Raw genomic sequence first — 115,343 nt, forward strand, 5'->3', positions numbered from 1 at the left:
CAACAGCGTTATGAACTGAGTCATCTTGCTAAGTTTTCATCTTCAAATTCGATTCACCTTACAGAACTTGCTCGTCAACATGTTGTAACCTTAGATCCTCGCTATGAAGCTGAATACCATCAACTTGTTGATCAAATTCAAGGCAAAGCAGCTTGGCTAAATGGCGAAAAGAAAAGCTATGAACAACGTTTAAGAGCGTTTAATGTAGCCGCTGATGATTTAGCCCTCTTGCAAAAATCTAACGACTTATCACTTAAATTAGTTGAAACAGAAGAAAAAGCATTTAGCTTGGTCAGTGATTTGCTTGGCCGAGATACCAATAACTTAACCCCTAGCGAGCATAAAAGGTGGGTGCAAGCTATCGAGCTTTTAACCAACGATGCTTACATGGCAGAAGTTGAGAAAATTCAGCAACCTGTGCAAGCGTTTTTAAGCTCTATTGAGAAAAAAAGTGCGGCTGAAGTCAAAGGAAATCACGACCGTGTGGTTACCTTGAGTTTAATTAGCACAGTTTTAGTCCTGACTATTATTGCTACCTTAATAGTGTGTTACTGGCAATTAGAGAAAAAGGTAATTAAAGCAACCCATGCCTTGATTGCTGAAGCTAAGCGTATCTCTGAAGGGGATCTATCTCGCTATATTGACCACAAAGCCGATGACGAAATAGGCCAGCTTGCGAGCAGCTTTAATATTATGGTTGATAAGCTATCTCAGCTTCTTAAAGAGATACATGATCAATCAGAGCAAGCGCAAGTGGCAGCAAAAAGCCTAGATGAAATTTCACAGCAAGCTAAAACGCTCAATGATATTCAAAGCCAAGCGATTGAGGTGATCTCAAGCTCAGTCTATGAAAACTCAACGGCCGTTAAAGAAGTCTCTCAAAACTGTGCAGAAGCGGCAAGCAGTGCTACCGCAGCTAATCAGAAAACCCAAGAAGGTCTGCAGGTTGTACAACAAGGAGTTAGCTCTGTTGAATCAGTGGCCGATACACTCACCAAATCACTAACAGACCTTAACCAACTCGAGTCCTCTGTGAATGAAGTCACGGTTATTTTAAGTGTTATCAGTAATATAGCCGAACAAACTAATTTATTGGCACTCAATGCCGCAATCGAAGCTGCGAGAGCAGGTGAACAAGGCCGAGGTTTTGCCGTTGTTGCTGATGAGGTAAGAACTTTGGCTAGTCGCACACAAAGCTCTACTCTTGAGATCCAAGATAAAATTGACTCATTACAATCTGCAACCAATGCTGTGACGCAGAGGATACGCTCTAGCGATAATCAAATTAAAGAAGCGGTGATAAACTCAGAAAAAGTGGGCCATATGCTCGATGAAATTAGCGTACAAGCAAAAGCCATTTCTGATGCCAATATGACCATAGCTTCTGCATCTGAGCAGCAATCTCAAGTAACAGAAGAAATCGCCCAGCGTTTAAACGAAGTACAAGACACCAGTCGAAAGTCGCAGCAACAAACGCAAAGCATTTCGGACTCATCGAGTAAGCTGGCTAACTTGGCGAATAACTTAAACGGGCAAATTAATCGCTTTAAATTAAGCTAGTCGCTGATCAAGCTCAGCGACTAGCGATTAGTTTAAAATCGGTAAGTAACAGATGCACCGATAGTTTGCGGGTTAACCACTGCCACATAGCCTTGTGGGTAACGACCACTGACAGGTTCTTGTGAGGTATATGCTTCTTCATCTAAGGCGTTGTTGATGAAGGCACTTATCAACCATTGTTCAGTATCATAAGTCATCGATAAACGCGTAATGGTGTAATCACCCGCAACACGCTCTTCTGTGTTTGTTAAGTCGCCATAAAACTCATCAACATAATTGGCACTTAAATTCACTTTTAGACTATCGGTAAACCAATGCGACAGACCTAAACTCGCCGTTAACTCCGGTGCAGAGTTTAAATCATTGCCAACGGCATCAGGAAAGGCTGATGATTCATCAATTTTAGTTTTCAATAAACCGAAACCGCCATGTAACTGCCACTGATCGCCCAACATGCTGTAAGCTTCAACTTCTAAACCATAGCTATGAGCATCTTCAATATTAGTGATTTTACGTGCTGAGCTAAGCGCTTGATAACCGTTGAAGTTATTGTAAAACACATTAGCACTGATATTCATGTCACCATTATTTAAAACGCTGCGCGAACCAATTTCATAGGTATTAACGGTTTCTTCGTCGTAGTAGTAGTAATCTTCAGCAGTAAAATCGAGTGCGCCACCACCCGCGTTGTAGCCACGACGTGCACTAGCAAATAATGTCGTTTCGTCACTAATATCATATTGAATCGCGAGCTTTGGTAAACGAAGTGTGTGTGAATTATCAAGTTGCTCAACGAGCATATCACCACGAAATGCCATATTGAAATTACGTAATTGTTCTTCACGCTCAATACGCAGACCCGCTGTTAATGTTAATTCGCGGCTTAGGTTAAAGCTTGTTTCACCATAGACTGCGGTCGATTTACTGCTATCGTCGCCGTAATAGTTTGTTGCTCCCACACTTTCAAAGTCTTGGTCACGATCAAAGTAAGCAAGACCAATGAAGCCTGAGTAAAAATCATTGCTTAAACCAAAGTTAAGTTTAGAATCTACAGTGATATTACTCTCATCCATTGATACGTCAGATTCTGCGCTTTCAAGTGGCTCGTATGCTTCAAAGCCCCATTTGTAATCCATGTAAGCAACTAAAACATCTAACGATAAATCATCGTTAATCTTGTAATCAACATTTACTTGCGTGGTTTCAGATTCAGTATCCATAATACGTTGATATAGCGGCTCATAATCAAATGGCTCATCCGCTAAAAAGTATTTACGACCCGAATTACCTTCTTCACTGTAAGTTGAATAAGTTAGCTGTACAGCAAGATCTTCATTTGGTGTGTAAAGTAATTTAGCGCGTGTGCTGCTGGTATTTAGCTTGTTTAATTCACGATCAGTTGGATTTGTTTCGTATACCGGTGGATTCGAAAACGTTTCGCCATCAACATACTGAGTTGATAAACGAAATGCTAATACATCTTCAACTAACGCCCCTGATACCACTGCGGCAGTATCTAGGTAGCTATCTTGGTTACGATAACCGACACGTACTGCTCCTTCAAATTCTTGAGTAGGTGCTTTTGTTGTCATGTAGACAGCCCCCGCAATACTGTTACGACCATTACTGGTTGATTGCGGCCCTCGGTAAACTTCAATTTGTTCTACATCCCACAGACCCGTATCACCGGTTAAATCGGCTACAAACGGTTGGCTAACACCATCAATCAAGGTTGAAACACGAGCCTTTGAGCCACCACTAAATGAGTTAAAACCTGTTGCACCACCATTACCAGATACGCCTCGCATATCTGGCACCGAGCCTGTTAAAACTACAACGTTCGCCATTTCTGATAGTGCTTCAGATATCGACGCAAGTTGGCCGTTTTCTAAAAGCGACTTATCAACAACCGCCACTGACGACATGGTCTCTTTAAGTGACTTCTCTGTTTTTTCACCTGTAACAACAATGGTATCCATGGATTTTCGACTGCTTTGGTCGTCAGCCCATGCTGAGCCTTGCGTAACAAGTAATGATGTAAGCATAACTTTGGTGAGTGAATTAAGTTTAAATGCAGTAGCCAATGTCCTTTCCCCGTAAGAGATTATTAGAATTAAACAAATTAAGTTTGATAAAAAAGCGCTAGGAAATTAACACAAGCTTAATGATATTGCAATTGAGTTTAGTTATCATTTACAATGACATTTAACATCAACTACAACTATAATCTTATGCTCATTTTTACCGTTACCCTGCTTGTCGTTTTCGCTGTCAGTATTTTCTACTGCACCAGAAAGCAGCAGCGATTCTTAAAAAAACCAATTAAAAAACAATGGAGATTACTTTCAATTACGTTAACCGTTTGCGCACTAATACTTGCCCTTCAACAGTTTTCAACCACGGCAACCGTGTTCTTCATCATCTTTAGCATCATGCTAATGTTGATGCTGATCCCTTTTATTAGCCTGCTGCAAAGAAAAGGATAATTCATGACAAGCTCATCTAAACGCCAGCCGACTTGGTTAGGAAAAACCCTAGCAGGTACATTCTTAGGGCTGGCACTCTCATTTATTTTCGTTGCTTTTTTTGCTTGGTATGGCCCAGGAGGCATTGATGCTCGCGATAAAGTGCAATTTAACATGTGGATGATCACGCCTGTTTGGCTAACCATTTTTAGTTTTAGTTATTTATTCAACTCAGCAAAACAAGCGTGGCTTATCCTTGGCAGCTTAACTTTGCTGCTTTATGGCGTGTTTTTTATGCTAAGGAGTGCCTCATGAAAGTAAGATCGGATATTCTTCGCACCTATCAAGGTGTACACACATGGACAGGCATCATTGCAGGTTTAGTGCTGTTTATTGGTTTTTATGCGGGCAGTTTGACCATGTTCAAGCATGAAATCCAGCAATGGGCAGCACCTATACAAGCTCCTAAAATCACCAGCTCTAATTATGACTACCAAACGCTGGTAGATACTGCGATTAATGAGCGAGGCGAGCAACTTGCCAAAGGCTTTAACCTTGATTTACATACCCAAGGTGCACCTCTTTCGTGGTATATCAAAGGCAATGCCCGAGGCATGGAGCTTGATAAAAAACTTAACTTCGCACACCTAAATGCTGATGGCACATTAAACGTCAGCGCACAAACCGAAAACGAACTTGCCGATTTAGTTGATTATTTACACCGTACAGCAGGCTTTATAGGCGAAATTGGCCATGACCAATCTGGTGTTTATATTCTTGGTATTGCCTGTGTTTTGTACTTTTTAGCTTTGGTCTCAGGGGTAATTATTTTACTGCCGACATTAGTTAAAACCTTTTTTGCACTGCGAAAAGAAAAAGGACCTAGTCGATTTTGGCTAGATAGCCATAACCTTATTGGTATCGCCAGTTTACCATTTCACTTAGTCATTGCATTTACTGTGGTGGTGTTTGCGTTTCATGATTTTATTTATGGTGGTTTAGCGCAATTTTATGATGGTAAGCCATTGTTTCAGCGCCCTGCACCTGCCGCGCAAAGTTTTCATATTGAAAACTTACCACGTATTAATGAGCAAGTACTCGCAGCGAAAAACTATGCTCCCGGCTATGAGCCTATCCACATTCGCTATAGTAATTTAAATTCGTCATCACCTTCTGCGGTGTTTATGATGAGTAACAATAATGCGGTAGTACGTGGCCCGGATACCGATTACTTATTTATGAACCCATACACGCTAGAAGTGGTTAACTCAAGCTACCCGCAAGGCGAAGATGCGGTGTGGGGTAACATGGTTGCCAGTATTTTCTCACTCCATTTTGGCACCTATGGTGGAGATTGGGGTCGTTGGGGCTACTTTATTATGGGGTTACTAGGCGCCTTCTTATTCTATTCAGGTAACTTATTATGGATAGATAAACGCTTTAAAAAAGATCCCAATAAACGCAGTACCTTGTTTATGGCTAGGCTCACTATTGGTGTTTGTTTAGGGTCTATGATAGCCGTTGCTTTCACACTCGTTGCTGCCAAATGGCTACCTACTCTTGTGAGCAACACAAACTACGCCACCCTATACAGTTATTACGCAGCTTTCTTTGCTTTTGTAATATATAGCTTCTTAAAGCCTGTACAAAAGGCAACCACTGCTGGCTTTTACATGCTAGCGAGCCTGTGTGCGTTGATGGTGTTATCTACACTTTTAAAACTTGCCTCAAGTGACGTTAATTCGCTTTTTTACACAAGCTATATGGTTGATATTGTCGCTGCTATATTTGCTGCTATTTTCTTTAAAATGGCCAAACGCCAGCAACAAAAACAGACCACGCAAACCATCATGCCGACCTTTGAACAAGCAAGTCGAGCTTAAGCATTCTGAGTATGGGTATCAAAGCAATTTGATACCCATAATTTTGCTTTATCGAAAATCTGTGTCCGTTTAACGAAAAACATTTCTTCTCCTACAAAACATCAGTAGAATCGCCGCAAACTTGAGCTATTAACTTTCATAAGGACAGTGATGCAGCGCACCATTCCCCCGTTTTTTATTGCTGTTATTTGCGTGCTTCTCGCAATGGTTACCATTCAATCTGGAGCCTCTGTTGCAAAGCAATTATTCCCTTTAATTGGCCCTGAAGGCACCACAGCACTGCGCTTAGGTTTTTCAGCAGCTATTTTGTGCCTTGTGTTTAAACCTTGGCGCGCATTTCCACCTATTGGGCAACGTATGCCGATCATCGTTTATGGCTTGAGTTTAGGTGGCATGAATATTCTGTTTTATTACGCGATTGAACGTATTCCTTTAGGGATAGGTGTTGCGCTAGAGTTTACTGGCCCCCTTGCGGTTGCTTTGCTTTCGTCACGTAAAAAACGCGATCTATTTTGGGTAGCCTGCGCCATTGCTGGCATTATTTTATTATTACCCGATATGAAAGGCGAAGACAGCCTTGACCCTGTAGGTGTTATTTTAGCCCTGGCGGCGGGTGCCTGTTGGGCGTTTTATATATTGTTTGGCAAAAAGACCGGAAACCAAGGCTCAGGCGGAATGACCGTTGCCATGGGTATGAGCGTCGCCGCGATTGTACTTGTGCCTTACGGCGCAGCTTCTCAAGGAGTTGCACTATTGAGTTGGGAAGTATTACCGCTCGGTATTTTAGTGGCAGTCATGTCGAGTGCACTGCCCTATACCTTAGAAATGGTGGCACTACGTAATATGCCAGCGCAAGGCTTTAGCATTATGATGAGTTTAGAGCCCGCGATTGCAGCACTGGCTGGCTTTATAATCCTAGGTGAATTTTTAAGCGTGTGGCAATGGCTAGCTATTTTATTAGTGATTACCGCTTCGGTTGGCAGCTCAATGTCGAGTAATTCTGAGGATCAGAAAAGTCAGAAAAACAGCTAATTTAACATTAAATATGCATTTTTTAGTACTTAAAGATTAAGTTTCAGACTTAAAAACAGCTTTTATCGGCATTCGTAAAGTGAGGGTTCTCACTATAATGCTCACTATTAATACAAAGTGGTCTTATCTCTTTGTGTCGCAACAAACCTAATAGTGGGATTTACTTATGTCGATAAAAACTAACTTGTTACTTTCAAGCCTTGCAGTTGCAAGTACACTCGCTGCATCAAATGCTGTGGCAGCAAGCTGTCAGGGCGAAATTTTTGCAATGAACTCAGGCCGTGGTGAAACCGGTGTTGTATTTAGCCTAGACGAGCAAAACAAATCGGCTACGGCACATTCAATCGCCCAGTTTAGTTCTGCTGCGATTGCTTATGATGCCTCAACAAACCGTACTTATTATGCTTCATCACCTATTCCGTTAGAGTACAAAGTTGATGTAAGTCACCTTGATGTTAGTGATGAGCAGTATTCTCACCTACCAATTCGTGCCGATAAATTCAAATATAGTCGCTTGGCCTATTTAGATCATGCTACAGGTGAACATGTTGTGGTTGGTACAACTAAATCTGTAATTGGTATGACATATGATGCAAGCTCTGATTCACTACTTGCAGTAAGTTTTACCAAGCTTTATAGCATTGATAAAAACACTGGCGAAGCAACTGTTCTTGCAGATTTTAGCGACATTGATGGCTTAAGCCGCGCTGATTTAGTCGTTAAAAATGGCGAGCTTTTGCTAATAACCACAACCTCAGTTTACAGTATTGACCGCACAAGCTTTGCGGCTACCGAGCTTTCAAAACATGAGCTAATCGCGGTAGGTGGTGCGACAGTTAATAACAATGGCGACCTTGTGATCAGCCGCTCTGTCATCAATGACCATGGCGATAAAAACGAATCTAAGCTATACCGTTTAGATCCGTACTCAGGCGAAACCTGCCTTGTAGCAACACTACCAGTTCGCATTAACGACTTAACGACCAATACGCAAAATGCTGTAGCATGTGATGTAGAGCCTAGCTGCTCGTTACCGAGTGAACTAATCCCTTACTATTCAGAAGCAGTGATTAAACAGCTAGATAGCAACTGGAAAAGTTATGACTTTGGTGATCAAGAATTTACCGCACCAGCTGTATTTACCTCTGCGCCAACATTTAATGGTAAACACGGTGGTACAAACCGTTTAACTGACGTATCACCAACGGGATATTCTGTATCTTTTCAAGAGTGGCAATATCTGCAAGACGGCCAAGGTCACCCTAATATTGAGTCGTTTGACTTCTTAACAATGGACGAAGGTCGCTACACAATGAGCGATGGCACTATCGTTGAAATTGGCAGCTTTATTTTAAACGATACTAAAGCTTATAAAGCGGTAGAATTTAGCGAAGCATTTACAGCAAAACCACATATATTCTTGCAAACACAAACTTTTAATGGCCCTCATACAGTTTATACGCGCGTTGCAGGCTTAAATAATGCAGGTTTTAGTGCCGCATTTTATGAGCAAGATACTCTAAATGAAGGCCACCGTAATGAACGTGTTGCTTACTTTGCGATACTTCCTGGCTCAGGTACAACGGGTACTCTAGAAACTCGTGCAGGTAATAAGCAATACAGCTTACACCAAGCTGATATAGATCATAACGGGGGCCAAATTGGCGATCATTTCTACCTGATACACGAAGAGCAATCTTTAGATGCTGAGGTAGTTCACACTAAAGAGCGAGTACAAGTAATGGATATCGAGGAAGTGAGCCTTGCTCAATCTATTACAAGTAGAGGTCCAGATAACTTTAGTATCCGCAGAAAATAAATACTCCTAAATCTAGGCGCCTTAGGGCGCCTTTTTCATATCCTATTAGTAATACCATTCCGCAATAATACTTAATCATTTTGAGGGATTAAACCTGTCGCTACCTGCGTTAAAAATTTCTGATTTACGACTGCATGGATGCAGAAGGTAGAGCAATGCAGGAGCAATTGCCGAGCACAACTAAATAACGAAATTTTTGCCTTGTTACCAACGAGGTTTTATTGCCTCAAAATAGACCACTTAATTAAGCGAATTGGTATAAACTTGCCTTTTCATACAGACAAAACTCTCCGACATAATTTGTTACATTTATTTGTATTAACACATCACTTTTGCGGCGAATGGTGATGATAACTATTATCAGTTGTGATAACTTACCCGCCGATTGTTTCCTTATTAAAAACAATAATCCTATAAAAATTTGCTAATAACACGCGGAGATAAAAATGAAATTCACTCAGTTGCCTGTTGCAACCGCTATTCTTTGTGCACTTTACCCTCAAATCAGTTTTGCAGAACAAACAATTGACGTAGAAGCTAACCTCGAAAAAATCGAAATTCTTGGTATTCGACAAAACCGTATTAGTGAAGGCGCGACAGGTTTAGCACTAGAAATTGATGAAACGCCGCAATCAATCAGTGTGATCTCTGCTGAGCAATTAAAAAATTATTCTGCTTTTAACATTAATGATGCTTTACGTTTAGCGCCAGGTATCAATGTTGAAGAATGGGAAACTAACCGTACCAACTACACATCACGTGGTTTTGAAATTAAGAATACACAAATCGATGGGGTTGGCTTACCGAATGATTGGGGCATTGTTACCGGTGCAATGGAAGCATACGGCTACGAAAAAATTGAAGTTATTCGTGGTGCCAACGGCTTACTTACTGGTGTAGGTAATGCATCGGGCACGCTTAACTATGTACGCAAACGCCCTAAAAACGAAAACGGCGGCGAAATCGGTGTCTCTGTTGGATCATGGGATTTTAAACGTTTACAAGCTGACTACTCACTATTATTAACTGAATCAGGTAGTTGGGCTGCTCGTTTTGTGGCTGCCGCTGAAGATAAAGAATCATATCTAGATGGCCTTGAGAACAATCGCGAGTTTTTCTCTGCGGTGGTAGATGGTCAGCTTACAGATAACTCAACGGTTACTATCGGTTATTCATATCAAGACGCAGATACCGATGGCAATACTTGGGGCGGCCTTGTTTATAACTACACAGATGGCACGCAAGCTAAATGGGATGTCAGCGACACAACCACCCAAGAGTGGACAATGTGGGACACCATTAACACCTCTGCATTTATTGAATACAACTATGTTTTTGCAAACGCATGGCAGCTTCAAGCGAGCTACAACTTCCGTGGTTTTGAAGAGCAAGACAAACTATTTTATGCCAGTGGCAGCATTGATAAAGACACCAATCTTGGCCTAAGTGGTTGGCCGGGTCGTTACGACAGTGAAGTAGATGCTGATTTATTTGAAATCAAAGCATTTGGTGCCTTTGAGTTGTTTGGTAAAGAGCACCAAGCAAGCTTTGGGGTAAGCCATGCTAAAAGTGATGATGTGATGTATCAACACCCGTTTGATTTTGATAATACACCCGCTTATGGACCAACGCCTGCGTTTCCGTACGATTTAGATGCGATCCCTGAACCTGAATGGTTAACGCCGGTTCTGTATTCAGATATTGAACAAAAGCTAACTCGTTACTTTGGCTCTGCTCAGTTAAATATTACTGATAAATTATTTACCGTGGTTGGTTTTAACGCTATTGAGTTTGAACGCTCAGGCATGAATGCCGGTGCATCTATCGATAATGATGAGAGCGAGACAAGCCCATATGTCGGTTTTACCTATAAGTTAAACGATGATTTAAACTTATATGCTAGTTACTCAGATATTTATCAGCCGCAAGAGCAAGCTGATTACAACGGCCAATATTTAGCACCTACCAAAGGCACTAACTTTGAAACTGGTGTTAAGGCTTCTTGGTTTGATGATGCCTTAATGACAACATTTGCTTATTTTACTGCAGAGCAAGATAACTTTGCGCAATATGCGGGCCTCACTGAAGATGGTATTTATTACTATGAAGGCGTGTCTATTGAGTCAGAAGGTTATGAATTTGAAGTCACTGGTAAAATCACCGACGCTATGAATATCGTCGCATCTTATACGCATATTGATGTAACAGATGAAAATGGTGCCGACACCAATAAATGGGCACCTCGAGATGTTGTTGGTGTAACAGTGGATTATGAATTAACAGATGCAATGGTTGTGGGTTTAAATGGCCGTTGGCAATCTAAAATCGAAAGCACTGATTACAATGTTAAGCAAGGTAGTTACGCCCTGCTAAACGCCTTCGCGCGTTGGAATATTAATGACCAAGTTGCAGTACAGGCAAACGTTAATAATATTACTGATGAGCAATACATCAATAGCTTACAAACTGTAGGTTATTATGGCGCGCCAACAAACGGTAGCCTAACTCTGACTTATAAGTTCTAAACGCTGTTTAGAAAAAAGTGTCGCCCGAATGGGCGACACGCATCTATTAATTAGGGCAATTACCTAATTCATAATACCCAGCACTAGTTTGCGCTAAGGTACTGGTATAAAAGGTGTTATAAAGACCAAGGTTATCACCTGAGCCCACCGCATAGGCGTAAGAGCCATTCGTGGTTGCGCGGTTTGCTTGCACATGTGCATAGTTGCTTGATGTGGTTTCAGTGCATTGGTAATCACCATTCGGTGTTGAGTCACACGCATCACCCACACCATCTGCATCACTATCTAGCTGATCACTATTGGCCACCAGCGGGCAGTTATCTAGGCTATCACTGACACCATCGCTGTCGGAGTCACTCGTTTCACCATCAGGAGTGCTGTCACACACATTACCAACCCCGTCATTATCGTTATCGGCTTGATCAGCATTCGCCACATTCGGGCAATTATCTGCGCCGTCGAGCACACCGTCGTTGTCTGCGTCATTAGTCGGTTCTGTGGTGGTTTTGCATGCCTGTAATGGCCCTGCACAACTTGAGTCATCATCAGCAATCCACTGACATTGATTTGTGCCCGCTGAATATTCACGCATAGTAAATGGGGCAGTTCCAAACGCTAAATAACAGGCAGAGTAACCTTCGCCCCAGCTAATATGGTCTTCGTTGATATGAAGATTGTAATCGCCTGTCACGCCAGCATCGATAACAAAACTAATGCTATCTGTTGATGTCAGCGCAGTATCATCAGTTGCGGTGATCACTGCGCTATTATTGCCACCAGCCAAATTGCATTGCTCAGCAAAATACTCAAGGCCATTCACTGTAGCTGTCACATCACCATTGCTAAAACTGACCACGACAGTGCTTAAATTTTGATTATCATCAATCACCGTGCCGGTTACCGTAGCGCACTGCCCGTTTACACTAGCCGCAGTGTCACTCAGTAGCGGTGCTGCTGCCGCAGGCTCTGGTCCAACGCGTACCGTAAGATTAGCTTCATCACCTTGTTTCGCTTCATTATCTGTGGCACTGACACGCACTTCATAAAGTCCATCGCTGAGTGCACTTGTCACCCCGCTAAAAGTATTATTCGCATCGACTTGCACGTTCAGTGACTCAATTAAGCTTGCCGCGCCACCGGCTAGGCTATACACGTTAATATCAACATTCGTTACACCGCCTTCTGGGTCGACTGCACTGCCTGTAATGGTGAGCTGATTATTACTGTCTGTGGCAGTTAAATTACTAATTTCAGGGCCTGCATTACGATCAACTCGTTTATTATTAGCCGCAAAGTACTCACCGAGATAGGTTGCAAAATTAATACTGTTTGCCGCCACATAATCGCCAGACGCACCTTGCCCGCCCGACCACGAATGATCCAAATTATTAAACCACAGCATAGCAACCCGATTGTCTTGCCAAAGTGACTGCTCAGCGGTACGCGTTGCATCATCACTTATTGTTGTCGTACCTGAAAGTTGATTAACCGCATAAAGGGCAGCAAAGCCATCTGCGTTTTGCTGGTTATAACAGGTATTGACTGTAGTATCGGCAGTACCGTGACCAATCACCGCTATTTGTGTGGCAAAATGATCTTTATAACTGCCAGCATAGCTTTCACAGCGGGATACAAAGGTGTTTTCAGGCACTGTTTCACAGGTCGAAATTGCCCCACTTGAACTTGTGCCAATGGTCGGCCCGGCGCTGGGTGCAACCCCGGCAAATACATCAGGCGCTACACAAGCCGTTTGTGCAGCCATTGCAGCCCCAGATGATAAACCTGCAATATAAACTTGTTTGGGATCAATATTACGCGCTGCATCACCACTTAATGCATTGGCTAAATTAATCAAATTCTTATAATCGCCAGAGCTTCTATTGATTGCTCCTTGCCAATATGACCAGCAGCTATAGCCTGCTTTATTCATAGCATCAGGAACGGCTATTACCATGCCATGGGCTTCGGCTGCATCTTCAAGATTCGCAGTTAAGTAGTTATTAATGGGTTGTACGCAGCCATGTAATACCAGCATCAAAGAATGGCCATTGCCTATGCTTGATTGCGTATCAGGAGTGTAAATATGAACATTATTAAAACCGCCAATGCTGACATTTTGCTGCCAACTCCCTGCAAAACTTGGCTGTGAGAAAATAGCAGCACAGAACACTGCGAGCGGAGTAAACGACGCTGATTTTCGTTTACATAATTGTGTTACTTTTTGCATATATCGCCTTTATAGTCGTTATCATTGTTGTCTGTCAGTTGATGACTAACCCAATGTAGTAGAACTATTTAAAAAGCGAACTATAACTATAGTGCTACTCCCACAAGAAATCTTAACCCCAAATAACCACTTTTTATTAATGCACTTTAGTGGATTAAAACAAAAAAGCGCTGCAGGTTTCTGCAGCGCTTTTACTAAAACAAATGAGTCATTGTAAATTAATATATCGTTAGCTTGATATTGTTTATTCCTCTTTCTGCCACAGGTCGACCTTGTGGGCCAAGGTGGTGTGCAGCGTGGAACTTAGACCCTATTGCACTAATTCTGTGTAAGAAGCTAATTTCTTCATCATATTTAAGTGCTAATGTATTATCAGGACGCTCACCATCATCAGGCTGCATAACTCGCGCATATAGATCTGGAGTTGCAGTAGAGAAAGTGATTTCACTTTGCTCAGAGCTTAATGTAAGCCACTGAATATCCGAGAAGTACCCTTTAAACTCTGGTAATTCCCAGCGCTCGCCAGCAACGCCTTCATTATAATCATTTTCCCAAACAGAGTAGTTTACGCCCTCTAAGCGGTTAGCCCATACACGGTAAGGGCCATCACCTAACCAACGTTTATGCTCAATTTCTTTTTTCGGATAATTAAAACCAACGCCATGAAGGATGTATTCACCGTCAAGCCAGTAATCAACATCCATTGATAAATGACCTTCTGGGTGAACAGTCCAAGTTAGCTTTGTAATGCCTGCTGGCGGGTTCATCACTTCAATCACTAAATCATTAGCAATAATTTCAGACTTTAATTCTGTCGGTTTTTTATCTTGTTGCGCTTCTTTCTCAGCATTTGGATCATGAGTTAGCCATGAACCAATACCATTATAAACCCCTTTATTTAGTGAGTTATCAGAACGAAGTAGCTTAGGACCATTTGTCAACGCCGCAGTTTGACCTTGCTTACTGTATGACTTTAATAGACCTGTTGTTGCATCAAAAATAATTGTTCTATCAGCAGCCTTAACCGCTAACTCAGATTCGTTTTGACTAACAATTTGAGCTGGTTTAGTTGCTGATGCCTGATTTTCAAATTGCTCTTGAGTTAATTTTGCAAGTTTAGCCGCACTTTGGATAGGCCAAGCATCTGTCCAAATTGAATTCTGCTGCTGGTCAAAAAATTCAACCTCTAACCAACCATTTTGCTGCCAATTGTCAGGTAAGTTCAATTGTACTGTTCCTGTCGAGTCTGGCTTTATAGCAGGGAGTGTGGCTTTATTGCTCGCTACAAGCTGCTTCTTATCAGAAAACGCAGTCACTGGCTGATATAAACGCCATTCGAGCGACATAGTTGATAAATCAACAAAGTCATACAGGTTTTTAACTTGCAACTGACCGTCAAAAGAACCGGCAAGTAACTGGCCATTCTTTAAGTTTTCAACTTGGATTGGTGACCAAATCTCTTTAATTGTAAAAAAGCTCGCTTCTTTTTCACCATAAGGTCCAACAATACCATCTGGAGCATGGTTAAAGTCGGTATCAACACGGCCATTTTGATCTGTACGCTCAACACCTTCATCAGCAAACACCCACAGGAAACCACCGGCACCAACAGGAGTTGACATCATGAAGTCCCAAAAATCTCTCAAACCTGCACCATGGCCACCATCATACAAGCCATGTAAGAATTCGGTTGGGAAAAATACTTCATTACGGGCTTTTTTAGCTACTAGTTCCGAGTAAGTTGGGTAATGATCAGTATCGATATTACGGAACAACTCCCAAGGATGAAGAATTGGACGGTTTTGAATGTCATAAAGGTGATAATCATCATCAACATCGGTATTAAAACCGCCTTCATTACCGTTCGCCCAGAATAAAATACTTGGGTGTGCTTGGTCGCGTTTAACAAGCTGTGCAACTAGGCGTCTCGCTGATGGCGTATCAATAACTGGCTTTTGCCATGTGCCTAACTCATTAATAACATAAATACCAAGACGATCTGCCGCTTCTAAAAAGTGCACATCGGGTGGGTAATGCGACATTCTAACAGCATTCATGTTCATGCTTTTCATCGTCTTAATGTCATCGATGCTGGCTTGTTTAGTCATAGTACGTCCAGTTGCTGGACGGAAGCTGTGACGGTTAACCCCTTTAAGGATAATTTTTTCGCCATTTAAATATAAGCCGTCATGTGGGCGTAATTCAAAAGTTCTAAAGCCAAAGGTTTTATCGAACCTATGTAGAGTTTTAGAGCCTTCTTTTAAATCAATACGTACTTGATATAAATTAGGCGTCTCGGCGCTCCAAAGCTTAGGAGAGTCCACGTTAGTTGCTAAGTTAACCTTGTTACCATTAAGTGTGGCATTAAACGTTTCACTTACAGGGTTGCCATCTAAATCTAAAATTTGTGCTTCAATTGCAGAAGCATTTGATTTATCTAGCCCTTCGAGATAAACATCCATTTTAAATTCACCAGACGCTTTTGCATCTAATGAAACCCAATCAATATGAGATTGTGGCAAAGACTGTAAAAAGACTTGACGATAGATACCACCGAACACCCAGTAGTCTGCTGCGCGTTCTGCTGCTTCGATACTTTTGTTAGCCGAAACTTTATCTACCACAACCTTTAGCTCATTAGCTTCACCACTTTTTAAATATGGCGTTATGTCATAGCTGAATCGATAAAAACCACCTTGGTGGGTTGGGCCCACTTGTTGTTGGTTCACAAACACAGTGGCATCTGTCATCACACCATCAAAAACAATTTCAATTTTGCGACCAGACCAATCAGGAGGTAGGGTAAAATCACGACGATAAATACCTTGTTCACTATATTTATCTGGGATGTAGCCGTAATCATAGTTACCGAAGCCTTGTTGCTCCCAGTTAGAAGGAACATCTATTTTGCTCCATTGACCACAGTTTTGCCCTTCACTACAGTAAAAGTCCCATTTCACCGCATCATCACTGCCGGTGCCGCTTAACATCATGATGTCTGTTTTAGCTTGATCATTAGGCTGAACGTCAACACTTTGCTGACTATTACAGGCTACAAACAAGAAGCTTAAGCAAGCGATAAACGCATTTCTTATAATACTGGTTTCAAACCATGCAGGTTTGCTTATTAACCTTAACTTTTTTTCAAGCCGGCCAAAATAATCCTTCCTCATATGTGTTCCTCTAACTGTTGAAATTATAATGTTTTTAGAAAATTTTAAGTCTACACAAGCTTATATTAACACCAATTATATACATATCATAATACAATTGCCACCGGTAGCATTTTGAGCTTCATCCTCCTTGCGTGCTTGTTTTACGCATCATATTTGACACCACAAAACGTACTATCATATTAATTTTAATAAATAAATTAACAATTATGTCATTTATTACTTAGCTTGCACCAAAAAGAAATATAGCTTTGCACAACAACAGAACAAACTCTTCCTGAAGCAGAAAATAATACAAACCGCTATGCAACTACACATCTAAATTCTTTATTTGAAAATCATTAAAAATTAAACCGTTGATAATGAACGACTTATTTTTAAAATACACAGAAATAAGTAACAAATTATTAAAAAGAATATAATAATACTTAAACATCTAAATTTTCTGTGTTATAAAATTTAGGAGCGTGGTTAGGGGGATGAAGACAACACAACAAGCCTGGCATGCTTACTTGCGGTGCAACTATTTGGCTAAAAAATGCCACCGGTGGCAAAAATGCAGGAAAAATACACTTATTAAAAAAACACACGATATCAGCACCTTGTCGAACATTAGAGGTTTTTCTAATGATGCTGATTTAACACTGAATCAAATAACTTCTGTTATTGATTCGCATTAAAATAATTATGGAGGTTATTTTAAATGTTTAAGAAAACGACATTAGCCAGCACAATTTGTATGGCCCTTTTTGGGCAATGTGTTTATGCAGCAGATGAGGCTGCAGAGCAAACACAAAACGCTCAAGCAAATGACAACAATGATTCCCTTGAAATAATTGAGGTTGTTGGGATCCGAAGCAGCTTAAATAAAGCCGTTAATATCAAGCGCCAATCAATTCAGGTTGTTGATGCAATTGTTGCCGAAGATATTGGTAAGTTTCCTGATAATAACCTTGTTGAGGCGCTACAACGTGTAACGGGTGTACAGGTAACAGACCGCGCATCGGGTGAAGTAAATACTGTTACAATCCGTGGCTTAACCGATGTTACAACAACAATTAATGGCCGCGAAATGTTCACCGCAGCAGGGCGTCAACTTGCTGTTGCAGACATACCTGCAGCATTACTTGAAAGTGTAGAGGTATACAAAACACGCAACGCCAGCCAATTAGCGAGCGGTATTGCGGGTCAACTTAATGTTCGCACCCAACGCCCATTTAATTTTGAAGGCTCAAAGGTTGTGGTCAATGCCCGTGGCGTTTATCAAGACCAATCTGAAGAAACCGATCCTATAGTGAGTGTGCTTGCCAGCAATCGTTGGGAATCATCAGTTGGTGATGTCGGCGCATTAATTAACCTTTCATTTGCTAGCACCAGCTACCGAGATGAAAATAGTGCACCAGGTGGTTTCGTGCCATTTAGAGCTGATAACTTAAATCGCATTTACCCATGGCCAACTGGCCTTGAACACGGTATGGACAGAACGCCAGGGGCAACCATGTATGACCCAGCAACTGACAGTGAGGTTGAGTACTATCTAAGTCGTGACGCACTAAATCAGTCAGATCTAACTGGTAAACGTGAACGCCCGGCAGTAAACCTGTCATTTCAATGGGCACCAAATGATACATCAGAGTATATTTTCGAAGCATTTTACAATGGCTACCGCAACGAAAGTAATAACCACCTACTATTCTCATACGCAGATTCTTCACGGGTAGAAACCGTGACACAACCAGTGTTGTTTGAAGGCACAAATGTCATCAAATCTCGTGCCTGGGGTGACTCAGGTGCATTTACCAGCGGCGACTTTTCTAAGAGCCAAACTGATAGCTACATGTTTGCATTAGGTGGTAAATGGGCGCTATCAGAAGATGCGACACTAAAATCTGAGCTAGTTTATCAAACAAGTAAATATGAACGTGAGTTTGTTGCTATGCAGGCAAATACTCGTTTCCCATTTGTCATGGCAGACTTCAATCATGAAGACGGCATCATGGCATGGACTGTTTACGATGAAGAGTTTGGTACTCCACTTGATTTAACCGATCCAAGCTTATGGACCACCAGTACCATGTTCGACAACGGCGGTGAGGATAATGGTGATGGCTTAACATTCACGCTTGACCTCGACTTCTATGTTGACTGGGGTATCTTTACAAAAGCTAAAGCAGGTGTTCGTTATGATAAACGTACAGCTGATAGCAGTAGTCGTGATTCTAATCGATTTAACCCTATTCCATTAGCATCTCTAGGCTCAGAAGCGCACTACGTAAATAGTGATTTCTTTGATGGGAAAAGTGATTTGCCGAGATCATGGGTTGCCTTTAATGCAAAAAACTTATGGCAAAACCGTGCAGAGTATCGTGATACGTTTAATTTCTACGATAGCGCCGATGGCGAGCGTCGAATGACGCTACAAAAGAACTTCGATATCGATCAAACTTCATGGGCTGCATATGTGCAAAGCCAATTTGAAACACAACTTTTTGGTAATCGATTAGACGGTGATATTGGTCTTCGCTATACCTACGCAGGCGCTGACATGGACTTTTACCACTGGGATGGAGAAGTTGGTGGCATAGTACAAAGTACTGGCCGAAATAGTAGCGCAAAATTTTTACCTAACTTAACGCTACGCTATCATTTAAGCGATGATTTAATTACTCGTTTTGCTTATACGCAAACCTTACGCCGCCCAGAGTTTGGCCAATTAAATAGTTTTATTAATTTACGTCCAGACACTACAAATGTTGGCTATGGCAACGCAAGCGGTGGTAATCAAAGTCTACGCCCAGTTGAATCTACGAACTATGACTTCTCACTAGAATACTACTTTAATGAAGGTAGCTCAGCGTATGCGACCTACTTCTACAGAGATATAGAAGGATTTGTTTTTGATTCATTACGCCAAGCTCAATTTCCAAACCCAGAAACAGGCGAGATGGAAGATTATATACTTTCTCAACCCGGCAACACCTCCAATGGTGTTCTTAAAGGCGTTGAAGTTGGCTTAGTTTACTTCCCTGAATCTGTTCCACAGTGGTTAGATGGCATTGGCCTTCAAGCAAGTGGTACCTTCTTAGATTCGGATCAAGACATTCCAATCTTTAGCAACGAAGGTGAGTTAACAGGATACACAAACAGAAGCGTATTTGGTGTTTCAGATACATCTTACAGCGGTGTATTAATTTATGAACGAGAAAATTTCAGCACTCGCCTCTCTTACGTTTGGCGTGACTCATTCTTAAATCGCTATGGCTCAGGTCGTTTCGCGCATCCACGAGGAGTTTATCGTCGACCAGAACAAAGTTTAGACTTCCAAGTAAGTTACGATGTCACTGAAGACTTAGTTGTGACATTTGATGCAACAAACCTAACAGATGAGGTTTATCGTCAATACTACGAGCTACCAACTGTTCTGAACGACTCAGCGTCTATTTATAGCCGTACATTCGGCTTAGGGTTCCGCTATAGCTTCTAACTAAGTTTAGCAAAACCAAGGAAGGTTTATTTGATTTCCCCATCAAGTTAGAAAATAAAGCACTGTACCCTTAGGGCCAGTGCTTTTTTCATTTCAAATAGACTAGATTTTTCTACGTGCAACAACATTGCCACCGGTGGCAATGTTTGCTAAAGTTGATTGCATAAATAACAGTCTTAGGCCATTAAAAAACAACTAACGTGCCTAAGTTACTCACTGCTAATTAAGTTTAGTCATTACATATTTAAATTTTGCCACCGCTGGCAACGCAAGATTTTGAGGAACCTTATGTCAATTAAATCACAGCCGCTTTCACTTCACCCTGATAGGCTATTTTCGAGTGACCCGGCAATTGTTAGTGTTGCCCGAGAGCTTTATGAAGAAATAAAAGATCTTCCTATAGTCAGCCCACATGGCCATACAGACCCAAAGTGGTTTAATAAAAACCCTAACTTTGGCAACGCCACTGAACTCTTTATAAAACCAGATCACTATGTATTTAGAATGCTTTACAGCCAAGGTATTGATCTAACCGATCTTGGTATTCCTGAGCATGGTATTGATGGCGATTTAACACGATCAAAAAATGCAGATCCAAAAAAAGCTTGGCAGATTTTTGCAGATAACTATTACCTATTTGCAGGTACCCCAAGTGGCTACTGGTTAGATGCCGTTTTTTGTGATGTATTTGGTTTTAAAGAAAAGCTTAACTCTGAAAACGCACAACAATACTACGATAAAATCACCGCTGAACTTGCAACAGATGCTTATAAACCACAAGCATTAATGGATCGCTTTAATATAGAGCTCATAGCAACAACTGAAGGTGCATTAGATTCACTTGAACATCATAAAGAGATGGCTGAAACGGCCATGGCCAAACGAGTTATAACCACATTTAGGCCTGATGATGTTGTGGATGCGAGCCGAGAAGACTTTACTGACAATCTCGCTAAGCTTGGTGAGTTAACAGATCAAGATACCAGTACTTGGCAAGGTTATTTAGAAGCAGTTCGCATTCGTCGCGCTTACTTTAAAAAAGAAGGTCGAGCAACTGCAACCGACCATGGTCACCCAAGTGCGATTACTGCTGATTTATCACTATCTGAATGTGAAGCATTATTTAAAAAATGCCGCACAGGTAACGCGACAGAACAAGAACAAGAGCTATTTCGTGGCCAAATGCTAACGGAGCTGGCAGGTATGAGTATTGAAGATGGCCTTGTGATGCAAATTCATCCTGGCGCACATCGTAATCATAACCAGCCAATTTTCAATCAATTTGGGCGTGATAAAGGCGCAGATATTCCAAGCCAAACCGAGTATGTTAATGCGCTTAAGCCTCTTTTAACTAAATATGGTAATCATCCAAAGTTAAAAATCATTTTATTTACCCTAGATGAAACGACTTACAGTCGTGAGCTGGCACCGCTTGCTGGTCACTACCCTAGTTTAAAACTAGGTCCGGCATGGTGGTTTCATGATAGCCCTGCCGGTATGCTGCGTTTTCGTCAGCAAACAACTGAAACCGCAGGTTTCTATAATACGGTTGGTTTTAATGATGACACGCGAGCTTTTCTATCGATTCCAGCAAGGCATGATGTAGCACGTCGAGTTGATTGCCGCTACTTAGCAGAGCTTGTTACAAATCATCAAATAACGATTGAAACAGCCCACGAGCTTGCTTATCAACTAACTTATGGGTTGGTTAAAAAGGCGTATAACTTATAAAAATCTAGCACGGCATTACTGCCATAATGTCGTGCTTACTCAGGAACTCGAGATGTTGATTCGCGTGTCACCAAATGTGGCGTTACTGTTTTTGGCATAGGTAGTTTGTCTTGATTACCACGAGAGCGATTAATCAACTTTTGTACGGCTAAGCATGCCATATTAAATACAGGTCGGCGTATTGTTGTCAGCGATGGAATGATCCGAGATGCAAGAATATTGTCATCGAACCCCGCGACCGATAACTGTTCCGGCACTTTAATACCTTGGTTGTTAGCCACACGGAGCACAGCTGCGGCCATCTCATCATTATTAGCAACGATTGCTGTTGGCCTAGGTTGTTTGCTTAACAACTCCCTAGCGCACTCTAAACCACTGTCGTAACTATTTTTGCCTTCAACAATATATTCTGAGGGTAAATTTACATCATAAACCTGCAATTCAGCTAAAAAGCCAGCTAAACGCTCTATTGATGAACGATAATTTTGTGGGCCAGATATAAAGCCAATGTCCTGATGGCCTAATTCGACTAAATGGTCTGCCATATCACGCATTGCTGCACGCTCGTCAGATACAACAATATTATCAGCGTCATCCAAATCAACTGATGCAAGCCTTACGTATGGACAATCAACATCTCTTAAAGCTGCAGCGAGCTCTTTGTTTTCTGATACCGGAGGCAAGATAATGACGCCATCTAATTTTGAACGAGCGATAAAACGTAAGCAGTCATCAACAAAATCTTCGCGTTTTGCAGAACCTGGGTGTACCACTAACTCGTAGCCTAATTCAGCACAGACACTCAATGCACCTCGTTGCACTTCATCAATATAGAGTGCATCAGGGTTATCATAAATTAGCCCTAACAAATACGAACGGCTTGAGGCTAAACCCCTGGCTTGCTTATCTGGCGAGAAGCCCGTTTGCTTTATTATCTCAAGCACTTTTTCACGTGTTGCTTCACCTACCGCAGGGGAGCTATTTATTACACGAGAAACGGTACGTTTTGATACCCCCGATAAGCGGGCAATATCATTAATTGTCACTGACATAGAAGTTTCCGAAATAACTAACTTAGCTATAGTAGCACCAAGCTTTTATCCATAAAAGCTGTTAACTCTAGCAAAGCAATTGTTTTTATTAATCAATCAACCCTAGTAAGCGAGGTAAAAACTCACTTATGGCAGGTAAATAGGTCACCAACATAAGCACCATAAACATCACGCAATACAAAGGCAGCATTGGCTTAATGATTTTATGAAGCGATGTTTTTGCTACTGCGCAGCTAACAAACAATACACTACCAACCGGCGGCGATACCAAACCGATTGATAAATTAAGCACTATCATTACCCCAAATTGCACTGGTGACATGCCAAACTGTGCTGCAACGGGCAAAAAGATCGGAGTAAATATAAGCACAGCGGGTGTCATATCAATAAAAGCACCCACTAATATTAAAATGAGATTGATTAATAACAAAATCAGTAATGGGTTATCACTTAAGGTTAAGAAAAATTGACTCACCATTTGCGGAATGTGTGAATATGATAAAACCCACGACATCGCACTAGAAGCGGCAATAATGAGCATCACGATTGCCGTTGTCTCACAAGCTTTTAGCAGTATTTTAGGTAACTCATCTAGCGATAATTCTTTATATACAAAAACGGCTAAAACCAGTGCGTATAATACAGCGACAGCCCCAGCCTCTGTGGCTGTGAATACTCCCCCTATAATACCGCCAATAACGATTATTATGAGTAGCAAACTAGGGATGGCTGCAATCACTTTTTCTAAAACCAAAGCAAGTGGTAAACGTGCTGCTACGGGGTAGTTGTTTTTTAAAGAATAGATGGCACAAACCAACATCAGTGTTAAGCCCAGTAAAATACCTGGTAAATACCCAGCAACAAACAGTGCCGCGATCGACACACCACCACTTGCTATGGCATAAATGATTAAGATGTTACTTGGCGGTATTAGCATACCCGTGGTTGCTGCGCTGGCCGTGACCGCAGCGGCGAAGTTTTCACTATAACCGTGCTTTTTCATTTCTGGCACCATAAAGCTGCCTATCGCCGATGTGGCCGCCACTGCAGAACCAGAAATTGCGCCAAACATCATACAAGACATCACATTGACCAGCGCTAGACCGCCCGGTAAAAAACCGACCATAGCCATAGCAGATTCAATTAAACGCCTAGCTATGCCCCCCTGCCCCATGATCAGACCCGATAAAATAAAAAACGGAATGGCCAGTAGTGCAAAGCTATCTATTCCACCTATCATTTGCTGCGCAATGGTCGTTGCCGCTGGAGTAAAATCCATGTGTAAAACCAGTGCTAACAAGGTCGACAGAGCAATACTAATTGAGATCGGAACATTGATTAACAGTAGTGTGAAGAAGCAAACTAGCAACAAGATGGCTGTCATTTCCATTATTCTTGCTCCTGTGTTTGTCTAAAAAAATAAATGATATTTTCAATGCAATTAAGTGTGATAAGTACGCCGCTAATTGGCAAAGCAACGTAAATAAACCCCATATTGATCCCAAGAGCAGCTGAACGTTGATCTAATGCAAAGCTTAAGTTCATCAACATACCGCCTCCATAAACTAATAGGCTGAGCGCGGTAATCAGTACTGAAAACTCAATTAAAAATGAACACTTACGACGTATCGTTGGAATCATCTTCTGATAGAAAAGATCAAGCCCTAAGTGTGCTCGGGTACGATAGGCATACGAAGCACCTAAAACGCCAATCCACATAAGTAAAAAACGAGCAAGTTCTTCAGTGTAAGAGTTAGGGGACCGCAAAATAAAGCGTGAGAACACCTGCCAACTAACGACTGCAACAATGGCAAACATCGCAACAATTAATACCCATTCAATGAGCTGATTTATTTTCGCATTAAACTCTTTCATAACGCCTCCTGCATCGCTTTTATTGCCGCAATTTGTGCGGCGATAGGCGTGCCTTTAAATGAGGCATGAAAAGGGGCTACTTTCTCTTGAAACACTTGTTTATCTGGGTAAATAACCTCAACACCCGCATCAACAACGGCCTGTAATGCCTGATCAGATGCTGATTGCCACAAACTACGTTGATAGGTAACAGAATCTTGCATTGCTAACTTCAGCCAGTGTTGCTGCTGAGTCGTTAATTGCTGCCAAACTTTTTGACTAGCAACTACGATGTCAGGCACAAAAGTGTGTTCATCTAGGGTGTAGTATTTCGCAATTTCATAATGACGAGATAGGTAATAGCTAGGCGGGTTATTTTCTGCACCATCGACAACACCCTGTTGCAGCGCAGAATAAAGTTCACCCCACGCAATGGGAGTGGCAGCGCCACCTAAAGACTGCACAGTAGCAATAGCCATTGGGCTAGTTACGACTCTAATTTTGCTACCAATTAAGTCATCGGGCGTTCTAATAGCTGCATCTGTTGTGTAAAAACTGCGACTACCCGCATCATAATAGCCAAGCCCTTTAAGGCGAGCTACAGCTAGGTCATCAAGCAATTTTTGCCCAAGCTGACTATTGAGTACTTTCCAAAAGTGCTCACTATCGTTAAATAAATAAGGCACCCCAAATACTTTCATTTGAGGCACAAAGCCTTCAAGTGGGCTTGACGATACTTTTGTCATCGACAAACTACCGATTTGTAATAGCTCTATTAACTCTCTTTCCGTGCCTAATTGTGTTGCGGGATAAATCACAATTTCCATTTGATTATCAGAGTAATAAGCTAAACGCTCTGCCATATACTCCATGGCTTGATGGGTTACATGACGGGTATCTAATGTATGCGCCATTGTTAAGCGAATAACCTTGTTGTCGTCACTGCAAGCACTGATAGAAAGTAAACAGCAGCAGAGAAATAGCGTGCTCAGAAGATTTTTATGCATTGTTGTGTCTTCTTTGTGTGTTCAGTTGTGTGTTCATGTTGTCTTATATAATCCTTTATATTTCATTAAGGTACACAGCAATCCAAGCTATGACCTGCGTATCCATTTAAAAAATTTTGTGAGTTTTAAATGGAAAGCTATAAACAAACGTTAATTGTATTACTTATTTGTTAAAGGCCAGTTTTGACTACCGGTAGCAAATTGTCAAATCTTATTTGCCACCGGTGGCAAAATTAACTACTATGTTCTGCAATACACTGTAACAATGCTAAGAGCGGGCACAAAAATGCAAACTTTAAATCGTAAAAACTTTAATAAAAACAAATATCCAACGAGTATAATGCAGTTTGGAGAAGGCAATTTTTTACGTGCATTTGTCGATTGGCAAATAGATAAGCTTAACGAACAAACAGGTTTAAATGCTGGTGTTGCTATCATCAGACCCATCGACTACGACTCGCTGCCGCTTCTTAATACACAGGATGGTTTATATACCTGTATTATTCGTGGTATCAATGAGCAAAACAAAGCTGTTTCTGAGCAGCGTATTATCAGTTGCGTTAACGAAGAAATCCCAGTTTACAAAGAGTTTGATAACTATTTAAAGCTTGCTGAGAACAGTGACCTTAAAGTCATTTTTTCGAATACGACAGAAGCCGGCATTGAATACATTTCCGAGGACAAGTTATCTGATACACCTGCAAAGGCATTTCCTGCAAAACTAACGCAATGGTTATTTCACCGCTTCAAGCACTTTAATGGTGCAAGCAGTAGTGGCATGATCATAATTCCTTGTGAACTTATTGATTATAATGGCGAAAAGCTTAAAGAGATTGTATTGCAGTACAGTCAGTTATGGGATTTACCAAGCGAGTTTGTAAACTGGCTTAACGAGCACAATCATTTTTGTTCATCCCTCGTTGACCGTATTGTGACGGGTTTTCCGCGCGATGAACATCAAGCTTTACAGCAACAATGCGGTTATTACGACAACTTCATGGTAACAGCAGAATACTTTCATTTATTTGTGATCCAAGGACCACACCATTTAGCTGATGTATTACACCTTGAAGGAAGTGACTTAAACATTAAGGTTGTTGACGATATTGCGCCCTATAAGCAACGAAAAGTGGCTATTTTGAACGGTGCGCATACTGCTATGGTTCCACTTGCCTATATGGCAAATATTGATTCGGTTGGCGAGGCTCTCGCTTCACCTCTGCTTGAAAAATACGTTACTAAACTGATATTTGATGAAATCATCCCTACTCTATCCTTACCTAAAGAAGAGTTACAGATTTTCGCTAATGACGTATTAAAACGCTTTAGAAACCCTTATATATGTCACCTACTGATGTCTATTTCATTAAATAGTATGACTAAATTCAAAACACGCTTGTTACCTCAATTAGAGCAATATATTAGCGACAACGAAACTGTACCACCACTCATTGCAACAGCTTTAGCTGGGCAAATATTGTTTTATCGTGGCGAGCGAAATGGCGACAAAATAGAATTAGCCGACAATCCAAAGTGGTTGGCTTTATTCAACGAGCAATGGCAACAACATCAGCAAGGATCAATAACAACCTATGAGCTGGTTAGCTCAGTGTTAGCTGCAAAGTGGCATTGGGATAAAGACTTAAATGAAATTGCAGGCCTTACAGATAAAGTAACTGAGCAACTAAGTCTAATGCTATCAAGCTCAGTTGAACAAACGCTTGTTAACTTATTGGAGTCATAAGCATGAGCAGACTATTACGACTTCATAATACTGATGATGTGGCCATTGCCTTACAGCCAATCAATGCAAATGAAAGAATCGAATTTGAAGGCTTTTCTTTTACAACGTTAGAAGACATAGATAAGGGTCATAAAGTTGCGCTTAAGCCGATTGCTAAGGGTGAGCGAGTCATTAAATATGGCGCCCCAATTGGTTTTGCACTTGAAGATATTAATCCAGGCGCATGGGTACACACACATTGCATCAAAACAACATTGCATGATGAATTAACATACCAATATCAGCCAGAGTTCGTTACACAAGCCCCCGAAAAGCCATCACCTGAGGTTAATATTTACCGTCGTGCCAATGGTGAGATTGGTATTCGCAACGAGATATGGTTGATCCCAACCGTTGGCTGCGTGAATGGCATGATCAAACAAATGAAAGATGAGTTTTTACGTAACCATGCTGATCTTGAAATTGATGGCGTTCACATATTTCCACATCAATTTGGCTGCTCTCAATTAGGCGATGATTTAGAAACCACAAAAGTTTTATTGCAAGATATGGCCTTACACCCTAATGCCGGTGGTGCGTTAATCGTTGGCCTAGGTTGCGAAAACAACCAATTAGCTGCTTTTAAAGCGGGTTTAGGTGAAATAGACGAATCACGAATTAAGTTTTTAATTTCACAGCACTCTGATGATGAAGTTGAAGATGGCGTAGCTCTGCTAGAAGAAATCTACAGCGTCGTTAAACACGATAAGCGAGAAACCGGAAAGCTCAGTGAAGTAAAATTTGGTCTTGAGTGTGGAGGCAGTGATGGCCTATCAGGGATCACAGCCAACCCCATGCTTGGCTACTTCTCTGATTACTTAATTGCTCAAGGGGGCACGACAGTCCTGACGGAAGTCCCCGAAATGTTTGGTGCAGAGACATTACTCATGTCTCGCTGTAAAGATGAAGAAACCTTTAATCAACTTGTCAGCATGGTTAATAACTTTAAAGGTTATTACAAAGCACATAATCAGCCTATTTACGAAAACCCTTCTCCAGGCAATAAAAAAGGTGGAATTAGTACATTAGAAGATAAGTCGTTAGGTTGTACACAAAAGGCTGGCACAAGCAAAGTGCAGGCTGTGCTTGAGTATGGTGAACGCTTAAGTGTCGCTGGTTTAAATTTACTTAATGCACCGGGTAATGATCCCATTGCCACCAGCGCACTTGCCGCTGCAGGCTGTCATATTGTGCTATTCACAACTGGCCGAGGTACGCCTTATGGTGGCTTTGTGCCGACTTTAAAAATTGCTACTAACTCAGAGCTGGCAAATAAGAAAACGCGCTGGATAGACTTTGATGCCGGTGTGCTAGTCAGCGGTAAAAGCATGCCTGAAGTGCATCAGGAATTTGTCGATTTATTAGTTGAGATAGTAAATGGAAAGCCAACATGTAACGAAGTTAATGATATTCGTGAAGTCGCTATTTGGAAAAAAGGAGTCACTCTGTAATGCAGGCTAAAAAAGTCGCCATTATTGGAGAGTGTATGGTGGAATTGTCTGGCCAGCTATTCGCAACCATGCAACAAAACTTTGGTGGTGACACCATGAATACCGCAATTTACCTAAAGAAATTAGCGGGCGAAAGAATTGATGTTTGTTACTTCACTGCCATGGGTGAAGATGCATTAAGCCAAGCTATGATAGCTCGTTGGCAGGATTATCAAATAAATTGCGACTTTGTTCTCAAAGATAAGCAAAGACATGCTGGCCTTTATATGATTCAAACAGACCAACATGGCGAGCGTTCTTTTCAATATTGGCGCAATAATTCTGCAGCAAAGCACCTTGTTCAGCAGCCAACATTTTATAATATCATCAATAAATTAACTGAGTTTGATGCTGTTTATTTATCAGGCATTAGTTTGGCAATTTTGCCCCCAGAGGATTGCTATGCATTACTTAACGAGCTGACAAACTTAAAACGCGCAGGTGTAAAAATTATTTATGATAGCAATCACAGGCCTTCGTTATGGCACTCGATGCAATACTGTCAGGATATTAATAAGCGGATAGCGCAATTAGCCGACCTGGCTTTGGTAACGTTTGATGATGAAGCACTGATTTGGAATTGCAAAGATATTTCAGCTTGTAGAGAGTGGCTTCATGAATTAGGCGTTAAAGAACTTGTAATTAAAGATGGTGGAAATGGATGCCAATACAGTACATTAGAGCAGCAAAATGCAACGCATTATCCTACCAATAAAATTAATAAAGTCATTGATACAACAGCGGCAGGAGATGCATTTAATGCCGGTTTTTTATCGGCTTGGCTGCAGGATCAAGCTATTGAAGAATGCGCAAAACAAGGAAATTATATTGCAGGGCAAGTCATTCAGCACCAAGGTGCTATCGTTGAGATAACAACCTAAGTTTTACTAAAATAAGGTTTAACCACCAATTAACTTAGTGGTTAAACCTGCAAATACGAATAACTTAATAATTATTTAAAAGTTAAAGCCTAGAGAAACCCAATAACGTCGACCATCTTCAACATATCCGTATTCATCTTCGGTGATTTCTTTATCAAACAGATTATAAACACCAAATCCTAACTTAATGCTGCGGCTTAAATCGTAGTTACCGCCAATATCAGCCAAGGTGTAATCTGGCGCAATTAGGCTGTCTTGCGATGGGCCTGTTGTCGGCTGGCTTTCTTCGCCGCGGTAATGAACACGCAACCAGGTGCCTAGCTTATCAACCGGGCGCCAATTAACTGATGTTTGTAAAATATGCTTCGGTAATTGGTTAAGTGGGCTGCCTTTGTATTCACCGGTTTTTTGCTCAGAGTCGGTGTAGGTGTAGTTGGCACTGACATCAAGCTCACTGGTTATGTCGTAAGATACTGATAACTCAAAACCTTGTGTAACGGCTTCATCCACATTGACATAGGTTGTTGGCATCGAACCAAACTGATTTGGTCCATCCGTACACTGGGTGAGTGGGCACGAAATACGGGTAATTTTATCTTCAAATTCGTTGTAAAATACGGTGCTTGAAAGTGATAAATCACGGCTGGCATCATAGTAGATACCCATTTCGTAGTTTACTGATTTTTCAGGGCTTAAATCTGGGTTACCGTAAATATTACCACCTCGGCTCACTTGCCCCCAAGCTGCGGTAGATTGACGAATATTCGGCGCTCTAAAGCCTGTAGAGATACCACCTTTTACAGTCAACGATTTAGTTGCTGTATAAACACCATATAAACGCGGGCTGAAATGGCCTGAAAAATTGCCATCATGGTCATAACGAAGACCTGTAGTGAGTTTAAACTGCTTGGTTGCAGCCCATTCATCTTCTGCAAATACTGACCACTGCTCGTTCTCAACGTGCGTTAAATCACTAATGCGGTTACTGGTATAATCGTCCAGCTCTTCTTTTAAATATGACGCACCAAATGCTGCATTATGATTGGTAAACGGTAAAGTCCAACTTGTTTGCGCATCTGTATTTTCGACGTACATTTCACTAGAGGTATTATCGAATTTATCGTACTTTAAGTAACTGCGTGATGAGCCAAAATCATAAAAACCATTATGGCTTAGTGAGTAGCTTTCTTGGTCGTACTCTGTGGTTGATGACTCTGGGCAACCATTACGGCCACAACTTTCACCTTCTGCTAAAGGAGCAACTGTTTTACCTAATGTTTCGTCGAGTTTTTGTTTTGCAGAGCCTACTTCAAGCATAATTTCATGGCTATCAGAGGGCGTTAAGATAAACTTTGCTTTGATATTGCTTTGCTCTTTACCACGAAAACCGGCTTCGAAATCGTCTTCGTCACGCTTTGAAAACTGACCAGATAACTGCATACCTAATAACTCAGGAATTAAACCACCCGCAGTGAAGAAGCTGCCTTGGTTGATATTACCCGATTCACTTGATTCTTGAATCGTGCTGTCTAAGCGTAATTCACCGTACCATTTTTCAGGTGTTTTACGGGTAATAATATTGATAACACCACCAATTGCATCTGAGCCATATAGTGAAGACATAGGGCCGCGAATAACTTCAATACGCTCAATTGCTGAAATAGGTGGAGTCCATGCCCCCTCTACACCTGGGCCATCACTGTTTGGACGAGTTTCGCGTGAGGTTTGACGCTGGCCGTCAATTAAAATCAAAGTATATTGACTTGCCATCCCGCGCAGACTGATATCTTTTCTGTCGCCACCACCTGTGACAACCACACCAGGAACGTCGGTCATCGCATCGGTTAGATCTCGGTAAAAACGTTTTTCAAGCTGCTCACGGTCAATAACACTGATACTGGCTGGCGCCTCTTTAAGCATTTGCTCGTAACCGGAAGCCGATACAACTATTACTTCCATGTCTTGTTTTTTGTCATCAGCGTATGCAAAATGGGAAAGACCTGCTAACACAGCAGCGGTGAGTGGTAAAACAGAAGAAACAACCCTCGTCATAATAATACTCCGTGACTTTTTGTTTATAAATGATAATAATTAGCGTTTGCATACTAATGAGAAGTCCCGATTTTCACAATTTACGATTTCTTAAAACTGAATTAAGAAGGCCTGAACCATGAATTCCAAGCTGATAAAAACATTGCGTGTATTTTCTCGTACTGTTGAAACAGGCAACATGAGCAGTGCAGCTGCAGAGTTATCGATGACCACATCGGCTGTCAGTCAACACATTAAGCAATTAGAACAAGAAATCGGATTGAGCCTATTTAACCGCAGCCCGCGCGAACTGACTTTAACCGAAGCGGGCCATCTGTATTATCAAAGCTGTTTAAAAATACTGGCACTGGCGGATCAGGCCAGTACGCAATTGCAACAATTACAAAATAAGCCTAGTGGCGAGCTCAAATTAGTTGCGCCAGTGGGGTTTGGCGGTGGCCTATTAAGCGAGCCATTAGATCGCTTAATTAACGAGTTTGATGATTTACGTATTCAGTTAATTTTGACTGATGAGCCAATTGATATGATCAAATGCGGCGCTGACCTAGCGATTGCGATTGGCCCATTAACTGACTCAAACCTCGTTGCTCGTAAATTAGCAACTTGGCCGTTAAAGCTATGTGCTCATAAAGACCATGCAATTAGCAAACTCGATAAAGCCAATTGGGAAGACCTTGGCAACTTTGCCCGTATCGCCCACAGCAACGCCGACAGTAATGCGTTTAACCCGTCAACGCTGGCAAGCAAGCCGTTACCGAAAGCAAAGATCACCGTAAATAATATGCAAAGCTTAATTAAATTAGTGTGTGATGGTGTTGGCTATGGCGTATTACCAGAGCCAGAAGTCAGGCATTTACTAAAATCGAAAGAGCTGGTTGAAATCGCACCTGAGTGGGCAATGCCAAATTACACTGTTTATGCCGTAACACCAGCCAGAGACAGCTTAGCGGCAAAAACAAAAACTGCCATTGATACATTAAAACTGTGCTTTAACCATGTGTCTAAGCAAGTTGAGTTAGTTGATTAAGACGCTACAAGGATAATACCCATTTGCCGTATTCGGATGGGTATTATCCAAATTAGTATTAGCCTAGCGCCAGCCAAACGCCCACACACATCATTAACGCGCCAGCAATACGGTTTAACCACTTCACATTATCGCCTTTATCTAAAAACAGCCTTAAGCTCTTTCCGCCTGTTGCGTAAATCAACATACAGATAAATTCGCTCAGCATAATAATGCTCACTAATACCGCAAGCTGAGGAGCAACCGCTAAATCAACATTAATAAACGGAGGGAGTAAAGAAATCATAAATGCCCACCCTTTTGGGTTTGCAATGGCAGTGATATAACCCTGCGAAAATAATTGCCCACGACCAATTTGTTGCTGTGTATCATCGCTAGGTTTAAAGCTGGTTTTAGCGCGCCACATATTAACCCCTAGGTAAATTAAGTACGCACCACCTAAGTATTTTAAAAAGGCAAATAACTCAGGGTAATTAAGCATAATACTAGCAACCCCAATCACCGCAGCAATGGCTACCGTGGCAACGCCTAACACCTCGCCGACCATCATCCACAGCGTACGTCTAACGCCCACACTCATCCCTAACGTCATGGCAAGCGTCATACACATACCAGGTGTAATAGAAACAAAGAAAAAGGTCGGAATAAAAACCGCGAGTACTGCTAAATCGAGCATAAATGCAATCACATGTTTATTGCTTAAAAAGAGAAAGCGATTAAATCACATTCACTTAAATAAGCAAACAAACACGCGATTGCTAACAGGCTTATAAAAACATACCGCCCGATGCTTCTATTCGTTGCCCGGTTACCCAACGGTTTTCATCACCGAGTAATTGCGCAATCATAGGGCCAATATCATCAGCTTGACCAACGCGCCCCATGGCTGTAGATGAACTCACTAATTGAGCTACATGCTCATTATCACGGACAGCACCGCCACCAAAATCAGTGGCAATTGCGCCTGGAGCGACGATATTCACGGCAATATTGCGACCAGCCAGTTCTTTTGCCATGTATTTGGTTAATACCTCAACGGCCCCTTTCATGGTGGCGTAGACCGCTTTTCCTGGTAATGCAAAACGTGTCAGCCCTGAAGATAAGTTAATAATACGCCCACCATCATTGATCATCTCATGCAGTGTTTGCGTTAAGAAAAACACCCCTTTTACATGTACATTCATCAAATTATCAAACATAGCTTCACTGGTATCAGCAAATGCACTATCACTGCCATGGCCTGCGTTATTAATTAAATAATCAAATCGAGATGTTTGCCATTGTGTTGCCAAGGTACTTTCAAGTGTTTGTTTAAATTCAGCAAAACCTAAAATATCGCTCACATCAAGTTGAATGGCGACGGCTTTTGCCCCCAGTGCAGCTACTTCTTCTACAACCTGCTGTGCTTCATCTTTATGGCTTCTGTAAGTAAATACGCAATCAATGCTCTTACGTGCCAAACTTAAAACTGTATTTTTACCTAAACCGCGATTACCACCTGTGATCACTGCAATTCTATTGCTCATCATGTTTACCTTTTGCTTTGAAGTAATTGTGAGCAACCAGTATATTTACACTGCAAAACCAGATAAACCATGTAAAATTGAATTAACTGTTCGTAAATAACAAACAATCATGAATGAACTAAATGCCATGAAAACCTTTGTTCAGGTTGCAGAGCTAAAAAGCTTTTCAGCTGCAGCACTTGCACTGAGCATGCCTAAATCATCTGTCTCGCAGTTGGTCAAACAACTCGAAGATACGTTAGGTGCTCGGCTTCTAAACCGCACAACAAGACGAGTTACGCTGACCAACGAAGGCACGGTTTTTTATCAGCGCTGCAAAGATATGCTTGCTGATATAGACGAACTACAAACCCTATTTCATAAAAAAGACGAAGCGTTATCAGGGCGTCTTAGAGTAGATATGCCACAGCCAATTAGCAGACGTTTAGTGCTACCGAATCTAGACAGCTTTTTATCTGCACACCCGCAATTAGAGATTGAACTGAGTAGTTCTGACAGACGAGTTAACCTAATTGAAGAAGGCTTTGATTGTGTAGTGCGAGTCGGTAATTTAGAAGACTCATCGCTGATTGCGAAAAAAATTGGCCACTGCCCGATGATTAACTGTGTAAGCCCAGGTTATATTAAAAAACACGGCAACATCACAGAACTTAGCGATTTAGCCGAGCACTACATTGTTCGCTATAGCCAAACACTCGGCCAACTTGACCCCGGCTTTGAATACCAAGATACACAAGGCGATTGGCAAACCCTGACCATGAAATCACAACTTACAGTTAACAACACGGATGCCTACAAAGCAGCGTGCTTAGCAGGGCTTGGCCTTATTCAAGTGCCTCGTCATGGAGTTCTTGACGAGCTCAGCCGTGGTGAACTTATCCAAGTTTTACCTGACTATAATTTGCCGCCCATGCCTATGAATATCGTCTACCCAAATCGACGCCATTTACCAAGGCGTACCCGAGTGTTTATTGATTGGTTAAGCGAGCAATTAAAACCGATAACAAAAAGCTAGTGAGCTTATTAAAATAATGTAAGGAATAGTAATATTTCCAAAAAACACTCTTTTCCTAACGCTGAGAGTTATAGCTCAGCTATGTGCGAAAGAGTTTCAGGATGACGCTGAACCAACTTTAGAAGAGTTACTGCTTGCCCATTTGGTGCGCTTCGCCCCTGCTCCCAGTTTTCTAAGGTACGAGATGATGTGTGCAGCAAACGAGCGAAGACACCCCGTGACATATTAAATTGCTCACGAATACTTACAATTTCATCAGGTGAGATGTCTAACTCACTAATGTCGTTAATTTGATGCGTTTTAAGAGTTAGCTTGCCCTCTGAATGCTCTTTAGCCTCAACAAGTGCAGAACTTAACTCTGCAAATAAATCACGACTGCTCATTACGCCAAATCTCCATAAAAGCCTTTAAATGTTTCTTTTGATCTGCTGTTAAATCAGACATTTCACTCTTACCATAAATGGTCAATAAGTAGAAACGATGTTTTTCATCAAGGAAATAATAAATAACACGAAAGCCACCGCGCTTGCCCTTACCTTTGCCAGCAACTCGCACCTTACGTAAACCACCTGTACCTTGAATAACATCCCCCTGTTTAGGTTTAGACATTAATTCAGCTTGGAAAACCCTAAACTCTTCATCGCTAAGATACTCGTTACGGTACTTTTCAAATATAGTTGATTCAACAAATACACTTTTCATTGGCAAAGTATACGCAAACAACGTATAGATGGCAAACCTGTACGTGATTAACGTAGTTTTAGTATTTATAGCTAGATATCTTTGCTCGAATTTTCTTGTCGGTATCTGGAATTATAAACATGAACAACATTTCCTCTTATTTGCTAACCGTTTATCTACGAATAGGAATATGCAAGTAGGCAATACAAAAATCCCCGCTATAAGGCGGGGATTTTTAATATTTAACAAATTACTGAGTAACACCGTCAACGGCAACTGGCTCTGCGGGTTTTTCGTCTCTTAATAAGTATCTATCTAACCACTGCTCTTGCTCCCAAAGTACATGCAGCAAGCTCTTACGAGCGCGATAGCCATGCGCCTCATAAGGTAACATCACTAAGCGAGCTTCTTTACCTAAGCCTTTTAATGCAGCGTACATACGCTCACTTTGCATTGGAAAAGTACCCGAATTAGGATCTTCTTGACCATGGATCATCAGCATAGGCTCATTGATTTTCTCAGCGTGGAAAAACGGTGACATAGCCGCGTACACATCTTGCGCTTGCCAAAAATCACGCTCTTCACCTTGGAAACCAAATGGCGTTAGGGTGCGGTTGTAAGCACCACTGCGGGCAATACCGGTTTTAAATAAGTCGCTGTGCGCTAATAAATTCGCCACCATAAAGGCACCATAAGAGTGACCAGCAATGGCAATTTTGTTTTTATCTGCCACACCTTTTTCAACAAGTACATCAACCGCTGCCTTAGCACTTGCCACCAGCTGCTTACGGAATAAATCGTTTGGCTCTTTACCATCAACACCCACAATTGGCATCTTCGGGTCGTCAAATACAGCAATACCTTTTGCAAGATAAGGCATTGGCCCCCAATAACCGATATAAGTAAACTCATACGGCGACTCGCGCATTTGTGACGCAACGGCTTTATCTTTATATTCAAGCGGATAAGCCCACATTAGAACCGGTAACGGGCCTTGAGTTGAATCATAACCAGGCGGAAAATAAAGCGTACCACTAAGCTCAACGCCGTCATCACGCTTGTATCGAATTAGCTCTTTAGTCACCCCTTTAAATTCTGGGTAAGGGTGCTCAAAAGTCGTAAGTTGAGTCAGGGTTTTATCGTCTAGGTCGCGAATAAAAAAGTTAGGTTGCTCAGTTTTAGATTCGCGAATAGTAATTAAACGCTCGCCTTCATCATCAAGCATGGCACGCACACGCTCATAGTATGGCGCTTCTGATTGCCAAATGCGTGTTGTGGTATTAGTTTTTACATCATAACGGTCTAAAAACGGAATATTCCCCTGCTCAGATGCACCATTACCGCGTAAGAAAAGATAACGCCCGCCAACAACTTTTAATACATCAGCGCCCAAATCATTTTTTTCATAAATTGGGTAACCTGGGTTTTTGTAGGCATCGTTATAGCTGCGCTCAGAAAATAACACGCGATTTTTATCTGCATTACGTGGTTGAATAACAAATGTGCGAACTTGTCGGTCGCTAAAGCGCCATTCAGATAACAGAGCAACATTACCGTTGCCCCAAGTAATTGAATCAAAACGGCGTTCAACTTTAGCAAATAACTTAGCATCACGTTTAAATGGTGCTCTTAGGCTATAAAGGTAATCGTGATGAGGAACGTCGGTTTTCATATCACCGCCGTCTTGTGCTTCAGCCCAAATTACTTCAGCGCCTTGATCTGCTCGCCATTGAAATTCGCGGCGACCAGTACGCACACTGTCATAACCTTGTGGAATGTTATCTGCTAAAGGCTGCTTCGCAAGCTCTGCAAGCGTATAGCCACGCATTCCCCAAATTTGCCAAGTCGCAGCAAATCGGCTGTAAGGCACTTGATAAGAAAAAGGCTCATCAATCATGCCAACCAAAATATTGGTTGAATCAGGTGAGACCGAAAACGATTTAATTAAGCCCGGTTGACCAATTGGTTGGCCTTGACCACTAAGCGGAATATAAGTCAGCTGGCTTTGCGCAAAAAACTTAAATTGTGCTTCATCATATGGGCTAGTTAACAAGTTTTGATAAGTACGCGCAGGCGCTTTTTCACCACTACTTTGCTGAATAACTGGCACAATCTGCGAGCTGTCGTTGCTGATACGTGCTTTACCAATATTAACCGCTGCATTAGCTACAATGGCGCTGCTATCTGGCAACCAAGTATAAGGCGTGCGCGTTAGCACTGAATTAAGTGGTGTATCACTTAACTGGCGGGCTTGCTTAGTACTTACATTATAAACCCATAAGTTAGCACTCGATTCTTGCTCAACCACAAACGCCAAGTATTGACTATCGCTTGACCAACTTGGTGAGCGTAAAATGCCATTTGGCAAACCAGATACAACAATTTCAGAACCGGTTTCAACATGCTTAAGCACTAAAGATGTGAACTTATTACGCACTCTTGAGCGCGAAAAATTAGCAGGATTAAGCTTAATACCCGCAAGTTTCAACTCTTCTTTGGCTAAGTCTTGTAAGGTATCGATGCGTTTTCTATCAAATAACGCCAGCCACTGGCCATCATTCGATAAATAACTACTTGGTGCAAGCTTAGCATCAACCACAGCAGCCAGTGCAGGCGATGGAGTTTGATAACCTTGATTAGCAAAACTGGGTGTGCAAACAGCTGCGCCAATAACTAGCGCAAAAAGCAGTTTAAATGCTTTCATGTTCGTTCCTTTTTCGTTTTTATTTTCGATTCTGTAAACAAGTAGAACATGTTTGCAGCATTTCATAAAGAGTTTAGGCCCTTTTGGCAGCCAATCAGTGACTTAAACAGCTAAATTACGCTAAAATAAAAGCACTCTATTCGCCACTTTTTGCTAATAAAAATGAAAAAATCGACAGGCAAAGTCACAATTTGGGATGTTGCTGAACAAGCACAGGTTTCAAAATCAACGGTGTCTTTGGTCCTTACCAACAGTGATAAGGTCAGTAAAAAAAGTAAAGAAAAAGTACTGGCTGCCATTGATAAGCTTGGCTATGTGTATAACCGCGACGCTGCAGCACTACGCAGCAAGCGCTCAAACCTAGTCGCGTTGGTTATAAATGACTTAACCAACCCGTATTCAGCTCAGCTTGCTGTTGGTCTCGAAAAACACATCTTTGAGCTTGGCATGCTGCCAATGCTGGTGAATATTGCGGAGTGTGTCGAAAGGCAAACTCAAGTGGTGAAAACCCTAAAAGAATACAACGTATCGGCGTTTATTATGTGTCCGGCTCCGGGCACACAGCAGCAGTGGCAAGATGATTTAATAAATAGTGGTTTTCCGGTTATTAATATCATGCGTGAAATTCCCTTTTCAGCAGCGCCGTGTATTTTGCCTGATAACAAAAAAGGCACACATATTTCGACCAGCCATATTTTATCGCAAGGCATAGAAGAGGTAGCCTTTTTAGGTGGTACGGCAGAAATATCTGATTACCATGAACGTTTGAGTGGTTTTTTAGCTGCGCTTGAGCAATTTAATATCACTGACGAAAAACCCGTTATTCAAGCACCAACAAACCGCCAAGGTGGCCGAGAAGCCTTTAATACCCTTATAAAACAAGCGCCAAATACCAAAGCCATTGTCTGTTTTAATGATGTGATTGCTTACGGCGCGATTGAAGCTATGCGCCAACACGGCCTAGAGCCGGGTAAAGACATCAAAGTTATTGGCTTTGATGACTTAGAAGATTCGCGCTTAATGTTGCCTTCCCTTTCAACCATCGCCATTAATGCCGATGAAATCGGTAAACGCACCTGTCAGGTGCTAAAAGAACTATTAGATAAATCAACACCCCCAGTTCGCACCTTGGTGGATGTTAACTTAAAAATACGAGATTCAAGTCAATGAAAAAAGTGTTAGTGATCGGCTATGTATGGCCTGAGCCTAATTCGTCGGCAGCCGGCACCCACATGATGTCACTCCTGCGCACCTTTCGCGCAGAAAACTGGCAAGTCGAATTTGCAAGCCCTGCGCAAAAAACCGAACACATGGTGGATCTCAGCGAGGATGGCATTACCACACGGGTCATTGCATTAAACTGCTCAAGCTTTGATGAGTACGTGCAAGCGTATAACCCAGACATTGTGATGTTTGATCGCTTTATGATGGAAGAGCAGTTCGGTTGGCGAGTCGACAAATACTGCCCTAACGCTCTTAAAGTTCTCGATACCGAAGATTTACAGTGTCTAAGAAATGCCCGTCACGACGCTCATAAAGCAGGCCGAGAATTCAGCCATAGTGATTTACACAGCGATATTGCCAAGCGAGAAATCGCCGCTATTTTACGCTCAGACATCAGCTTAATTATCTCGCATTACGAGATGCAGCTACTCAATGACGTTTTCAAAGTCGATAACGCCCTACTTCACCACTTACCATTTTTGGTTGATTTACAGCATATCCCCACCAGCACCAAAGCATTTTCAGAGCGTAAACACTTTATGACCATAGGTAATTTTCGTCATGCGCCAAACTGGGATGCAGTATTGTACTTACAACAGATTTGGCCGCTGATCCGCAAACAATTACCCGATGCCGAACTCCACATTTATGGCTCTTACCCGCCACCAAAGGCAACAGCACTTAACAATCCAAAAACCGGCTTCTTGATCAAAGGCTGGGCTGATGATGCTTATCAAGTGATGGAAGATGCCCGAGTATGTTTATCGCCACTGCGTTTTGGGGCTGGTATTAAGGGTAAGTTACTCGAAGCGATGATCATGCAAACGCCGAGCGTAACAACTCCTATTGGCAGTGAAGGCATGCATCAAAATGAGCCTTGGTCAGGCGCAATCTGTGAAGATGCACAGCAATTTGCAGATGCAGCAGTGGCACTTTATCAAGATGAAGCGTTATTTACTCAGGCACAGCAAAATGGCCAGCAGTTATTGCAAAAATATTATGATAAATCAAAACTTCAGTCGCAGTTAATCGCTAAAATCACCGCCATTAGTGAGTCATTAGCGCAGCATAGACAGCAAAATTTTACCGGCCAAATGCTCAAACATCACACCATGCGTTCAACCCAATACATGGCGCAGTGGATTGAAGCAAAAAATAAGTAATTTTGCCGTAAATAACACTAGACATAGCAGCTTTTGTCGCTAAAATCGCGCTGGTCAATTTAAGCGATATAGTCTAGCGATTAGACTATATCTTATTGAATTTTGGTCTATCCTTAACTGAACAATTTAACCTTTGGTTCAAAACGCCTTTGAAAACCGCAACGTTTACTGAAAAACGAAAATTTATCGTGAAGCTTGGCAAAATGCTTCATAAATACGGTACACCTGCATACCGACTAGAAGCGCACTTAATGGAAGTTGCGACTTACCTCGGTTTGAAATCATCTTTTGTTATGTCGCCAACATCAGTGACATTTGTTATTTGGACAGATGGGCACGAAGAAGAGTACACCCATGTTGCGCGTGTTGATCCGGGCGATCATGACTTAGGCTCGCTGGCAGATACCGATGACTTAGTAAACAAAATGCTTAATGGCGAGCTGACGCTACAAGAGGTCGATAAACAGCTCGATATTATTTACACCATGCCAAACCCATATAATAAATTTATGACTGGCGTTGCGTTTGCGACTTCGGGTGGTGCATTTGCCATGTTGATGGGTACTAGCTGGAATGATGTATTTTGGTCAGCGCTTATTACCTTAGTGGTGTATTTATTTGTACTTTGGTCAACACGCTCTAAACGTGTTGCCCATATGCTTGAACCATTAGTTGCCATCGTATCGGCGATTATAGCCTGTGCTATTAGTGTCTATATTGACGCCCAAATTAACATACGACTAGTGGTACTTTCTGCCATCATTGTGTTTATACCCGGCTTAGCATTAGCCCTAGGTTTGGCAGAGTTAGCGGCAAGGCATTTAGTATCTGGTACAGCTCGGGTGATGGACTCATTCATGCTGCTGTTTAAGCTGTATTTTGGCGCCTTTATTGGTATTGGTATTGGTTTTGCTATTTTTGGCCAAAGTGACTTTGTGCAACCTGAGCCTTTACCCAAATGGACAGCTTGGCTAGCTATATTCATGCTATGTAGCAGCCTAATCGTGATTTTTAGAACCAAGCTAAAGCATGCAGTTTGGTCTATTGCATCTGGCTTTATCGCGTATGGTACAAGTATTGGTTCAGCCATGTACCTAGACTACACATTAGGTACATTTGTAGGCGCATTAGCCGTGGGCGTTTTTAGCAACTTATTCAACCGCGTTGTCAATGCTCCAGCCTCTATTGTAGCTATGCAAGGACTGATCGTATTGGTACCTGGTAGTAAAACCTATATTGGCTTGAACTCACTTATTGAAGGCCAAGATTTCGTTTATGCAGACCATATTGGCCAGCAAACATTTTTGATTTTCATGTCATTAGTAGCGGGGCTTATCTTTGCTAACGTCGCGCTGCCACCGAAGAAAAGTTTATAACTTACTAAGCCCGAGTTTCTCGGGCTTTTTTACATCCTCGTTTTAATAAGCCGACTTTGCTTATCAGCAACAAACTGATATAACTCTAAGTGCATGTGGTAAAAATAAAAAGGATTTATTCAGTGATAAGATTGGCTTGGCTGTTATGCAGCTTTTTCGCATTCAATGCGTTTGCAGAACCCCAGTGTATTAACTGTCATCAAAGCCAAGTTGAAGATTGGCAAACATCCCATCATTTTCATGCTATGGAAAAAGCCACTCCCACTACAGTGCTTGGTAATTTCAATGAGCAAACCCTTGACTACCAAGGTCAGCGAGCACGCTTTTATCAACAAGACCAACAACTTTTTATAAGCATGCCAAACCTTGATGGCAAGCTGACTGACTACCCTGTTTTATACACATTTGGCTATGAGCCATTGCAGCAATACATGTTTGATATGGGCCAAGGCCACATTCAGCTGTTTCCATTTGCATGGGACTCACGCAGTAAAGCACAAGGCGGTCAGCGCTGGTTTGTACTGCACCCGGAACAAAAAAAACACGACCTATTTCATTGGTCGCAAAAAGGCCAAAACTGGAATCACATGTGTGCCGATTGCCACTCAACTGATTTCAAAAAGCAATTTGACCTTAAAACGAATAGCTTTGATTCGAGTTATTCAAGCATTAACGTGAGCTGTAAAGCGTGTCATGGCGATCCACAAGCTCATTTAAAATGGGCTGATGGCGATAGCAGTATTGCCGATAAGGGCTTTACTCATAATATTAAAAAGCAAACTCCGCTTTTTACCCAAAAAGCCGATGGCAGTATGCAAAGCGTGCAGCCACTGGTAAAAAGCGAGCAAGTGCAAGTGTGTGCAACCTGTCATGCTCGCCGCTCACAGCTTGATGACCGCAAAGACCCTCATAGTTTTTTACAAAGCTTTCAAGGCTCTTTACTCACTCCTGAGCTTTATCATGTTGATGGTCAAGTGTGGGATGAAGACTATGTATGGGGTTCATTTTTACAAAGTAAAATGTTCAATGCAGGGGTTACCTGTAGTAACTGTCATAACCCTCATTCGGGTAAATTAAAGCTACCGGGCAATCAAACCTGTACGCAATGTCATAGCCAAGAGGTGTTCGATACGCCGAAACATCACGGTCATAAAGTGGCAAGTGAAGGTAGCCAATGTGTTGATTGTCATATGCCTGCCACCACCTATATGCAAGTTGATGCAAGGCGCGACCACAGCTTCCGGGTACCACGCCCAGATTTAACATTAAAAACAAATGCTCCAAATGCCTGTAATAGCTGCCATGAAGACAAGACGCCGCAGTGGGCGGTTAGCAAAATAAAAGACTGGCATCCAAATTCAAAACACCTTGGCACTGCGCATTTTTCTGAAGCGTTTTATGCCGCCGATAACCGTTTACCAAATGCCTCAACCATGCTGACCAAAATCGTGCAAGATAAAAGCTTTCCTGAGATTATTCGCGCATCAGCATTAAGCCGTTTAGCCACAAGCCCAGATAACAACGCTGTCGTTGCGATTGCTCGCTCAGTAAAAGACAGCGAACCATTAAAACGCCAAGCCGCCATTGAAGCGGCGATGCCATTTGATATCAATCAGCGCTGGCGCTTATTAAACCCGCTTTTAGATGATGAGCATTTACCCATCAGAGCCGAAGCTGCAAGAGCACTGGCGGCCATGTTAACTCAGCCGTTCCCTACTGGGCTCAACGAGCAAGACAGCAAACGCTTAAATGCAGCCCTTGATGAGTACAAAGGCATTCAACAATACCAAGCAGAGCGTGGCTATTCCCATACCAATTTAGGTAATCTGGCACTCACACTACAAAAGCCAGCGCAAGCCAAAACACATTACCTACAAGCAATTAGTGTTGAGCCTATTTTTGCTCCTGCTTATGTCAATTTAGCTGATTTATACCGAAACCAAGGCGATGAAAAAGCAGCGCAAGCTATCTTAAAACAAGGCTTAGACGTTAACGCAGAAAGCGGCGATATTCATTATGCTCTGGCAATGAGCCTTATTCGCACAAAACAAAAAGACACCGCCCTTACTCATTTACAAAAAGCAGTACAGTTTGCACAAGAAAATGCAAACTATCAGTTTACCTACGCCCTGCTATTACAAGATTTAGGCAATATGCCAGCTGCAATATCAGCCCTTGAGCGCGCTTTTAATCTAACACCAAATAACCCAGATATCAGCTACAGTTTGGCGCAGTGGTATGTGGCAGAAGAAAACTACAGCCAAGCGCTGTTTTATGCTAGAAACCTAGCCCGTTTGGTACCGGGTAACCAGCAAATTGAGCAGTTTGTGAAACAGCTCGAAATGATGAATAGTATTAATCATTAAGCATTAAAAAAGGGCCAAGTAGGCCCTTTTCAACTTAACTTATGGTCAATAATTAATGACCATAGTTTAGTGATTTTGCTTTTTCGATTGCTTCATTCACGTTAAGAGACGCTGACTCTTGACGCGGTGGGAACTCTACAAAAGATTGTACATGTTCGTTTAACTTAGCAATGATTGGCTGTAGCAACCAGCTCTTACGCATGATTTGGTGAAATCCTGTTACTCCATCATAGTGCTCTAATGGATCTTTACGTAAGTTAAATAGTTTAGGCATGCTATGAGTTACCATGTCTTCGTAATATAAGCCATTTGGTTTAGTCGCAAAGTGCATTTTCCATGGACCAAAACGCACTGCTGTAAGCTGTGACTCATAGTAATAGAAGAAATAGTTACGCGCAGACTTATCAGCCTTACCAGTCCAGTATGCTAGGTTGTTTTCACCATCAATATACACTTTGTCTGACTTTTTAAGCTTTTCACGTAAGTTCTTTTCGCCTAATGCAGCCGCAATTGTAGGGAAAACATCTTCATGCGATGAAATACCATTTAGCTTTAAGCCTTTTGGTATTTTGTTTGGCCAACGAACTAAGAAAGGCACACGTACGCCACCTTCCCAGGTTGTCATTTTTTCACCGCGGAATTCAGTTGTACCTGCATCTGGCCAGCTTGATTGCTCAGGGCCATTATCACTGGTGTAAATAACAATGGTGTTATCGGCAATTTTTAGCTCATCAAGTTTATCAAGCAGCTTGCCAACATGGCCATCATGTTCAATCAGGCCACTACCAAATACGTCTTCTTCAGAGCTAATACCCGTCGCTAAATGACGGCTTTCTGGTTTTAAGTGTGTGTAAACGTGCATACGACTAGACGCATGCCAAATAAAGAATGGCTTTTTCGCCTTAACTGCACGTTCCATAAAGTTAAGTGAGCGCTCTAACACTTCTTCGTCAAAGGTTTCCATACGTTTGCGAGTAAGCGGGCCGGTATCAATGATTTTGCCATTAGCGTAAGATTCGATAACACCACGTGGACCAAACTTTTTCACAAACTCAGGATCTTTTGGGTAATCCGCTTGCTCTGGCTCTTCAGATACATTGAGGTGGTACAAGTTACCGTAAAATTCGTCAAAGCCATGCTTTGTTGGTAAGTGCTCATCTAAGTCACCTAGGTGGTTTTTACCATATTGCGCAGTCATATAACCGCGATCTTTTAAAAATTCAGCTAACGTAGGATCGGCTTCTTTTATGCCAAGTGGGTTACCTGGTTGGCCCACTGTTGTTAAGCCTGTTCGAATTGGTAATTGCCCCATTAAAAACGCAGCACGACCCGCTGTACAACTAGGTTGTGCATAGTGATCTGTAAACAATGCACCTTCGTTAGCAATGCGATCAATATTAGGGGTTGGGTAGGTCATACCGTGCGAGTATGCACTGAGTGAGATTGGCGCAACGTCATCAACCATAATGGCTAATACGTTCGGTTTATCTGCAGCAAGGCTTACCGTTGAAACCAAGCCACAGATAGCCGCCGCTATTAGTTTTTTCATAAATCATCCCTTTTCATTAATAGTACTTTTTACTCTAGATGAGCAGCTTTCAGTATAGATTAAAAAACAAACCAGTCTAGTCTCTAAAAGCGGCAAAAACGATTTAAATCAAATTTCCACAAAAATCACACATTTTTATTAAGCCACTGAAAAACAATAGCAAAACAATACTTAAGTGCTTTTTGATTGCCTCGTTTTATTTACTGAGGCTTGTTCGATTTTTGTTCTCGCATTTGTCACTATTTTTATGCTATTTTTATTTTAGAAAGGAATAAATTGATGCCTCTTTAGATAGAGGCTGAAGTCGAGAATTTATTAAGCTAAAAGTATCTAATTTCAACTTATATAAACTAAAAAAACATTAATTTTTCAAACTTTTGTGTAAGGAAAACACATGACTTCTCTTCGATTCCCCTCTTTACTAACGCTTATGATTGCAGCTTCGAGCCATGCGGCTGAGCAAAAAGAAGTACAAGACATGTCAGACCCTCTGGCCGTTTATACTCAAGTAGGAGTTGGCGCTACAAATAAAGGGCTCAATTTCAAAGTTGGCCAAGCATACGATACGGGCATAGCAACAACTGCCGGCATGAATGTGTTTGAAGTAAAAGGCATATATGGCGATGCGCTAGGCTGGGAGAGCGATAGCAAAACGACAGATTCAATTGACTCATTCCGCTTTCGAAACTTCTCAGTTGACTTAAGCACTATGAGTGCAACACAGATTGATGCCAACTATAACCTAAATGCCAACCTTGTTGCTGACGAAAGTATGGATGTTTCGTATAGCTATATAAAAGCACTAAAACCTATGGGGCGTTTTACCTTTTACCCGTTAGCTGGTGTGGGTGCATCGCTCGGTGAAAATACGTTAGAAGATGATGGTAGTCGTGACAGTGGTTATTCCATTATGGGAGCCTATGGTTTAGTGGGTATGTATGCAAAAATTACTATTAACGATAAAATTTGGCTTAACTACAATCCATTTTGGCTAACAACTATCGGCGGTAGCGATAACTATAAAGACCACTACTACGGTCTAAACCAAAGCCATATTTTGACTCATGAATTTGCAGCAAGTTACCAAATTAACCCGCGTATGAATCTACGCTATTTCGCAAACTGGAATGAAAACGTTGATTTTATGGATGGCGATCATCGTCTCGAATTTAATTATCAGCTATAAATTAAAATTTGAAATATCAAGAAACAACAAGGTAAGGGATTAAGTGAAAAAAGTTGTACTAATAAATATGCTTACAGCAAGTTTGCTAAGCACGCAAAGTTTTGCATCAAGTTACGATGAATATGCAATAAAACCTGCAGAGCAGCAGTTAAGTAATCAACAGCAAAAAGTTGATGAGCCCATTTCATTTTTACCCATACCGACTTTTATTACAGAGCCAGCTGTAGGGCCTGGGCTTGGTGTTGTTGGCCTTTTTTTTCATGATAACGAAAAGAAGGCCAAAAAGAAGAAAAAAGAAGGCTCTACCTTACCACAAAGCATTAGTTTAGTGGGCCTGATGGGCACTAAAAATGGTACCAAAGGCGGTGCTGTTGGCCACATTACCTTTTGGGATGAAGACCGAATTCGCTATCAAGGGATTGTTGGCTGGGCGAGTATAAACCTTGATTTTTATACCTTCGACGAGATCAAGCTACTCACACCATTATCGTTGAATATTGAAGGCCCAGCGGTGTTTCAAAACCTTAAGTTACGCTATGACGACAGTAACTTCTTTTACGGCTTTAAACAGATTTATCGTAAAGTAGAAATAAGCTTAGCCGAAAACCCTATCGAAGATTTTCTGCTCGAAAACAATATAATCAAGGACCACCTTTCACTTGATGTAAATACGTCAGGTATTGGTCCATTAATAGAATACGATAGCCGAGATAACCCCCTTAACCCTGAGCGCGGTTTTAATTATAAGGCCGAATATTTATATTATGATGAGGCTATTGGCAGTAAAGTTGATTACACGAGCTTAAAGCTTACCGCCTTAAATTACTGGCGTTACACCGATAAATTCAACTTTGCTCTGCGCATGCAGTATGACTCAGTTAACAACCGTGGTGAAAAACGCTTACCGGTTTATATTCCGCCAAGTATTAGCCTTCGCGGTGTGTCTGCAACTCGCTATCAAGGCCTTGATGTATTTGTTACCGAAGCAGAAGCGAGCTATAAAATCACTCACAAAATAAAGCTCAATGTGTTTACTGGTATGGGCTGGGCAGCCGATAACTTTTCTGACTTATCGAAAGCTGAAACCATAGATACTGTAGGTGCAGGCTTTCGCTATTTAATTGATGAACATTACGGTATTAGTATTGGCTTAGATGTAGCCCATGGCCCTGAGCAGAATGCAATTTACATTCAGGCGGGGTCTACTTGGTAATCCAAACTAATACTTTTGTTATTATTTTAACGACCAATTAAACCTAAAGATTGAATTAATTTATTTCACTGCTATCATCAATAGCTCAATAAATATTCAGGGATTGAACGGATGCATAAAAAAGTATCAACCAATCATTATCCATTCAAAGATTTTAAACCCCATGGTCTCGTAGAGTTTTATCAACGTGAGCATGTGCTTTTAACTACTGCCACAGGGCCTTTCAACGAAGAGATTATTGACGCGCACTCTTTTATGCAAAAAGATTACATCAACAAACTCAGCGCTGATTATGGTCAATGGTTTGAATTGGTTGAGTTTGAAAATTCATGCATGGCAACCCCCGGGGCACTTGAAAAACTAATGGTGTATTTTGTTGAGCTTCGACGTAAAGGTATTGCGCCAGCCAAAACAGCCTTAGTGATAAAAGAAGGGCTTGAAGGCGGTAGCTTGTTGAGTGATACCTACTGCAATTTGTATAAACGAGCCGGCATGGTAATGAGTGTATTTAAGTCAAAAACGGCGGCTCTAAACTGGTTAGCAGAAGAGCCTGCTACAGAATTAGCTTGTTAATATACAATTTAATTTAAAAAGTGTTGCTCTTCTTCACGTAAGGTCAACACTTCAACTCCCCTCAGGGGTCTACCAAACGCTTTGCTAAAGATACTGCTGAATTACAACTCAGCAATCATTTTAACAAGCGCTTGTGTGGTCCATTCAAGTTCATTGAATTTAATATCAGGTTGATAGTAAAAGCCTTTTTTTCTGGGTCTATTTACATAGACCTTTATCGGCAGAATCACTTTAGCAAAGCCTGAAGGTAAGGTTTCGAGCCTCACTTCCATGTAGGTAGAGTCTGTACTACTTGGTGCGCCAACTAATTGTGTGTTTGCAAAAAGCTTAAAACTATCCAGCGCATCTAAACAAGCACTGGCACATTGTCCTGGCACAATCACATAAACAGGTGTAGTAAACTGACTGGCGCTTTTTGGCATTGCTTGTTGCTCTGCTGAGACTATCTCGACATAAAATTGTTCACCCTTTTCATAAGCAGCTTGCATACTTTTGTGGGTTGTCTTTAACCATTGATGCCAAGGGCTAGCTTTATCATAGCTTGCGACTACATCGCCAAAATAGTCAGTATTACCTTTAGAAGTTCGCCACCACACTTGGGTATTTTTGTGTAACTCATAGCGACCATATTTAAACTGTTCACTGCCCCAAAGTGCTGAGGCTATTTGTTCACTCCACATTGATGAGCCACCTTGATTATGGCGAAGATCAAGCACCACAGCTTTAGCTTGCATTAACTTACTATGTTGCTGTTCAATGGCGCTCAGCATTGTTTGATAATCTGCTTGCTGCTGCTCATTGGGTGCATAAGTTGGCATGCTGATCCAAGCAATATCCTCTAAAGGCCAATTGAGCTCAATTGGTAACTTATCGCCGTTGTAAGCATTTTTAAGTTTTTCTTTGACACTATCAGGCCTAATACGCCAGTTTAACTTTAAGCTGTAAGTAGAGCCGTCGGCTTTTTCAAACGTGCAGCTTTCAAGTGGCGACAAAAACGGGTTTCCATCATCAACCGTTAGTCGCCAGCCATGGTTCCACCAACTACCGGGTTGTTCTACTTCGCCGTAATAGCGAAAAACACGCTCAACGAGCAAAGTATTAATTGCAGTATTATCACAGCTTACGAGCTTATCGCCTTTGGCAACCGTATCTAATTCACTGTAATACACTTTCAACGCATCACCCCGCCAAACTGTTGAAAAGCCCGGCCAACTTCTTTGTGGCTTTAGTTCTCTAGGTAGAGTATCAACCGCTCCAGCATGACCATCTTGTAGAACAGTTCTAAAACGTGCAATAGCCGCAGCAAAACCTTGTGAACTATGCGCTTTTACAGCCAGCTTTAAGCCTTCTTGCTTTGCTTTTTCGAGCTGTTTTGCAAAACCTGGGTTACGTACATCATGCATCCCTGGGTGATTGATAACCGACAACTGATAAGCCGCATCAACATCTTTTATAGCAAGTTCAGACCAATTAATTTCAGAGTGAGTGACTGTACTGCCCTCATCGGCGCGAGATAAGTTCACACCAAAACTAAAGTTTAGAGCTGTAAAGATGAGTGATGAGTAAAGCGTCAAGCGTTTCATAAAAATCCATTTTAAATAGTTATTATGTTTAAAAAACACCCTATTTAATCACTAAGGCATTGTTGTGGCAATAAAAAACAATTCACATGCTAATAGATTAAAAAAATTCATCTATCAGGTTTATTTTAATCGTTTGTCGGTTTAGAAGGATTACTCTAAAGTTAACCCATCAGCGCTTTTACGCTAAACAGCTTCACACCATTGAGAGTGTTTGCGCTAACCGAATTGTTGTCACAAAAAGTCTAGCTTGTGTGTTCTCTGGGCTTTTTATATACCGAGTTACTGCACACGCGGTAACTCAACCAAATTGTTGTCAAAAGCTTAGCTTGTGTGTTCTCTAAGCTTTTTTATTCCGAGTTATTGCACTTGCGGTGACTCAACCAAATTGTTGTCAAAAGCTTAGTTTGTGTGTTCTCTAAGCTTTTTTATTCCGAGTCATTGCACACGCGGTGACTCAACCAAATTGTTGTCAAAAGCTTAGTTTTTGTGTTCTCTAAGCTTTTTTATTCCGAGTCATTGCACTTGCGGTGACTCAACCAAATTGTTGTCGAAAAGCCTGGCTTGTGTGTTCGCCGGGCTTTTTTATGCCCGCTATAAAATAAAAACGCCACTAGATGTGGCGTTTGGGTAGTTTCGACAACAATAAGAAATTGCTTTTAAAAGAAGCCCAGTGGATTCTCACTGTAACTTACTAATAGGTTTTTAGTTTGTTGGTAATGATCAAGGGCAAGTTTATGTGTTTCGCGGCCTATACCTGACTTTTTATAGCCGCCAAACGCAGCGTGTGCTGGGTACATATGGTAGCAGTTAGTCCAAACACGGCCCGCTTCAATCTTACGACCAAAGTGATAAGCACGGTTCATGTTTCGACTCCACACACCAGCACCTAAACCAAATTCTGAGCTATTAGCAAGGGCTAATGCTTCGTCTTCATCTTTAAAAGTCGACATTGAAATTACCGGCCCAAAAATCTCTTCTTGGAACACGCGCATGTCGTTAGTGCCTTTTAATAGTGTAGGTTGAATGTAGTAACCGCCGTTAAACTCATCAGACAGTTGCTCCACTTCGCCGCCAGCGAGGACTTCGGCCCCTTCTTTTTTACCAATTTCGATGTAGCTTAGAATCTTATCAAACTGAGCTTGTGATGCTTGAGCACCCACCATGGTTTCAGTATCAAGTGGGTTACCCCGTTTAATTTGTAAAGTTCGAGCAAGAACACGCTCAATAAATTGCTCGTAAATATCTTCTTGAATAAATAAACGCGATGGACACGTACACACTTCACCTTGGTTAAAGTACGCAAGTACGGCTCCTTCAATCGCTTTACTCAAAAATTCATCGTCTTTTTCCATTACATCGTTGAAGAAGATATTTGGCGATTTACCACCTAGCTCGACCGTCGAAGGAATAATATTATCAGCAGCACATTTTAAGATATGTGAACCCACTGGCGTTGAACCAGTAAAGGCAATCTTCGCGATTCGAGTACTGGTTGCCAGCGCTTCGCCCGCTTCTTTACCATAGCCGTTTACCACATTTAGAACACCTGCAGGCAATAAGTCACCAATCACTTCAAGTAGCACTAATATAGATGCTGGCGTTTGTTCAGCTGGTTTTAAAACAATACAGTTACCCGCAGCAAGGGCTGGTGCAAGTTTCCATGCAGCCATCAACAATGGAAAGTTCCAAGGAATAATTTGCCCTACTACACCTAGTGGCTCATGAAAATGATAAGCCACCGTGGTTTCGTCTATCTCACCGATTGAACCTTCTTGCGCGCGTACACAACCTGCGAAATAGCGAAAGTGATCAGCCGCGAGTGGCACATCTGCCGCAAGTGTTTCACGAATTGCTTTACCGTTATCCCAGGTTTCGGCCACTGCCAGCATTTCTAGGTTTTGTTCAATACGATCGGCAATTTTTAATAAGATATTGCTACGCTCGGTGACCGACGTTGTTCCCCATGCCGCTTTTGCATCGTGGGCTTTATCAAGTGCCAGTTCGATATCTTCTTTTGATGAACGAGGTACTTTACAAAACACTTTACCGTTTACTGGGCTAATGTTTTCAAAGTATTCTCCTTTTACAGGGGCAACCCATTGGCCACCAATATAATTCTCATACTGCGCTTTAAAGTTAACTTTTGCGCCTTCACTACCTGGATTTTCATAAATCATAATGTGTTCTCTCTTCAAATTGTTGTGTTTTATTTAGCATTGACTAAATCATGCGGTAGGTTATTGTTTAATGAACCGCTAACAATTGAAGTTAGCTCAGTTACTGAAAACACACTTGATTCCTAGTCCAGACTTTTTGACTATTTGTCCAGAATTTAGGACGACAGCGAGGCAACAATGAACACATCAGTTAGCAATAGAAGTTTAGATAAAAAACGACAACGTATTGATGTGCTTATTGAAAATAAAGTCAGTTTTGCGGGCGAACATGCTGAATTAAGTATTTACGACACCTATTTAGATGCCCAAAAAGTGGCGTTACATTCCACTGAATTATTATTTTGCGGCATGATCAGCGGTAAAAAAATCATGCATGTCGCCGACAGTGATTATCATGAAGAGTTTTTACCAAACCAGTCATTTGTACTTGCCCCAGAGCAAGGGGTGCTAATCGATTTTCCCAATGCATCTCTTAATCAACCAACAACCTGTTTAGCGATTGAAATCAGTACCGACAAAATAAGCCAAGTAGTTGATGCTCTTAATTTTAACCAGAAAATTACCCAAGATGACTTTTTTCAATATCAAGCCAAGTTAGTGCACGCACAGCATAACCTGCAAACTCAACAACTGCTGGAGCGCATGATCACCCTGTTTAGCGAAAATGAGCAACACCGCGATTACTTAATTGATCTATCACTCAATGAACTCATAACCCGTCTGTTACAGCAGCAAAGCCGAGACTTAATGATAGCAAGTTGTAAGCAAGGCAAGCTCGCAACCCCATTAAGCCATGTAGTAAGTTATATAGAACAGCACCTTGCTGAGAATATTGATATTGATGTGTTATGTAAGATAGCCTGTATGAGCCGCAGTAAATTTTATCAGCAATTTAAGTTAGCCTTTGGTGTTACGCCCGCTCTTTGGCAACAACAATTACGCTTACAAAAAGCGTATAAATTGCTCGAAAAAGGCGAGGCGATTAGCCAAGTTTGTTACCAATTAGGCTTTAATAACCCAAGCCATTTTAGCCGTGTATTTAAACAAGCCTTTGGCGCAACACCTAAAAGTATCGCTAACCATTAAGTTCTGGTTTGCGATGAGAATAAACACGATAGGTCAAGGCAAGTAAAATACAAATAGCACTAGGCACATAAAGCGCCGCAAAGCTCATTTTTGCAAATAACCATGCCCCTGCTAAGCCGCCAAAAATAAACCCTAAAATGATTAGGCCGAACAGTTTAGCCTTACGTTTATCAAGTGCCTCGCCACGTAAAACGCGACCAAACATAATACCTAAATCAGTGAAGATACCCGTTACATGGGTGGTACGAACAATTGCACCACTGTAAGTTGTTGCTAAGGCGTTTTGTAAACCACATGCCGCAGAGGCCAAAAAGTGCCCGTAACCCGAGCCATTAAACAATAACCAAAGTGCGCCCAGTAAAAGCCCTGCTTCAATCAATAATGCCGTGTCGTAATGACGACCTAGTTTAAGTGCTGAACTATGCAACAAGAACCCAGCAATACCAGACCCAACTAAAAATGACAGTAATACACCTAATAAATGTAAAGCATCAAGGCTATTGCCATGCATGAGGTCTGCGCCAAGCAAGGTTGCAGTTCCTGATAAATGGGATACCGCTTGATGCTCAAAGCTAAGTAAACCAACCGCATTCACACACCCAGCCACCAGCGCCAAAATAAATGCGCCAATCTCAACCCATTTTGGTAACTTAGAAATCACTCACTATTCGCCTTTTTCTCACACTCGTACTCATTCTTTTATGGTACGCCTATTTTTATGACTAAAAACACTTTTTTTCGACTCTTTATATGGTAATTTACCATTAAGTAAATCGATTAAGAACCTACAATGACAAAGCCAAAAACTTGGACGCTAAAAAGTATTGCCAAAGAGTTAGGCGTTTCAAATGCCACCGTATCAAATGCGTTTAATCGTCCTGATCAATTATCGAAAGCACGCCGCGAAGAAATTTTGGCGGCCTGTAAAAAGCTCGGCTATTATGGCCCAAACAAGGCGGCGCAATCATTACGCCGAGGCACCTTTAATATTGTTGCCCTAGTGCTACCAGACAGCGTGGAATATATGGTCTCAGATCCGGTTGCTAGCAGCTTTATGCGCGGTGTATCGGCGGTGCTCGAAAAAAATGGCATTAATCTTTTATTATTTTCAGGTAACAACGATAACCTAAATAGCGTAGTCGATTTTGTTGATGGCTTTATTTGTTATGGTCGCCCACGCAATAAACAACTTGTTGAACAGTTAAAACAGGTTGCCAAACATGTGGTAACGGTTGATTTTAACATCGGTCGTGATGCCTCTGTAAACGTAAATAACCAACAAGCCAGTTTCGATATTGCCAAGCATGCACTACAAAAAAATGATGATCGGGTTGCTATTTTAGGCCTGCGCTTACTCGATAACGACGTATTATGCCGAGTATACGAACATCATGAATTTGAAGCCGGCCAGTCGATTGCTCATCAACGGCTGCGTGGTTATCACCAAGCAATCAGCGATGCTGACATCACCCTGGGTGATGATAGAACATGGAATATTCCTGAAAGCAGCGAGCGCTATGCCAGCATTGCCGCCAAAGAAGCGCTTAGCAGCACACCAAGACCAAACGTACTGTTGTGCATGAGTGATTTAATCGCCCTTGCCGCCATGCGCGAAGCATTAAAAATGGGCTTATCGATTCCTGAAGATGTCAGAATTGTTGGTTTTGATGGCATAGATGAAGGCCAACGATTTGTGCCAAAACTCACAACTGTCCATCAAAATAGCGAAGAAAAAGGCCGCATTGCTGCGACCTTGTTTCTATCGAAAGAGCAGCAAACAGCCGAAATCGACTATCAACTGCAATTGGGTCAAAGTAGTTAAGCTAAAAAGTCAGCCAAATTAACAATGCTTTGTTCGCCGTCTCGGTGATCGACAATGATCACTTCGCGGCTAGCAAAGTCAACTTTTAACTCGATTGAGCTGGTATCATCATGCCAGCTTAAACGACACACACTGCCTTCACCTTTCGCAATAAACTCACCGTTAAATGCTGGGTGCTCATTACGTAATTGAATTAGCTTGATTAAACCTTTCACCACAGGTTTAGCAAGCGCAGCATCAATGTCTTGCGCATTTAAATAAGGGCGATTGATATCACGACCTACATTGGTGCGAGCTAATAATTCCATATCGTTTTCACAAGCGAACAGGCCACCATAATAAACTTGTGGAATACCTGGCGCGAAGAACTGAATCGCACGCGCTAATAAGTAATCAAAGTCATCTGCGCCCAATGCATTGTAATATGTGCAGTTAACTTGATATAAATCGACATTACTTGCTGCTGCACCAGTTGCTAAGCGGCTTTGCCCTTCACTCTTTTCGTGAATGGTTTCAACCAAGTTATCAATTTGCGCTGCGTTTAATAGACCCGGTTTATCACCCATTGGGCCTGCGTCAATGATGCCAATGCCATCATGGGTATCGAGTACCGTTAAACAGTTTCGCGGCGAAATAGTTAACCAATTCAGTAAAGCTTGCGCATCATTGCTAAACAAGCTGTGTAAAATAAGGGGTGGTAAAGCAAAGTCATAAACCATATTTACACGCTTTGCTACTTCAACCTGAGTCTGGAAATGGCTGTGGATCTCGGCAATGGTTTCCATACCCGCTTCATTAGCTTGTGCCGAAAGCTTATTTAAATACTCAAATGTTTCATCCAACATAAAGCAGTTTGTGCCAGCTTCTTTAATCGCATAGCCTGCCGCATCTAAACGAATAATGTTGACATTATTATCAGCAAACTTGCCAAGCACCGTATTTAAATACTCGATACCCGCTGTTGATTTCACATTAATATCAATTTGGTTATCGGTAAATGTAGTCCAAAAATCATAGGTTTGGCCATCACCACACGCAATAGGTGTAAAGCAGCTACCCGGACGCGGACGGTAAATCGCTTGTTGCTCAACCTCAGACATGCCATTTGGGAATACATCGTCTTTAGTTAAAAATAAATCCCAAAATTCAGATTGCTTGCCTTTAGCGAGTACATCTTTAAATTGGAAAGATTGTGCTGAAACGTGGTTAACAATTAAGTCAGCCATAAGGTCATAGTTTGCACCAAGCACGTTAATATCGTCCCAGCCACCAAGACGCGAGTCTACTTCACTATGATCAATAGGATCAAAGCCAGCATCACTGCCATCAATCGGATTATAAAATGGCAACAAATGTACACCTGCAAACACATTGTTAAGTGGGCCATTTAATAAATTACTTAATTCATCAATACCTTGACCAGTAATACGGTCTGCGTAGGTGATTAATTGCACTTTATTGTTGATCATAATTGTTAATACCAAGTTGAAACTTAATCGATTAAGATATATCTTTAACCACGACAGCAAATTATTCAAGCAGTTTTTATAGTTTTTATACACTAATATACATAGTAAAGGCGCAGACCTTTCGGTGGGGACACAACAATGAATAGAACACACGATCCTTTGCAAACCATTAGATGGCTGACATACATGATGTTTTTTATGTTTGCGATGACCTCTGATGCGGTTGGTATGATCATTCCTGAGCTTATCGAAGAATTTAATTTAAGCATGACCCAAGCCAGTGCTTTCCATTATGCACCTATGGCACTTATTGCATTCAGCGGCCTATTTTTAGGATTTCTTGCCGACAGTTTTGGTCGCAAGCAAACCATCATGCTGGGACTCGGCATATTCACCATTTGTTGTTTTCTGTTCGCCGTTAGCAGTAGTTTTAGTATATTTGTAGTGCTGCTTAGCTGTATTGGTCTTGCAATTGGGTTATTTAAAACCGGTGCTTTGGCGCTGTTAGGTGATATTTCTAAAAACAATTTAGAGCACACAAAAACCATGAATTTGGTCGAAGGCTTTTTTGGTGTTGGCGCCATTGTAGGCCCTGCACTTGTCAGCTTTTTAATCACCCAACAGGTAAGCTGGACCTACCTTTACGTTATCGCTGGGGTTTTATGCTTAATTTTAACCTTAATTGCTTGGCGTGCAGATTACCCTAAACCTAAAAAGCTTGAAGAACACGCAAAACCGGCCTCTCTTGCAACCACCATGAGTATGATGAAAAACCCATATGCACTGGGTTTTTCATTAGCGATTGCCCTTTATGTTGCAACCGAAGTGGCTATTTACGTGTGGATGCCTACTCTACTTGGCGATTACAACGGCCCTTGGCAATTACTGGCAACCTATGCACTGACTTTATTTTTCATATTACGCGCTGCTGGGCGTTTCTTAGCGGTGTGGCTGCTGAACCACTTCAGCTGGCAAGCAGCAATGCTGTATTTAAGCTTAGGAATTGCACTGTGTTATTTAGGCTTAATCTTCGGTGGTGTTGACTGGGCGGTATTCTTACTCCCTTTATCAGGGCTATTCATGTCGATGATCTACCCAACCTTAAACTCAAAAGGTATTTCTTGCTTTGCGGTGCAACAGCACGGTGCAGTTGCTGGGGTTATTTTGTTTTTTACTGCCCTTTCTGCGGCAGCAGGCCCATTATTAATGGGTGTGATCAGTGACTACTTTGGCCACATTCGTTACGGCTTTTATCTCGCAACAGGTTTCGCATGTATACTGTTTTTAGCCATGCTATATAACTACTTACGAAACCCTGCTGAGCAAGCTTTAGCGCAGCACAGTGCATTAAGCCACTAAATAAAAATCGTTAAAAATCAATTATCGAACATAAATTGTGCAAGTTTTTCGCTAAAAAGACTTGCACTGTGTAAAATTATTGTTATCTTTACTTAATCGATTAAGATAGCAATTTAGACAACAAACCATCTGGGATTGAGACGAGGCACATTATGACAACACACAAACATGCCCTTTATACATTAAGCGCGCTTGCATTAGCAGTAAGCCAAAACTTACACGCAGAAGAGCAAGCACAACCTGAGGCTAAAAAAAGCGGCCTTGAAACTATCGTTGTAACCGGTGTACCACGCCGAACAACCATCATGGCATCAAGCTCATCGGTTAGCAGTGTTACATTAGCTGAAATTGAAGTATCAACACCTCGTTCTACTGCAGAAGCATTTAGAACAATCCCGGGTGTTCGTTCAGAATCAACTGGTGGTGAAGGTAACGCAAATATCGCGGTACGTGGTTTACCGGTTGCATCGGGCGGTGCTAAATTCTTGCAACTACAAGAAGATGGCTTACCTGTAATGCAGTTTGGCGATATTGCCTTTGGTAATGCAGACATTTTCATGCGCTTAGATTCAACAGTGCAAAGTGTTGAATCAATCCGTGGTGGCTCAGCATCAACAGCAGCAAGTGATGCCCCAGGTGGTATCATCAACTTTATTTCAAAAACGGGTGAGAACGAATCAGGCAGTGTATCGACCACGGTAGGCCTTGATTATGATTCAATTCGTACAGACTTTGAGTATGGTACTTACCTAAACGACAGTGTGCGCTATCACATTGGTGGCTTTGTTCGCCAAGGTGAAGGCCCACGTGAAACCGGATATACATCAAATAAAGGTGGCCAAATTAAGGCAAACCTAACCAAAGAATTTGATGCTGGTTATGTTCGTGTTTACTTTAAACACCTCGATGATAAGAGCGTAGGTTACCTACCTATGCCTATGTACTCAGATGGTGATTCAATCCCAGGTTTCGATGCACAATCAGATACGCCGCATTCAGCGCTTTTCACACAAACTCTACGTTTAAATGGTGATAACCAAATCAGCACAGGCGATATGACCGACGGTATGAACCCAGTTGTTACCTCAGTGGGTTTTGAAGCAGCATTTGATTTAGAGAACGACTGGCGCATCGAAAACCGCTTTAGAACATCATCAGTAAGCGGTAACTTTATTTCTCTTATTCCAGCTGAAGTCGCATCTGCAAGCTCTATCGCTTCTAGTATTGCTGGTGATGGTGCATCGCTTGTTTATGCAAATGGTGGCTCAGCAGGCGAAGCTTACGGCGATGACGATTTAGCAATGCGTATTCACACATTCGATGTAACGCTAAATGACATGGGTTCAATTGTTAATGATCTTAAGTTAACTAAGTCGTTCTCTGATGAAACTAGCGTTACCTTTGGTTACTTTGCATCAAGCCAATCGATTGATATGTCGTGGCTTTGGAACTCATATGTTATGGAGCTAAAAGGCGACAACGCTGCATTACTTGACGTTTACGCTTCGAATGGCGACAGCTATTCAGATAATGGCTTGTACGCTTATGGTACACCTTACTGGGGTAACTGCTGTCAACGTAACTACGATACAGAGTACGAAACTCGCGCACCTTACATTAACTTAGCCACTAAGTTTGGCGATTTAAGCATTGATGCAAGTGCTCGCTATGATTCAGGTGAAGCGCGTGGTAACTACGCAGGTGCAGTAACATCAACAATTGATATGAATGGCGACGGTACCATCTCAATTCCTGAACAAAATGTTGTTGGTATTGATAACGCTAACCCAAGCATTGTTAACTACGACTGGCACTACAGCTCATACTCAATTGGTGCAAACTACCAAATTGATCCAAGCTTTGCGACTTTTGCCCGTTTAAGTAAAGGCGGCCGCGCAAATGCAGACCGCTTACTATTCGGTAAAGTTGAAGCAGATGGTTCGGTTGCCGAAGCCGATGCAATTGATGAAGTAAACCAATACGAAATCGGTGTGAAAAAACGTTTTGATTCGCTATCAGTATTTGCAACAGCATTCTACGCAGAAACTGAAGAGCAAAACTTCGAAGCAACATCACAAAAATTCTTCGACCGCGAGTACGAAGCAAAAGGTATTGAGGTTGAATCAACCTACTACGTAGGTGATTGGGATTTCCGTGGTAACTTTACTTGGACAGACGCAGAAATTGCTAAAGATGCGTTATCACCAGAGTTAGTCGGTAATACACCTCGTCGTCAAGCTGACCTTATTTACTCATTAATGGCAACTTACAACTTTGACAAAGGTGCTGCTGGTCTGAGCTTTATTGGTACAACAGATGCTTACGCACAAGACAGTAACGACCTTGAGTTTGATGGCTACACACAAGTGAATGGTTTTGTAAGTTACAATCTATCTGAAAACTTAAGTCTATCGCTTAACGTGAACAACCTGTTCGACACCGTAGGTATCACCGAAGCAGAAGAAGGCTCAGTACCTGATAACGACATTATCCGTGCCCGTACTATTAACGGCCGTACAACGTCGCTTACTTTAAAATATTCTTTCTTTTAACTCTCCTCCCTCGTTTTAGCCCAGTTTTTACTGGGCTTTTTCGGCTTTAATAACCAGCTTTTCTACTACACTTAATTAAATAGTCGTAATTACCACCATTCTAATAAAAAACACTGATAATAAGTTAATACTTTGATCTATAATCAGCATGGGTAGGTATTAACCATATAAATTAGGAACATACATGTTTGTCTCTAGCAAAAGCCACTCTTTACTCCAAGATCAATACAACGCGCTATTAGCTGAAGTTGAGGCACTTAAAGCCGACAATCACGTATTACGTGACGAAAACGAACGCTTAGAAGCAAAATTACATCAGCAAGCTGATGATGCAGACCAACTGTTCCTTGCCAACTTATTGAATAGTTCGATTGAATGTATCACGCAAATTGAGGGGGTACGCCAAACTGTACTCGACTCATACCTTGTTATCGAAGAAGAAAGCCAAGTTACTTTACAAATAAGCCAACTATTAAACGACTCAAATAATGCCCTGCAACATATTGTCAGTGAAATGGCGAGTATGGCAGGCAAAATGGGCAGCATGACCAGTAACATTACGGGTCTGTCTGATATGGCCGATAGCATCAACACCTTTGTATCAACCATCTCTAAAATCTCTGATCAAACCAACTTACTTGCGCTAAATGCCGCAATCGAAGCTGCCCGTGCTGGCGAGGCAGGTCGTGGGTTTAGCGTTGTTGCCGACGAAGTTCGTACACTTGCAACCAACACCAATAAATCAGCCCAAGAAGTATCTGATCTAGTAAAAGAGATCATCAATAAAACTGGCGAAACGGTGACCTCTGTTGAAGATATCCAGCAAAATAACACTCAGCTTTCAACCAGTTTTGATACGCTAAACAATGACTATGGTTCTATCATGAATCACTGTAGCTCAATGAAAGAAACCATTATTAATGCAGCTACACGCTCATTTGTGCAAACCGTAAAACTAGATCATATTGTTTGGAAAGGTGAAGTTTACTCAGTTGCCAATGGCACAAGTAATAAGTCGATTGATGACTTTTCAGATCACACCATGTGCCGATTAGGTAAATGGTATAATTCAGAGCAATCAAATGGCTTCAAACAACACAATGCTTATCGTCAATTAGAAGAGCCACATCGTGAAGTTCATCGCAATGGTGTTGAAGCGTTAGTCATGCTGCAAACTGGCAATAAAGACGCAGCGATTAATCACATTAATAAGATGGAAGCAGCCAGTGAACGAGTCATGCATTTACTAGATCAAATCGCTAATGGCTAATAGCTAATGATTAGTTACTCATAATCAAAAAACCGAGCTACGATGCTCGGTTTTTTATCTATTTAAGCTAGTTATTCAACTAGGCCTTCTTGCAGTACTGGCATAACAGCTCCTTGCTGCTCTTGGCGCTTTACATAGCTAAACAACATTAAGCAGCCAAGGGCTAAACTTGCAGCTAGCATAGAGCCAAGGGTTGCAAACCTAAAACTATAAAACTGTGCAACAACCCCTGCTGCCCCTGCCCCGCACATAACACCCAGTTTAATGGCGTTCGTATAAAACGCTGAGGTAAACCCTATTCGCTCGGGAAGCTGATCTTGTAAGACGGTTAAGCCAATGCCCGCAAAAATACCGTAAAATAGCCCATTTAAAACTTGCAACGCGATTAAGTGCCATACTTGGCTGGCAAAAAACACCCCTAAATAAAATACAATTGCACAACAAAATGCCACTGCAAGCATCGCAACTTTATTGTATTTTTTAGCAAGCTTTGCCCCATACAGCATGATAGGAATTTCTAACAGTGCCACTACCCCCATAAACAGCCCGGGTGTATGTTCAGCAAACCCTAGTTCTGTAATGCTATAAAGCGGCAGTGCCGATGAATACATAATATTACCCGTTGAACCAAGCATAATAGCTAAGCCCAGCAACCAAAATGATAAACTCGTTGCGGCTGCAGGCTCTCTGCCATTTTGCGATTTTTGAGCGCTGTAGTCAGGAATAAACTTAAATGCAAAGATAAGTGCAACCAAGGCACACACCGCAGCAAAGTAAAACGAGCGGCTAAACTCGCCTCCAGCGGCTAATAAATAACCAAGCGGCGGGCCGCCGACCCAAGCAAAGGAAATAGCAGCACGTAAACGGGAATTAAAACTGGTAATGTCGATGTTCTGTTGACGCCCAGCCCATTGTCTTGCCACGGTCATCATTTGCGGAATTGCCGCATTGCCCATCGCAAGAAACAACACGCCTGCGAGCAATACTTGCCAAAATGCAGTGGCATTCGCAAAGGTCACTAACGCACACACCATACCTGATACAGCCACCATAAATAACTTTCGCGCACTGGTGCCTTGATCAGCCATGCCACCTAACCACTGACTAATAACTAACCCAGTAATGGTGACCGCCACCATATAAACACCTAAATACACGGGCGGTGTTTGCAACCCTTCGACAATGAATAAGCTCATCAATGGGTTAACAAATGCCCCCATTAACCCGGTTAGCATACTTAGAAGAATAAAAATTACACCATGCTGTTTCAGCAATGCTTTCACTCACAACCCCACATTAATACGACACGTGAACAGATATTTAAAGGGCGCAAATTATACACAGTTTTAGCGAAAACTTCATTTTGTAATACAAATAAAAAAAGCCCAGTGGGGAAACTGGGCTTTGAGCAGTGAAACAATGTTAGTCGAAGGACACTGTCACTGGGTTAGAACAAACAGTATCAGATACACAAACTTGATATTCATAGCTTGGTAACTCAGCTTTACGCTCTACATCGCGATAGAAACCACGATCAGCTACTGTTTCAAGTAGTTCACCATTACGGTAGATGCTTACTTGATCAGCCACAGTTTGCCAGCTTAAATCAACACGCATAGTACCTAAACGTGTTTTGTTAGCACGTTTAACCGATAGCTCAATTTCAACATCAGATACCACAACCGTTTGCGTGAACGTATCTGTTTGACCTTCGCTATCTGTCGCAGTTAGCGTCACTTCATAGCTGCCTGCTTGTGCGTAAGTATGCATAGGATCAGCATCTGTTGATGAAGCACCGTCACCAAAATCCCACGCCCAAGCAACAATATCGTCATTGCTATCTGTGCTGGTATTAGTGAAAGTGACATCTAAACCTGATGTTTCAAATGCAAAGCCAGCTTGTGGAGGCTGCGAGCTCACTTCACCAATAGCGCTAAACGTCAGTGACCAGCTGTTTAAAGTACCGGTATCAGCAGACAGTACATCTTTGACATTGAGTACCCAATCACCTGTCGCAACTTCGCCATTAAAGTTAGCCAGCGAGTAGCTTTGTACTAGATCATCAGCACCACCGCCAGATTGGCTGTGAAGTGTTGCAGTTGTTCCTTGCGGCGACGTTAATGTGACGATTAAATCACCAATGTAAGTATGAGTAATATCAATACTTGCATCCGTTGAGAACACAGTAAGTTCATCAGCTACAGTAATCACCGAATCAATACCCGTGTCATTGTTATCAGGAATAGACACTGGTGTTTCATTTGAGAAAGTAAAGTCATTTAAGCCAACAGGGTTAACAAACAGTGACGCACTGCTTTGTTTAGCTAACTCACCTGATGTTGCATCAACAACAAAACTATAACTGCCCCATGCTGTTGCTTCTTGTGTTGGCACCGTTAGTGTAACTACATCTCCAGGTACAGCTTCTGTTTGCGATAGTGTTGCGCCCGCTAAATCAGCTTGAAGTGCTAGGCTAACGACACCATCCCACTGGGCGATTGAACCAATTTCAAAGGTATATGTTGCAGTTTCACCAGCAGTAATTTGCTGTGAACTTGGCGACACTGAGATTTTGAAGCTTGGAGTTGGATCTGCTTGCTCAAGTGCTTGATTCACATTTAAGCGATTGCCAGACACTGTTTTGCCTTGCAGCGCTTCATTTTGGTCGCCGCTATTCATTAGCAACTCTTTAAGTTCAAGCGCTGATAAATCAGGGTTGATCGAAAGCACTAATGCAGCTGCACCAGCAACATGCGGTGTTGCCATTGATGTACCAGAATAGCTAGCGTAACCATTGCCCGGTATCGTTGATAAAATTGCACTACCTGGTGCGCCTAAATCAACACTTGTTAAACCCCATTGTGAAAAGCTCGACATGTTATCTCTGTTGTCAGTACTGGCAACTGATAATACGCTGTCATGCTCGTAGTTAGACGGATAATGAGGGTTTTGATCGTTATCAACCGCATCGTTACCCGCTGCTGCTACAAATAGAATATCGGCTTGTTCACTTGCCGTAATAGCATCTGCCAGTGCTTGGCTAAAGCCACCGCCACCCCAGCTGTTATTTAAAACACGTACATTTACGCCTTGGTTTTTAAGATCAACCATATAATCGATACACTTAATTGCATCAGAAGTTGAACCTGTACCATCTGCACTTAAGAACTTACAGCCCGCAATTGATACCTCATGGTTCACACCAACAACACCGGTGCCATTGTTACCTGACGCACCTATTGTGCCCGATACGTGAGTACCATGGCCTTGGTCATCCATTGGATCACCTGAGTCGGTAATCGCATTAATACCGTGCACGTCATCGATGTAACCATTACCGTCATTATCGATACCATCACCCGGAATTTCGCCAGGGTTGATCCATGCGTTATCAGCTAAATCTTCGTGGCTGTAATCAACACCGGTATCAATTACACCAACAACAACTTCGCGGCTACCGGTTGAGATTGACCATGCTTCAACTGCATCAATGTCAGCATCGGCGACACCACCTGTTTGACCTTCGTTGTGTAAACCCCACAACGAAGAAAAATCAGGATCATTAGGTACACTGGCAATCGATACACGGTAGTCAGGCTCTACATATTCAATAGCAGCATGGTTTTGTAGACGCTTGATAGCTTCTTTGCTGCTCATACCTGCAATTTTAAATTTAGCTAAACGGCCAGACAAAATGGCTGAATAGTTATCATCGACACCATCTTTGTTGATATCGCTGATGGTGGCTTTAACTAAGCTACGAGCATGGGCACGCATTGCAGCAGAGGTGCCTTTTTTATACATAACAAGTACAGAGTCTTCACTTGCACCAACGACGGTTGTTTTTGCTGGTGTGCTGATTTGTGCAGCACCTAAACATGGTAATAAGGCTAGGCTTAATACAGATAATTTAGTTTTCATATTTACTATCCATAATTTGTTGAACTGATCGAATCACTATGATCCGACCACCAAAGCTCATTACTTCTGAATGATGAATATCACGTGGCATAGTTCATAAATGGCAAATTGCAGATAACAGGCAAGAAAAAAAATGATGCTAAGTTTAAATCCATACTTTTTTGCTGATTGAATCAATAAAAATACGTCCAATTCACACTTTTTTGTGAAAAAAGAACCCTTAATGATCCATTAATATTTCCCCAACTTTTTTACTGCTTTTAAATCAAAACCCATACTAAAACCTAAACAAACACACATAACTAATTGAAAATAAGTAATTTATAAAAACCACAAAAACTGATGATTTTATATTATTCCAAATCTGTCTAAAGTAATTTTCTTGTTATTTGTACGACCTCAGAGTCACAACTAACAAAGTTGCTTCATTCACTTCTGATTGTTAGCTAACAGTTAAATATCACATAAATTAACCCGGCAAGGCATGCTGGTACATGGTTCTAAAAGAGAAAATAATAATTTTAGAGCTTTGATTAATAATAATTTAAAGGAAATAATCATGAAGTTAAGAAAGTCTCTACTTACCTGTGCAATTACTATTGCGTTAGGTTCAAGCTTTGCAGCAAGTGCAAACACAGATGATAAAACACAATCTAGCACTGAGCTTGCAAGCCAAGTTTCAACACTGGGTGTATCAAACTCAATTACCCTAGATCAAGTATCGGTTACCGGTGTTGGTAACGATGCGGTTATTGCTCAACAAGGTACAGGTCATCGTGCAGAAACTGTCAGTGTAGGTGATGGCAACATGGTTGAAGTAAGTCAAGCACAAACATCTAACTTATCTCTTATCTACAACACAGGTGACGATAATACTGTTTCGCACAGCCAAAACGGCACCATGAATGGCGCATTGTCTGAAACCGTTGGTGTTGGCAATGCTATTCGCGTTGAGCAAGAAGGTGCAGGATTCTTTGGTGTTAACAACGAAGCTATCAACGTCATGGTTGGTGATGAAAATAGCGCAACTGTAACGCAAGGTGATGGTGGCCATTGGTTCTACAACTTTGATTTACAGGGTAACAGCAACACAATCAGCGCAGAGCAAAGCGGCTTACTAAATGAAGCAACGTTCAATGTAATTAGAGGTGATGACAACAGCATCGAAGTAATGCAAGAGGGTGTTTTCAATGCGTTTACCTCTGATGAAGTAATTGGCAACGGCAATGAAATTACTATTGACCAAACAGGTTTCTTCAACAGCGCTGAGCTTACTTCGCTGCATGGTGATTATAACGAAGTTGAGTTTGAGCAAGATGGTGACTCTAACAGCGCATTAGTTGCAGAAATCACAGGCAATGACAACGAGGTTAAGTCTGATCAAGAAGGCAACAGCAACAGCTTTGAGTCAGGCGTGATTGTTGGTGATGGCAATACATTATTGGTCAATCAAAAGCATGACAGCAATACCGCTGGCTTAGATGCTATTGGCAACGACAACGAACTCACTGCATTTCAAAATGGTAACGGTAATGATGTGTACTTAGGTGCTATTGGCGATAGCAATGAGTTTGTTGCTAACCAAATTGGTGACGCAAACAGTGCTCACGTTGCTAACTTCAATGGTAGCGACAACAACGTTGATATTGCTCAAGGCGGCAATGAAAACACTGTACTAGTTCAGTCTTCATACCCAGACGACTCACTCTCTTCAAACGATAATGACATTGCAGTTAATCAGCTGGGTGACCTTAACGAAGCGGCACTAACATTCGCAAGCGTGCTTGATAGCAACAACAACCAAGTTGCTTTCACACAAGTTGGTGAACTCAATGCCATCGACCTGATTATGGAAGGTAGCAACAACTCTGTTGATATTAGCCAAACAGGCTCAGAAAACTTTGTTGTAGGTATCGGTGAAAGTGCATTCTTGCTAGGCGGTGAGGGTAACTCACTGGTCGTTGTACAAGACGGCAACGCAAACCTTGTTGAAGGCTCAATGATTGGCTCTAACAGCACAGTTGTTATCACTCAACTAGGTGATGGCAATACCGCAACTGTAACCCAAGAATAATCGCTTAAGAGGGAGCCTTGCTCCCTCATTCCATTATGAAAATAAAAAACTTACTACGCATATGTTGCATCGTGCTTGCAGCTCAAAGTACGGCTAGTTATGGCGAAGACCTCGAAATCGATGGCTTAGTACTCGATAGAAGTATTAGCCGATTTGGCCATCAATTTTATTTTGAGTTTGCCAACCTATGGCGCGATTTACCTTCAACAGCAGGTTTTAATATCGAAATAAAAGAAACGGTATTACCCCGAGCGGGGACTCGACTTGTCTTAAAAATGAATAACCAAATAGTGTACGTCACCTATCTAGGACGTCGCTTAGAGCCATTAGATGAACGTGTAAAACAAGCCATGTATAGCGTGATGGATGCCATGGCACGCAGTCAAATGCAGCAATCAACACCCGATATGGCAAAAAATGGATGGTAAAATGAAATACTTAACAACACTAATAATAATCCTCTGCCCTCTTTCTAGTTGGGCAACCGAACTCGTTTATACCCCAATTAACCCAAGCTTTGGTGGCAGCCCATTAAATGCCAGCATGCTACTTAATAAAGCGCAATCACAAAACAAGCACAAAGCGCCGGTTATCGAACAAACCTACGGGGAAAAATTTCAAGATTCGTTAGAGCGTACCTACTTAAATAGAATGGTACGAGAAATCACAGATATGGCATTTGGTGACGAAATCGACGACAGCATCTTTAATGGTGACTCGACCTTTATGACGGGTGATTATGAAATTCAAATTATCACCAGTACCAGTGACACAATCACCGTTAGAATTACCAACACCTCTGATGGCACAGTGACAGTAATTGAAGTACCGAGGTTTGGATAATGAAGACACTCACATTAGCAGCAATGGTATTACTTCTGTCGGGTTGTTCATCAATGGGCAATTTAATCCCGCCGACCAAACAACTAGCAGACTCTCTTGAGCCAACCGAAACTTTCCAGGCTTTGCAGGCCCTTCCTCAACCAATGGGAAGCATTCCTGTGTCAGTGTACTCATTTCGTGACCAAACTGGGCAATACAAACCACAGGCAAATGTAAGCTCATTTTCTACCGCAGTAACACAAGGTGCTAACTCTATTTTAGTGCAAGCATTGCATGAATCTGATTGGTTTATTCCGGTAGAACGCGAAGGTCTACAAAATATCTTAACTGAGCGTAAAATAATTCGCGCTGCGCAAGCCGAAAACGATAAGCTACCTGAATTACCACCGCTCACAACAGCAAAAATAATCTTAGAAGGCGGTATTATTAGTTACGACACAAATATCAAAACCGGCGGGATTGGTATGGAATACTTCGGGATTGGCGCATCAGAGTTATATCGTGAAGATGCAATCTCAATTTATTTACGCGCTGTCGATGTTCGCACAGGCCAAGTTTTGTTATCCGTCGCGACAAGTAAAAAAGTGCTCAGTCAAGAAATGCGCGCAGGCTTCTTTCGCTATGTGAGCTACAAGCGTCTTGCAGAAGCAGAAGCCGGATTCACCGACAATGAACCTATGAGTATTTGCGTAACACAAGCAATTGAAAAAGCGCTTAGCGACCTTGTATTAAAAGGTATCAACAAAGGCATTTGGTCTGCAAAAGCGGTCTAATTTAATGAGTATATTAGTGTGGCGCTGAACATCACAGCGCCCAATTTGAACTTTCTGCTTAATTATCCATCGAAATAAATACTTATAGCATTCAGTCAATTAAGTTTTATTTATGAAATGGATTACTTTCTCCAAATGCGCTTATTCTCTTATTGTTTTAGCCGCACTGATTACCCTAGTCATCACAATTGATAATTTTGACAGTTCAAAAAGCCTGCCAATTGGCTTTGTTTTATGGGGTATTTCGCCTTATTTATTAATGGCATGGATGGTTGAACACAGTAAAACAAGAGTGGCACAAATCGCCACGTTTATTGTCACTATTATGTGTGTCTTATTTGGTACTGTGACCATAGGTTCAATCTATTTTTCTCATGATGCACAATCAGCGCTGGTGTTTCTTTTTGCGCCATTATGGCAATGGCTGGGATTATTAATACTCTGTATTCCACTGTACTTTATGAATAAGCTCACATCTAAATCGAACCGAGGCTCGAATAATGGAAGCTAAACGGAAACACGATTTTGAAGGATACTTGCTCGAAGCTGGATTTTTAAGCATCGAGCAAGTGCTAAACGAGCTTTAATAGCAAACACTACCACAGGGATTAAACTGGTTATAGTTTGTTACTGTGTATTTTGCAAAGACAAACTCACTGCCATGTAATTTTGTGCCCAATTAGCCAGCTCCACGCGGTTACGCGATGCCGTTTTCTTGAATGCACTGTACAGGTGGGTTTTAACTGTATGATCGCTGATATTTAAACGCTCTGCGATATCTCGATTACTCGCACCTTGGGCAAGTAAGTGAATCACTGATTTTTCTCGTTTAGTCAGTAAGCTGAGGTCAATATCCGTATTTACCGAATCGTTACTAGCATTGAATTGGCTGCGAGACATTGCAGATAGCATATGGTTAAAGGTAGAAGAAATACTTTTACGGCTAAAAAACAGCTCGCCATTGATCACTCTGACCAGCCCTGCAAAAATATCTTCAGGTGATTGATCTGCAAAAAACACCCCTTTAATACCATTTAAAAGTAAGTTTTTTTCGCAAATTGCATTAGCGTCCGCATTAAAAATAACCACTAAATGTTGCTTAGCAAGTTGCACTAACTCTGCAGGTAGTAAGTCTTTCCAATGTGCGTCAGTGCTATCAATCAAATAAAGGTTAAACTCTTCGCGCATAGACTCTTGAGGCAAGCTTGCATCAACTTTCACACGCATAAAAAACGCATCGAGTATTTTAATTAAATATTGATAATTTTGACTGCGGTTTTGTAACCTTGGCTGTGTTTTTAGAAATACAGAAGTTGGTTGAATCATCTCATTTCTTCCTTGAAACATTTTATTCACAATACCTAATTTAGATACATGATTCAACCGTTCATAAGCCTTTATTTTGGCAATTTACAACATTGCTAACCCATTTGGATGGCCAGACACCAAAGTTAACAAAATGTAAACCAACAATACTCGCATCTCCCCTTTTACAGTGAGTCATTAAGTAGTTTGTAAAAACGTGATGTTACACCGTTCGTCCAACCAAATCCTTGCTGTACTGTGTATTCGCCACCACCTGCACGGCTAACTAATTCGCACACATTGTACTTTTCAAGGAGGCACTTATCCTCTGCAAAACGCATTTCGATCATACTCAGCCAGTTTTTCATGATCGCCTGTGCCTCGCTGACAAAGCCATACTCTGTTAAACCTTTTACAGCGAACCATTGTAGCGGCGCCCAACCATTAGGACTATCCCATTGTTGTGATGTACTACACAATGTTGTCACTAAACCACCGGGCTTTAAAAACTCATTCATCAGTTTTTGCTTCACTTGTTGAGCTTGTTGTACAGATGCAGCGCCTACAAACAAAGGAACAGCCATTGCCATCGAATCGACACTACTTTGCTGATTGAGTCTAATGTTGTAATCACGATAAACACCCGCCTCAGAATTCCAACAATAGGTATTAATTGCATCTAAGCGCAGTGTAGCCAGCTCAGCAATCGACTGGCTCTTTTGTTCTTTACCAAGTAAACGGTAAAAACGAGATAACGTATGCTCTAAGTTATACAGTAAGCTATTCAAATCAACCGGTATGATATTGGTTGTTTCAATACTTTTTAGGTCACTATGATCGCTTAGCCAACGGCTACTAAAGTCCCAGCCAGACTCGCATGCAGCGCGAATATGTTGAAAATAACTTTGTTGCTGCTCAGTTGTTAGCCCTTCAGCGTCATGTAAATCTTCTTTTAATGACTCTGGACGAGGTGTTGCCGCACTATCCCAATATCGGTTTAAAATAGCCTTATTAGGCACTTTTACAACGCGCCTAATAGCAGGCGTTTCACTGCTAAGGTCGTTACAGCCTTGCATCCAAAATTGATACTCAGCTTCAAGTGCTTTTACCGCGTTTGCTAGCCAAGTTAAATCTGCTTCTTGTTTATATTTTGCGTCCCATAGCATCGCTATCATTAACGCCAAAACAGGTGGTTGCGAGCGAGAGCTATAATAAACTCGGTTACCATTTGGAATACAGCCATTACGTTCTTGTAGGTCTATAAAGTTATTAACCATGGCTTCAATGGTGGCTAGGTCGCCACAATCTTCTAGACCCAAGGCTGTAAAATAACTATCCCAATAATAAATTTCTTGAAAACGACCACCCGGTACAATGTAGTCAAACTGCAAGGGCATTAGTGAGCTTGCTAAATCTGTATCTGCATTGCGATGCAAGTGTGGCCATAAATCAAGAATATACTGTTTAACCGAAGTGGTATCTAATTTCGCAGTCGGAATAGTCTGATCAGCAAACAAAAAGTTCGACATAACAAATTCGCGCAGCTCATCACCTTTTAAAGGGCCTACAAGTTGATACAACTCACAAGCACTTTGCCAAGATAAATTTGGCACTGCATCGGCAAACATTTTTGAATCAGCAAACACTTCTGCTAGCTGTACGTCTTTAAATAATTGGCTATTAACGAAGTTCATGACAATCCCTTATTCTGCGCTTGAAGCCGCTTGATACTGTGGTTTTAGGGTAATTTTCTTAAAGATTGAAACGGTGATTAATAGCAAGGCTATTGGCACTAATGTGAGATAAAACGCATGCTGACCGCTAAATTTATCGAATACAAAGCCCGTAATAATTGAGCCTGTTGTTCCACCTAATGCTGAAAAAACCACAATTAAGCCTGTCATAGCCGCATGCTTGTGCTTAGCAAGTGAACTCAGCATGACAGAGTTAAGTAACGGGTAAATCGGTGCCATAAAAAAGCCAATCAACGGCAGCATGTATGCTGCAAAAGGCACATCAAACACACTTTTCACTTGGCTACCATCAACATCGTGAGTCAAAGGCAGCACCAATAATACGAGCATACCCATAGCGACCAAGCAGCCCATTAATAAACTAAACCAACTAATAAACCTAAGTACTTGCCCTGCTACCAAACGACCAAGCGCTAACGCAGCTGCAAACAAACTAGCAAGTTGGATACTGACATCAACAGGCAATTTTAAAACTTGGTTATTAAAGGTCGGCAGCCAAGTGCCCACGCCTTGCTCAATTAGTACATACATAAATGCACTAACAACAAAAATAAGCACAAGGGGTTGGTAAGTCAGCTTTAACATGTCAATAAAATCATGAAGCTGCGATTGCTGATTAGTTTTTAACTCTGGCGATTTTATTGGTGCCGCAAGCACAGAAACAAACGCCACCGCAACAATCGCTGCGAGCAAGTAATAAACATTCAACCAGTGGCTACTTTGCGGGTCATCAGCGTCTATAAATAACGCAAAAATCCAATAACCCGACAGCACGCCAAGCATAAACACCCCTTCAATGGTGTTTAATAACGCTGAATGTTTATTAGCATTATCAGTCACTTGACCAATAACAGAGTAAACAGAGATTTTCATTACTGCAAAGCTGCAACCAATTGCGGCAAAGAGCGCTTTTAATACCCAAAAGTCGGCAATGCTCGGAACAACCAAGCACATCACCGCAACCAGTAATAAAGCGCCAAGCATGGCAATTTTATAGCCTATACGAGGGATAAATGACGCCACTAAAAATGACACAATGGCAATACTAAGATCCTTAAATCCTTCAAGAACAGACGCCTGAGTTTTGCTTACATCTAAGCTATTGATTGCTTGTAAAATAACAGTGCCCACACTATTAAGCATAATAGCAAAGACAAAATAGCTGCATGCCAGCGCGATAGTTATTCTTATAGGATTCATTCACTTCAACCTATGATTATTTTTATTCAGTCTAGTTTAGCGCAAAACAAAATGCAAACGTTTGCATTTAAAATTACACATATTGCTAACATTCAAAAGGCTTAGCGCTGGCTCGACTGCCTATTTACTAGTTCTATTTCAACAACTTGAGATTCTACCGACTGCCCTGTTAACTGGGCTAACAACTTTTCAACAAGAATAACTGAAGCGCGTTGAGTATTTTGTTTAATACTCGACAAAGAAGGATGACTGATATCTGCCATGGCAATATCATCAAAGCCCACGAGGGCAACGTCGTTTGGAATACTAATGTAACGCTCTTTCAGGGCTTTCATCGCACCAAAAGCCACCATGTCACTACATGCCATAATGCCATCAAAGCATAGCCCTTTTTCTACCAACAATTGGTTAATTCCTTTATAAGCAGCACTACTAGTAATATCGATAGAAACCACGTGAGGAGTGGCTTTGGCTTCATTAATAGCATCTAAATAACCACGGTGGCGTTCACTAATTTCAGCGTGCCCAGGGTCACCTAAAAACAATATGTTTTTAGCGCCATTTGCCAATAAGTGCTCAGTCGCTAGGCGACCCCCTAAATAATTATCGCTGCCAACAATTGGGTAACTGCTGGGTGTTTTTGGATCGCCCCACACAACCAAAGGAACACCAGCACTCGCTGCAGCTTCAATATTTGCTTGGCTTTTACCTTGGCCGACCACAATAATGCCATCGGCACGGCGGCTATTAATAAAGTAATTTGCCCAATCATCGCTGGCCATAAACGAATTAGAAAGTAATAACTCTAAGCCAAATTTATTTAGCGCTAAATTTATTTCACCAACAATTTTAAGTAAGAAAGGGTCGTTAATAGACTGTTCTGTATCACCATCGAGGTTAATAATAACCGCAACAACATTGGTTTTTTGGGTGCGAAGGCGGCTAGCAGCCGTGTTTAAACTAAAGTTATGTTTTTTTGCTAACTGTTGAAGCTTGTCGCGAGTTTCCTGTTTTATCAATGGGTTATCATTGAGCGCACGGGAAACTGTCGACGTAGAAACACCGGCTAATTTCGCAAGATCAGCTAACTTTAATTTTCTATCATTCATGATACTGAAACACTGCTTTCCTTTAAAACATATGCTGGCAATATACCACCATTTCGACCAAATCGCTGCGCCAAAGAGCATAATATTTTTTCAGTAAGCAAAACAGACCAACTCACCCTGTGGGTAAAAAAAGGACAAAAAATTGAAAAAACAAATTGCAAACGTTTGCATAAATCTTTATGGTTTATAAAAGCAAGGTGTTAACAATTGCAAAATATTCGCTAATACATTGCTTTCAACAACATAAAAAATGGGAACACACAATGACAACTACATACACACGCAGTGCGCTAGCCTCTGCAATTTTGCTAGCTTTGAGTGGCCAAACAGTTATGGCCGAAGAGCAAACTGAGCAACCAGCTAAAGAAAAAGTAGAACGAATTATTGTATCTGGTACACCTGCAGGTATTGGCGTACGTAAAATTGATGCTGGCTATGCAGTAACCAATATAGATGCAGATCAAATTGTTAAATTATCGCCAAAAAGTACAGCTGATTTATTCAAAGCCGTGCCGGGTGTGTGGGTAGAAAGCTCGGGTGGTGAGTCTGGCGCGAACGTATTTGTACGTGGTTTCCCTGGTGGTGGTGATGCACCATTTTTAACATTAAGCCTTGAAGGTTCGCCAATTTATCCTGCGCCTACTTTGTCATTTTTAGAAAACTCGTCGTTATTCCGTTTAGATGAAACAATCGAAACGATGGAAGCACTGCGCGGCGGTCCAAACCCTGTTGTATCAAATGGTCAACCTGGTTTAACAACTAACTTCCGCCTTAAACGTGGTAGTGAAGATACCGAAGGTGTATTCAAATACACAACTTCAGATTACAACTTACAACGCATTGACGCTATGGTAAGTGGTGAGATTTCTGATGACTTATTCTTCATGGTGGGTGGTTATGTTAAAAGCTCTCCAGGTATTCGTGATGCTGGATTCACATCAGAAAAAGGCAGCCAGTTCACAATTAATATCACTAAAGAATTAGAAAACGGCACCATTAATTTATACACCCGTCAAACCGACGACCACGGTGCTTGGTACTTACCAACACCACTTAATGTTGACGGCGTTGACGCAAGCTACACGCAGCTGGGTACTTTAAATCGCCAAGCGACTATCTACACAGGCGCAAATAATGACGAGCAACAGATCGACTTAGGTGAAGGCCGTGGTTGGAAAGGTCATGTTTCTGGCGGTAGCATCAAACTTGAATTCGATAACGGTTGGAGCTTCACAGATCGCTTCAACATCACTAAAGGTGATGCAAACACGTACGGCTTAGTACCGGCAGGCTCTGCAACAACCGTTGGTGCGGTGGCTGATAACGGTGAAACAGCAACAGGTGCAGTAACTGGCACAGAATACGATGCAGACACAGCGGTTCAACAACTTGGTCGTTGGGTGGTATTAAAAGAAATTAGCGCATTCACTAATGATTTAGCATTCGCTAAAAAGCTTGATAACTTATCACTGGCCTTTGGTTATTACACAGCAAGCACATCAGCAAATGACTGGTGGAGCTTAGGTAACACAGCGTATCACGTGCTTGAAGCAGGCGGCGAAATGCTAGACGGCATTGAGTGTAATGCAAGTGTTGATGGTTGTGACTTCAACTACGATATCAACTCTACAGGTGATGCACGTACCAATGCCTTTTACACAACGGCTCAATATAAATTCAACGATGACTTTACACTAGATGCCGGTGTTCGTTTTGAAAACCACGAAGTGGAATACTCGGTTGATGAAGGCCTTGATGGCGTAATCGATAAGTCTGTTCAATATGACGAAAGCAAAACATCGTGGACAACGGGTATCAACTACTCAATTAACGATGACATGGGTGTGTTTGCCCGCGTAAACCGTGGTTACAAAATGCCTTACTTTGACGACTTCCGCGATAACTTTAGCGCATACGAAGGTGGCGAAAAGTTAATTAAAGAAGTAACACAAGCCGAGTTTGGTTATAAGCTATTAACTGATAGCACCGATTTCTATGCAACATTCTTCACTAACGAAGTAAAAGGTGACACTTTTGTTCGTCGCCCAGGTGTACCAGCTGAAATCTTAACCAACGAAGCATACGGTATTGAGCTTGATTATAACTACAACCACGAATCTGGTTTCTCAGTTAACTTAAACTCAACGCTTCAAGAAACAGAAATCACAGAAAGCCCAAGCAACGAAGGTAACGAAAGCCAACGTCAGCCAAAATGGCAAGTACGTGTAACACCAAGCTATGACTTTGAAGTAAGCGATATGTATGCAACCTTATACGGCACAATCTCAGCGGTTGATGATCGTTGGGGCGACAACGAAAACACGGTTGTGTTAGAAGGTTACGAAAAAGTAGACATAGGTTTAATTGTTGAGCCTATGGAAGGTATTAAAGTGCAATTAGCAGTTGATAACTTAACTGACGAGCAAGGTATCACTGAAGGTGACCCTCGTAATGCTGATGCACCGAATGGTCGTTACATTATGCCTCGTACTACACGCTTAAGCATTAGCTACGAGTTTTAAGCGATTCTCCCAAACCCCTTGATTGAAAGAATCAATACCCAAGCCACAGTGTTTTATAACCTGTGGCTTTTTTGTTTTACAATCAAGAACTGTAAATGCTCTGCTAAAGACTTATGTGATTCAAGAATTAAATGCACACCTTCTTGCTGGCAAGGCGTAGCGATTGCTGTGATATCCAAAAACAGAGTTTGCTGTTTCACACACACTTCAGAAAAAGCCTCAACTAGCTCGCTAGACTTAGCAGCCGCTCCAGCATAAATAGATTTATAGGAGCCTACCTCATACACCGCCGGCGGGCTTAGTATCATTATTTTGGGCAATTCGCGGTGCAAATAGTAGTTTTTTATATCTAAAATAAGTGCTTCGAGGGCATTGGCAATATCAGCAGCCGACAGTGCAAAACGGCGCTTTAAATCATTCGTGCCGAGCTGAATAACAATCACATCTAAATGATAAGCCGCTAAGTAAGGTTCTAAGTATTTAATGCCCAGTTTATCACCACTGAAAGGCGGGTCGTTCACCAGTGTACGATTGGGCTGGCCGGCTTCAATAACTTGGTAGCCGGCACCTAATTTAATACCCAGTAAACTAGGCCAGCGCTCATCTGCTGCAAAGCGCTTACCATCGACGGGCGAAATACCATAGGTGTTTGAATCACCGAAGCATAAGATATTCATTAGAATGGATTCAGTGTGTAACCTTGCTGTTGCAACTGTGCATGCGCCGTCATTGCCGATAACGCCATTTGCACACCAGGAATAAGCTGCTGCTGTTTTACCTTCATGTGCGTTGCAGACTGCCGACACACATACACAACGGTATTATGTGCCAACAATTGTGAGATCAATTGCTGATTTTTATTGTCACTGTCAAAGCGCTGTTTATAAAAACTGTTTTCCAGTACATCAACACTCGCGCCACCATGCACAACTAAAGCGAGTTGAATGTTCTCAGGCTTCACACCATGGGCTATATGCATATTAATGAACCTTGCTAATGAGTTCATTTTGTTATTCTGCGCCCCTTTTTTTGCCGCATCAGCAACATCAAATGCCACTTTGAAAACCGTTTGATCAGAGATTTCTGCATGGTTTGGCACATCATAATAAAAACCAAAACCTTTAATAGCTGGCTCAGCTTGCTCTGCATGACTAAACGAAGATAATAAGGCTAAAGATAAACCTAACAGTGTTGATTTCATAAAAGTTCCTGTTGTTTTTTACTCTAGCCTACCTTGTTTAAACCCGTTTAACTAGCATCAATATGTTGGTGCGCTTTAAAGGTCATGCCTAAGTAATTAAAGGTGTTTTTAAACATCTCGATAAACGCGTTAGGTGCGTGTGCAGATCCTGCATTTGAGAGCAATGAAAACTGCTTTTCACGCAGTGTTCTCAGTTTTGGCCTAAGTGTTTCATCATCCATGTAATCAGTGATCCGGTCTAAAAATGCTTTAAACTGCGGTGTGGTGTTATACCAATACACAGGTGATGCCAGCACCCAGTGTTGATAATTCAACAGCGCTTCAAATACCGCATAAAAATCATCATTTTTATATTGCTTATCGTAGCAATAAGGCGAGATAACATAGTCATCTAGACATACCACATCACCACCATATTGCGCTTTATAATCATTAACTTGTAAACTCGTATTACCCTTTTTTCGCGCACTTGAATAAATAATTACCGTATTTGTTATTGGTTTTTGTTGCATGACTATCACTCCTTTTTTATGATGTGCGCAGCGTAAAACCTCAAGCTAACTTTAGGTCAACACCTTGGAGCAAATTATGTCAGATAAGAAACTTATTGATGCAAACCTAGCGGTTGGCTTTGTGGCAAAACGCAGTGGCGTAAAAGTTTCAACCTTGCATTTTTATGAGTCTAAAGGACTTATTCGCAGCTGGCGTAATAACGGTAACCAGCGCCGCTATAAACCCGATGTATTGCGCCGAATTGCCGTAATAAAAGCTGCGCAAACCATGGGTATAACTCTTGAAGACATTAAACAAACGTTAAGCACCCTACCCGAGCAACGCACACCCACTAAACAAGATTGGGCAGCTCTTTCAAAGGTATGGCAAACTCAACTAGATGAACGAATTCAATACATGCAGCGTTTACGCGAGCGCGTTAACGGTTGTATTGGCTGCGGCTGTTTATCAATGGCAAAATGCCCTATCTACAACAAAGACGACTATTTAGGTGAAGAGCACAGCGGCGCTGTGCTTTTAGAAAGAGATTAATACACAACTGTTTGTGCTCTTAAATTAACTGCAAATAATACAGTGACGACAGTGCACTGCCATTAACAATAATTGTTAACCAAAGTACGGCAATAAAACTGCGTTTTTTAGATTTATGTCTTAACCATTGCTGTGCAATTAATGAACCTGGCCAGCCGCCGATTAACCCTAAAATATGCAGTGTACGCTCAGGTACTCTTATCACATGCTCGCCATGTTGCATCGCTAAACGTTTATCCCAGCCGTATACCAAAAAGCTTATTAAGCTCGCTACGCTGTAAGTGCCTGCAATAAAGTAGGTAATATTAAGTTGCCACGATATCAGCCATAGCAGCGCTAGAAACAACAATGAAAATGTAATTAATGTTTTCTTAATCAACGAATTATCACCTATACTCTGCAAAACAAATTAATTTTATCGGGGCGCTATTATGGCATACCTAAAATCACTTTTACTATCAATCTGCTTATGTTCGCTTTCTGTTATGGCGGCGGAGCAACAACTTGATGACAAGCTAAAAGTGTTTGAGCCTTACTTAGGCACGTGGCAGTCAGACTTTAATGTCGCAGCAGGTAAACCTGCGGTGCAAGATGTGAGTACCTGGCAACGCGCGCTCAATGGCACGGCGATTAAAACCATTCACTCTATCAATGAAGGTGAATATGGTGGTGAGTCGATGATTTTTTGGGACAATAAAAAGCAGTCTTTGGTGTTTTATTACTTCACTACGGCAGGTTTTTATACCCAAGGCACTATGAATGTACTTAGCCCTACTCAATTTGTTGCTTATGAAAATGTAACGGGTAATAAAGAAGGGATCACTAAGGTGAAATCGACAAGCGAGTTTAAAAACAACAGCTTTGTAGTGTCAACCTCTTACCTTAAAAAAGGTCAATGGACAAAACCCGATACCCGAACTTACACCCGCAGCGAAAAAACAGTTAAGTTTAAATAAAAGCTTTAAAAAAGGGTAAGGCGTTTATCACCTTACCCTTATATATTAATGTCTAAAGTCTGCCATTAATGCTGGGATCCCTGGCAACATACCCACCATTGCCATCACGCTTGTTAAAATAACAAACATTACTAATGGAATGATCCAGCGGCTCATTGGGGATAGTTCAGAGCTTCGTTCTTTACAACCAATTAAGCCCAGATTGTCGAGCAACATAGTTAATGACCAGCCAAATGCAGGATTCACTAAAGTCGATGAAAACACCACAATAGCAGCCGATTGCGTAGTTTTACCTTCGCGAGTCATTTCCATACCCGCTTCTAGAAGCGGGATAAACACACCAACTATTAGCGCGACGCATAACACGGGTTGCCAAATAGCTAAATCCATTGGGTAGCCCCAAATACTGGCAATAATACAAAATAATGCCGTTAACACCGCTCCGGCAGGAATTGGGCGTTTAGCGATGGCTGCTGGCACGATGTAGGTTCCCCATGACGAGGTAAAATTAGAGCCGCCTAACAAGGAACCAAATGTCTGGCGGATTGAAGCGCTGAACATGGTATCGTCAATGTTCATTTGTACTTTTTCTGTGCGCTCAGGATAACTAATTTTTTGGAATACTTGATGCCCTAAAAAGTCAGGTGACCACATGGCAACCGCAAGCACCGCGAATGGCAATACCACCACAAAGCTCTCTAGGGTTGGTAAACCCAGCATCCAACCGGTGTTTTCACCCCACCAATACATTGGGTTCATATTTGGTAAACCCGGTGCGGTCTTAAACTCAAACGGCGCTCCCAGTAAAAATGCAATTAAACCGCCAAGTAAACAGCTTAATGGCACGGCTAACCAACGTTTTTTGTAGTGCTCAAGTAATGCATACAACACGATAGTCGACAAAATCACAATGAAAGCGATATGGGTCATATCAATGCCTTCAGCCCATGCAAATAGCTTTTTAACCTGCGAAATCGTGCCAATAAAACCAAGGTAAAGCAGTAAACCGCCACACACGCCTCGGCTGGTTAACCCCGCCAGTAAACTCCCGCCTTTACTAAGCGCCAGTAATAGGCCAAACGCCCCTATCAGTAAACCGAAGGCCATTGGGTGACCACCCGCAGCAACCACAATCGGGATCAAAGGAATAAGCGGCCCATGCGTACCCGCTAAGTTTGCTGTTGGTAAAAAGAAGCCTGAAAATAATAAAATGAAGATCGATACAATTAACAGCTCATAGCGCACGTTTTCTAGAATAAAACCTTCACCTAAGCCCAGTGGCGCTGCAAACGTTGCAGCAATTGCACCCACCATAACCACCTTGCCTATGGTCCCTGCCATGGCAGGGATAGAGTCTTCTAATTCAAACCGATAATCACGAAATGGTAAGTTAGGACGCCAGCGCTTAGGCTGCATAATTTGTAATTCGTGTTCAAGGTATTCGTCACGACTCGAAAATTCACTGCTGGGTTTATGAAGAGCTTGATAGCTTTGCTGGTCGGTATGAGTATCCGATCCTTGTTCAGCAGGCGTTATTGACGCTGATTGCTGCCTCGTATTCATGAGTTCTCCTACTACCTATCTTGAAAAATTATGTGAGTTTTTATTATGCAGTTAGGGTAAAGCAGTCAGATACAAAACACGATTAGGCAAAAGGTCGGGTATGAATTTATAAAATAGGTGTTTTTAATAAGTTGAGAGCATCAGAAAACAAACTTAACACATTGATATGTATAGCCTTACTTATAAAAAACGTTTTTAAAGAATAAGCTTTGGGTTGTTTTTTAAGCACATTAACTATTAGTCTAATAAATTGTATGAATAGCAAACAGTGTTATAAAAACTACTTTTAAATTAATCGAATTTGCCTATTCCCTAACTACTAATATACTAATTTACTAGTAGTTTGATTAATGCTAACTCGCCAGTCGGTGGCTTTCTTACATAAGCACATAAAGGGATGTATGGACACACAGCTCAAGCCTTGGCAATTTAATATCATTGTTTGCTCTGTTTATCTGCTGTTTGGCTTGTTTACTATGCAAGTGTTAAAAACACTGGCGGTATGGCCTCCAGCAGGAGTCGCATTGGCAGGCTTGATGTTATTTGGTCGTAAAGCCTGGTTGGGCGTTGCATCAGGCACCTGTTTAGTTGTGCTTTGTTACTTTTATCTTAGCGACTTAAATCCATTCACGTTTAAACACATCGCAATAAATGCCGCAACAACCACAGGTAATACTCTCGCTGCTTTAACAGCATTTTGGCTAATTAACCGAAAACTTAAACAACACACACTGCTGACAAGCGTCACCAGTTTAGCCAGAGTGTTTATTGTTGCTTGCATTGCGATTGGCGTGATTTCTGCGCTTTTCGGTGTGGGCATATACTCACTAGTTGGTATCGAGTGGTTTAATGGCTTGTATGTAGGCATATTAAATTGGAGTATTAGCAATGCCTTAGCAGCAATTGTGTTCACCCCTGCCCTTTACTTTTTATGGCGAAATTGGCCGCACCCGGTCACCCCTAGTGAATTTTCTAAACTTTTGTTGCTTACTTTGACCGTGGTTTTGTTGTGTTATTTTATTTTTGGCCCCGCATACACAACCATGACATTACCATTTTTACAACCTGCATTACTGTTGTTTCCGCTGCTTTATGCAGCTACGCGGTTATCACCAACTGCCACCAGCTGCATGAATATGTTGGTGTTTTTTGCAGCTTGGGTCGGAAGTAATCAAGGCTGGGGCTATTTTTATTATCATCATCCTAAAACAGCAGAAGTGACTATGCAGTTTTTCTTTTTATTTACTCTTTCAGCGGTATTACTCATTCAAGCCGTGTTTATTCAACGCAAGAAAGAACAACAAAAGCTGACCACCATGCTCGAACAAAAAGTAGAAGAACGAACCTATGAGCTAGAACGTGCTAAGCATGAAGCATTAGCCTTATCTGTGACAGATCATTTAACACAACTTTATAATCGTCGCGGCTTCTTCGAAAAGGTTAATCAGCAGTTTGCAAAATATCATGACGCGCAATGTACCTGCTCTCTTTTACTGCTAGATTTAGACCAATTTAAAGCTATAAACGATAAATTTGGCCACGCTACTGGCGATGAAGTAATACGAACCACAGCGCATAAGCTCATCCAACATAGCAAAGCATCAGATATTGCGGGACGCATTGGTGGTGAAGAATTTGTCTTATTTTTACCTATGGCAAATAACCACACAGCCTTTGCAATCGCAGAAAAGATCAGAGCCGATATCGAACAGCAAGACATCATCGCCGACAACAAACACGTTAAATTCACCGTGAGTATTGGCGTAAGCACCTTACAAGCAGGCGATCAGCATATAGAATCGATGTTAAAACGCGCCGATAAAGCATTGTACCAAGCCAAAAACCAAGGCCGTAATCAAGCGCAGTGTAGTTAGAATGAGTTACGAGTTGCTAGTTACGAGAGTAAAGTTACGAGAGACAAGGTGCGAGAATCGAGGTACGAGTCTGTAACAGCTATTTTACATCGCGTATTTATCGCGTATTTCTCTTACCTCACCAATGACGCGGCATAAAGCCGCTGCTACCTGTAGGCTTGGCGCGCGAAACAAGTTTCACGCCTACGTCCAAGGGTTTAACTTTTGTGTGGTGGTTAATTATTCATGACGAGAGTAAAGATGCGAGATGCGAGATGCGAGATGCGAGATGCGAGATGCGAGATGCGAGCATGAGCTTAAGTTTCTTTGCACTATACGACTAGTAATTAATTAACGGCTCTGATAAAAATACAATGGATATGGAAGAAAACGAGCTATAAGCCCGTTAAGTTTAATGGAATTACTATCCTTGTGAGGTTCAAATGGAAATTGAAGTAAACAGACCAAAACAATATCATGATAAAATTAGAGATTACACTTTATGGGCCGACTCTAAAAAAATCGGCAAAGTCAAACCCAACTCTTTAGCCAACTACACAATACCTGATGACGCTGAATTTATCTGGTTCTCCATTGATTGGTGCTCTAGCCCTAAACTTTCTGTCAAAGATATTCAATCAAATAAAGTAACTGTTTCAAACACTATGAGCAGGAACTTACTATCGGGTCTATTTTTACCCATTTATTACGTTACTTTTGGTAAAAATAAATATCTAACAATTACGAGCGATGTATAACCATCCTTAATCGATTTTCAGATCCGATTACTTCACCGCATAACGATATTTTTACCCTTTGTCGCGGCATAAAGCCGCTGCTACCTTGTAGGCGTCACGCTTGCTTGGCGCGCGAAACGAAGTATTAGATACGAGTAACGAGATGCGAGCATGTAGCAGCGATTTTACATCGCGTTTTTCTCGAACCTCGTATCTCGTATCTCGCAACTAGCGCCTAGCGCCTAGCTCCTAGCTCCTAGCGCCTAGTTCCTTAAAACTATTTCGTCTTTAACTTATTCAACTCATCATCCTGTTGAGCAACGAGCGCATTGAGGGTTTGGCTACCATCTCCGGCTTGGGTAGATAACTCAGCTAGTTGCGATGCGGCATCTGAAATTAACGTCAGGTTGCGGTTTATCTCTTCTGTGACTGAGCTTTGCTCTTCTGCGGCCGTTGCAATATGGGTAATTTGCTGCGTGATTTCGTCCACTTTGACGACAACTTCGTGTAATGCATCAAATGCAACGGAGGTTTCATCTACCGCGGTTTGTGCACGCACAACACCTTGTTCAATTACTTTAGAAGCGTTACCTACTTCTAGCTGTAAGCTGTCGATTAGGCCACTGATGTCATCGGTTGATGAACGTGTTTTTGAAGCAAGTGCCCTTACTTCATCAGCCACTACCGCAAAGCCACGGCCTTGTTCACCGGCCCTTGCCGCTTCAATTGCTGCATTCAGTGCAAGTAAGTTAGTTTGCTCTGCAATTGTTCTGATCACATCTAAAATTTGTGTAATGTCGTTACTGCGAGCCGCGACTTTTTCAACCGCTTGATTGGCCTCTTTGATTTCATCTGACATGGTTTTAACTTGGGTAACCGCAGACGACAAGCTCGATTCACTGCTCACCACAAGGCTGTTTATTTCATCAGCTTGTTGCGCTGACTGCTCTGAGGCTCTTGCCACTTCAAGGGCTGTTGCGCTCATTTCATTCATGGCGGTCACAACACTCTCAATCTCTTGGAACTGCGCTTGAACGTTGTGCTTAGTATCAACAGCAACACTAGTTGCTAAGTGGGCCTGCTCTTTGGTTTGCGTTGATACATTTTTAAGCTCACCAATTAAATCTCGTAATTTAGCAAGAAACGCATTAAAGCCAGTTGCCAATGCGATTAGCTCAGCGTGAGTATCAACATGCAAGGTTTGAGTTAAGTCACCTTCAGCACTGGCAAGGTTATCAACGCGCTGTTGAATTTGCTGTAGTGGTGCCACAATTGTGCGGATCACTAAGGTCATGATAACAAAGGCTGCACCAGCAATAATAATACCTGTAACCAAGATTAAACCGCCTAGTGTATTGGCATTTTCACTCATGCTATTTGCCAGTGCATGCGGCCCTTCAAGGGCAAGCTCAGCGGGTACTTCAATCAATAAGTTCCACTGTGTTTTCGCAAGCTTAATGCTAATTGGGTAGTTAACTAAATACTCATCACCAACTTTAAATACACCACTTTGTTTTTTCGCTTTTACGTAATTGTCTAAAATGCTTTTAGTCACCGCCTCTTTTAACGGTCTGCCTAGCTTATCTTTGTAATGGCTACTACCAACCACTAAATCGAGTGAACTTAGCAAGGTAACGCGGGCTTTACCGTTATACAGCTCTTTTGAGAGCTTTTCGGTCATGCTTTGAAATACAGGCAATGTTAAATCAACCCCAGCAACACCTATAAATTCGTTATCACGAAGAATGGGCACAGTTAGAGAGGTCATCATTTCAGAGTAACCCGGGGTGATTTCGTATAAGTAGGGCTCCATTATACAAGGCACTTTGGTGTCTTTTACACACAAGTACCACTCAGCTTCCCGCTGGCCAAATTCATTGAGCGTATCCACATATTTTTCAGCTACATCGTCAACCACTTGTTGCTCAATTACGCCGTCTCGGTTGCGCGTGAAATAAATTTCTAGTGTGCCAACGCCTGCTACAGAATGATCATACCCGCTGATAAAATTAGCATCACGGCCATCAAACGCATTTGCTTCAAATTGCGAGTAGATAGATGAAAGAATATCATTTTTTTGTAATAGAGAGCGATTCAACTCAACCACAGCATCGCGGGTTAAGGTAGCTGCCGCATCGTTGTCACCTAAGATAGCGGCAAATGAATAAGGCACTCGGTACGCTTCATTAATAAACCCAGCAACTTGTTCACCATATGCGGCGGCATTTGAAGCGAGTTTATCCTCCACCTCTGCAACAATCAACTTTTCTGATTGCGCAGCTAACTGCTGGTTGCTGCTTGACAGCTGCCACCATAAAACACTTGATAAAACAAACACAGTAATAAAAATACTGCCTACCGTAAGCCATAATAACTTTTTCGCTAATGCTAACTGCCGCATCGACATTTCCTGTTTTTATTGTAGGTTTGCTAATAGTTTAGACCATTTGCATGACTACACAGGGACAATTAGAAAAAAAGTATGAAGTTTTGCTGTAATTAAGCTGCTTTGTTAAGTTAGCGCAAGTTATGCTGCCATTCGGTGGGTGACATACCAAACCATAACTTAAAGCGACGACTAAAAATCGACAGCTCCGCATAGCCTAAACGCAGTGCTAAGTCGGTCATATTGATATGCTTTTGTTGTAATAGCCGCATTGCCTCTGACTTTCGTACTTCGTCCAACAATTGCCGATAACTGGTGTTATGCTCAGTTAATATTCGCTGCAGCTTTTTGGGGTGTAGCCCTACACTTTTCGCGGTATTTTCTTTATTACACTCACCGGTTGCTAGCAACATTTTCATCGCACTTTCTATTTGCAGCATTTCATCGGGGAGTTTATTAAGGCGTTGTAGCTCAAGTTGGTCGGCTATTAGGGTGTCTAAAATGGCATCATTGAGCTGGGGTTTATAGGATAAAAATGCGCTTGAAAAGTAAATCGCATCAACGTCACTGTTAAACTCAACCTCGCAATTAAGCACTTTATTAAATAATGGCCGCTGTTTCACCGCCACAGATTGCCGTAAACACACTTTATCGGCGCGCCATTTCGGGCCAACTAATTCTTTTAATATTTTATTGACCAAACACACTGCCAACTGAGATTTTTGCTCAAACTCGTGTTTTTCGTCAGAGAGTCGGACAAAACGTACCTCACAACTCGTTTGCCCAAGCAGGGCAAGGTTTAGCACAATACCTTCAGCATGCAGGTATATGTATTTTTGGGCAACATTAAGGGCATCAAGAATCGTAGGTTGGCGCGACATGTAAGCACCAATCAAGCCTACCGTACTCATACTTTGTGATGCGCCAAGCTTTAAGCCAAAACATGGCTCATCACACGCTTGAGCAGCAAGCTCAAGTAATTCAAGGTAATGAGCGTAAACAACAAAGCTGTCTGGGTCGCGTAACTGTGCGGGTAAAATACCTGCTTTCTCCAACAAAGTAATTGGATTTACACCATATTGCCTCACTAAATTCTCAAACCCAGCTAAACTAGAAGAGCGAATTAAACTTTCCACGCAGTGTGCCTTTTGTCCTAAAGAGTCATTTCAGTGTCCTAAAAAGTCAAATCAACTGCAAGCGATTTATTTATGCTAGAACAAACTCTGACAAACAGAACTTACAGATGAACATTGCCACAAAACCAGTAAGCATCGATAGCATTTTAATGGCCGACTTAGTTGCGCAGCGCAGCCATGCCAAAGCAGCAGGTATTGAAAACTACCAGCAAAGACGTGAACACTTACTTGCGTTAAAAGCCATGATTACTGAGAACCAAGCACGTATTATCGAGGCCATTAATCAAGACTATGGTAATCGCTCTCGCCATGAAACCTTACTTGCCGAAATCATTAATGCCTGTGCAGATATCAATAGCACTTTAAAGCACCTTAAAAAGTGGATGAAAGTGCAAAAGCGACATGTTGATCACCGTATGTATTTAGGGGCAAAGAACCGAGTTATTCCCCAGCCGCTTGGTGTTGTAGGGTTAATTGTGCCATGGAATTTCCCGATAAATTTAGCCTTTAGTCAATTAGCCGCAGCATTTGCAGCAGGTAACAAGGCGATGGTTAAAATGTCTGAAAACTCTCGGCATTTAAGCGCGCTTTTAGGCGAGCTAGTGGGCAATTATTTTAAGCCCGAAAAGCTGCAATTTTACTGTGAGACTGGTGAAGTAGGCATAGCCTTTTCAAAGCTTCCCTTTGATCATTTAATGTTCACAGGCTCAGGTGAAACCGGCAAAAAAGTGATGGCTGCAGCGGCGCAAAACCTAACGCCTGTAACCCTTGAGTTAGGAGGTAAATCTCCTGCTGTGATTGCTACTGATTACCCGATGCAAAAAGCTGTTGAGCGCATCATGTATGTAAAGCAAATGAACGCTGGGCAAATTTGTACCAATGTTGATTACGTATTTGTGCATCAGTCTCAACTTGCGCTATTTATCGATACAGCAACTCGCTGGGCGAAGAAACATGTGCCAGATATCAATAGCCAAGATTACACAGCCATTATTGATGACCGCGCATTTAAACGCCTTACAAACTGTATTGAAGAAGCCAAACAACTTGGCGCTGACGTCATCACTCTCAGCGACCAAGTGGCAGATGCCAACACGCGAAAACTGCCTCTGACATTAATTTTAAACAGCAATGACAGTATGAGCATTGATACCCGCGAGACTTTTGGACCTATTTTAATGGTAAAAACCTATCAAGACTCGCAGCAGGTCGTTGATTATATTGCAGAGCGAGATAGACCTTTAGCGTTTTACCCGTTTAGCTACAACAAACAGCTTATTAACTTTTATATTGAGCAGGTGATGTCGGGGGGTGTAAGCGTTAACGATGCCCTGTTTCATGTCGGTCAGCACGACTTACCTTTTGGTGGCGTAGGTGCCAGTGGTATGGGGCATTACCATGGCTATGAAGGCTTTTTAACCTTTTCAAAATTACGTCCGGTGTTTTATCAAGCCAAGTTTTCGAGCGTGAAATTTTTAATGCCGCCTTACGGCAGGTTTGCCGATAAGCTTTTAGCCTTTTTAAGTAAATTAAATTCATAATAATAAACACCAACAGGTGATAATAATGCAGCAACACACATTTGATTTTGACCAAATTATTATAGGCTCTGGATTTGGCGGCTCTGTGAGTGCGCTTCGCCTAAGCGAAAAAGGCAACCGAGTTTTAGTACTCGAAAAAGGCCTACGCCGCGACGATAAAGAGTTTCCAAAAACCAACCTAGATATCAAAAACTATATGTGGCAGCCAGAAATTGGCCTAAAAGGCTGCATTCAATTTTCGTTTACCAGCAAAGTCACTGTGCTGCATGGTGTGGGTGTGGGTGGTGGTTCACAAATTTATGCCAATGTGCACCTTATTCCTGATGATGAGGTCTTTCAATCTCCAGCCTGGACACGAATAAAATCAGACTGGAAAGAAAGCCTAATGCCCTACTATGGCCTTGCACAGCGCATGTTAGGCAGTGCCAAAAATACCTATACCAATGTTGCCGATCACACATTAAAAGAGATTGCAGAGCAGATGGGTCAAGGTGACTCGTTCAAAACCGTGAATACCGGGGTGCTTTTTGCAAAACCCGGCGAAGCCTATAACAAAGAGCTACCCGACCCATACTTTAATGGCGATGGTCCAAGGCGAAATACCTGCCATTACTGTGGTAGCTGCATGATTGGTTGTCGCCATAATGCCAAAAACACCTTGATGAAAAACTATTTGTACTTTGCCGAACGCAATGGCGTAGAGATAAGACCCAGCTCTGAAGTAATCAAAATCACCCCGCTCAATGCGGATGGCAGCGCCGGATACAAAATTAAGATTAAAGATACCAGTCATCGCAACAGCCATATTTATACGCTAACAACACGTGGCGTTGTGCTAAGCGCAGGGGTCATGGGCACCGTGCCTTTGCTTTTAAAAATGCGCGATAAAGACAAAACATTGCCCAATATTTCAGCTTGGCTTGGTCAGCAAATTCGCACTAATTCAGAAACCCTCACCACCGCGAACAACACTACTAAAAAAGTTGATGATGGCGTTGCGATCAGCTCATTTATTTCGGTCGACAAAGACACCAATATTGAAATTTGCCGGTTTAGAGAAGGCGCCGATGGCACATGGCTTTATTTACCTTACGTTCCTATGGTGACTGGAAAAGGCCTCAAGCGTATTGTTAAGTTCTTAGTGAATACACTGCGCCATCCAATAAAAACAGCTAAAGTATTGCGGCCAAAAGGTAAAGCCCGCAGCTCGATTCTATTTTTGGTGATGCAAAAATCCGAGGCGTTTATTCACCTAGAATGGCGACGTAAATGGTATCGCTTATTTAAAAACGGCATTACTGCGGTGCAAAAAGACAATGACACGCCGCTTAGCGTTAGTTTTCCAAAAGCAGAAGAAGCAACCAAACTCTACGCCGAAAAACTCGGTGGCGTGCCGGGGTCTGCCTTATCTGAAGTGCTATTTGGAGCACCGATGACGGCGCATATAATGAGTGGAGTCGCCATGGGAACTGATGCCTCTAACGGCGTAGTTGATAGCTCCGGAGAAGTGTTCGGCTATCAAAACCTACGAGTTATTGACGGCTCAATCATACCGGGTAATTTAGGGGTAAACCCATCATTAACCATTACCGCATTGTCGGAATATGCAATGAGCCAAGTGCCGGTATTCGATGCAGCCCGAGCAAGCAAGATAAAACCAATAGAATTTAGTGAACCACGCGAAGGCCTAGTATCTGCGCTTACGGGTTCAGGTGATTTAGCAAAATCGATTGCTGAAAAACAAAAAAGCCGTGCATAAAGCACGGCCTATTTTGATAAATAGCGATTAGATAACTGATAACTCTACAGCAATGTTACCGCGTGTAGCGTTTGAGTATGGGCATACTTCGTGCGCTTTATTAACAAGTGCAAGAGCGGTGTCTTTATCAAGATCACCTACCGATACCGCAAGCTTAACAGCAATACCAAAACCACCTTCAATAGGACCAATAGATACTTCAGAGTTAATATGAGTATCAGCTGGTAATTTAACTTTTGCTTGGCCAGCCACTAACTTTAATGCACCGATAAAACAAGCCGCGTAACCTGCAGCAAATAATTGCTCAGGGTTTGTACCTTGACCATCATCACCACCTAACCCCTTAGGAGTTGATAGTGCCACATCTAAACGACCATCATCTGATTTTGCTGTGCCTTCACGGCCACCTGTTGCTGTTGCTTTTGCTGTGTATGCGACGCTTTGTAGTTCTTTCATGATTACTCTCCTAATTGAGTGAAAATATATTTTGCATGCAAAATATATTAGATCAGCTTTTTCGTGATTGCAAATACTTTGCATGCAAATTAAAATACTCGTATTGAATTTTGAGGATCGAGTATGAAATACCCACAACTAAAATTAGATAACCAGCTATGCCATCGCTTATATATGGCATCGAATGGGATTGCCCGTGCGTATCGAGATTCTCTCAATCAATTAGATTTAACCTACCCGCAATACGTAGTGATGATGGCGCTGTGGGAAAAAGATCAGATCAGCATTGCTGAATTACTTGAAAAAACTGCCATTGATGGGGGTGCGATGACGCAAATTTTGAAAAAAATGAGCGATAAAGCATTGTTGTCGATCACCAAAGATAGCCAAGATAAACGCAAACGACTCGTGCAGCTCGAAGCCAAAGGCAAGGCGATGCAAGATCAAGCTGCCGATATACCGTCGCAAATTCGTTGTCGCTTCCCAAGCATTAACGAACAACAAGCACTGCAACTGATTGAATTACTCGATTTAGTAAATAGTGACCTCAATTAACAAAAATTATTTGAAAGTGAATTTGGATTACACCGCTTTTTAATAAAACAAGATGCGCTATAGTGTTCAAAACTCATCAATACGGACACCATCATGAAAGCATTTGGATACACAACAGCAACCCCAACGTTATCGGACTCATCACTACAAGCGATTGAATTACCTGATCCCGTTGCCACAGGTCACGACATTCTTGTAGCCGTAGAAGCAATTTCAGTAAACCCTGTTGATACTAAAATTCGCGCTAATTTGTCACCAGACACTGGCTACAAAGTTATTGGCTGGGATGCAGTGGGAACCGTTAAAGCTGTTGGCGACAAGGTTTCGTTATTTAATATCGGTGATCGTGTGTTTTATGCTGGCGACTTAACGCGCCAAGGTAGTAATGCTGAGCTGCAACTTGTTGATGAGCGCATTGTTGGTCTTGCACCAACAAGCCTTAGTAATAGTGAAGCAGCCGCCCTGCCCTTAACCAGTATTACTGCGTGGGAGTTATTGTTTGACCGTTTACAAATTGAAAAATCTAAGAACAATAAGCCAGCCTCTGTATTAGTGATAGGTGCCGCAGGTGGTGTAGGCTCAATTTTAGTGCAGCTTGCCAAACAGCTTACCAATTTAACCGTAGTTGGTACCGCCGCACGAGAAGAAAGCGCCAACTGGCTTAAAGATTTAGGTGTTGATCATGTGCTTGATCATAGCAAAAACCTTAACGAGCAACGTCTTGCGGCCGACCTGAGTGAATTTGATTACGTAGTGAGCTTAACGCACACCGACCAACATCTAGATAGCATTATGGAAGTGATCAAGCCACAAGGTAAATTGGCACTGATCGACGACCCTGCAAGCTTTGATATTTTAAAGTTAAAGCGTAAAAGTATTTCGTTGCATTGGGAGTTTATGTATACCCGCTCAATGTTCCAAACCGATGATATGATTGCCCAGCATCAGCTTCTTTCTGAGCTCTCGACCTTAGTTGATAGCGGCACAATCAAAACAACATTGGGTGAGCATTTAGGTAAGATAAACGTAGCAAATCTTATTAAAGCCCATAGAATTTTAGAATCTCATAAAGCTCGCGGAAAGCTTGTGTTGGAAGGGTTTGAGTAACGAGTTGCGAGGGGAAAGTTAGCGAGATTAAAGCTACGAGAGGAAAGTTAGCGAGAGTAAAGTTTCGAGAGTAAAGTTTCGAGAAGCGAGGTGCGAGCATGTAGCAGCGATTTTACATAGCGTTTTATTCTCGTATCGCCCCTACCTCACCAATATCGCGGCATAAAGCCGCTGCTACCTGTAGGCGTCACGCTTGCTTGGCGCGCGAAACAAGTTTCACGCCTACGTCCAAGGTTTTACTTTTGTGTAGTGGTTAATTATTCATGACTAAAGTCATTCCTACGAGAAATAGATACGAGCTTGTAGCAGCGATTTTACATCGCGTTTCATTCTCGAATCGCTCCTACCTCACCAATAACGCGGCATAAAGCCGCTGCTACCCGTAGGCGTCACGCTTGCTTGGCGCGCGAAACAAAAATTAAGATTCAAGTTACGAGATACGAGGTGCGAGATACGAGGTGCGAGATACGAGAAGCGAAGTGCCAGCTTGTAGCAACGATTTCACATCGCGTTTTATTCTCGTATCCTCCTACCTCAACCATGTTGCGGCATAAAGCCGGTACTACCTGTAGGCGTCACGCTTGCTTGGCGCGCGAAACAAAAAATTAAGATTCAAGTTACGAGATACGAGGTGCGAGCATGTAGCAGCGATTTCACATCGCTTATTTTCTCACTCAACAATAATAACACGCATCATTAAAGTGCATTACAACACTTGCCTTTCACTATTTTAGTGCCTGATATCAGGGACGCCCTTACCGCCTAACATTAACCAATTGATTTTTAATGCATTTAAATTTAATAAAGGTTTGGCACAGATCTTCCAATAGTGAGTATGAACTGGCACTAACAAGGAGACTAACGTGACTAACTTCTTTCACACTCTTTATCTACTTTGGCGATTAGACATCAGCACATGGCATATGCATGAAGCAAACGATCCGCATAATGTCGCTGATTTGGAGCGTCGCTATGTTAAATAATGACCCCGCATTTATTGAAGCGCTTAAAAAAATTTCGGTTCATCAACTGACAATCACTGAAGCGTCTGAGCAGTACGACATTCCTAAGCGTGTGTTATACAAAGCCGCACGACAGCAACAAGTTAAACAGAACAAACAAAAAGCGTATTTAATTGCCACTCAGAAGCGCCTTCAACAAAGTCTACGTAATGTAGAAATGGAGTTAGCTAGCTTCAGCTAAATAACTTCTGTATGGTTAAAATACATGCACAATAATGATGGATTAAGTATGCACGCAGTAGAAGTAAACTTTGATGGCTTAGTGGGGCCTACTCACAATTACGCGGGATTATCGTATGGCAATGTCGCTTCACTAAGTCACGCCTCTTCGCATTCGAACCCCAAAGAGGCCGTGCTACAAGGCCTTGAAAAAATGAAGGCAATGCACGAGTTAGGGCTAGAACAAGGTATTTTTGCACCCCATGCTCGCCCCGACATTAATGTGTTAAAGCGTTTAGGCTTTACAGGCAGCGATAGTCAAATTATTGAAAAAGCATTTAAAGCCGACCCTGTTTTACTGCGAGCTTGTTACAGTGCATCGGCCATGTGGACAGCCAATGCTGGCACTATTTCGCCTTCAGTCGATACGCTTGATGGCAAAGTGCACTTTACGGCTGCTAACTTAAATAACAAATTTCACCGCTCGCTAGAGCCCGTTACAACTACGGCTTTATTAAAAGCCATGTTTAACGATGAGCGTTACTTTAGCCATCATGCGCACTTGCCTGATCAAGGTTTTTTTGGTGATGAAGGCGCCGCAAATCATAATCGATTATGCGATAGTCATGCAGATTCAGGGCTTGAGATCTTTGTTTATGGTGCAAGTAGTTTTAATAGCGCCTTGCCAAAGCCCGTTAAATTTCCTGCAAGACAATCTCTTGAAGCTTCGCAAGCAATTGCCCGTTTACATCAGCTAAAGCCAGAAAATCAGTTATTTATTCAGCAAAACCCTGATGTGATAGACCAAGGTGTCTTTCATAACGATGTAATCGCAGTGGCCAATGGCAATGTACTTCTATGCCACGAACAAGCGTTTTTGCATCAAGCTGATACGTTAAAACAAATTAAACAAGCTTATATTGGCAACAAGCCACTCCATATTATTGAAGTGCCAACAAATAAAGTGAGCATTACAGATGCTGTAGGCAGCTATTTATTTAATAGCCAATTAATTACCTTAAGTGATGACAGCATGATGCTGGTTACACCTAAAGAATGTCAGCGTAATCAAGCTGTTCACGATTACATTCAAGAAATGATTTTGGCTGACAACCCAGTTCAGCAAGTGCGCTTTTTTGACTTGCGCCAAAGCATGCAAAATGGCGGTGGCCCTGCTTGTTTACGCTTGCGTGTTGCGCTCAATACTGACGAACTCGCAGCGGTCAATCCGGGTGTGCGATTCAGCGAAGAAAAATATAACCAATTAGTGAGCTGGGCTAATAAGCATTACCGTGACTCGTTAAGTAGCGACGACTTTGCCGATCCAATGCTTTTAACCGAAAGCTACCAGGCACTTGATGAGTTAACTAGCTTACTTAACTTAGGCTCTGTGTATCCATTTCAACAAGAATAAATAATGAAAATTAAAGCAGTACACTCTATTAAAGGGGTGTCTAAATCACTCAATAGTTTACTGATTGATAGCGTTGCCAGTGGCGCATCAATCGGCTTTATAGCTCCGCTATCATTACAGTCAGCACATGACTACTGGCAAGGGGTCGATGGCGATTTAGCAACGCCTTACCGTAGGCTTTACCTTGCCCTTGATGGTGATACGGTGATTGGCTCAGTGCAGCTTTCTTTGTGCGCTAAAGCCAATGGCGCTCACCGCGGCGAGGTAGAAAAGCTCATGGTACACAGCGAATATCAAGGCAAAGGAATTGCAAAACAATTGATGAATAGCCTAGAAACCGACGCCCGTATCTTAGGAATTCAATTACTCGTACTTGATACCCGCCAAGGTGACACTGCTTCATATTTGTATCGAAAACTCGATTACATTGAAGCTGGCACGATTCCTGGTTTTGCGAAAAGTTCCTCCGGTGAATTTGACGCAACGGTGTATTTTTATAAGCAGGTCGCCTAGATCTGCTTTTATAGCCAATTGATATAATCATAAAGTCGACTAATAAAAATCTTTAAACGTACTAAACTAGTACTGCGGATTTTTATTAGGAGCGATAAATGGCGCTATCAATACAGCAACGGGTACTCTTTCTAGCCCTACTTCCCCCCCTACTCATTGCAATTATGCTGACACTCTACAACTATGTGCAGTCAAAACACAGTGGTGCACAAACCGTTGAAAGTTTTGCTACACAAATGGAAAACGACCGAAAGGCCGAGGTCAGTAACTATCAAAAAATTGCCATGAGTTCGATTGCTCATCTCATCGCACAAGATGATGGCTCTAATACTGAACAGCTGCAAAACCAAGCAAAAAGTATTTTGCGAAATTTGCGTTTTGATGATGCTGGCGATACAGGTTATGTGTTTGTTTATGATGTAAAAGGGATCAATATTGCCCATGGCGTTAACGCCTCACTTGAGGGTAAAAACCTTTATGATTTTAAAGATCCTAATGGGGTTTATCTGATACGAGAGCTGATTGATGCTGCGAAGAAAGGCGGTGGTTATGTGCAGTATTCTTGGAAAAATACCAACGGCAGTGTAAACCCTAAACTCGGCTATGCCGCTTTGGTACCAAAATGGAATTGGGTGCTCGGAACCGGCTTTTGGATCAGTGGCCTTGAGCAACAAGTTGCAGTAACAGAACAACGGGTTAATGAAGGTATCGATAATGCCTTTATAAACACAGTTATCGCTTCAATATTCGCAGTTGCAATTACCGCAGCGATTGCAGTGGTGGTATCGCGCAGTATTACTAGCCCACTGCACACAACCGTACTCGCAATGAACGATATATCACAAGGTGATGGCGATTTAACCCAGCGTTTAATGGTGAAACGAGACGATGAGCTTGGCAAGCTTGGCAGCTCGTTTAACCGCTTTGCTGATGACGTTGGTAAAATGGTTATTGATATACGCCAATCATCGCAATCGATGAATCAAGCGTCACACAAACTCAACGAGCTACTTGCTAACATGCACGCAGGTATTAATCGCCAACATGAAGAAAGTGAGCAAGTTGCAACCGCAATAAACGAAATGTCGGCGGCGTCAATGGAAGTTGCCCGCAGCGCCCAAGAGGCCTCAACCGCTGCTGAACATGCCGATCATTTAGTAAAACAAGCTAACAATCAATTACTGATTGCTATAAAGGTGATTAATGGCCTTGCCAAACAAGTTGATGAAGGGGCTAATGCGGTGGATCAGCTTAATCAACAATCGAGTCAAATTGGTAGTGTGCTTGATGTGATCAGAAACATTGCCGAGCAAACTAATCTACTGGCACTGAACGCGGCTATTGAATCTGCCCGAGCAGGTGAAGCGGGTCGTGGTTTTGCAGTGGTGGCTGATGAAGTGCGAACTCTAGCAAAACGCACGCAAGATAGTACTCATGAAATAGAGGCAATGATTGAGCAAGTACAGCAAGGAACAACAACTGTAAATAGCATTATGCAGTCAATCAAATCTGGCAGTGCAACCAGTGTTAATGAGGCAGGCGAAGTCGAAAAAGCGCTTAATGAAGTACTGCTTTCGGTTAACACCATCACATCACAAAATGCACAAATTGCCACAGCCGCTGAAGAGCAAACGTCAGTGTCTGAAGCGATTAATCAAAACATGACGACCATTGTCGATATTGCTAACAAAACCGCTAATGATACCGATGTAGCAACGTCATACATGCATGAACTAACAGACACGGCAACGCAGTTAGAACAAAATGTAAGCCGTTATAAAACCTAATAACTGATTGATGGTTAGGCAGGCATTGCAGCCTGCTTAACAAAAATCATTGGTCTTTTGTAAGTTCTTTAACCAATCGAACAAATCATTATCGTAGCGCTTTAGACGCTGTTGATGTTTGTCATTAAGGCTATAAAAAGGCGCAATACAAATATACTTTTCGCCCATAATAAGTACTAAGCGCAAACCAAAAAATGAGTAATGGTGAATAAACTGCACTTGTCTTGCATGCATATGACGGCATTGTCCAAATAAATTACGGTAATGCACACCATGGCGACACACCGTTAAATTACGCTTTGAATTAAACACCAACAGCGCTAATAGTAATGAAACAGTGCACAGTAAAAAACTAAAAAGTAAGCTGCTCACTTCTGATGAGCTATAAATGAATCCCACAAATAAGATTACGTTAAATGCAGCTAGCAGTGCCCATCCCCTAAACTCATAGCGCTTTTCTAAATCAATGACCTTCATTTTTGTTCCTAGATTTTTATTTTTTGCGATGGTGTCAGCAAAATGTGGAAGAAAAATGGATTTACCTAAAAGCACGCTAAATTAGCATTTATTTTATTCTCACTTTCAGCTTGTTACATAAAAGGTACAAAGGTGTTGATCGAAACTTATCATTAGCAATTCAAGTTACATTAAGTTTTAGTTATTACACTATTAGTAAATTTTTAGAACACAAAGGGAAGAAATGATGAACTTTAAAACTACATTACTTAGCAGCGCCGTTTTATTTGCACTTGTTGGTTGTGGCTCAGATGACGACAAGAACGATTCGGTTGATCCTCAGCCGCAAACTGCACAGTTCACGTTAGGTGTGTCTGATGCACCTGTAACAGGTTTAAAAGCTGTAAATGTTGTGTTTGATTCAATCACATTGAAAACCCAAGGTGGTGAAGAGTTCACTTTTGAGACCCGTGAAGATGATGATGAAACCATGCCTGAAATGGTTAATTTATTAGACTACACAGGTGATGATGTATTTTCTTTATTAGAAGATGAAGAAGTAGCTGCGGGTGAATATCAATGGATCCGTGCAGATGTCATCAATGGTGACACAAACGATTTAACCATGACTTCGCATGTTGTTTACGAAGATGACAGCATTGCACCACTGGTTGTTAAACGTAAAGGCAACGATGGTATCGGTGAAATTCAACTTGATGGTTTTACCCTAAACCAAGCTGGTAACGAGTTTGTTATTGAATTTGACCTTAAAAAGTCACTAGTTGATCCACAAAATAGTGATGAGATCTTCTTAAAACCACGCGGTGTTCGCTTAGAAAACCTTGCTGAATCTGAAGATATCGAAGGCACTGTAAGCGATGTACTTATCGCTAACTGTGAAACTGATAATATCGATATCGCACTGGAAGATGGCTCATTCGGTCATGCTGTTTACTTATATAGCAGCGATGTTGAAATGCCAATGGACAACTATGAAGTTAACGAAGATGAAACACCATTAGATGCACCTCTTGCAACGGCGGATGTTGTTTTCGATAGCGAAGATAACCAATACGAATTTGAACTTGCGTTCATTCAACCTGGTGATTATCAACTTGCTTATACCTGTGCAGCACATATCGATGACGTTGAAACGCAAGACGAAGCATTTACGCTTTATCAAGTAAAACCAATTACAGTAACATCGGGTGAAGACTTAGACGTGTCTTTCACTGTTTCTGAATAATATTGGCATACCCCATCAAAAGCCCGCACTGCGGGCTTTTTGTTGTTTATAATGTATCGTAACGAATAATTACTTCGGATATTTGATCCACCACTTTATCCGCACCGGTTTTAATGTCTTCCATGATCATGCTGACTTCTTCAACATTTTGCTGAGACTCGCCAGACAGAGCTTCGATTTCTTCGATAAGAGCCGTCATTTTTGCTGCGATTTCTTGCGTCTTACCAATTAAGCCTGATATTTCACTGGTCGACACAGAAGTACGTTGCGACAAATTTCTTACTTCATCGGCAACCACCGCAAAGCCGCGGCCATGCTCCCCGGCTCTGGCAGCTTCAATCGCTGCATTTAAGGCAAGTAAGTTTGTTTGCTCTGCGATGCTATTAATGGTGGTTACAATTTCACCTATTTGTGATGACTGCTGCGCTAAAACATCCGACAGTTCGCGGGTTTGATGAACCTGCTCGCTCACTTTTTTTGAAGACGCAACACTACTTAAAATTCGCTGCTGACCATTAGTCACGACTTGCGAGGTTTCTTCAGACGTGTGGCCGGCATTTTCAGCTGCATGTTTAACTTCTTCGGTGCTGTTAACTCTGGCAGTGACATCAGATGCAAACTTAATGATCTGCGTCACTTTACCCTGTTTATTAAAAATAGGGTTATAGGTTGCCTCTAAGTAAAGCGGGCTGCCATCACGTTTTTTACGAGAAAATTGCCCAGAGAAAATGCGCCCGTTAGCAAGCTCTTGCCAAAAGTTGGGGTTCTTTTGATAAAAGTCGTCATAACAAAACAGTTTGTGATGCTGACCTTGGATTTCAGCAAGACTGTAACCTACAACATTTAAGAAATTATCATTTGCAGAAATAATATGACCATCCGGCGTAAAGCGGATCATCGCGGTGCTTTTATTAACGGCATCATAGATTGCCGACATTTCATCAAGTTTTTCGACTTCTTTAGTAATTTCTGAAGCGAACTTAATTGCACAGCGCACCTTGCCATCATCACCGCGTACCGGAAAGTAGGTTGCACGCAGCCAAATATTTTCGCCGGCACCATTTATGCGCGAGAAAACCCCTGACTTTGCTTGGCCTCTAGCAATATCTTGCCAAAACGTTTGATACTCTTTTGAGCTGCTATATTCAGGCGCACAAAACTTACTATGATGCTGACCAATAATATCGCCAGCTTGCACTTTCATTGTTTTACAAAACAAATCATTGGCTTCGAGAACAGTTCCATCTGGTGTAAATTCGATATAAGCAATATTTTCTCTGATCCCAGCTAAATATTGCTGACTTTTATCAACATCATGCTGCAAGGCATCAATGAGTTGATCTTTATTTTTACTAAACCACATTGAAACACCAGTTATTAGGGTAGTTAAATAAATATTAGCTCAGTAGCACAAGAAATAGAATTACAAAATGGTTCTTTTTTCTTAATGATTAACAGGTTAACCAACTGCCAGTTCTAACACTCAAGCGCTTTCTTCTTAAACATTGAGCAAATATATAATATTATAAGCCTTACCTAAACAGCCTAGGCTTTGTTATGACCTCGCGTATTCTCAAATCGATTTTTTACTCATCTTTTCTATTAGGCTCTGCTGTATTTTTGCAAGGCTGCCAAGAACAACCTCAATCAGATCAAATCGCCGTCACTGGCGGGCTTATCCAAGGGCAAAAAGAAGGGCGTTTTATTGCCTATAAAGGCATTCCGTATGCTGCACCTCCGGTGGGAGAGTTACGCTGGCGAGCACCAGAGCCTGTGCCTAAGTGGCAAGATGTAAAAGTACTTAACGATTATGCGCCTGACTGTATGCAAAAACCATTTGCAGCCGATGCAGCACCGCTTACAACAACCCCTTCGGAAGATTGCCTTTATTTAAATGTATTTAAACCCACTAAACACAGCGATACCCCTTACCCTGTTGTGGTTTGGATACACGGTGGTGGCTTTGTAAACGGTGGCGCATCACCCGCTGTTTATTCAGGTGAGAGCTTTGCTAAACAAGGGGTTATTTTTGTTAGCTTTAATTATCGCCTAGGCCGATTTGGCTTTTTTGCGCACCCTGCTCTTAGTCGTTTTGAGAACGATGCACTGGGCAACTACGCTTTAATGGATCAAATTGCGGCTCTAGAATGGGTTAAACAAAATATCGCTCAATTTGGTGGTGATGCTGCAAAAGTAACACTCATGGGTGAATCTGCGGGGGGCGCATCGGTACATGCGATGATGCAAACCCCTGCTGCTAATGGCTTATTCCAGCAAGCGATTATTATGTCAGCAGGCGGACGAGAGCTTTTTAAGCAGTTGCCTCTAACTAGTGATGATGACACCGTATTAAGCGCCGAAAAAATTGGCGAAAACTTTGCCAAGCAACACACCATTTTAGGCAGTGATGAAAATGCCCTTGCTGCACTACGTGAGTTATCTGCCGAAGACGTGGTTGATGACCTAAATCTGAGCACATTAAACCGACAAAATGATGTTGAACCTACGTACGTTGGCGGGCCAATTATTGATGGCACCATCATCAATTCGGCGACTGAAGCGCGCTTGAGTAAAGGCACATTTAGCCATGTTGCGACCATGGTTGGCACAACAGATATGGATTTAGGCTTTGCTAATTTTGCTTCTAAAGAGGCGTTATTCGCAAGTTTTGCTCCACACAGTACACAAGCAAAAATGACTTACGATGCAAGCGGCGAAACGCCATTGCCTTTACTCAATTACCAAGTTGGTCAAGATGCTTTAATGCAAGAGCCTGCAAGGTTCGTTGCAAAACGTGTGACAGATATGGGGAAAGATGCCTTTTTGTATCGTTTTGGTTATGTGGCGCAAACCTTAGATAAACCTGGTGCAGAGCACGCTAGCGAAATTCCATACTTTTTTAATACTGTGGCAGCGAAATATGGTCATGTCACCACTGAGCAAGATAAGCAAGCCGCTAAAATAGTGCACCGTTATGTGACGAATTTTATTAAATTAGGCACACCAAATGGCCCGGGTTTACCGACTTGGCAAGCATATAAAAATGATGAATCTTTTATACTGCAAATGAGTAAATCAGGGACTGCAGAGTTTTTACCGGATCCCTTACAAGCAAGGTTAAACATCACAGAAACAAAAGCTGAAAATTAATCAAATAAGGCGCTTAATATAAGCGCCTTATTTTTACCCTTGCTGCTGAACATACTCAAGTGCAGTCATTTTGTGATATGTCACATTAGGATGAAATACATGAGTAGGATCTGGGTCAACCACTTCAATTGGCGTGCCTTGACTGCGTGCAATATCGAGTGCCATTTGGGTAATATTGACGCTAAATGAGGTGCCAATAAAGACGATTTTATCGGCATCAAGCATACGCTGTTGCGCCTCAGAGATTCGATAAAGCTCAGTGTAGTATTCGTCAAATAACAACACGTAAGGCTTAAACGACTCGTTGAGCTTGGGGCTTTCATTAATAATATTGAACACCTCAAGTAGTGAGTGGTGGAGGTTGTCTTCGTTGACTTTATCCCACGGCGCGTTAAAAGCCATTACATCGTCACCTTGATGGTGAAACAGTGTCATTTGATCTAAACGACCATGAATCGCAATAAAGTCAGTGTTACCTGCTTTACCATCAAGGCCATCGATATTTTGCGTAATGAGATTTTTATCACTCAACCAATGATGCACCTCATTGGGACCGTGATGGCGATAGGTTGCAAAACGATGATAATACCAAGCTAAAAATTCGCGGGGATTATTTTCGTACATAGCACGCGTTGCCATTTCCATCGGCGTATAATTTTTGCTGCCAATGGTCCAATAACCATCCTCGCCACGAAAGGTCGGTATACCGCTAGCGGCACTCACTCCCGCCCCTGTAATATAGAGTGTATTCATAGAGATAACTTTACCTTGTAACCAAGTGCATCGGCTGTCACTTGTTGATTATTATCCATACCACCAAGACGATACAAACTTCCTTGGTGCTCTAATAAACCTCGATGATCCATGCTCGCGGTACCGGCTTTTGGCATCACTTGCCACGTGTTTTTATCAACATCAAAGCGCCAAACATGATCACTCGCTGGCGCTGGTTTACCATCGTACCCCATACCATTGTAGTTATATGGGTTATCAGAGCCGCCCATCATATAAATGTCGCCATTAAAACTGGTTGCTGCCATACGGTAATGGGCAACACCTGTTGGGTGTGGCACGGTACGCCAATCTATCTTTAATGGGTTATCAGCATCAATCGTACCTTTTAAGCACTGTGCAACCGCAGCGAAAGAACGGCGTTTATCAGCATTCGCCTGTGTTTTAACGCCATCACATACCAATATAGTGTTTCCACTAATTGCCGCCGCTTGGCCAAACACCGGTTGACCTAAAAATGGCGAAGCCTGTTGCCAAGTATCCGTTTGCGTATCATACACTTGTACTAAGTTAACATTGCCATCGTTATGCCAACCACTGACTAAATAGATATAACGCTGCTGGTACGAAAGCGCCACGCTGTCATCCACCGGCACTGGCATATTGGCCAGTTGCGTATATGAATTAGAGAGCACATCATAGCGATATACATCGGGTGTAGAGATTTCTTGATGATCGGCGCTAACGGTATACCCACCAAATACATAGGCATGTTGACCCACACCCACCGCAGTACTCGCCAAGCGGCCACTAAGAGGCAACGTACTTGGTACGGCTTTAGCTGCTTGCCACGCCTTATCGCCCACTTTAAGGACCCACACTTTATTGTGAACATCTGTATGTGCTTTGCCTGAGCTCAAGCCCATAAAGCTTAAAAAGTATGCTTGTTCATCAATAACAACTTTGGCTACAGCGTTGTTCGCGACGGGTTCAGGTAAGGCAGGTATGGTTGCAAGTGCAATAGAAAATAACAGGCTCATAAATTAAATAGGTAACTTAACACATCGCTAAAGAATACCATTTTATGAGCCTGAAGAAAGGCTCGCTATTAGTAAGCAATACTAATACGTTGATTTAAATGAGCTGCCGATTGTGCTTCATCAAGCATCGCTTTAGCATAATCAGTGACTGATATTTTGCTTTCGCCGTTTGCATCAGTAAAGAAGCTGTCGCCACCAACACGGTACGGGCCTTCTGACTCACCTGGGTAAATGACCGCAGCTGGTGATACAAAAGTCCAAGCTGTATCTGCTGTTGATGCTCTAAATACATCAAGTGCTTCACCTTGAGCTATGGCTTCTGCTTTGTATTCAGCAGGAAAGTCTGGGCTTGATACCAGTGTTACACCAGGTGCCACTTCTAAGCTACCTGCACCACCCACCCATAAAATGCGTGTGCCTGTACCTGCAAGCGCGTTTAATAATTGCTTTGCTGTGTTTGCAACAATTTCATGGTTACCTAAAGCACGACCACCAATTGCCGCAATAACAACATCACTACCTGCAGCTGCAGTTGCGATATCGTCTTTTGTTAAATCAAATTCAGTCACAGTAACGTTATCTTGAGTTACTTTACTTACGTCTCTAACTAATGCATTTACTTGATGACCACGTGCGATTGCTTCTGAAGTAATGTGGCTGCCAATCCAACCTGTTGCGCCAATAACTGCTAATTTCATGAGGAATTCTCCGTTGTTTGTTTCAATGATTGCAGTTTACTTGTTCACTAATTACTGATAAATACACTAAATAGATACACATTGTTTCACTTTAAGATACCAATGGATAAACTCAATTCAATTACTAGCTTTGTCGAAGTTGCCCGTACAGGCAGTTTTACTCAGGCTGCAGAGCATTTAGGTTTAAGCCGATTACAAGTTTCTAGACATATTCAAGATATTGAAAAGTGGCTAAATTTAAGATTGTTTCATCGTACAACACGCAAAGTAAGTTTAACCCTTCAAGGCGAAGAAGCCCTTAGCTATTGCCAGCAAATATTAAATCAAGTATCTGATTTACAAAGCCGAGCGCATAGCCATAACAACGAATTAGTGGGTACTATTCGCGTTGCCTCACCGATTGGGCTTGGCCAACATAAACTGTTTGATGCCATTAAAGAGTTTACCAAACGCCATCCACAGACGCGCTTTGAACTGTTACTTTCAGATAGTTTATCGCAGCTGGTTGATGACCGCGTTGATATCGCTTTGCGCTACATCCACCAGCCTGACGAAGGTCTTATTGCCCGTAAGCTAATGTATATCGCAACCGCCGTATGTGCTTCTAACGATTATTTAGCTGCGAACCCACCGATTAATGAGCCGAGTGAATTATCTGTTCACAATTGCCTTGTTCATAACAAACACACTATTTGGCAATTTCAACACGACGACAACACACAAAAAGTCACGGTTAAGGGCAACATTGTTGCCAACGATATGGGCGTACTTTTAAAAGCAGCAAAACAAGGAATCGGGGTAGCTCACCTACCATGTGATCTCGCCAATGACTATTTGGCATCAGGTGAGCTTGTAAAAGTACTGCCAGAGCACACTACTATGGGCTCTCACTTATGGGCGGTGTACTTATCGCGTAACTTCCAACAAAATGTGGTGAGAGCGTTCATCGACTTTTTAGCAGAGCACTGGCAACACGATATCTTATAATCTAAACCTGCTGCAAATACGTATAGGCTATAAAAAGGAGCCGAAATGCAGCACTTAGATCATGAAATATCACGCATCATAGAGATGGCGTGGGAAGATAGAACCCCGTTTGAAGCAATAAACCAACAGTTTGGATTAAACGAAAAAAACGTTATCGCGCTAATGCGTGAGCAATTAACACCTTCGAGTTTTAAACTTTGGCGAAAACGCGCAGCGGGTAGGCAAACCAAACACTTAAAACTACGCCATCCAGATATATCCCGTGGTTATTGTAAAACCCAATATAAACATAGATAGTTTACTCGGCTTAAAACCTAGTATGAAAAAGATTACTGATTCAGTTGATTAGCAAATTGCCCTACTGCATCAACCACTTGCTGGGCACCGTGCTGTATGTCTTCCATCACTTGACCAGACTCATTTGATAAAGACACGCCTTGTTCAGCTTTCACCTTACCTTGCTCAATAACCTTTACTGTATTTTGCGTAAGTGACTGATTATTATTTACCACTTCAACAATTTCTTCGGTGGCTTTTGAGGTTCTTGAAGCAAGCTGTCTGACTTCATCAGCAACCACCGCAAAACCTCGACCTTGCTCACCGGCACGAGCGGCTTCAATTGCTGCGTTTAGCGCCAGCAAGTTCGTTTGCTCCGCAATGCTACTTATACTTTGCACAATGGCTGCAATTTGTTGTGACTGTTTATCAAGAGCTGAAATCTCTTGGGCTGCTTGCTCCATCTGCTGGGCTAATTCATTCATCACCGTCATGGTGTTTTGTAACACCTCAGCCCCTTGTTGAGCCAGTTTATCGGTCTCAGTTGATGTGCCATACGCAATTTCGGCCGCTTGTGAAATTGCCTGTTCACGCTTAACTTGCTCAGTGATCACAGTGGCAAACTTCATCACTTTGTAAAGCTCACCAAAATCATTTGAAATGGGGTTGTATGAAGCTTCAAGCCACACTTCATTGCCATGACGGTCAACACGTTTAAAGCGATCAACAACAAACTCACCACGCTTTAAGCGCTGCCAAAACTTCTCATACTCAGCTGACTCAGCAAGTTCAGGCTCACAAAACATACTATGATGCTTGCCAACGATCTCATCTTTTTTATAACCCATACTCTCTAAAAACGGTTCATTTGCGTTAATAACCTTGCCCTCAAGGTCAAACTCAATAACCGCCATCGAGCGATAGATAGCATTAATAGTATCGCGCTGTTCACGAGAAGTAGAAATTGCATCGGTAAGCACAGTGCCGTAAATAGCAAAGTAATTAAGTTCGCCTTGCTCTGTGTGTACCGGGTGTGCAATCAAACGGAGCCACTCAAGCTTGCCATCATAGCGAGTTATTTGTAAGTGCCCTACTCCATGCTGCTGATTTTCAATGGCGTTTTTTAAGTCTTTAAATTGGTCAGTATTTCGAGATTGTTCAGTAATAATATCTTGGAAGGGCGAGTCAATTAGCTGGTTGTGCGAGTAGCCTAATTCATCTAAAAAGTTCTGGTTAATATAAGCCATCGTGCCATCAGCACGCAGCCTAAGCACCAACATCTCTTCATCAATACCCGAAGTGAGATCTTTTAGCGGATAAAGCTCAGCTTTTAACGCATCAATTTCAGCTTGTAAGGATTTACTAAACCACATAAAACGCCCTGATTTTTTATTAACGTGTTGTTGTTCATAAAATTGTAGAACAATTAACGCAGGGCGCTACTTTAAAATAAGGAAAAAGAATTAAGAAAAGTAATTTAACTAAGAAACTTGAGAGGTCAATTTAACGTATTTCTCAGCCAGCTCATCTAAAGTTTCACGATGATTTGGATCTGGCTTAATGCAATCAATAGGACACACACTCACACATGTAGGATTATCGTAATGTCCAACACACTCAGTGCATTTATTTGGATCTATTTGATATATCTTCGCGCCCATATATATAGCCTCATTCGGGCACTCAGGATCACACATATCACAGTTAATACATTTGTTATTGATGAGTAATGCCATATCTATGTTTTTCCTATAAAAACTCTTTATTTACTAGGGCTGTAGTACGATTAAGTCTCAAAAAATAAAGCTCAATAAAACTCGATTAGCTCAATAAAACTCGTTGAGGTTCAGCTCCCGTAACACAAAAATGTAACACAAAAAAATAAGTTACATTTTCAAAAATCTTAAAATTTGTTACCAGACGAACTTATTTTATCATTCTTGCTGACATGTGTATGCACATCTCTCAAATAACACTAACTTACTGTTAATAAATAGGTTTTAATTAAATGAGTAAATTTTTGAATGAGGTAACTATGGATGAGTACTCGAAGGCACAAGAAAAATGGAAAGCAATCGAAGCACCTTTTACAGCAACCACTCTCAGATCTTGTGTTACAGCTGCAAAGTCAATAATAAACTACCGATTAAATGAGCATAAAAACTCAAAAAGCAGTAAGTCTCCAGAAAAGCGCATGACTAAATATGAGCCGAGCAATAACTTGCGGATTGTTATTAACGTAAATGGAAATGTTTCTATTTATGCGCACTTCCCAAGAAACCCTGGTTTAAAAGGTCAAAAGCTTGGTGAGTTTCCTCAACTCCAATTAGATGTAGCTCGACAAAAGGCTAATAATATTAAAAATGATACTTTCGATGAGTTCAGTATAGAGTATGTATTTAGGGCATTTGAGCAGCAACTTAAAGACAGAACCAAGAGAAACCCAGAGGGGTTCCGAGAAAATTCGTGCAATACCTATTTAGCGAGAGTTAAGAAGTTAAGGTCCTATTTCAAAATCGATGGACCATTTTCAAATCTAACTGCAGGTGAGTTAGAAACTATTTTAGATGAGATTATCGAAAAAGAATCTAAAGGGTATGCAAACGAGCTATATGCAGCTATGAAAAATATATGGCGCTTTGCTGCAAACAAGTATAATTACGGTCAAAACCCACTGCTCAACATTGATAAAAGCTACGTAACTAAAGCAGCTGGCCTACCCTCACCTTGTAATGCATATACCGATATAGATTCAATTGCAGAGCTGTGGATTAACTTAGAGAACTGTCGAAGTATTCACCAAAAGAATATTGTTAGATTTATGATTCTAACAGGTGTCAGACCTATAAATGCAAGATTACTTCGGTGGGAGTGGTTCGACTTACCTACTTTTCCAACACTTATTACATTTCCAGCCGATGCTATGAAGGGAAAAAAAGAGTTTAAGTTACCTGTTAGTAAAGAAATGAGGGCCATTTTTTTAGAGCAGTATAATTGGATGCGACAAAATAAAAACAAGTGCAATGATGAATTTGTTTTTTTGCGGCCAACGAACCCCAAATTACCATTCGCCAAAAGGTCAGTTGATAAAATAATAAAGGACTATAGCCCCATAGATGCTATAAAAGGCAATGTTGAAAAAATCAATGTAAAAGGAAGTAATGGGGCTTTCTGCACAATGTGCAGAAGTTTTGCGAAATCTAATATCAAAGATATTCTAATCAAAAGTGGTTATCGAAAATTGGAAGCAGAGGCAATCTCACGTTCGCTTCTTCATCATATAAGAAAAACAGATGACCCTAATGGTGAGAGCTATGATAAGTCTGATGAGCTATATCAAACAGATACAAAACTAAAGTTTGATGCACTAAAACTACACATCTACAGCATTATGTCTAAGGTCAAATTATTGAGTGCTCAACCACTTCGGGAAACTCGTTTAGAAAAAGAGCAAGCTGAAAGAAAAGTAGCTAATAATGCTAAAGATAAAATTCGCTTAAAAATTCGCTCCAAATACAATAAAAGCGAATATTCGCAGTTTATGAGCCGCTATATTGGAAATAATACAATTAAAAATTTAATACTGACCAATGTTGGGCGAACTCAAGTAGAGCAATATCTTGATGAGCTGGGCTTGTAGTTGTAATTTACCAAATAAAGAGCCACAAAACTATGTAAGTGGCTCTAATTTAAAGTGTTATGATTCAAATAAAATTTATTAACTTACATCAGCTTTATTGGCATATTTAAAAGCTAATACAGATTCTTTGCAGTAAGTAACATTTTTATGCGAGTAACGAAATACAACAAGTATATCTCTATTTTTATGCTCTTTAGCATATCGCTTAAATGTTGATGTACCTATATTTAGAATCTTAGCAGCTTCTGCTGCCCTTATTTCTTCAGTCATTTAAAACCTAATAATTATAAGCTAAAAACAATGCCTAAATATGCTTTTTAAAGCAAATCTAAGCCGCTCTCATGTTTGAATTATCTACCTCGAGAAAAAGGTTACATTTAAAAAACTACTGTGTATACAGGTAATTACGATACCAATCGGAAGCTGGTGATTTTAAATGGAAAAAAATAAATCTATGAATAAATCGGTACTGGTCAGATCAGTTTAAAGCTTAAATATCAAGCAAAACCAGTTCAAACGCACATTATTTAACCTTTTATGGTTTATAAAAAAAGTTACATCATACATAATAATGGGTTAGCTTTAAGGTCCGCCGCATTTATTACTCACCACACATAAAAATAGATGGTTAAAAAACTAACCCAAGGGTTCAAATGCTCTCTTCAAGATGACTGAAGAAAGTTGTCGGGTTAGTCAAAAATAACGCTTCTTACGAATTTACCTCATCTTCGGTTATGCACATGAATTACTCTCAAAAAGCAAAGCCACTATCAAGATAAGTCCTTTTTTCAAAACACTCCTCACTGGTACATAACGCCGCATTCTGCTGCAATTTTGGAGCGCAGCGGACAATTTTTCCAACAGCAGTGCTTTATTAGCTTTTCTTTGGTTTGCACTTTTTAGTCTTTAACCAATTTTGGTCAATATCTATTCTAGATAGTGAAATATTGTAATTTAGCGCCCGCAGAGTTTTTAAAGAATTCTTTAATGTCACCTTTGAGAAAAATGGGAGCTCTTTCGGTATATCTTTGGTTGTAGCAATTGCATAAACCACCCTATACTCACTTGGATCAGGCCTTGGTTTTGGGTCAGCCAATTTGATTGATGCTGGCAATTTGGGGTTCAACTTTTCTCTGTAATCAGAGTCTTTTATAAACGCTTCCGCTGCAACAAACCCTTGAGAGAATAAGTGACTTAGTGTGCTCGAGCTTCTGTATAACTTGACATGAACAAATTCATTTCCACCCTTTATCAAATCACAGTGCTCTAACTTGTCATATGGGCCACCAATCTGAATATTCTTTTTATCCATCAAGCAAAAAACGCTGCTTGCCTTTGCAACCTGCTCGTTGTAGTCGCCCTCGTCGTCATGAGAATATATGGGAAAAGTGAATGGATGAATGTCAATATCGCTGAGGTAGTCATCCACTGCTGATACAAAATCACAGTTTACTTTGTACCATACTCCATTTCTTAAAATATAATGATCGTTTCCAAATTTAATTTCAGCATACAAGCAGCGGTAGACAGGCCAACTTTTAATAGACTGATACTCATTGTTGTTTAAGTGAACTACGTTACTCTTCATTAACTCAACTGTGGGGGGAACATCATTCAGGTATGCTATATAGTCATCGAAAGATAAAACCACATGTCGGAGAGTTTTCTGATACATATCAAATGAATAGCCGATTTGACCTTCCCAGTCTACTATTTCTGGCTCCCCTAACCAGAAATTAGCAACATTGTTACTACTCAAGTATTGATCTAGTTCCAAATCTAGTATTTCAATCTCGTCATAATCCCGAACCCTATTGATATTTTCTACCCAGCTAAATTTATCTGGAAGATTAGAACGATATTGCTTGATGGACTTTGAAAGAATCGCGGGTATATCTGAAAGGTTAGTTTCTACTGCTATTGTCAGAGCATCCCTGCCAGTTACATGACTACCAAACTCTTTTACAAGTGATGTGCCTGTTACCGCATAAAGCATCTCCATCTCAGAATCCAGATGAAGATTAAATATATCTACATCCCGTGTGCTTTGAGTTCTTGAATTCAATGGATTGTGGTCATAACTGGCTTTGTCTAGGCTTCTAAGTTTGTCAGGATCTACCGAGTTCAGCGTCACTTTTAGACCGAAATCACGCTCAATAGACTCTTGTTTTAAAAGGTGAAAACCAGTGCCAAAAGACAGTACAAATGTAGCTCCTGATATTCTTACAACAAATACAGCCCCTACATTTGAAGATGTACCGAATTCAGACGCATTAACTTGGGCATCTGTTGTAAACAATCTAGTCCAAGGAGGAGAATTTTTTGGTGGCTGCTTTTTGATGTAAAGACGGGCTGATTCAGTTTCTGGTAAGTAGAGCTCAATAGGTTGCTTAGTATTTTCTAACTTTATAACATCAGAGTCTGGCTTGCTCCCATCTCTCGCCAAGTAGATAGAAAGTTTTTCTTTTCTGTTTTGCTTTACTTTTTCCATAACTCCCTTCCCGGATAAGTAAGATTAAACTAGTACTCTCATAGATTAGACAAAATAGCTGTTTTAATTGCGTAAACTGTCCGTAATCCTTTGTTGTTTATCCTGTCGGCCTGCTGGTATAACAACTCATAATTGAACAAAAATGTGTCAGATCCGTCGGACGGCTCTATACAATTTCATAAGGTGGTAACGCTCTTTTAAGATATTAGACCTCGCCTCTTTTAGGCTTAAGCTGAGTTTACTTGCTAGAAGTTGTACTTTTTTTAACATCCTCTACTAACTTAGGTATCATTTGTTCAACAGAGGCTAGCTGAGTGCCTATGTCCAAATTACCTTTTTCTGCTATCACCTCAATATCAGAGAATAACTCTCTTAATTTGTTAGCGCTTATTTCACCACACATCCCTTTTAACGCATGCGCTATTTGTCGGACTTCTTCACTATTCCCTTGTTTGTGTTGCTCTATTAGTTCCTGCACTTTAGTAGGCGCTTTAACAATAAACACTTCACAAATTTTGTTAAGTAAGACTTCTTTATTTAATAATCGTGCAAGGGCTTGTTCGCGGTCCCACAGCTTTTCTTCTTTGAGTTCATTTCCGGCAAGAGGAATTGCTTTAGATTGCCCTTCGTAGCTTGATAAAGACCATTTGATGACCTTTTCTAATACTTTAACTGCCTCAATTGGCTTACTCACATAATCACTCATCCCCACAGCTAAGCATTTTTCCTTTTCACCAGCCATCGCGCTTGCGGTCATTGCAATGATAGGAACATCAATAAACGACTTTCCTGCTTTTCCTGTGCGTATTTTTTCACACACTTGATAACCATCTAAAATTGGCATTTGGCAATCCATCAGTATGCAGTTTATTTGCTTCTCATTTGTATTGAAATGATTTAAAAGTTCAATTGCATCTTGTCCATTACTTGCTGTTAAAATATTTATAGGCAGCTCATCTAATGCGCCTTTAGCAACTTCAATGTTGATTTCGTTATCA

At 41.6% G+C, this 115,343-nt stretch carries 90 protein-coding genes (2 of these 90 running past the window's edge); 48 read left to right on the forward strand and 42 right to left on the reverse strand.

Going from position 1 to position 115,343, the window contains the following annotated elements; all coding sequences use genetic code 11:
* Positions 1-1,560, forward strand: the 3' portion of a protein-coding gene (locus tag EXT43_RS18820; protein ID WP_130167668.1) for a methyl-accepting chemotaxis protein. It extends 117 nt beyond the left edge of the window; the window shows 1,560 of its 1,677 coding nt (coding positions 118-1,677); its start codon lies off the left edge, out of view; the stop codon is at positions 1,558-1,560.
* A gap of 32 nt (positions 1,561-1,592) precedes the next feature.
* Here EXT43_RS18820 and EXT43_RS18825 read toward each other — a convergent pair whose 3' ends face one another.
* Entirely contained in the window at positions 1,593-3,605 is a 2,013-nt protein-coding gene (locus tag EXT43_RS18825; protein ID WP_062565939.1) for a TonB-dependent receptor, read from the reverse strand.
* Positions 3,606-4,049: 444 nt separating this feature from the next.
* On the opposite strand from EXT43_RS18825, the gene EXT43_RS18830 reads away from it, so the two are divergent.
* The 5 genes from EXT43_RS18830 (at position 4,050) to EXT43_RS18855 (ending at position 11,284) form a co-directional block, all read left to right on the forward strand.
* Positions 4,050-4,340, forward strand: a complete 291-nt coding sequence (locus tag EXT43_RS18830; RefSeq protein ID WP_062565769.1) for a hypothetical protein — start codon at positions 4,050-4,052, stop codon at positions 4,338-4,340.
* Positions 4,337-5,908, forward strand: coding sequence for a PepSY-associated TM helix domain-containing protein (locus EXT43_RS18835; RefSeq protein WP_130167670.1), 1,572 nt, complete (start codon positions 4,337-4,339; stop codon positions 5,906-5,908). Before EXT43_RS18830 ends, EXT43_RS18835 begins: the two co-directional genes overlap by 4 nt.
* A 150-nt stretch (positions 5,909-6,058) precedes the next feature.
* Positions 6,059-6,940, forward strand: a complete 882-nt coding sequence (locus EXT43_RS18840) for a DMT family transporter (protein ID WP_062565771.1) — start codon at positions 6,059-6,061, stop codon at positions 6,938-6,940.
* Positions 6,941-7,106: 166 nt separating this feature from the next.
* Positions 7,107-8,759, forward strand: a complete 1,653-nt coding sequence (locus EXT43_RS18845; protein WP_130167671.1) for a hypothetical protein — start codon at positions 7,107-7,109, stop codon at positions 8,757-8,759.
* 446 nt (positions 8,760-9,205) lie between these two features.
* Positions 9,206-11,284 carry a TonB-dependent siderophore receptor gene (locus EXT43_RS18855; protein WP_130167673.1) on the forward strand — a complete coding sequence of 693 codons (2,079 nt, stop codon included), beginning with the start codon at positions 9,206-9,208 and terminating at the stop codon, positions 11,282-11,284.
* Positions 11,285-11,330: 46 nt separating this feature from the next.
* On the opposite strand, the gene EXT43_RS18860 is transcribed toward EXT43_RS18855, so the two are convergent.
* On the reverse strand, positions 11,331-13,511 hold the full coding sequence (locus EXT43_RS18860) for a PHB depolymerase family esterase (protein WP_130167674.1): 2,181 nt from the start codon (positions 13,509-13,511) through the stop codon (positions 11,331-11,333).
* A 218-nt stretch (positions 13,512-13,729) separates the two neighbouring features.
* Entirely contained in the window at positions 13,730-16,684 is a 2,955-nt protein-coding gene (locus EXT43_RS18865) for a glycoside hydrolase family 2 TIM barrel-domain containing protein (RefSeq protein WP_130167675.1), read from the reverse strand.
* A 703-nt stretch (positions 16,685-17,387) separates the two neighbouring features.
* Here EXT43_RS18865 and EXT43_RS18870 point away from each other — a divergent pair.
* Both EXT43_RS18870 and uxaC read left to right on the forward strand, forming a co-directional pair.
* The gene (locus tag EXT43_RS18870; protein ID WP_062565775.1) at positions 17,388-20,168 is read left to right on the forward strand and encodes a TonB-dependent receptor; all 2,781 of its coding nucleotides are present in this window, start codon (positions 17,388-17,390) and stop codon (positions 20,166-20,168) included.
* A gap of 288 nt (positions 20,169-20,456) precedes the next feature.
* Entirely contained in the window at positions 20,457-21,899 is a 1,443-nt protein-coding gene (gene uxaC / locus EXT43_RS18875) for a glucuronate isomerase (protein WP_130167676.1), read from the forward strand.
* A 35-nt stretch (positions 21,900-21,934) separates the two neighbouring features.
* Here the strand turns inward: uxaC and EXT43_RS18880 are convergent, their stop codons facing one another.
* From EXT43_RS18880 to EXT43_RS18895, 4 genes are all read right to left on the reverse strand, one after another.
* Entirely contained in the window at positions 21,935-22,951 is a 1,017-nt protein-coding gene (locus tag EXT43_RS18880) for a LacI family DNA-binding transcriptional regulator (protein ID WP_054562498.1), read from the reverse strand.
* Positions 22,952-23,039: 88 nt separating this feature from the next.
* Positions 23,040-24,341, reverse strand: a complete 1,302-nt coding sequence (locus EXT43_RS18885) for a TRAP transporter large permease (protein ID WP_130167677.1) — start codon at positions 24,339-24,341, stop codon at positions 23,040-23,042.
* Positions 24,341-24,826 (reverse strand): TRAP transporter small permease, encoded by a 486-nt coding sequence (locus EXT43_RS18890; RefSeq protein WP_062565778.1) that lies wholly within the window; start codon positions 24,824-24,826, stop codon positions 24,341-24,343. The genes EXT43_RS18885 and EXT43_RS18890 overlap by 1 nt, the downstream gene beginning before the upstream one ends.
* Positions 24,823-25,812 (reverse strand): TRAP transporter substrate-binding protein, encoded by a 990-nt coding sequence (locus tag EXT43_RS18895; RefSeq protein WP_205990974.1) that lies wholly within the window; start codon positions 25,810-25,812, stop codon positions 24,823-24,825. Before EXT43_RS18895 ends, EXT43_RS18890 begins: the two co-directional genes overlap by 4 nt.
* Positions 25,813-26,098: 286 nt before the next feature.
* Between EXT43_RS18895 and EXT43_RS18900 the strand changes: the two genes are divergently transcribed.
* From EXT43_RS18900 to EXT43_RS18910, 3 genes are read left to right on the forward strand one after another with little or no spacing between them, the layout of a single operon-like run.
* Complete coding sequence (locus tag EXT43_RS18900) at positions 26,099-27,556, forward strand: tagaturonate reductase (RefSeq protein ID WP_130167678.1); 1,458 nt, start codon at positions 26,099-26,101, stop codon at positions 27,554-27,556.
* Positions 27,557-27,558: 2 nt separating this feature from the next.
* The gene (locus EXT43_RS18905) at positions 27,559-29,046 is read left to right on the forward strand and encodes an altronate dehydratase family protein (protein ID WP_130167679.1); all 1,488 of its coding nucleotides are present in this window, start codon (positions 27,559-27,561) and stop codon (positions 29,044-29,046) included.
* Positions 29,046-29,966, forward strand: a complete 921-nt coding sequence (locus EXT43_RS18910) for a sugar kinase (RefSeq protein WP_130167680.1) — start codon at positions 29,046-29,048, stop codon at positions 29,964-29,966. The genes EXT43_RS18905 and EXT43_RS18910 overlap by 1 nt, the downstream gene beginning before the upstream one ends.
* A 75-nt stretch (positions 29,967-30,041) precedes the next feature.
* Here the strand turns inward: EXT43_RS18910 and EXT43_RS18915 are convergent, their stop codons facing one another.
* Complete coding sequence (locus EXT43_RS18915; protein ID WP_130167681.1) at positions 30,042-32,018, reverse strand: ligand-gated channel protein; 1,977 nt, start codon at positions 32,016-32,018, stop codon at positions 30,042-30,044.
* Between the two features lie 118 nt (positions 32,019-32,136).
* Here EXT43_RS18915 and EXT43_RS18920 point away from each other — a divergent pair, with 118 nt between their 5' ends.
* Positions 32,137-33,045 (forward strand): LysR family transcriptional regulator, encoded by a 909-nt coding sequence (locus EXT43_RS18920; RefSeq protein WP_058584682.1) that lies wholly within the window; start codon positions 32,137-32,139, stop codon positions 33,043-33,045.
* A 58-nt stretch (positions 33,046-33,103) separates the two neighbouring features.
* Here EXT43_RS18920 and EXT43_RS18925 read toward each other — a convergent pair whose 3' ends face one another.
* A complete protein-coding gene (locus EXT43_RS18925; protein ID WP_062565940.1) occupies positions 33,104-33,721 on the reverse strand; it encodes a LysE family translocator in 618 nt (205 codons plus the stop codon).
* A gap of 91 nt (positions 33,722-33,812) precedes the next feature.
* The gene (locus EXT43_RS18930; protein WP_205990975.1) at positions 33,813-34,574 is read right to left on the reverse strand and encodes an SDR family oxidoreductase; all 762 of its coding nucleotides are present in this window, start codon (positions 34,572-34,574) and stop codon (positions 33,813-33,815) included.
* A 106-nt stretch (positions 34,575-34,680) separates the two neighbouring features.
* Between EXT43_RS18930 and EXT43_RS18935 the strand changes: the two genes are divergently transcribed.
* Positions 34,681-35,586, forward strand: coding sequence for a LysR family transcriptional regulator (locus EXT43_RS18935; protein ID WP_082710918.1), 906 nt, complete (start codon positions 34,681-34,683; stop codon positions 35,584-35,586).
* A gap of 68 nt (positions 35,587-35,654) precedes the next feature.
* On the opposite strand, the gene EXT43_RS18940 is transcribed toward EXT43_RS18935, so the two are convergent.
* From EXT43_RS18940 to EXT43_RS18950, 3 genes are all read right to left on the reverse strand, one after another.
* Complete coding sequence (locus tag EXT43_RS18940; RefSeq protein ID WP_062565786.1) at positions 35,655-35,969, reverse strand: DNA-binding transcriptional regulator; 315 nt, start codon at positions 35,967-35,969, stop codon at positions 35,655-35,657.
* Positions 35,956-36,288, reverse strand: coding sequence for a type II toxin-antitoxin system RelE/ParE family toxin (locus EXT43_RS18945; RefSeq protein ID WP_062565787.1), 333 nt, complete (start codon positions 36,286-36,288; stop codon positions 35,956-35,958). Before EXT43_RS18945 ends, EXT43_RS18940 begins: the two co-directional genes overlap by 14 nt.
* 229 nt (positions 36,289-36,517) lie before the next feature.
* On the reverse strand, positions 36,518-38,971 hold the full coding sequence (locus EXT43_RS18950) for a prolyl oligopeptidase family serine peptidase (protein WP_062565788.1): 2,454 nt from the start codon (positions 38,969-38,971) through the stop codon (positions 36,518-36,520).
* Between the two features lie 162 nt (positions 38,972-39,133).
* Here EXT43_RS18950 and EXT43_RS18955 point away from each other — a divergent pair, with 162 nt between their 5' ends.
* From EXT43_RS18955 to EXT43_RS18970, 4 genes are all read left to right on the forward strand, one after another.
* Positions 39,134-40,141, forward strand: coding sequence for a LacI family DNA-binding transcriptional regulator (locus tag EXT43_RS18955; protein ID WP_062565789.1), 1,008 nt, complete (start codon positions 39,134-39,136; stop codon positions 40,139-40,141).
* Positions 40,138-41,358, forward strand: coding sequence for a glycosyltransferase (locus EXT43_RS18960; protein ID WP_062565790.1), 1,221 nt, complete (start codon positions 40,138-40,140; stop codon positions 41,356-41,358). Before EXT43_RS18955 ends, EXT43_RS18960 begins: the two co-directional genes overlap by 4 nt.
* 149 nt (positions 41,359-41,507) lie before the next feature.
* Positions 41,508-42,734: a threonine/serine exporter family protein gene (locus EXT43_RS18965; protein ID WP_082401625.1), complete on the forward strand. Its 1,227-nt coding sequence runs from the start codon at positions 41,508-41,510 to the stop codon at positions 42,732-42,734.
* A gap of 122 nt (positions 42,735-42,856) precedes the next feature.
* Positions 42,857-45,100 carry a CDC27 family protein gene (locus tag EXT43_RS18970; protein WP_082710919.1) on the forward strand — a complete coding sequence of 748 codons (2,244 nt, stop codon included), beginning with the start codon at positions 42,857-42,859 and terminating at the stop codon, positions 45,098-45,100.
* A gap of 52 nt (positions 45,101-45,152) precedes the next feature.
* Here the strand turns inward: EXT43_RS18970 and EXT43_RS18975 are convergent, their stop codons facing one another.
* Positions 45,153-46,649: an arylsulfatase gene (locus EXT43_RS18975; protein ID WP_130167682.1), complete on the reverse strand. Its 1,497-nt coding sequence runs from the start codon at positions 46,647-46,649 to the stop codon at positions 45,153-45,155.
* A gap of 394 nt (positions 46,650-47,043) precedes the next feature.
* On the opposite strand from EXT43_RS18975, the gene EXT43_RS18980 reads away from it, so the two are divergent.
* From EXT43_RS18980 to EXT43_RS18990, 3 genes are all read left to right on the forward strand, one after another.
* Positions 47,044-47,835 (forward strand): hypothetical protein, encoded by a 792-nt coding sequence (locus EXT43_RS18980; protein WP_062565791.1) that lies wholly within the window; start codon positions 47,044-47,046, stop codon positions 47,833-47,835.
* 43 nt (positions 47,836-47,878) lie between these two features.
* Entirely contained in the window at positions 47,879-49,048 is a 1,170-nt protein-coding gene (locus EXT43_RS18985; RefSeq protein WP_240701537.1) for a BamA/TamA family outer membrane protein, read from the forward strand.
* Between the two features lie 111 nt (positions 49,049-49,159).
* Positions 49,160-49,621 carry a hypothetical protein gene (locus EXT43_RS18990; RefSeq protein WP_058584677.1) on the forward strand — a complete coding sequence of 154 codons (462 nt, stop codon included), beginning with the start codon at positions 49,160-49,162 and terminating at the stop codon, positions 49,619-49,621.
* A gap of 101 nt (positions 49,622-49,722) precedes the next feature.
* On the opposite strand, the gene EXT43_RS18995 is transcribed toward EXT43_RS18990, so the two are convergent.
* Positions 49,723-51,204, reverse strand: coding sequence for a S41 family peptidase (locus EXT43_RS18995; RefSeq protein WP_130167683.1), 1,482 nt, complete (start codon positions 51,202-51,204; stop codon positions 49,723-49,725).
* A gap of 656 nt (positions 51,205-51,860) precedes the next feature.
* Complete coding sequence (locus EXT43_RS19000; RefSeq protein WP_062565794.1) at positions 51,861-53,381, reverse strand: aldehyde dehydrogenase family protein; 1,521 nt, start codon at positions 53,379-53,381, stop codon at positions 51,861-51,863.
* 177 nt (positions 53,382-53,558) lie between these two features.
* Here EXT43_RS19000 and EXT43_RS19005 point away from each other — a divergent pair, with 177 nt between their 5' ends.
* On the forward strand, positions 53,559-54,467 hold the full coding sequence (locus EXT43_RS19005) for an AraC family transcriptional regulator (protein WP_062565795.1): 909 nt from the start codon (positions 53,559-53,561) through the stop codon (positions 54,465-54,467).
* Here EXT43_RS19005 and EXT43_RS19010 read toward each other — a convergent pair.
* On the reverse strand, positions 54,457-55,128 hold the full coding sequence (locus EXT43_RS19010) for a YoaK family protein (protein ID WP_062565796.1): 672 nt from the start codon (positions 55,126-55,128) through the stop codon (positions 54,457-54,459). The two genes, EXT43_RS19005 and EXT43_RS19010, sit on opposite strands and share 11 nt — an antisense overlap.
* Before the next feature lie 129 nt (positions 55,129-55,257).
* Here EXT43_RS19010 and EXT43_RS19015 point away from each other — a divergent pair, with 129 nt between their 5' ends.
* The gene (locus EXT43_RS19015; RefSeq protein ID WP_062565797.1) at positions 55,258-56,289 is read left to right on the forward strand and encodes a LacI family DNA-binding transcriptional regulator; all 1,032 of its coding nucleotides are present in this window, start codon (positions 55,258-55,260) and stop codon (positions 56,287-56,289) included.
* Here the strand turns inward: EXT43_RS19015 and gtfA are convergent.
* On the reverse strand, positions 56,286-57,758 hold the full coding sequence (gtfA, locus tag EXT43_RS19020; RefSeq protein ID WP_062565798.1) for a sucrose phosphorylase: 1,473 nt from the start codon (positions 57,756-57,758) through the stop codon (positions 56,286-56,288). The genes EXT43_RS19015 and gtfA overlap by 4 nt on opposite strands.
* Positions 57,759-57,896: 138 nt before the next feature.
* Here gtfA and EXT43_RS19025 point away from each other — a divergent pair, with 138 nt between their 5' ends.
* From EXT43_RS19025 to EXT43_RS19035, 3 genes are all read left to right on the forward strand, one after another.
* Positions 57,897-59,117, forward strand: coding sequence for an MFS transporter (locus EXT43_RS19025; RefSeq protein WP_062565799.1), 1,221 nt, complete (start codon positions 57,897-57,899; stop codon positions 59,115-59,117).
* 152 nt (positions 59,118-59,269) lie between these two features.
* Positions 59,270-61,669: a TonB-dependent receptor gene (locus EXT43_RS19030; protein ID WP_062565800.1), complete on the forward strand. Its 2,400-nt coding sequence runs from the start codon at positions 59,270-59,272 to the stop codon at positions 61,667-61,669.
* A gap of 184 nt (positions 61,670-61,853) precedes the next feature.
* Positions 61,854-62,939, forward strand: a complete 1,086-nt coding sequence (locus EXT43_RS19035; RefSeq protein WP_058584668.1) for a methyl-accepting chemotaxis protein — start codon at positions 61,854-61,856, stop codon at positions 62,937-62,939.
* A gap of 71 nt (positions 62,940-63,010) precedes the next feature.
* Here EXT43_RS19035 and EXT43_RS19040 read toward each other — a convergent pair whose 3' ends face one another.
* Complete coding sequence (locus EXT43_RS19040) at positions 63,011-64,222, reverse strand: sugar efflux transporter (protein ID WP_240701538.1); 1,212 nt, start codon at positions 64,220-64,222, stop codon at positions 63,011-63,013.
* 139 nt (positions 64,223-64,361) lie between these two features.
* Positions 64,362-66,860 (reverse strand): S8 family serine peptidase, encoded by a 2,499-nt coding sequence (locus EXT43_RS19045; protein WP_062565801.1) that lies wholly within the window; start codon positions 66,858-66,860, stop codon positions 64,362-64,364.
* Between the two features lie 559 nt (positions 66,861-67,419).
* Between EXT43_RS19045 and EXT43_RS19050 the strand changes: the two genes are divergently transcribed.
* From EXT43_RS19050 to EXT43_RS19070, 5 genes are all read left to right on the forward strand, one after another.
* Positions 67,420-68,934 (forward strand): curlin, encoded by a 1,515-nt coding sequence (locus EXT43_RS19050; protein WP_054562526.1) that lies wholly within the window; start codon positions 67,420-67,422, stop codon positions 68,932-68,934.
* A gap of 35 nt (positions 68,935-68,969) precedes the next feature.
* Positions 68,970-69,362 (forward strand): curli production assembly/transport protein CsgE, encoded by a 393-nt coding sequence (locus tag EXT43_RS19055; protein ID WP_055021612.1) that lies wholly within the window; start codon positions 68,970-68,972, stop codon positions 69,360-69,362.
* Positions 69,352-69,777: a curli assembly protein CsgF gene (locus tag EXT43_RS19060; protein WP_054562528.1), complete on the forward strand. Its 426-nt coding sequence runs from the start codon at positions 69,352-69,354 to the stop codon at positions 69,775-69,777. The genes EXT43_RS19055 and EXT43_RS19060 overlap by 11 nt, the downstream gene beginning before the upstream one ends.
* The gene (locus tag EXT43_RS19065; RefSeq protein WP_054562529.1) at positions 69,777-70,550 is read left to right on the forward strand and encodes a CsgG/HfaB family protein; all 774 of its coding nucleotides are present in this window, start codon (positions 69,777-69,779) and stop codon (positions 70,548-70,550) included. Before EXT43_RS19060 ends, EXT43_RS19065 begins: the two co-directional genes overlap by 1 nt.
* A gap of 112 nt (positions 70,551-70,662) precedes the next feature.
* Entirely contained in the window at positions 70,663-71,061 is a 399-nt protein-coding gene (locus EXT43_RS19070) for a hypothetical protein (protein WP_062565803.1), read from the forward strand.
* Positions 71,062-71,177: 116 nt separating this feature from the next.
* Here the strand turns inward: EXT43_RS19070 and EXT43_RS19075 are convergent, their stop codons facing one another.
* From EXT43_RS19075 to EXT43_RS19090, 4 genes are all read right to left on the reverse strand, one after another.
* A complete protein-coding gene (locus EXT43_RS19075) occupies positions 71,178-71,876 on the reverse strand; it encodes a response regulator transcription factor (protein ID WP_062565804.1) in 699 nt (232 codons plus the stop codon).
* 164 nt (positions 71,877-72,040) lie between these two features.
* On the reverse strand, positions 72,041-73,549 hold the full coding sequence (locus tag EXT43_RS19080) for a trehalase family glycosidase (RefSeq protein WP_062565805.1): 1,509 nt from the start codon (positions 73,547-73,549) through the stop codon (positions 72,041-72,043).
* A gap of 9 nt (positions 73,550-73,558) precedes the next feature.
* Positions 73,559-74,809 (reverse strand): MFS transporter, encoded by a 1,251-nt coding sequence (locus tag EXT43_RS19085; protein ID WP_062565806.1) that lies wholly within the window; start codon positions 74,807-74,809, stop codon positions 73,559-73,561.
* A gap of 101 nt (positions 74,810-74,910) precedes the next feature.
* Positions 74,911-75,918 (reverse strand): substrate-binding domain-containing protein, encoded by a 1,008-nt coding sequence (locus EXT43_RS19090; RefSeq protein ID WP_062565807.1) that lies wholly within the window; start codon positions 75,916-75,918, stop codon positions 74,911-74,913.
* Positions 75,919-76,181: 263 nt separating this feature from the next.
* Here EXT43_RS19090 and EXT43_RS19095 point away from each other — a divergent pair, with 263 nt between their 5' ends.
* Positions 76,182-78,440 (forward strand): TonB-dependent receptor, encoded by a 2,259-nt coding sequence (locus EXT43_RS19095; RefSeq protein ID WP_062565808.1) that lies wholly within the window; start codon positions 76,182-76,184, stop codon positions 78,438-78,440.
* Between the two features lie 53 nt (positions 78,441-78,493).
* On the opposite strand, the gene EXT43_RS19100 is transcribed toward EXT43_RS19095, so the two are convergent.
* The 3 genes from EXT43_RS19100 to EXT43_RS19110 are packed head-to-tail and all read right to left on the reverse strand — an operon-like array spanning position 78,494 to position 80,153.
* Positions 78,494-79,117, reverse strand: a complete 624-nt coding sequence (locus EXT43_RS19100; RefSeq protein ID WP_130167684.1) for an SGNH/GDSL hydrolase family protein — start codon at positions 79,115-79,117, stop codon at positions 78,494-78,496.
* The gene (locus tag EXT43_RS19105) at positions 79,117-79,641 is read right to left on the reverse strand and encodes a DsrE family protein (RefSeq protein WP_062565810.1); all 525 of its coding nucleotides are present in this window, start codon (positions 79,639-79,641) and stop codon (positions 79,117-79,119) included. Before EXT43_RS19105 ends, EXT43_RS19100 begins: the two co-directional genes overlap by 1 nt.
* Positions 79,642-79,688: 47 nt before the next feature.
* Complete coding sequence (locus EXT43_RS19110; RefSeq protein WP_062565811.1) at positions 79,689-80,153, reverse strand: NAD(P)H-dependent oxidoreductase; 465 nt, start codon at positions 80,151-80,153, stop codon at positions 79,689-79,691.
* 76 nt (positions 80,154-80,229) lie between these two features.
* On the opposite strand from EXT43_RS19110, the gene soxR reads away from it, so the two are divergent.
* A complete protein-coding gene (gene soxR, locus EXT43_RS19115; RefSeq protein ID WP_054562542.1) occupies positions 80,230-80,685 on the forward strand; it encodes a redox-sensitive transcriptional activator SoxR in 456 nt (151 codons plus the stop codon).
* A 19-nt stretch (positions 80,686-80,704) separates the two neighbouring features.
* Here the strand turns inward: soxR and EXT43_RS19120 are convergent, their stop codons facing one another.
* Positions 80,705-81,064 carry a DUF1294 domain-containing protein gene (locus tag EXT43_RS19120; RefSeq protein ID WP_062565812.1) on the reverse strand — a complete coding sequence of 120 codons (360 nt, stop codon included), beginning with the start codon at positions 81,062-81,064 and terminating at the stop codon, positions 80,705-80,707.
* Between the two features lie 52 nt (positions 81,065-81,116).
* Here EXT43_RS19120 and EXT43_RS19125 point away from each other — a divergent pair, with 52 nt between their 5' ends.
* Positions 81,117-81,641: a hypothetical protein gene (locus tag EXT43_RS19125; RefSeq protein WP_062565813.1), complete on the forward strand. Its 525-nt coding sequence runs from the start codon at positions 81,117-81,119 to the stop codon at positions 81,639-81,641.
* A gap of 45 nt (positions 81,642-81,686) precedes the next feature.
* Here the strand turns inward: EXT43_RS19125 and EXT43_RS19130 are convergent, their stop codons facing one another.
* Positions 81,687-83,204, reverse strand: coding sequence for a DUF3360 family protein (locus EXT43_RS19130; protein ID WP_062565814.1), 1,518 nt, complete (start codon positions 83,202-83,204; stop codon positions 81,687-81,689).
* A 401-nt stretch (positions 83,205-83,605) separates the two neighbouring features.
* On the opposite strand from EXT43_RS19130, the gene EXT43_RS19135 reads away from it, so the two are divergent.
* Together EXT43_RS19135 and EXT43_RS19140 are read left to right on the forward strand one after the other, a co-directional pair.
* Positions 83,606-85,078, forward strand: a complete 1,473-nt coding sequence (locus EXT43_RS19135) for a diguanylate cyclase (protein ID WP_165385123.1) — start codon at positions 83,606-83,608, stop codon at positions 85,076-85,078.
* A gap of 422 nt (positions 85,079-85,500) precedes the next feature.
* A complete protein-coding gene (locus EXT43_RS19140) occupies positions 85,501-85,815 on the forward strand; it encodes a hypothetical protein (RefSeq protein WP_062565816.1) in 315 nt (104 codons plus the stop codon).
* A 256-nt stretch (positions 85,816-86,071) separates the two neighbouring features.
* Here the strand turns inward: EXT43_RS19140 and EXT43_RS19145 are convergent, their stop codons facing one another.
* Positions 86,072-88,195: a methyl-accepting chemotaxis protein gene (locus EXT43_RS19145; protein ID WP_062565817.1), complete on the reverse strand. Its 2,124-nt coding sequence runs from the start codon at positions 88,193-88,195 to the stop codon at positions 86,072-86,074.
* A 116-nt stretch (positions 88,196-88,311) separates the two neighbouring features.
* Positions 88,312-89,316 carry an AraC family transcriptional regulator gene (locus EXT43_RS19150; protein ID WP_130167686.1) on the reverse strand — a complete coding sequence of 335 codons (1,005 nt, stop codon included), beginning with the start codon at positions 89,314-89,316 and terminating at the stop codon, positions 88,312-88,314.
* 107 nt (positions 89,317-89,423) lie between these two features.
* On the opposite strand from EXT43_RS19150, the gene EXT43_RS19155 reads away from it, so the two are divergent.
* Both EXT43_RS19155 and EXT43_RS19160 read left to right on the forward strand, forming a co-directional pair.
* Positions 89,424-90,857, forward strand: a complete 1,434-nt coding sequence (locus tag EXT43_RS19155) for a coniferyl aldehyde dehydrogenase (protein WP_082710921.1) — start codon at positions 89,424-89,426, stop codon at positions 90,855-90,857.
* A gap of 25 nt (positions 90,858-90,882) precedes the next feature.
* Positions 90,883-92,616: a GMC family oxidoreductase gene (locus EXT43_RS19160; RefSeq protein WP_130167687.1), complete on the forward strand. Its 1,734-nt coding sequence runs from the start codon at positions 90,883-90,885 to the stop codon at positions 92,614-92,616.
* Positions 92,617-92,643: 27 nt separating this feature from the next.
* On the opposite strand, the gene EXT43_RS19165 is transcribed toward EXT43_RS19160, so the two are convergent.
* Positions 92,644-93,072, reverse strand: a complete 429-nt coding sequence (locus EXT43_RS19165; protein ID WP_054562552.1) for an organic hydroperoxide resistance protein — start codon at positions 93,070-93,072, stop codon at positions 92,644-92,646.
* 123 nt (positions 93,073-93,195) lie between these two features.
* Here EXT43_RS19165 and EXT43_RS19170 point away from each other — a divergent pair, with 123 nt between their 5' ends.
* From EXT43_RS19170 to EXT43_RS19195, 6 genes are all read left to right on the forward strand, one after another.
* Positions 93,196-93,627, forward strand: a complete 432-nt coding sequence (locus EXT43_RS19170) for a MarR family transcriptional regulator (protein WP_055197371.1) — start codon at positions 93,196-93,198, stop codon at positions 93,625-93,627.
* Between the two features lie 93 nt (positions 93,628-93,720).
* Positions 93,721-94,734: a zinc-binding alcohol dehydrogenase family protein gene (locus EXT43_RS19175; RefSeq protein WP_062565819.1), complete on the forward strand. Its 1,014-nt coding sequence runs from the start codon at positions 93,721-93,723 to the stop codon at positions 94,732-94,734.
* 972 nt (positions 94,735-95,706) lie between these two features.
* A complete protein-coding gene (locus EXT43_RS19180) occupies positions 95,707-95,937 on the forward strand; it encodes a helix-turn-helix domain-containing protein (RefSeq protein WP_054562555.1) in 231 nt (76 codons plus the stop codon).
* 48 nt (positions 95,938-95,985) lie between these two features.
* Entirely contained in the window at positions 95,986-97,329 is a 1,344-nt protein-coding gene (astB, locus tag EXT43_RS19185; protein ID WP_062565820.1) for an N-succinylarginine dihydrolase, read from the forward strand.
* A 3-nt stretch (positions 97,330-97,332) separates the two neighbouring features.
* Positions 97,333-97,842, forward strand: coding sequence for a GNAT family N-acetyltransferase (locus tag EXT43_RS19190; RefSeq protein ID WP_062565821.1), 510 nt, complete (start codon positions 97,333-97,335; stop codon positions 97,840-97,842).
* 98 nt (positions 97,843-97,940) lie between these two features.
* Positions 97,941-99,629, forward strand: coding sequence for a methyl-accepting chemotaxis protein (locus tag EXT43_RS19195; protein WP_062565822.1), 1,689 nt, complete (start codon positions 97,941-97,943; stop codon positions 99,627-99,629).
* A 36-nt stretch (positions 99,630-99,665) separates the two neighbouring features.
* Here the strand turns inward: EXT43_RS19195 and EXT43_RS19200 are convergent, their stop codons facing one another.
* Positions 99,666-100,106, reverse strand: a complete 441-nt coding sequence (locus tag EXT43_RS19200) for a hypothetical protein (protein ID WP_062565823.1) — start codon at positions 100,104-100,106, stop codon at positions 99,666-99,668.
* A gap of 226 nt (positions 100,107-100,332) precedes the next feature.
* Between EXT43_RS19200 and EXT43_RS19205 the strand changes: the two genes are divergently transcribed.
* The gene (locus tag EXT43_RS19205) at positions 100,333-101,331 is read left to right on the forward strand and encodes a DUF4382 domain-containing protein (protein WP_062565824.1); all 999 of its coding nucleotides are present in this window, start codon (positions 100,333-100,335) and stop codon (positions 101,329-101,331) included.
* Between the two features lie 46 nt (positions 101,332-101,377).
* Here EXT43_RS19205 and EXT43_RS20925 read toward each other — a convergent pair whose 3' ends face one another.
* On the reverse strand, positions 101,378-102,694 hold the full coding sequence (locus tag EXT43_RS20925) for a PAS domain-containing methyl-accepting chemotaxis protein (protein WP_062565825.1): 1,317 nt from the start codon (positions 102,692-102,694) through the stop codon (positions 101,378-101,380).
* Between the two features lie 194 nt (positions 102,695-102,888).
* Here EXT43_RS20925 and EXT43_RS19215 point away from each other — a divergent pair, with 194 nt between their 5' ends.
* Entirely contained in the window at positions 102,889-104,481 is a 1,593-nt protein-coding gene (locus EXT43_RS19215; protein ID WP_062565826.1) for a carboxylesterase family protein, read from the forward strand.
* A 33-nt stretch (positions 104,482-104,514) separates the two neighbouring features.
* Here the strand turns inward: EXT43_RS19215 and EXT43_RS19220 are convergent, their stop codons facing one another.
* The 3 genes from EXT43_RS19220 to EXT43_RS19230 form a co-directional block, all read right to left on the reverse strand.
* A complete protein-coding gene (locus EXT43_RS19220; RefSeq protein ID WP_062565827.1) occupies positions 104,515-105,234 on the reverse strand; it encodes a Sir2 family NAD-dependent protein deacetylase in 720 nt (239 codons plus the stop codon).
* Positions 105,231-106,253, reverse strand: coding sequence for a kelch repeat-containing protein (locus EXT43_RS19225; protein ID WP_062565828.1), 1,023 nt, complete (start codon positions 106,251-106,253; stop codon positions 105,231-105,233). The genes EXT43_RS19220 and EXT43_RS19225 overlap by 4 nt, the downstream gene beginning before the upstream one ends.
* A gap of 68 nt (positions 106,254-106,321) precedes the next feature.
* The gene (locus EXT43_RS19230; RefSeq protein ID WP_062565829.1) at positions 106,322-106,951 is read right to left on the reverse strand and encodes an NAD(P)-dependent oxidoreductase; all 630 of its coding nucleotides are present in this window, start codon (positions 106,949-106,951) and stop codon (positions 106,322-106,324) included.
* A gap of 102 nt (positions 106,952-107,053) precedes the next feature.
* Here EXT43_RS19230 and EXT43_RS19235 point away from each other — a divergent pair, with 102 nt between their 5' ends.
* Together EXT43_RS19235 and EXT43_RS19240 are read left to right on the forward strand one after the other, a co-directional pair.
* Positions 107,054-107,938, forward strand: coding sequence for a LysR family transcriptional regulator (locus EXT43_RS19235; protein ID WP_062565830.1), 885 nt, complete (start codon positions 107,054-107,056; stop codon positions 107,936-107,938).
* A 45-nt stretch (positions 107,939-107,983) separates the two neighbouring features.
* A complete protein-coding gene (locus tag EXT43_RS19240; RefSeq protein ID WP_062565831.1) occupies positions 107,984-108,235 on the forward strand; it encodes a TIGR03643 family protein in 252 nt (83 codons plus the stop codon).
* Positions 108,236-108,267: 32 nt separating this feature from the next.
* Here the strand turns inward: EXT43_RS19240 and EXT43_RS19245 are convergent, their stop codons facing one another.
* Together EXT43_RS19245 and EXT43_RS19250 are read right to left on the reverse strand one after the other, a co-directional pair.
* Positions 108,268-109,587, reverse strand: a complete 1,320-nt coding sequence (locus tag EXT43_RS19245; protein ID WP_130167688.1) for a PAS domain-containing methyl-accepting chemotaxis protein — start codon at positions 109,585-109,587, stop codon at positions 108,268-108,270.
* Between the two features lie 108 nt (positions 109,588-109,695).
* Complete coding sequence (locus EXT43_RS19250) at positions 109,696-109,950, reverse strand: YfhL family 4Fe-4S dicluster ferredoxin (RefSeq protein WP_062565833.1); 255 nt, start codon at positions 109,948-109,950, stop codon at positions 109,696-109,698.
* A gap of 272 nt (positions 109,951-110,222) precedes the next feature.
* On the opposite strand from EXT43_RS19250, the gene EXT43_RS19255 reads away from it, so the two are divergent.
* Entirely contained in the window at positions 110,223-111,854 is a 1,632-nt protein-coding gene (locus EXT43_RS19255; protein WP_130167689.1) for a tyrosine-type recombinase/integrase, read from the forward strand.
* Between the two features lie 78 nt (positions 111,855-111,932).
* Here EXT43_RS19255 and EXT43_RS19260 read toward each other — a convergent pair whose 3' ends face one another.
* From EXT43_RS19260 to EXT43_RS19270, 3 genes are all read right to left on the reverse strand, one after another.
* Positions 111,933-112,124 (reverse strand): hypothetical protein, encoded by a 192-nt coding sequence (locus EXT43_RS19260; protein WP_130167690.1) that lies wholly within the window; start codon positions 112,122-112,124, stop codon positions 111,933-111,935.
* Positions 112,125-112,728: 604 nt separating this feature from the next.
* Positions 112,729-114,345: a TIGR04141 family sporadically distributed protein gene (locus tag EXT43_RS19265; RefSeq protein WP_130167691.1), complete on the reverse strand. Its 1,617-nt coding sequence runs from the start codon at positions 114,343-114,345 to the stop codon at positions 112,729-112,731.
* 238 nt (positions 114,346-114,583) lie between these two features.
* Positions 114,584-115,343 carry the 3' portion of an ATP-binding protein gene (locus tag EXT43_RS19270; protein ID WP_130167692.1) on the reverse strand. 2,714 nt of this gene lie beyond the right edge of the window, so only the last 760 of its 3,474 coding nucleotides appear in the window; its start codon lies beyond the right edge, outside the window; its stop codon occupies positions 114,584-114,586.

Source organism: Pseudoalteromonas sp. CO109Y, assembly GCF_004208935.1.
Classification (GTDB): Bacteria; Pseudomonadota; Gammaproteobacteria; order Enterobacterales; family Alteromonadaceae; genus Pseudoalteromonas; species Pseudoalteromonas shioyasakiensis.

Excerpts from the sequence above, each read along its gene's own strand:
- EXT43_RS19195 (WP_062565822.1), top strand. The coding sequence starts at position 97,941 with ATGGCGCTATCAATACAGCAACGGGTACTCTTTCTAGCCCTACTTCCC.
- EXT43_RS19140 (WP_062565816.1), top strand. The coding sequence starts at position 85,501 with ATGGAAATTGAAGTAAACAGACCAAAACAATATCATGATAAAATTAGA.
- EXT43_RS19070 (WP_062565803.1), top strand. The coding sequence starts at position 70,663 with ATGAAATGGATTACTTTCTCCAAATGCGCTTATTCTCTTATTGTTTTA.
- EXT43_RS18980 (WP_062565791.1), top strand. The coding sequence starts at position 47,044 with ATGACTTCTCTTCGATTCCCCTCTTTACTAACGCTTATGATTGCAGCT.
- EXT43_RS18880 (WP_054562498.1), bottom strand. The coding sequence starts at position 22,951 with ATGTCAGTGACAATTAATGATATTGCCCGCTTATCGGGGGTATCAAAA.
- EXT43_RS18960 (WP_062565790.1), top strand. The coding sequence starts at position 40,138 with ATGAAAAAAGTGTTAGTGATCGGCTATGTATGGCCTGAGCCTAATTCG.
- EXT43_RS19160 (WP_130167687.1), top strand. The coding sequence starts at position 90,883 with ATGCAGCAACACACATTTGATTTTGACCAAATTATTATAGGCTCTGGA.
- EXT43_RS18845 (WP_130167671.1), top strand. The coding sequence starts at position 7,107 with ATGTCGATAAAAACTAACTTGTTACTTTCAAGCCTTGCAGTTGCAAGT.
- EXT43_RS19055 (WP_055021612.1), top strand. The coding sequence starts at position 68,970 with ATGAAAATAAAAAACTTACTACGCATATGTTGCATCGTGCTTGCAGCT.
- EXT43_RS18950 (WP_062565788.1), bottom strand. The coding sequence starts at position 38,971 with ATGAAAGCATTTAAACTGCTTTTTGCGCTAGTTATTGGCGCAGCTGTT.
- EXT43_RS19030 (WP_062565800.1), top strand. The coding sequence starts at position 59,270 with ATGACAACACACAAACATGCCCTTTATACATTAAGCGCGCTTGCATTA.
- EXT43_RS19190 (WP_062565821.1), top strand. The coding sequence starts at position 97,333 with ATGAAAATTAAAGCAGTACACTCTATTAAAGGGGTGTCTAAATCACTC.
- EXT43_RS19155 (WP_082710921.1), top strand. The coding sequence starts at position 89,424 with ATGAACATTGCCACAAAACCAGTAAGCATCGATAGCATTTTAATGGCC.
- EXT43_RS19220 (WP_062565827.1), bottom strand. The coding sequence starts at position 105,234 with ATGAATACACTCTATATTACAGGGGCGGGAGTGAGTGCCGCTAGCGGT.
- EXT43_RS18865 (WP_130167675.1), bottom strand. The coding sequence starts at position 16,684 with ATGAGGAAGGATTATTTTGGCCGGCTTGAAAAAAAGTTAAGGTTAATA.
- EXT43_RS19005 (WP_062565795.1), top strand. The coding sequence starts at position 53,559 with ATGAACACATCAGTTAGCAATAGAAGTTTAGATAAAAAACGACAACGT.
- EXT43_RS18830 (WP_062565769.1), top strand. The coding sequence starts at position 4,050 with ATGACAAGCTCATCTAAACGCCAGCCGACTTGGTTAGGAAAAACCCTA.
- EXT43_RS18900 (WP_130167678.1), top strand. The coding sequence starts at position 26,099 with ATGCAAACTTTAAATCGTAAAAACTTTAATAAAAACAAATATCCAACG.
- EXT43_RS19015 (WP_062565797.1), top strand. The coding sequence starts at position 55,258 with ATGACAAAGCCAAAAACTTGGACGCTAAAAAGTATTGCCAAAGAGTTA.
- EXT43_RS19225 (WP_062565828.1), bottom strand. The coding sequence starts at position 106,253 with ATGAGCCTGTTATTTTCTATTGCACTTGCAACCATACCTGCCTTACCT.
- EXT43_RS18945 (WP_062565787.1), bottom strand. The coding sequence starts at position 36,288 with ATGAAAAGTGTATTTGTTGAATCAACTATATTTGAAAAGTACCGTAAC.
- EXT43_RS19085 (WP_062565806.1), bottom strand. The coding sequence starts at position 74,809 with ATGAATCCTATAAGAATAACTATCGCGCTGGCATGCAGCTATTTTGTC.
- uxaC (WP_130167676.1), top strand. The coding sequence starts at position 20,457 with ATGTCAATTAAATCACAGCCGCTTTCACTTCACCCTGATAGGCTATTT.
- EXT43_RS18905 (WP_130167679.1), top strand. The coding sequence starts at position 27,559 with ATGAGCAGACTATTACGACTTCATAATACTGATGATGTGGCCATTGCC.
- EXT43_RS18855 (WP_130167673.1), top strand. The coding sequence starts at position 9,206 with ATGAAATTCACTCAGTTGCCTGTTGCAACCGCTATTCTTTGTGCACTT.
- EXT43_RS19060 (WP_054562528.1), top strand. The coding sequence starts at position 69,352 with ATGGATGGTAAAATGAAATACTTAACAACACTAATAATAATCCTCTGC.
- EXT43_RS18920 (WP_058584682.1), top strand. The coding sequence starts at position 32,137 with ATGAATTCCAAGCTGATAAAAACATTGCGTGTATTTTCTCGTACTGTT.
- EXT43_RS18860 (WP_130167674.1), bottom strand. The coding sequence starts at position 13,511 with ATGCAAAAAGTAACACAATTATGTAAACGAAAATCAGCGTCGTTTACT.
- EXT43_RS20925 (WP_062565825.1), bottom strand. The coding sequence starts at position 102,694 with ATGTGGTTTAGTAAAAATAAAGATCAACTCATTGATGCCTTGCAGCAT.
- EXT43_RS18835 (WP_130167670.1), top strand. The coding sequence starts at position 4,337 with ATGAAAGTAAGATCGGATATTCTTCGCACCTATCAAGGTGTACACACA.
- EXT43_RS18925 (WP_062565940.1), bottom strand. The coding sequence starts at position 33,721 with ATGCTCGATTTAGCAGTACTCGCGGTTTTTATTCCGACCTTTTTCTTT.
- EXT43_RS18935 (WP_082710918.1), top strand. The coding sequence starts at position 34,681 with ATGAATGAACTAAATGCCATGAAAACCTTTGTTCAGGTTGCAGAGCTA.
- EXT43_RS19135 (WP_165385123.1), top strand. The coding sequence starts at position 83,606 with ATGGACACACAGCTCAAGCCTTGGCAATTTAATATCATTGTTTGCTCT.
- EXT43_RS19260 (WP_130167690.1), bottom strand. The coding sequence starts at position 112,124 with ATGACTGAAGAAATAAGGGCAGCAGAAGCTGCTAAGATTCTAAATATA.
- EXT43_RS18915 (WP_130167681.1), bottom strand. The coding sequence starts at position 32,018 with ATGACGAGGGTTGTTTCTTCTGTTTTACCACTCACCGCTGCTGTGTTA.
- EXT43_RS19130 (WP_062565814.1), bottom strand. The coding sequence starts at position 83,204 with ATGAATACGAGGCAGCAATCAGCGTCAATAACGCCTGCTGAACAAGGA.
- EXT43_RS19075 (WP_062565804.1), bottom strand. The coding sequence starts at position 71,876 with ATGATTCAACCAACTTCTGTATTTCTAAAAACACAGCCAAGGTTACAA.
- EXT43_RS18885 (WP_130167677.1), bottom strand. The coding sequence starts at position 24,341 with ATGGAAATGACAGCCATCTTGTTGCTAGTTTGCTTCTTCACACTACTG.
- EXT43_RS18995 (WP_130167683.1), bottom strand. The coding sequence starts at position 51,204 with ATGAAACGCTTGACGCTTTACTCATCACTCATCTTTACAGCTCTAAAC.
- EXT43_RS19035 (WP_058584668.1), top strand. The coding sequence starts at position 61,854 with ATGTTTGTCTCTAGCAAAAGCCACTCTTTACTCCAAGATCAATACAAC.
- EXT43_RS19080 (WP_062565805.1), bottom strand. The coding sequence starts at position 73,549 with ATGAACTTCGTTAATAGCCAATTATTTAAAGACGTACAGCTAGCAGAA.
- EXT43_RS19170 (WP_055197371.1), top strand. The coding sequence starts at position 93,196 with ATGAAATACCCACAACTAAAATTAGATAACCAGCTATGCCATCGCTTA.
- EXT43_RS19180 (WP_054562555.1), top strand. The coding sequence starts at position 95,707 with ATGTTAAATAATGACCCCGCATTTATTGAAGCGCTTAAAAAAATTTCG.
- EXT43_RS19235 (WP_062565830.1), top strand. The coding sequence starts at position 107,054 with ATGGATAAACTCAATTCAATTACTAGCTTTGTCGAAGTTGCCCGTACA.
- EXT43_RS18990 (WP_058584677.1), top strand. The coding sequence starts at position 49,160 with ATGCATAAAAAAGTATCAACCAATCATTATCCATTCAAAGATTTTAAA.
- EXT43_RS19165 (WP_054562552.1), bottom strand. The coding sequence starts at position 93,072 with ATGAAAGAACTACAAAGCGTCGCATACACAGCAAAAGCAACAGCAACA.
- EXT43_RS19065 (WP_054562529.1), top strand. The coding sequence starts at position 69,777 with ATGAAGACACTCACATTAGCAGCAATGGTATTACTTCTGTCGGGTTGT.
- EXT43_RS19265 (WP_130167691.1), bottom strand. The coding sequence starts at position 114,345 with ATGGAAAAAGTAAAGCAAAACAGAAAAGAAAAACTTTCTATCTACTTG.
- EXT43_RS18910 (WP_130167680.1), top strand. The coding sequence starts at position 29,046 with ATGCAGGCTAAAAAAGTCGCCATTATTGGAGAGTGTATGGTGGAATTG.
- EXT43_RS19245 (WP_130167688.1), bottom strand. The coding sequence starts at position 109,587 with ATGTGGTTTAGTAAATCCTTACAAGCTGAAATTGATGCGTTAAAAGCT.
- EXT43_RS18940 (WP_062565786.1), bottom strand. The coding sequence starts at position 35,969 with ATGAGCAGTCGTGATTTATTTGCAGAGTTAAGTTCTGCACTTGTTGAG.
- EXT43_RS19050 (WP_054562526.1), top strand. The coding sequence starts at position 67,420 with ATGAAGTTAAGAAAGTCTCTACTTACCTGTGCAATTACTATTGCGTTA.
- gtfA (WP_062565798.1), bottom strand. The coding sequence starts at position 57,758 with ATGATCAACAATAAAGTGCAATTAATCACCTACGCAGACCGTATTACT.
- EXT43_RS18840 (WP_062565771.1), top strand. The coding sequence starts at position 6,059 with ATGCAGCGCACCATTCCCCCGTTTTTTATTGCTGTTATTTGCGTGCTT.
- EXT43_RS18955 (WP_062565789.1), top strand. The coding sequence starts at position 39,134 with ATGAAAAAATCGACAGGCAAAGTCACAATTTGGGATGTTGCTGAACAA.
- EXT43_RS19110 (WP_062565811.1), bottom strand. The coding sequence starts at position 80,153 with ATGCAACAAAAACCAATAACAAATACGGTAATTATTTATTCAAGTGCG.
- EXT43_RS19240 (WP_062565831.1), top strand. The coding sequence starts at position 107,984 with ATGCAGCACTTAGATCATGAAATATCACGCATCATAGAGATGGCGTGG.
- EXT43_RS19205 (WP_062565824.1), top strand. The coding sequence starts at position 100,333 with ATGAACTTTAAAACTACATTACTTAGCAGCGCCGTTTTATTTGCACTT.
- soxR (WP_054562542.1), top strand. The coding sequence starts at position 80,230 with ATGTCAGATAAGAAACTTATTGATGCAAACCTAGCGGTTGGCTTTGTG.
- astB (WP_062565820.1), top strand. The coding sequence starts at position 95,986 with ATGCACGCAGTAGAAGTAAACTTTGATGGCTTAGTGGGGCCTACTCAC.
- EXT43_RS19090 (WP_062565807.1), bottom strand. The coding sequence starts at position 75,918 with ATGAATGATAGAAAATTAAAGTTAGCTGATCTTGCGAAATTAGCCGGT.
- EXT43_RS19200 (WP_062565823.1), bottom strand. The coding sequence starts at position 100,106 with ATGAAGGTCATTGATTTAGAAAAGCGCTATGAGTTTAGGGGATGGGCA.
- EXT43_RS18930 (WP_205990975.1), bottom strand. The coding sequence starts at position 34,574 with ATGATGAGCAATAGAATTGCAGTGATCACAGGTGGTAATCGCGGTTTA.
- EXT43_RS19100 (WP_130167684.1), bottom strand. The coding sequence starts at position 79,117 with ATGAATATCTTATGCTTCGGTGATTCAAACACCTATGGTATTTCGCCC.
- EXT43_RS19255 (WP_130167689.1), top strand. The coding sequence starts at position 110,223 with ATGAGTAAATTTTTGAATGAGGTAACTATGGATGAGTACTCGAAGGCA.
- EXT43_RS19230 (WP_062565829.1), bottom strand. The coding sequence starts at position 106,951 with ATGAAATTAGCAGTTATTGGCGCAACAGGTTGGATTGGCAGCCACATT.
- EXT43_RS19025 (WP_062565799.1), top strand. The coding sequence starts at position 57,897 with ATGAATAGAACACACGATCCTTTGCAAACCATTAGATGGCTGACATAC.
- EXT43_RS19045 (WP_062565801.1), bottom strand. The coding sequence starts at position 66,860 with ATGAAAACTAAATTATCTGTATTAAGCCTAGCCTTATTACCATGTTTA.
- EXT43_RS18975 (WP_130167682.1), bottom strand. The coding sequence starts at position 46,649 with ATGAAAAAACTAATAGCGGCGGCTATCTGTGGCTTGGTTTCAACGGTA.
- EXT43_RS19145 (WP_062565817.1), bottom strand. The coding sequence starts at position 88,195 with ATGCGGCAGTTAGCATTAGCGAAAAAGTTATTATGGCTTACGGTAGGC.
- EXT43_RS19250 (WP_062565833.1), bottom strand. The coding sequence starts at position 109,950 with ATGGCATTACTCATCAATAACAAATGTATTAACTGTGATATGTGTGAT.
- EXT43_RS18890 (WP_062565778.1), bottom strand. The coding sequence starts at position 24,826 with ATGAAAGAGTTTAATGCGAAAATAAATCAGCTCATTGAATGGGTATTA.
- EXT43_RS19095 (WP_062565808.1), top strand. The coding sequence starts at position 76,182 with ATGACAACTACATACACACGCAGTGCGCTAGCCTCTGCAATTTTGCTA.
- EXT43_RS19125 (WP_062565813.1), top strand. The coding sequence starts at position 81,117 with ATGGCATACCTAAAATCACTTTTACTATCAATCTGCTTATGTTCGCTT.
- EXT43_RS18825 (WP_062565939.1), bottom strand. The coding sequence starts at position 3,605 with ATGCTTACATCATTACTTGTTACGCAAGGCTCAGCATGGGCTGACGAC.
- EXT43_RS19105 (WP_062565810.1), bottom strand. The coding sequence starts at position 79,641 with ATGAAATCAACACTGTTAGGTTTATCTTTAGCCTTATTATCTTCGTTT.
- EXT43_RS19175 (WP_062565819.1), top strand. The coding sequence starts at position 93,721 with ATGAAAGCATTTGGATACACAACAGCAACCCCAACGTTATCGGACTCA.
- EXT43_RS19215 (WP_062565826.1), top strand. The coding sequence starts at position 102,889 with ATGACCTCGCGTATTCTCAAATCGATTTTTTACTCATCTTTTCTATTA.
- EXT43_RS18870 (WP_062565775.1), top strand. The coding sequence starts at position 17,388 with ATGTTTAAGAAAACGACATTAGCCAGCACAATTTGTATGGCCCTTTTT.
- EXT43_RS18895 (WP_205990974.1), bottom strand. The coding sequence starts at position 25,812 with ATGCATAAAAATCTTCTGAGCACGCTATTTCTCTGCTGCTGTTTACTT.
- EXT43_RS19000 (WP_062565794.1), bottom strand. The coding sequence starts at position 53,381 with ATGATTTATGAAAATCCAGGTAGTGAAGGCGCAAAAGTTAACTTTAAA.